The organism is Nocardia terrae, assembly GCF_009760405.1.
Taxonomy (GTDB): domain Bacteria; phylum Actinomycetota; class Actinomycetes; order Mycobacteriales; family Mycobacteriaceae; genus Nocardia; species Nocardia terrae.
On the sequence record NZ_WRPP01000002.1, the window covers coordinates 1 to 112,724 of the forward strand.

General features: G+C 67.9%; 105 protein-coding genes, 9 tRNA genes, 3 pseudogenes and 1 riboswitch (1 of these 118 running past the window's edge). Of the genes and pseudogenes, 52 read left to right on the forward strand and 65 right to left on the reverse strand.

Features of this window, described 5'->3' with window-relative positions; genetic code table 11:
• The 3 genes and pseudogenes from GPX89_RS44160 to GPX89_RS09700 form a co-directional block, all read right to left on the reverse strand.
• A pseudogene (locus GPX89_RS44160) lies at positions 1-556 on the reverse strand (hypothetical protein); the annotation flags it as partial.
• A 3-nt stretch (positions 557-559) separates the two neighbouring features.
• Positions 560-1,339, reverse strand: a complete 780-nt coding sequence (locus tag GPX89_RS09695; RefSeq protein WP_157387213.1) for a hypothetical protein — start codon at positions 1,337-1,339, stop codon at positions 560-562.
• 2,326 nt (positions 1,340-3,665) lie between these two features.
• A complete protein-coding gene (locus GPX89_RS09700) occupies positions 3,666-4,943 on the reverse strand; it encodes a hypothetical protein (RefSeq protein ID WP_157387214.1) in 1,278 nt (425 codons plus the stop codon).
• 306 nt (positions 4,944-5,249) lie between these two features.
• Between GPX89_RS09700 and GPX89_RS09705 the strand changes: the two genes are divergently transcribed.
• Positions 5,250-5,906: a hypothetical protein gene (locus GPX89_RS09705; RefSeq protein ID WP_157387215.1), complete on the forward strand. Its 657-nt coding sequence runs from the start codon at positions 5,250-5,252 to the stop codon at positions 5,904-5,906.
• 3 nt (positions 5,907-5,909) lie between these two features.
• On the opposite strand, the gene GPX89_RS09710 is transcribed toward GPX89_RS09705, so the two are convergent.
• From GPX89_RS09710 to GPX89_RS09720, 3 genes are all read right to left on the reverse strand, one after another.
• Positions 5,910-6,224 carry a DMT family transporter gene (locus tag GPX89_RS09710; protein ID WP_157387216.1) on the reverse strand — a complete coding sequence of 105 codons (315 nt, stop codon included), beginning with the start codon at positions 6,222-6,224 and terminating at the stop codon, positions 5,910-5,912.
• A gap of 9 nt (positions 6,225-6,233) precedes the next feature.
• Positions 6,234-6,296: riboswitch (guanidine-III (ykkC-III) riboswitch) on the reverse strand.
• Positions 6,297-6,375: 79 nt separating this feature from the next.
• Positions 6,376-6,570 (reverse strand): DUF397 domain-containing protein, encoded by a 195-nt coding sequence (locus GPX89_RS09715; RefSeq protein WP_328601666.1) that lies wholly within the window; start codon positions 6,568-6,570, stop codon positions 6,376-6,378.
• Entirely contained in the window at positions 6,567-7,472 is a 906-nt protein-coding gene (locus GPX89_RS09720) for a helix-turn-helix domain-containing protein (RefSeq protein ID WP_157387217.1), read from the reverse strand. The genes GPX89_RS09715 and GPX89_RS09720 overlap by 4 nt, the downstream gene beginning before the upstream one ends.
• A 165-nt stretch (positions 7,473-7,637) precedes the next feature.
• On the opposite strand from GPX89_RS09720, the gene GPX89_RS09725 reads away from it, so the two are divergent.
• The 4 genes from GPX89_RS09725 (at position 7,638) to GPX89_RS09740 (ending at position 10,674) form a co-directional block, all read left to right on the forward strand.
• Positions 7,638-7,841 (forward strand): hypothetical protein, encoded by a 204-nt coding sequence (locus tag GPX89_RS09725; RefSeq protein WP_157387218.1) that lies wholly within the window; start codon positions 7,638-7,640, stop codon positions 7,839-7,841.
• Between the two features lie 5 nt (positions 7,842-7,846).
• On the forward strand, positions 7,847-8,071 hold the full coding sequence (locus GPX89_RS09730; RefSeq protein WP_157387219.1) for a hypothetical protein: 225 nt from the start codon (positions 7,847-7,849) through the stop codon (positions 8,069-8,071).
• A 231-nt stretch (positions 8,072-8,302) separates the two neighbouring features.
• The gene (locus tag GPX89_RS09735) at positions 8,303-9,640 is read left to right on the forward strand and encodes a sensor domain-containing diguanylate cyclase (protein WP_328601667.1); all 1,338 of its coding nucleotides are present in this window, start codon (positions 8,303-8,305) and stop codon (positions 9,638-9,640) included.
• A gap of 224 nt (positions 9,641-9,864) precedes the next feature.
• Positions 9,865-10,674 carry a helix-turn-helix domain-containing protein gene (locus tag GPX89_RS09740; protein ID WP_268893296.1) on the forward strand — a complete coding sequence of 270 codons (810 nt, stop codon included), beginning with the start codon at positions 9,865-9,867 and terminating at the stop codon, positions 10,672-10,674.
• Here the strand turns inward: GPX89_RS09740 and GPX89_RS09745 are convergent.
• On the reverse strand, positions 10,604-12,013 hold the full coding sequence (locus tag GPX89_RS09745; RefSeq protein WP_157387221.1) for a cytochrome P450: 1,410 nt from the start codon (positions 12,011-12,013) through the stop codon (positions 10,604-10,606). The two genes, GPX89_RS09740 and GPX89_RS09745, sit on opposite strands and share 71 nt — an antisense overlap.
• 169 nt (positions 12,014-12,182) lie before the next feature.
• Between GPX89_RS09745 and GPX89_RS09750 the strand changes: the two genes are divergently transcribed.
• The gene (locus GPX89_RS09750; protein ID WP_157387222.1) at positions 12,183-12,368 is read left to right on the forward strand and encodes a hypothetical protein; all 186 of its coding nucleotides are present in this window, start codon (positions 12,183-12,185) and stop codon (positions 12,366-12,368) included.
• A gap of 154 nt (positions 12,369-12,522) precedes the next feature.
• On the opposite strand, the gene GPX89_RS09755 is transcribed toward GPX89_RS09750, so the two are convergent.
• The 3 genes from GPX89_RS09755 to GPX89_RS09765 all read right to left on the reverse strand — a co-directional run bounded on the left by GPX89_RS09755 (position 12,523) and on the right by GPX89_RS09765 (position 13,683).
• A tRNA-Val gene (locus tag GPX89_RS09755) sits at positions 12,523-12,597 on the reverse strand.
• An 18-nt stretch (positions 12,598-12,615) separates the two neighbouring features.
• A tRNA-Gly gene (locus GPX89_RS09760) sits at positions 12,616-12,688 on the reverse strand.
• 149 nt (positions 12,689-12,837) lie between these two features.
• Positions 12,838-13,683, reverse strand: coding sequence for an esterase/lipase family protein (locus GPX89_RS09765; RefSeq protein WP_198347353.1), 846 nt, complete (start codon positions 13,681-13,683; stop codon positions 12,838-12,840).
• 468 nt (positions 13,684-14,151) lie between these two features.
• On the opposite strand from GPX89_RS09765, the gene GPX89_RS09770 reads away from it, so the two are divergent.
• Positions 14,152-14,970: a bifunctional allantoicase/(S)-ureidoglycine aminohydrolase gene (locus GPX89_RS09770; RefSeq protein WP_157387223.1), complete on the forward strand. Its 819-nt coding sequence runs from the start codon at positions 14,152-14,154 to the stop codon at positions 14,968-14,970.
• A 28-nt stretch (positions 14,971-14,998) separates the two neighbouring features.
• On the opposite strand, the gene GPX89_RS09775 is transcribed toward GPX89_RS09770, so the two are convergent.
• The 7 genes from GPX89_RS09775 to GPX89_RS09805 form a co-directional block, all read right to left on the reverse strand.
• Positions 14,999-16,450, reverse strand: a complete 1,452-nt coding sequence (locus GPX89_RS09775) for an ArnT family glycosyltransferase (RefSeq protein ID WP_328601668.1) — start codon at positions 16,448-16,450, stop codon at positions 14,999-15,001.
• 191 nt (positions 16,451-16,641) lie between these two features.
• Entirely contained in the window at positions 16,642-17,001 is a 360-nt protein-coding gene (locus tag GPX89_RS09780; RefSeq protein WP_157387224.1) for a hypothetical protein, read from the reverse strand.
• A gap of 31 nt (positions 17,002-17,032) precedes the next feature.
• Positions 17,033-18,475: a GNAT family N-acetyltransferase gene (locus GPX89_RS09785; protein ID WP_157387225.1), complete on the reverse strand. Its 1,443-nt coding sequence runs from the start codon at positions 18,473-18,475 to the stop codon at positions 17,033-17,035.
• 17 nt (positions 18,476-18,492) lie between these two features.
• Positions 18,493-20,010: a hypothetical protein gene (locus GPX89_RS09790; protein WP_157387226.1), complete on the reverse strand. Its 1,518-nt coding sequence runs from the start codon at positions 20,008-20,010 to the stop codon at positions 18,493-18,495.
• Between the two features lie 258 nt (positions 20,011-20,268).
• Positions 20,269-20,343: transfer RNA gene (locus GPX89_RS09795), tRNA-Val, on the reverse strand.
• Between the two features lie 18 nt (positions 20,344-20,361).
• Positions 20,362-20,434, reverse strand: a tRNA-Gly gene (locus tag GPX89_RS09800).
• 116 nt (positions 20,435-20,550) lie between these two features.
• Entirely contained in the window at positions 20,551-21,423 is an 873-nt protein-coding gene (locus tag GPX89_RS09805) for a DMT family transporter (protein ID WP_328601669.1), read from the reverse strand.
• A gap of 132 nt (positions 21,424-21,555) precedes the next feature.
• On the opposite strand from GPX89_RS09805, the gene GPX89_RS09810 reads away from it, so the two are divergent.
• Positions 21,556-22,194 carry a class I SAM-dependent methyltransferase gene (locus GPX89_RS09810; protein WP_157387227.1) on the forward strand — a complete coding sequence of 213 codons (639 nt, stop codon included), beginning with the start codon at positions 21,556-21,558 and terminating at the stop codon, positions 22,192-22,194.
• A gap of 4 nt (positions 22,195-22,198) precedes the next feature.
• Here GPX89_RS09810 and GPX89_RS09815 read toward each other — a convergent pair whose 3' ends face one another.
• Together GPX89_RS09815 and GPX89_RS09820 are read right to left on the reverse strand one after the other, a co-directional pair.
• On the reverse strand, positions 22,199-22,882 hold the full coding sequence (locus GPX89_RS09815; RefSeq protein ID WP_157387228.1) for a CPBP family intramembrane glutamic endopeptidase: 684 nt from the start codon (positions 22,880-22,882) through the stop codon (positions 22,199-22,201).
• Between the two features lie 347 nt (positions 22,883-23,229).
• A complete protein-coding gene (locus GPX89_RS09820) occupies positions 23,230-24,357 on the reverse strand; it encodes a fused (3R)-hydroxyacyl-ACP dehydratase subunits HadA/HadB (RefSeq protein ID WP_328601670.1) in 1,128 nt (375 codons plus the stop codon).
• 133 nt (positions 24,358-24,490) lie between these two features.
• On the opposite strand from GPX89_RS09820, the gene GPX89_RS09825 reads away from it, so the two are divergent.
• A complete protein-coding gene (locus GPX89_RS09825) occupies positions 24,491-25,234 on the forward strand; it encodes a type 1 glutamine amidotransferase (RefSeq protein WP_157387229.1) in 744 nt (247 codons plus the stop codon).
• On the opposite strand, the gene GPX89_RS09830 is transcribed toward GPX89_RS09825, so the two are convergent.
• Both GPX89_RS09830 and GPX89_RS09835 read right to left on the reverse strand, forming a co-directional pair.
• Positions 25,231-25,731 (reverse strand): hypothetical protein, encoded by a 501-nt coding sequence (locus GPX89_RS09830; protein WP_157387230.1) that lies wholly within the window; start codon positions 25,729-25,731, stop codon positions 25,231-25,233. The two genes, GPX89_RS09825 and GPX89_RS09830, sit on opposite strands and share 4 nt — an antisense overlap.
• Before the next feature lie 84 nt (positions 25,732-25,815).
• Entirely contained in the window at positions 25,816-26,391 is a 576-nt protein-coding gene (locus GPX89_RS09835; RefSeq protein WP_157387231.1) for a chorismate mutase, read from the reverse strand.
• Between the two features lie 61 nt (positions 26,392-26,452).
• Here GPX89_RS09835 and GPX89_RS09840 point away from each other — a divergent pair, with 61 nt between their 5' ends.
• Positions 26,453-27,256 (forward strand): transporter substrate-binding domain-containing protein, encoded by an 804-nt coding sequence (locus GPX89_RS09840; RefSeq protein WP_198347354.1) that lies wholly within the window; start codon positions 26,453-26,455, stop codon positions 27,254-27,256.
• Positions 27,257-27,429: 173 nt separating this feature from the next.
• Here GPX89_RS09840 and GPX89_RS09845 read toward each other — a convergent pair whose 3' ends face one another.
• The 4 genes from GPX89_RS09845 to GPX89_RS09860 all read right to left on the reverse strand — a co-directional run bounded on the left by GPX89_RS09845 (position 27,430) and on the right by GPX89_RS09860 (position 29,693).
• The gene (locus GPX89_RS09845) at positions 27,430-29,325 is read right to left on the reverse strand and encodes a hypothetical protein (RefSeq protein WP_157387232.1); all 1,896 of its coding nucleotides are present in this window, start codon (positions 29,323-29,325) and stop codon (positions 27,430-27,432) included.
• Between the two features lie 98 nt (positions 29,326-29,423).
• A tRNA-Val gene (locus GPX89_RS09850) sits at positions 29,424-29,498 on the reverse strand.
• Positions 29,499-29,526: 28 nt separating this feature from the next.
• Positions 29,527-29,597: transfer RNA gene (locus GPX89_RS09855), tRNA-Cys, on the reverse strand.
• 23 nt (positions 29,598-29,620) lie between these two features.
• Positions 29,621-29,693 (reverse strand) — tRNA-Gly (locus GPX89_RS09860).
• A 331-nt stretch (positions 29,694-30,024) separates the two neighbouring features.
• On the opposite strand from GPX89_RS09860, the gene GPX89_RS09865 reads away from it, so the two are divergent.
• Both GPX89_RS09865 and GPX89_RS09870 read left to right on the forward strand, forming a co-directional pair.
• Positions 30,025-30,096, forward strand: a tRNA-Val gene (locus GPX89_RS09865).
• Positions 30,097-30,342: 246 nt separating this feature from the next.
• Complete coding sequence (locus GPX89_RS09870; protein ID WP_157387233.1) at positions 30,343-31,335, forward strand: Rpn family recombination-promoting nuclease/putative transposase; 993 nt, start codon at positions 30,343-30,345, stop codon at positions 31,333-31,335.
• A 130-nt stretch (positions 31,336-31,465) separates the two neighbouring features.
• Here the strand turns inward: GPX89_RS09870 and GPX89_RS09875 are convergent, their stop codons facing one another.
• Entirely contained in the window at positions 31,466-32,407 is a 942-nt protein-coding gene (locus GPX89_RS09875; protein WP_157387234.1) for an alpha/beta fold hydrolase, read from the reverse strand.
• A 163-nt stretch (positions 32,408-32,570) separates the two neighbouring features.
• Positions 32,571-33,164, reverse strand: coding sequence for a TetR/AcrR family transcriptional regulator (locus GPX89_RS09880; protein ID WP_157387235.1), 594 nt, complete (start codon positions 33,162-33,164; stop codon positions 32,571-32,573).
• A gap of 96 nt (positions 33,165-33,260) precedes the next feature.
• On the opposite strand from GPX89_RS09880, the gene GPX89_RS09885 reads away from it, so the two are divergent.
• Positions 33,261-34,178, forward strand: coding sequence for a hypothetical protein (locus tag GPX89_RS09885; protein ID WP_157387236.1), 918 nt, complete (start codon positions 33,261-33,263; stop codon positions 34,176-34,178).
• 207 nt (positions 34,179-34,385) lie between these two features.
• Positions 34,386-36,158: an alpha/beta hydrolase gene (locus tag GPX89_RS09890; protein ID WP_157387237.1), complete on the forward strand. Its 1,773-nt coding sequence runs from the start codon at positions 34,386-34,388 to the stop codon at positions 36,156-36,158.
• Between the two features lie 51 nt (positions 36,159-36,209).
• On the opposite strand, the gene GPX89_RS09895 is transcribed toward GPX89_RS09890, so the two are convergent.
• The 7 genes from GPX89_RS09895 to GPX89_RS09925 form a co-directional block, all read right to left on the reverse strand.
• Positions 36,210-36,938, reverse strand: coding sequence for an anti-sigma factor (locus tag GPX89_RS09895; RefSeq protein WP_157387238.1), 729 nt, complete (start codon positions 36,936-36,938; stop codon positions 36,210-36,212).
• Positions 36,931-37,593, reverse strand: a complete 663-nt coding sequence (sigK, locus tag GPX89_RS09900) for an ECF RNA polymerase sigma factor SigK (RefSeq protein ID WP_157387239.1) — start codon at positions 37,591-37,593, stop codon at positions 36,931-36,933. Before sigK ends, GPX89_RS09895 begins: the two co-directional genes overlap by 8 nt.
• Positions 37,594-37,753: 160 nt before the next feature.
• The gene (locus GPX89_RS09905; protein ID WP_157387240.1) at positions 37,754-38,557 is read right to left on the reverse strand and encodes a DUF1295 domain-containing protein; all 804 of its coding nucleotides are present in this window, start codon (positions 38,555-38,557) and stop codon (positions 37,754-37,756) included.
• Positions 38,554-39,837, reverse strand: coding sequence for a cyclopropane-fatty-acyl-phospholipid synthase family protein (locus tag GPX89_RS09910; RefSeq protein ID WP_328601671.1), 1,284 nt, complete (start codon positions 39,835-39,837; stop codon positions 38,554-38,556). The genes GPX89_RS09905 and GPX89_RS09910 overlap by 4 nt, the downstream gene beginning before the upstream one ends.
• The gene (locus tag GPX89_RS09915; protein ID WP_407939365.1) at positions 39,834-41,093 is read right to left on the reverse strand and encodes a class I SAM-dependent methyltransferase; all 1,260 of its coding nucleotides are present in this window, start codon (positions 41,091-41,093) and stop codon (positions 39,834-39,836) included. The genes GPX89_RS09910 and GPX89_RS09915 overlap by 4 nt, the downstream gene beginning before the upstream one ends.
• A complete protein-coding gene (locus GPX89_RS09920; RefSeq protein WP_157387241.1) occupies positions 41,090-41,833 on the reverse strand; it encodes a DUF1365 domain-containing protein in 744 nt (247 codons plus the stop codon). The genes GPX89_RS09915 and GPX89_RS09920 overlap by 4 nt, the downstream gene beginning before the upstream one ends.
• Positions 41,830-43,143 carry an NAD(P)/FAD-dependent oxidoreductase gene (locus tag GPX89_RS09925; protein ID WP_157387242.1) on the reverse strand — a complete coding sequence of 438 codons (1,314 nt, stop codon included), beginning with the start codon at positions 43,141-43,143 and terminating at the stop codon, positions 41,830-41,832. Before GPX89_RS09925 ends, GPX89_RS09920 begins: the two co-directional genes overlap by 4 nt.
• A gap of 281 nt (positions 43,144-43,424) precedes the next feature.
• Between GPX89_RS09925 and GPX89_RS09930 the strand changes: the two genes are divergently transcribed.
• The 3 genes from GPX89_RS09930 to GPX89_RS09940 all read left to right on the forward strand — a co-directional run bounded on the left by GPX89_RS09930 (position 43,425) and on the right by GPX89_RS09940 (position 46,549).
• The gene (locus GPX89_RS09930) at positions 43,425-44,063 is read left to right on the forward strand and encodes a fasciclin domain-containing protein (protein ID WP_198347355.1); all 639 of its coding nucleotides are present in this window, start codon (positions 43,425-43,427) and stop codon (positions 44,061-44,063) included.
• Positions 44,064-44,074: 11 nt separating this feature from the next.
• Positions 44,075-45,631, forward strand: a complete 1,557-nt coding sequence (locus tag GPX89_RS09935) for a molybdopterin-dependent oxidoreductase (RefSeq protein ID WP_157387244.1) — start codon at positions 44,075-44,077, stop codon at positions 45,629-45,631.
• A 258-nt stretch (positions 45,632-45,889) separates the two neighbouring features.
• Positions 45,890-46,549 carry a sigma-70 family RNA polymerase sigma factor gene (locus GPX89_RS09940; protein ID WP_235947033.1) on the forward strand — a complete coding sequence of 220 codons (660 nt, stop codon included), beginning with the start codon at positions 45,890-45,892 and terminating at the stop codon, positions 46,547-46,549.
• Positions 46,550-46,585: 36 nt separating this feature from the next.
• Here the strand turns inward: GPX89_RS09940 and GPX89_RS09945 are convergent, their stop codons facing one another.
• The 5 genes from GPX89_RS09945 to GPX89_RS09965 form a co-directional block, all read right to left on the reverse strand.
• Positions 46,586-47,479 (reverse strand): NAD(P)-dependent alcohol dehydrogenase, encoded by an 894-nt coding sequence (locus tag GPX89_RS09945; RefSeq protein ID WP_328601672.1) that lies wholly within the window; start codon positions 47,477-47,479, stop codon positions 46,586-46,588.
• Between the two features lie 35 nt (positions 47,480-47,514).
• Complete coding sequence (locus GPX89_RS09950; RefSeq protein WP_157387246.1) at positions 47,515-48,516, reverse strand: NAD-dependent epimerase/dehydratase family protein; 1,002 nt, start codon at positions 48,514-48,516, stop codon at positions 47,515-47,517.
• A gap of 477 nt (positions 48,517-48,993) precedes the next feature.
• Entirely contained in the window at positions 48,994-50,181 is a 1,188-nt protein-coding gene (locus GPX89_RS09955) for a PucR family transcriptional regulator (protein WP_157387247.1), read from the reverse strand.
• Positions 50,182-50,323: 142 nt separating this feature from the next.
• Positions 50,324-52,318, reverse strand: coding sequence for an AMP-binding protein (locus tag GPX89_RS09960; protein WP_157388077.1), 1,995 nt, complete (start codon positions 52,316-52,318; stop codon positions 50,324-50,326).
• Positions 52,319-52,554: 236 nt separating this feature from the next.
• On the reverse strand, positions 52,555-53,910 hold the full coding sequence (locus GPX89_RS09965) for a PucR family transcriptional regulator (protein WP_157387248.1): 1,356 nt from the start codon (positions 53,908-53,910) through the stop codon (positions 52,555-52,557).
• 228 nt (positions 53,911-54,138) lie between these two features.
• Between GPX89_RS09965 and GPX89_RS09970 the strand changes: the two genes are divergently transcribed.
• Positions 54,139-54,828, forward strand: coding sequence for a response regulator (locus tag GPX89_RS09970; RefSeq protein ID WP_157387249.1), 690 nt, complete (start codon positions 54,139-54,141; stop codon positions 54,826-54,828).
• 8 nt (positions 54,829-54,836) lie between these two features.
• On the opposite strand, the gene GPX89_RS09975 is transcribed toward GPX89_RS09970, so the two are convergent.
• Complete coding sequence (locus tag GPX89_RS09975; protein WP_157387250.1) at positions 54,837-55,214, reverse strand: hypothetical protein; 378 nt, start codon at positions 55,212-55,214, stop codon at positions 54,837-54,839.
• A gap of 416 nt (positions 55,215-55,630) precedes the next feature.
• On the opposite strand from GPX89_RS09975, the gene GPX89_RS09980 reads away from it, so the two are divergent.
• On the forward strand, positions 55,631-55,828 hold the full coding sequence (locus GPX89_RS09980; protein ID WP_157387251.1) for a hypothetical protein: 198 nt from the start codon (positions 55,631-55,633) through the stop codon (positions 55,826-55,828).
• A gap of 7 nt (positions 55,829-55,835) precedes the next feature.
• On the opposite strand, the gene GPX89_RS09985 is transcribed toward GPX89_RS09980, so the two are convergent.
• The 3 genes from GPX89_RS09985 to GPX89_RS09995 all read right to left on the reverse strand — a co-directional run bounded on the left by GPX89_RS09985 (position 55,836) and on the right by GPX89_RS09995 (position 57,927).
• A complete protein-coding gene (locus tag GPX89_RS09985; RefSeq protein ID WP_157387252.1) occupies positions 55,836-56,729 on the reverse strand; it encodes an SGNH/GDSL hydrolase family protein in 894 nt (297 codons plus the stop codon).
• A 164-nt stretch (positions 56,730-56,893) separates the two neighbouring features.
• Entirely contained in the window at positions 56,894-57,250 is a 357-nt protein-coding gene (locus GPX89_RS09990; RefSeq protein ID WP_157387253.1) for a hypothetical protein, read from the reverse strand.
• Complete coding sequence (locus GPX89_RS09995) at positions 57,226-57,927, reverse strand: effector-associated constant component EACC1 (protein ID WP_157387254.1); 702 nt, start codon at positions 57,925-57,927, stop codon at positions 57,226-57,228. Before GPX89_RS09995 ends, GPX89_RS09990 begins: the two co-directional genes overlap by 25 nt.
• Before the next feature lie 128 nt (positions 57,928-58,055).
• Here GPX89_RS09995 and GPX89_RS10000 point away from each other — a divergent pair, with 128 nt between their 5' ends.
• From GPX89_RS10000 to GPX89_RS45825, 4 genes are all read left to right on the forward strand, one after another.
• Positions 58,056-58,757 (forward strand): methyltransferase domain-containing protein, encoded by a 702-nt coding sequence (locus tag GPX89_RS10000; RefSeq protein WP_198347356.1) that lies wholly within the window; start codon positions 58,056-58,058, stop codon positions 58,755-58,757.
• 203 nt (positions 58,758-58,960) lie between these two features.
• Positions 58,961-59,317 (forward strand): SRPBCC family protein, encoded by a 357-nt coding sequence (locus tag GPX89_RS10005; protein ID WP_157387255.1) that lies wholly within the window; start codon positions 58,961-58,963, stop codon positions 59,315-59,317.
• Positions 59,318-59,477: 160 nt separating this feature from the next.
• Positions 59,478-62,891, forward strand: a complete 3,414-nt coding sequence (locus GPX89_RS10010; RefSeq protein WP_157387256.1) for a serine/threonine-protein kinase — start codon at positions 59,478-59,480, stop codon at positions 62,889-62,891.
• Between the two features lie 161 nt (positions 62,892-63,052).
• On the forward strand, positions 63,053-64,162 hold the full coding sequence (locus GPX89_RS45825) for a GGDEF domain-containing protein (protein ID WP_157387257.1): 1,110 nt from the start codon (positions 63,053-63,055) through the stop codon (positions 64,160-64,162).
• A gap of 44 nt (positions 64,163-64,206) precedes the next feature.
• Here the strand turns inward: GPX89_RS45825 and GPX89_RS10020 are convergent, their stop codons facing one another.
• The gene (locus GPX89_RS10020) at positions 64,207-64,428 is read right to left on the reverse strand and encodes a hypothetical protein (RefSeq protein ID WP_157387258.1); all 222 of its coding nucleotides are present in this window, start codon (positions 64,426-64,428) and stop codon (positions 64,207-64,209) included.
• Positions 64,429-64,776: 348 nt separating this feature from the next.
• Here GPX89_RS10020 and GPX89_RS10025 point away from each other — a divergent pair, with 348 nt between their 5' ends.
• From GPX89_RS10025 to GPX89_RS10035, 3 genes are all read left to right on the forward strand, one after another.
• Positions 64,777-65,976 carry a cytochrome P450 family protein gene (locus tag GPX89_RS10025; RefSeq protein WP_328601673.1) on the forward strand — a complete coding sequence of 400 codons (1,200 nt, stop codon included), beginning with the start codon at positions 64,777-64,779 and terminating at the stop codon, positions 65,974-65,976.
• A 310-nt stretch (positions 65,977-66,286) separates the two neighbouring features.
• The gene (locus GPX89_RS10030; RefSeq protein ID WP_157387260.1) at positions 66,287-66,556 is read left to right on the forward strand and encodes a three-helix bundle dimerization domain-containing protein; all 270 of its coding nucleotides are present in this window, start codon (positions 66,287-66,289) and stop codon (positions 66,554-66,556) included.
• Positions 66,557-66,743: 187 nt separating this feature from the next.
• Positions 66,744-66,815: transfer RNA gene (locus GPX89_RS10035), tRNA-Val, on the forward strand.
• A 302-nt stretch (positions 66,816-67,117) separates the two neighbouring features.
• Here GPX89_RS10035 and GPX89_RS10040 read toward each other — a convergent pair.
• Positions 67,118-68,065: an SDR family NAD(P)-dependent oxidoreductase gene (locus GPX89_RS10040; RefSeq protein WP_157387261.1), complete on the reverse strand. Its 948-nt coding sequence runs from the start codon at positions 68,063-68,065 to the stop codon at positions 67,118-67,120.
• A 188-nt stretch (positions 68,066-68,253) separates the two neighbouring features.
• On the opposite strand from GPX89_RS10040, the gene GPX89_RS10045 reads away from it, so the two are divergent.
• Genes GPX89_RS10045 through GPX89_RS10065 form a run of 5 tightly spaced genes read left to right on the forward strand, consistent with a single transcriptional unit; the run spans position 68,254 to position 72,905 of the window.
• Positions 68,254-69,591, forward strand: a complete 1,338-nt coding sequence (locus tag GPX89_RS10045; protein ID WP_407939366.1) for an NAD(P)/FAD-dependent oxidoreductase — start codon at positions 68,254-68,256, stop codon at positions 69,589-69,591.
• The gene (locus GPX89_RS10050; RefSeq protein ID WP_157387263.1) at positions 69,588-70,328 is read left to right on the forward strand and encodes a DUF1365 domain-containing protein; all 741 of its coding nucleotides are present in this window, start codon (positions 69,588-69,590) and stop codon (positions 70,326-70,328) included. The genes GPX89_RS10045 and GPX89_RS10050 overlap by 4 nt, the downstream gene beginning before the upstream one ends.
• On the forward strand, positions 70,325-71,638 hold the full coding sequence (locus tag GPX89_RS10055; protein WP_157387264.1) for an SAM-dependent methyltransferase: 1,314 nt from the start codon (positions 70,325-70,327) through the stop codon (positions 71,636-71,638). Before GPX89_RS10050 ends, GPX89_RS10055 begins: the two co-directional genes overlap by 4 nt.
• The gene (locus GPX89_RS10060) at positions 71,635-72,030 is read left to right on the forward strand and encodes a hypothetical protein (protein WP_157387265.1); all 396 of its coding nucleotides are present in this window, start codon (positions 71,635-71,637) and stop codon (positions 72,028-72,030) included. The genes GPX89_RS10055 and GPX89_RS10060 overlap by 4 nt, the downstream gene beginning before the upstream one ends.
• Entirely contained in the window at positions 72,027-72,905 is an 879-nt protein-coding gene (locus tag GPX89_RS10065; RefSeq protein WP_157387266.1) for a MerR family transcriptional regulator, read from the forward strand. The genes GPX89_RS10060 and GPX89_RS10065 overlap by 4 nt, the downstream gene beginning before the upstream one ends.
• 68 nt (positions 72,906-72,973) lie before the next feature.
• Here the strand turns inward: GPX89_RS10065 and GPX89_RS10070 are convergent, their stop codons facing one another.
• Positions 72,974-73,831, reverse strand: a complete 858-nt coding sequence (locus GPX89_RS10070) for a MerR family transcriptional regulator (protein ID WP_157387267.1) — start codon at positions 73,829-73,831, stop codon at positions 72,974-72,976.
• Between the two features lie 170 nt (positions 73,832-74,001).
• On the opposite strand from GPX89_RS10070, the gene GPX89_RS10075 reads away from it, so the two are divergent.
• Together GPX89_RS10075 and GPX89_RS10080 are read left to right on the forward strand one after the other, a co-directional pair.
• Positions 74,002-74,613 carry a lipocalin family protein gene (locus GPX89_RS10075; RefSeq protein ID WP_157387268.1) on the forward strand — a complete coding sequence of 204 codons (612 nt, stop codon included), beginning with the start codon at positions 74,002-74,004 and terminating at the stop codon, positions 74,611-74,613.
• 58 nt (positions 74,614-74,671) lie between these two features.
• Positions 74,672-75,988: a cryptochrome/photolyase family protein gene (locus tag GPX89_RS10080; RefSeq protein WP_157387269.1), complete on the forward strand. Its 1,317-nt coding sequence runs from the start codon at positions 74,672-74,674 to the stop codon at positions 75,986-75,988.
• A 25-nt stretch (positions 75,989-76,013) separates the two neighbouring features.
• On the opposite strand, the gene GPX89_RS10085 is transcribed toward GPX89_RS10080, so the two are convergent.
• Positions 76,014-77,357 (reverse strand): TIGR01777 family oxidoreductase, encoded by a 1,344-nt coding sequence (locus GPX89_RS10085; RefSeq protein ID WP_328601674.1) that lies wholly within the window; start codon positions 77,355-77,357, stop codon positions 76,014-76,016.
• A 123-nt stretch (positions 77,358-77,480) separates the two neighbouring features.
• On the opposite strand from GPX89_RS10085, the gene GPX89_RS10090 reads away from it, so the two are divergent.
• On the forward strand, positions 77,481-78,104 hold the full coding sequence (locus GPX89_RS10090; protein WP_157387271.1) for a carbonic anhydrase: 624 nt from the start codon (positions 77,481-77,483) through the stop codon (positions 78,102-78,104).
• Between the two features lie 69 nt (positions 78,105-78,173).
• On the opposite strand, the gene GPX89_RS46210 is transcribed toward GPX89_RS10090, so the two are convergent.
• The 6 genes from GPX89_RS46210 to GPX89_RS10115 form a co-directional block, all read right to left on the reverse strand.
• Entirely contained in the window at positions 78,174-78,491 is a 318-nt protein-coding gene (locus GPX89_RS46210; protein WP_407939367.1) for a cold-shock protein, read from the reverse strand.
• A 4-nt stretch (positions 78,492-78,495) separates the two neighbouring features.
• Positions 78,496-78,717, reverse strand: a complete 222-nt coding sequence (locus tag GPX89_RS10100) for a hypothetical protein (protein WP_157387273.1) — start codon at positions 78,715-78,717, stop codon at positions 78,496-78,498.
• Between the two features lie 647 nt (positions 78,718-79,364).
• A complete protein-coding gene (locus tag GPX89_RS45365; RefSeq protein ID WP_268893315.1) occupies positions 79,365-79,493 on the reverse strand; it encodes a hypothetical protein in 129 nt (42 codons plus the stop codon).
• A gap of 365 nt (positions 79,494-79,858) precedes the next feature.
• Positions 79,859-80,182, reverse strand: coding sequence for a hypothetical protein (locus GPX89_RS10105; RefSeq protein ID WP_157387274.1), 324 nt, complete (start codon positions 80,180-80,182; stop codon positions 79,859-79,861).
• A 243-nt stretch (positions 80,183-80,425) separates the two neighbouring features.
• The gene (locus GPX89_RS10110; protein WP_157387275.1) at positions 80,426-80,698 is read right to left on the reverse strand and encodes a PLD nuclease N-terminal domain-containing protein; all 273 of its coding nucleotides are present in this window, start codon (positions 80,696-80,698) and stop codon (positions 80,426-80,428) included.
• Between the two features lie 96 nt (positions 80,699-80,794).
• Positions 80,795-81,532: a FadR/GntR family transcriptional regulator gene (locus GPX89_RS10115; protein ID WP_157387276.1), complete on the reverse strand. Its 738-nt coding sequence runs from the start codon at positions 81,530-81,532 to the stop codon at positions 80,795-80,797.
• A 21-nt stretch (positions 81,533-81,553) separates the two neighbouring features.
• Between GPX89_RS10115 and GPX89_RS10120 the strand changes: the two genes are divergently transcribed.
• Positions 81,554-83,047, forward strand: coding sequence for a carotenoid oxygenase family protein (locus GPX89_RS10120; protein ID WP_198347357.1), 1,494 nt, complete (start codon positions 81,554-81,556; stop codon positions 83,045-83,047).
• Positions 83,044-84,198 (forward strand): acyl-CoA dehydrogenase family protein, encoded by a 1,155-nt coding sequence (locus tag GPX89_RS10125; RefSeq protein WP_157387277.1) that lies wholly within the window; start codon positions 83,044-83,046, stop codon positions 84,196-84,198. The genes GPX89_RS10120 and GPX89_RS10125 overlap by 4 nt, the downstream gene beginning before the upstream one ends.
• A gap of 52 nt (positions 84,199-84,250) precedes the next feature.
• Here the strand turns inward: GPX89_RS10125 and GPX89_RS10130 are convergent, their stop codons facing one another.
• Entirely contained in the window at positions 84,251-84,730 is a 480-nt protein-coding gene (locus GPX89_RS10130; RefSeq protein WP_157387278.1) for a hypothetical protein, read from the reverse strand.
• 67 nt (positions 84,731-84,797) lie between these two features.
• Here GPX89_RS10130 and GPX89_RS10135 point away from each other — a divergent pair, with 67 nt between their 5' ends.
• The 9 genes and pseudogenes from GPX89_RS10135 to GPX89_RS10175 all read left to right on the forward strand — a co-directional run bounded on the left by GPX89_RS10135 (position 84,798) and on the right by GPX89_RS10175 (position 93,770).
• Entirely contained in the window at positions 84,798-84,992 is a 195-nt protein-coding gene (locus GPX89_RS10135; protein WP_157387279.1) for a hypothetical protein, read from the forward strand.
• Between the two features lie 53 nt (positions 84,993-85,045).
• Positions 85,046-85,855 carry a GntR family transcriptional regulator gene (locus tag GPX89_RS10140; RefSeq protein ID WP_157387280.1) on the forward strand — a complete coding sequence of 270 codons (810 nt, stop codon included), beginning with the start codon at positions 85,046-85,048 and terminating at the stop codon, positions 85,853-85,855.
• A gap of 12 nt (positions 85,856-85,867) precedes the next feature.
• Positions 85,868-88,665 (forward strand): annotated as a pseudogene (locus tag GPX89_RS46215) (fumarate reductase/succinate dehydrogenase flavoprotein subunit).
• Positions 88,665-88,892 carry a 4Fe-4S dicluster domain-containing protein gene (locus GPX89_RS10150; RefSeq protein ID WP_157387281.1) on the forward strand — a complete coding sequence of 76 codons (228 nt, stop codon included), beginning with the start codon at positions 88,665-88,667 and terminating at the stop codon, positions 88,890-88,892. The pseudogene GPX89_RS46215 and the gene GPX89_RS10150 overlap by 1 nt, the downstream one beginning before the upstream one ends.
• Positions 88,893-88,912: 20 nt before the next feature.
• Positions 88,913-90,334, forward strand: a complete 1,422-nt coding sequence (locus GPX89_RS10155; protein ID WP_235947036.1) for an ABC transporter substrate-binding protein — start codon at positions 88,913-88,915, stop codon at positions 90,332-90,334.
• A 20-nt stretch (positions 90,335-90,354) separates the two neighbouring features.
• A complete protein-coding gene (locus tag GPX89_RS10160) occupies positions 90,355-91,224 on the forward strand; it encodes an ABC transporter permease (protein ID WP_407939369.1) in 870 nt (289 codons plus the stop codon).
• The gene (locus GPX89_RS10165) at positions 91,221-92,027 is read left to right on the forward strand and encodes an ABC transporter ATP-binding protein (protein WP_157387282.1); all 807 of its coding nucleotides are present in this window, start codon (positions 91,221-91,223) and stop codon (positions 92,025-92,027) included. Before GPX89_RS10160 ends, GPX89_RS10165 begins: the two co-directional genes overlap by 4 nt.
• Before the next feature lie 10 nt (positions 92,028-92,037).
• Positions 92,038-92,373: a ferredoxin gene (gene fdxA / locus GPX89_RS10170; protein ID WP_328601675.1), complete on the forward strand. Its 336-nt coding sequence runs from the start codon at positions 92,038-92,040 to the stop codon at positions 92,371-92,373.
• On the forward strand, positions 92,370-93,770 hold the full coding sequence (locus GPX89_RS10175; protein WP_157387283.1) for an FAD-dependent oxidoreductase: 1,401 nt from the start codon (positions 92,370-92,372) through the stop codon (positions 93,768-93,770). The genes fdxA and GPX89_RS10175 overlap by 4 nt, the downstream gene beginning before the upstream one ends.
• 61 nt (positions 93,771-93,831) lie before the next feature.
• Here the strand turns inward: GPX89_RS10175 and GPX89_RS10180 are convergent, their stop codons facing one another.
• Positions 93,832-94,152 (reverse strand): 2TM domain-containing protein, encoded by a 321-nt coding sequence (locus GPX89_RS10180; RefSeq protein ID WP_157387284.1) that lies wholly within the window; start codon positions 94,150-94,152, stop codon positions 93,832-93,834.
• A 121-nt stretch (positions 94,153-94,273) separates the two neighbouring features.
• The gene (locus GPX89_RS10185) at positions 94,274-94,756 is read right to left on the reverse strand and encodes a hypothetical protein (protein ID WP_157387285.1); all 483 of its coding nucleotides are present in this window, start codon (positions 94,754-94,756) and stop codon (positions 94,274-94,276) included.
• Positions 94,757-94,961: 205 nt separating this feature from the next.
• On the opposite strand from GPX89_RS10185, the gene GPX89_RS10190 reads away from it, so the two are divergent.
• Positions 94,962-95,372, forward strand: a complete 411-nt coding sequence (locus GPX89_RS10190) for a hypothetical protein (protein WP_157387286.1) — start codon at positions 94,962-94,964, stop codon at positions 95,370-95,372.
• Here GPX89_RS10190 and GPX89_RS10195 read toward each other — a convergent pair.
• The 3 genes from GPX89_RS10195 to GPX89_RS10205 all read right to left on the reverse strand — a co-directional run bounded on the left by GPX89_RS10195 (position 95,356) and on the right by GPX89_RS10205 (position 98,009).
• Positions 95,356-96,072 carry a CBS domain-containing protein gene (locus tag GPX89_RS10195; RefSeq protein WP_157387287.1) on the reverse strand — a complete coding sequence of 239 codons (717 nt, stop codon included), beginning with the start codon at positions 96,070-96,072 and terminating at the stop codon, positions 95,356-95,358. The two genes, GPX89_RS10190 and GPX89_RS10195, sit on opposite strands and share 17 nt — an antisense overlap.
• A gap of 10 nt (positions 96,073-96,082) precedes the next feature.
• Positions 96,083-96,442 (reverse strand): VOC family protein, encoded by a 360-nt coding sequence (locus GPX89_RS10200; RefSeq protein ID WP_157387288.1) that lies wholly within the window; start codon positions 96,440-96,442, stop codon positions 96,083-96,085.
• 151 nt (positions 96,443-96,593) lie between these two features.
• Positions 96,594-98,009 (reverse strand): FAD-binding oxidoreductase, encoded by a 1,416-nt coding sequence (locus GPX89_RS10205; RefSeq protein ID WP_235947037.1) that lies wholly within the window; start codon positions 98,007-98,009, stop codon positions 96,594-96,596.
• Positions 98,010-98,114: 105 nt separating this feature from the next.
• Between GPX89_RS10205 and GPX89_RS10210 the strand changes: the two genes are divergently transcribed.
• A complete protein-coding gene (locus GPX89_RS10210) occupies positions 98,115-98,717 on the forward strand; it encodes a TetR/AcrR family transcriptional regulator (RefSeq protein ID WP_157387289.1) in 603 nt (200 codons plus the stop codon).
• Positions 98,718-98,729: 12 nt separating this feature from the next.
• Here GPX89_RS10210 and ptsP read toward each other — a convergent pair whose 3' ends face one another.
• From ptsP to GPX89_RS10230, 4 genes are read right to left on the reverse strand one after another with little or no spacing between them, the layout of a single operon-like run.
• Entirely contained in the window at positions 98,730-101,171 is a 2,442-nt protein-coding gene (gene ptsP / locus GPX89_RS10215; RefSeq protein WP_157387290.1) for a phosphoenolpyruvate--protein phosphotransferase, read from the reverse strand.
• Positions 101,168-101,782 carry a dihydroxyacetone kinase subunit DhaL gene (dhaL, locus tag GPX89_RS10220; RefSeq protein ID WP_157387291.1) on the reverse strand — a complete coding sequence of 205 codons (615 nt, stop codon included), beginning with the start codon at positions 101,780-101,782 and terminating at the stop codon, positions 101,168-101,170. Before dhaL ends, ptsP begins: the two co-directional genes overlap by 4 nt.
• 2 nt (positions 101,783-101,784) lie before the next feature.
• The gene (dhaK, locus tag GPX89_RS10225) at positions 101,785-102,786 is read right to left on the reverse strand and encodes a dihydroxyacetone kinase subunit DhaK (protein ID WP_157387292.1); all 1,002 of its coding nucleotides are present in this window, start codon (positions 102,784-102,786) and stop codon (positions 101,785-101,787) included.
• 13 nt (positions 102,787-102,799) lie between these two features.
• Positions 102,800-103,546 (reverse strand): MIP/aquaporin family protein, encoded by a 747-nt coding sequence (locus GPX89_RS10230; RefSeq protein ID WP_157387293.1) that lies wholly within the window; start codon positions 103,544-103,546, stop codon positions 102,800-102,802.
• A gap of 117 nt (positions 103,547-103,663) precedes the next feature.
• On the opposite strand from GPX89_RS10230, the gene GPX89_RS10235 reads away from it, so the two are divergent.
• The 4 genes from GPX89_RS10235 to GPX89_RS10250 all read left to right on the forward strand — a co-directional run bounded on the left by GPX89_RS10235 (position 103,664) and on the right by GPX89_RS10250 (position 108,073).
• Positions 103,664-104,410 (forward strand): IclR family transcriptional regulator, encoded by a 747-nt coding sequence (locus GPX89_RS10235; RefSeq protein WP_328601676.1) that lies wholly within the window; start codon positions 103,664-103,666, stop codon positions 104,408-104,410.
• Positions 104,411-104,870: 460 nt separating this feature from the next.
• The gene (locus tag GPX89_RS10240; RefSeq protein ID WP_198347358.1) at positions 104,871-105,818 is read left to right on the forward strand and encodes an AraC family transcriptional regulator; all 948 of its coding nucleotides are present in this window, start codon (positions 104,871-104,873) and stop codon (positions 105,816-105,818) included.
• A 43-nt stretch (positions 105,819-105,861) separates the two neighbouring features.
• Entirely contained in the window at positions 105,862-106,506 is a 645-nt protein-coding gene (locus GPX89_RS10245) for a TetR/AcrR family transcriptional regulator (RefSeq protein ID WP_157387295.1), read from the forward strand.
• Complete coding sequence (locus tag GPX89_RS10250) at positions 106,487-108,073, forward strand: MDR family MFS transporter (RefSeq protein ID WP_157387296.1); 1,587 nt, start codon at positions 106,487-106,489, stop codon at positions 108,071-108,073. The genes GPX89_RS10245 and GPX89_RS10250 overlap by 20 nt, the downstream gene beginning before the upstream one ends.
• A 34-nt stretch (positions 108,074-108,107) precedes the next feature.
• Here the strand turns inward: GPX89_RS10250 and GPX89_RS10255 are convergent, their stop codons facing one another.
• The gene (locus GPX89_RS10255) at positions 108,108-110,552 is read right to left on the reverse strand and encodes a phosphoketolase family protein (protein WP_328601677.1); all 2,445 of its coding nucleotides are present in this window, start codon (positions 110,550-110,552) and stop codon (positions 108,108-108,110) included.
• Positions 110,553-110,797: 245 nt separating this feature from the next.
• On the opposite strand from GPX89_RS10255, the gene GPX89_RS10260 reads away from it, so the two are divergent.
• Positions 110,798-112,006 carry a NupC/NupG family nucleoside CNT transporter gene (locus GPX89_RS10260; RefSeq protein WP_328601678.1) on the forward strand — a complete coding sequence of 403 codons (1,209 nt, stop codon included), beginning with the start codon at positions 110,798-110,800 and terminating at the stop codon, positions 112,004-112,006.
• 90 nt (positions 112,007-112,096) lie between these two features.
• Here the strand turns inward: GPX89_RS10260 and GPX89_RS44455 are convergent.
• Positions 112,097-112,724 (reverse strand): annotated as a pseudogene (locus GPX89_RS44455) (acyltransferase family protein); its annotated part runs 341 nt beyond the window's last position; the annotation flags it as partial.

Genomic DNA, 112,724 nt, shown 5'->3' on the forward strand with positions numbered 1-112,724 from the left:
GCTCGGCCGTTGCGTCGGGACCTTTTGCTGGGTTGGGGCCTGTCGCTGCGCTGGGCTCGGCCGTTGCGTCGGGACCTTTTGCTGGGTTGGGGCCTGTCGCTGCGCTGGGCTCGGCCGTTGCGTCGGGGCCTATTGCCGGGCTGGGGCCTGTCGCTGGGCTGTTCGGCTGTCGCACAGTGCCGTTCGGAACGGTGCTGTGGTCGGGCGCCATGTGCGGTGCGGATGATTCCGGCGGGAGCGCGGGAATGTTCGGCTGGTGCGCGGGCAGGTCCAGCGTCGTCAGGAAATCCGGCTGCTCGGCCGTGGAGTTCGGCTGCTGCGCGCCAGTGCCTTTCTGCTCATGCGCGCCATTGTCATAGGGCTCGTGTGGGGTCGCGCCATTCGGCTCGTGTGCGGTGTCGCCGATCGGATTTTGCGGCGGAGTATCCGGCTGGAACCAGAATTCGGTGGTCGGTGTCGGCGAATGGGGTTGCTGCGCACCGTTTCCGGCCGGTTCCCGCCGGGTGGCGGATGGCTCCGGGGGTGGGGTTCGGAGCCGGTCGTCGATATCGACCATGGCTCACCGGCTTCCGGCGACGATGGAGGTGATGCGGACCTGGCCGTCGCGGTCGGTGGTGGCGATGATCTGCTGCCAGGAGCTCTGGCTGCCGTCCGGGTGCTTCTCGTCGACGGTCACGTTCCACAGGTTGGGCTCCGCGCCGGTGATGGTCACGCAGTGCTTGGTTCCGGCGGGCGTGGCCGAAATCGCGTCGCGGGTGGCCTGTTCCGGCGCGGCCTTCGCGTCCGGAGCCAGCAGCGCGCGCACCGCACCCGCGTCGCGCAGCACGTACCACGCGTATTCGAGCCGCAGGATGACCCCGGGCCCGCTGCCCAGATCACCCGCGCTGGCCCCGCTCACCCGGTCGGGCGTATTCAGCTCCCGGCACCAGGCGACCAGCCCCGGCTGATTCCCGGCCGACGTGGACGCGGCCGGTGTGCTCACCGGAACCGCCCGCGGCGCACTCGAATCCCCTGGCATGGCCACCAGCCACGCCGCCAAGGCCACGATCACCAGTCCCAGCGAAATCCCGGCAATCGCGAGCGCCCGCCGCCGGATCCGCATCCGCCGCTGCGTCTGCGCCGACCGCCGCCGCGCCTCGACCACCAGCGCCGCCATGGGGTCCTCGGAGGCCAGATCGTACGGCGTGGGCCGCTCCCGCCCCGGCCCGCGCTCCGCCCCCGACCACGACGCCTCGTCCAGCCACGAGGCCCATCCGGGCTCGGCTTCCGCCGCCGCGGGCTCGGCCGCCCCACCGCCCTGGGGTGCGAGCGCTGTCGTCTCGGGTACCAGCACAGGCATCGGCGGCCGCGCCGCCCCACCCGAATCCCGGCGTCCACCCTCCTGATCCGGCCGCGCCCCGCGACCGTGAGGACGTGCACCGGGGGCACTTGCGCCCGGTCGAGCGCCTCCTGTCCGGGCACGTGGATCGCCAGGGCCTGGTTCACGATTGTCCGTGCGCGCCTTACGGTCGCCCGGTCGTTTCCAATAGTCGGCGGCCGCGGTGGAGCCGTTGTTCGCGCGTGCCAGGCCCCCGACCTGCGATACCGCACTTCCCGATTCCGACAGATGCCCGCCGACATCGCCTCGCGCGGTCTTGGCCGTTTCGCCGCGTTCATCGGTGCTCGCCGGTGTCCCGGCGGGTGTGCGGCTGTCGCCTGACTTCGCGAGCGGGATACCGATGCTCGCCGAGGGAAGATCAGGGCTCGCAGCCGAGGCGGCTTCCGCCTCAGGGATATCGCGAGACCGATCGTCGTCTGCCGTCACCGACGAAGTGCCGGAGACCTGGCCCCCAGCGGATTCGATGAACGGAATGTCGGGGGTGTGGGCCTTTCCGGATGGAGCCGGTGCGAGGTCCTGTGCGACGCCGTCATCCGCGGAACCCGCAGATGCGACCGGGAGGCGACGCCGTTCTCCGGACCCCGCCACCGCGCTCTCACTGGTGAGCCGCCCACTGCCCGACCCGATTCGCTTGGCATCGCCGGTGAGTCGGCTCGTACCGGACTTGGCCGCCGTGCCCTCGTCCCCGGACCGCCCCGATCCGGCTCCGCCGCGCGAGCGCTCACCCGTGAGCCGCCCCGTCTCGGACCTCGACGGCCTGGAACCACTGGTGAGCCGAGCGACACCGCCCCCGGCTCGCCCACCACCGGTTTCGGCCCGAACCACTCCCGATCCACCGATACCGACACCTGATTCGAGCCGCCCGAACCCATCCTCCGCCCGGTCGATACCGTCCCGCCCAGATCCCGTCAGACGCCCACCCACCGAAGCCGTTTCGCCCCGCCCAGATCCGGCCGACGCACCACCCGAAACGGTTTCGCCCGAGTCATAGCCAACCGCAATGGCTTCCCCCGATGTGTCGCCAACGGAAACGGCTCCGGCCGGTTCATCACCCGCAGACACCAGCTCTGCTTGGGCCCCGCCAGCGAGAACGGTTTCTGCTGGGGCGTCGCCAGCGAGAACGGTTTCTGCTGGGGCGTCGCCAGCGAGAACGGTTTCTGCTGGGGCGTCGCCAGCGAGAACGGTTTCTGCCGGGGCGTCGCCAGCGAGAACGGCGTCTACTCGAGCGTCGCCAGCGAGAACGGCGTCTACTCGAGCGTCGCCGACCGGGACGGGTTCAGCCGCAGCGCTACCCGGGGAGGTGCCTTCGGCCGAAGCGTTGCCCGCACGGACGGGTTCGGCCGAGATGCCGCTCGCGGACGCGGGTTTCACCAGCTTGCTGCCCTCGGGTTCGGTTGGTGCGTTGCCTTCGGAGACGAGCGCCGCCGAGGCGTCGCCAACGGAAACGGCTTCGGCCGGTTTGTCGTCCGCCGATCCGGGTGCCGCTGGGGCGTCGCCCGTCCGGGTGGGTCCGGCCGAGAGGTTTCCTGTCGGACCGGGTTCGGCGATGCTGCCTGCCGCGACGGGTTCGCCGGTGCTACTGCCTGCGGAGCCAGGTTCGGCGGCGGTGCTGCCCACGTGAACGGGTTCGGCAGCGGTGCTGCCTGCGAGGTCAGGTTCGGCCGAGATGTCGGCCGTGGGGCTGCGTTCGGCCGAGATGTTGCTTGCGGAGGCGGGTTTCACCGGGGCGTTGCCTGCTGAGTCGGGTTCGGTTGGTGTATTGCCCGCGGCGACGAGTGCCGCTGAGGCCTCGCTGGCGGAAGTGGTTTCGGCCAGTTGTTCGTCCGCGGACGCGGCTTCTGCCGGGACGTTGTCCACGGGGGTGCGTTCTGCCGCGGTTCGGCCTGCGGAAGTGGATGCGGCTGGGGCATTCCGGGCTGGGACAGATCCGGCCGGAAAGTCCTCCGCGGATGCGGGTTCAGATGAGGTGATGCCTGCCGGGACAGGTTCGGCCGGGAAGCCCTCTGCGGATGCGAGTTCCGGCGGGGTGATGCCTGCCGGGATGGGTTTGGCCGGGGAGTTGTCCGCGGATGCTGGTTCCGGCGGGGTGATGCCTGCCGGGGTGGGTTCGGCCGGGGAGCTGTCCACGGATGCGGGATTCGGTGGGGTGTTGGCCGCCGAGGCAGGTTCGGCTGGAGGGGTGGTTGCCGAGGCGGGCTCGGCGGGGGTGTTGATGGTGGGGTTGGGGGATAGGTGGCCGGGGGTGGAGTCGTTGGCTGCGGTCACGGCGTCTCCCGTGCCGTTCCGCTCACGCACCGGGCGCTGCGGGCTGCAGCGCGGCGATGAACGCCTCCGGTGTCAGGGCGGGCATCTGCGCGACCGCCGTCCGCAGCGAATCCACCTGCGTATTCACCGCATCCGCCACCTGCTCCACCGCCGGCGCGGCCTGCGGCCCGACCGCAGCGCCCACCTGCTGCCCCACGGTCGTCACGGCCTGCTCGACCACCGGCGCCGCCGCCTCCACCACCGGCGCGACCTGCTGCGCGACGGAAGTGGCGGCCTGCTCGACCACAGGCTGCACCTGCTGCACCGCGGTCTGAACCTGCTGCACCACCGGCGCGACAGCCTGCACCACGGGCGCGGCCACCTGCGCCACCGGCGCGGGCAACCCGGCAATCGCCGAAACCGGCTGCACCCCGGGCAAACCCGTCGCCGGATCCGAAACAGGCACTTGCGCAGCGGTATCGATCAACGCTGGCGGTGTCGGAGGTGCTGGCTGTGTCGCGTCGCCGCCGCTGAGCGCGCCTGCCCCAAGTGCTGCGAGGGCACCGCCCCCGACAACCAGCGGGACGCTGAGTAGTCCGCCAATAGAGCCGCCGCCTACACATCCAGCGATGCCACCGACAATCGCGCCGGCAGGTGCGCCCACCCCGGCCGTTGGGATTCCAGCGATCGCGGCACCGGCAAGTGCTCCAACAGCCGCACCGACGCCGCAACCAATCGGAGCCAATACAGCTGGTGCGGCGACTCCAACGGTGCCCGCGCCAAGGAGCGCGCCCATCGAGCTTGATGCCGCCATACGATCGGATTCGTCTCGCGAGAAGCCCATTCGATCGTATGCGGCAGCAATCTGCCACTCCGCCATATCGAGGTAGGACTGAGTTTTATCGCGTGTCTTGGTGTCGATCCAGTCGGGCAGCTCAACAGCACCTGTCCCGACACGCAGCTTGTGCGGATCGGCGGGCATCACTTCCGGCGCATTCGCCGCAGGCTGATCAGGCTGCGGCGTATCCGGTTGCGTCGGCTGGACCTGCGGCTGCTGCTGGATGATCGTGTCCTGCTGCGGCGTGGTCTGCTGCTTGGGTCGGGGCCGGTTCGGGGGAGCGACGGGCGGGTCGGGGATCCAATCGGCCGGGCTCGGTGCCGAATTCGCGGGCGGCTGGTTGGGCTGGGTGCTCAATCCCGGCTGTCCGTCGCCGGGCACGGCGAGGCCCGGCTGCCCCGGGGCGGCCGCGGCAATCCCTTGGCCGGCGACCAGCGCCACAGGCAGCATCGACAACAGGATCGAAGTTCGTTTGGCTTTCATGTCCCCAATTCGCCTTCCCCGAACCGACAGCAGCGGGCGCGATGCCCTATTCCCCCGGATGCCATGGCATTCCGCACCACTGGCCGACAGTACAGGTGGCCCACCGGAACAGCGTCCCGATGATCCATCATCAAAACCCACCACCTGCAATGATCATGTTGCGGCCCTGATCTTACCCGGATCGTGAGCGCTCACAACCGGTTCCGTGACTGGTGTGACGAATTGTTAAACCGAACCGATCATGACCCATACTCGCGCCACCGCAACACTTCTCGACCGCACTCCGGTCCGCCCGAAGGAATCCCCATGCGCGCCAAGCCAGCACACCACGCGCAAACTGCAAGAGCCGTGGTCGCCGCCCTCCTCGTCGCCGCCTGCGCCCTCACCGCCGCGGCCTGCGGCGGCAGCGATCACGCCGGCTCCACCACCAAGACCACGCAGGTAGACCCGTCGCGCGCGCCCTCGGACGTGCGCTGGGAGAACTATCAGGGCGTCCAACTCCCCATCGGCGACCACGACGGCCCCAGCAAACTCGGCACCACCGCCGCCGGCTACTCCCGCACTCCCCAGGGCGCGGCCCTGGCCGCCATCAACCACAGCACCCGTCTGTCCTTGGCCCCTGACGGCCAATGGCCCCAGGTGGCGGCGATCTCCCTGATCCCCGGCCCCGCCAAGGACTCCTGGGTCCTGGCCCGCGCCCAGATCTCCATCACCGCCCCCGCCAACCCCGTGGTCGCCCCGCACATCGCGGCCTACAAGATCACCGCCTACACCCCCGACCGCGCCGACCTGACCGTCTACGCCACCTACTCCGACGACAGCATCACCGCGACAGCCGAAACCGTCCTCTGGGTCTCCGACGACTGGCGACTCCTGCTGGCCGATCCCGCCGCCAAAGTCCAGACGGTCCAATCGGTCCCCGCCGTCCCCGCCGACGCGGTCACCCTGGCAGCCCCCAAATAGCCGTCACCCGACCAGCTTCAACCCGATCACGCACGCCACGATCCCACCCAGCAGCAGCAACTTCACCACGCTGACGGCCGCCCCACCGGTGGCCATCGAATAGACGACGGTCAGCACCGCCCCGATCCCCACCCACACCGCATACGCCGTCCCCACGGGAAGCCCACGCATGGCATAAGCCAACCCACCCATACTCAACAGCAGCGCGACACCGAACAGCACAGTCGGCCCGACCTTCGTGAACCCCTCGGACTTCCCCAGCGCAGTGGCCCACACGGCCTCGAAAATCCCGGACACGACCAGCACCAGCCAAGACATGACAACCTCCGAAGGCCGTCTTGTCGCACACCGGGTACGGCTCCCTCGTCCGGGCCCCAGATCGGGGTCTACCTACACCTTCGCAAACATCCAGCGACCCGGGCAAATTCCGCAGCGGTGATCTCGGCCTCCATCGACCGAGACCACCGGGTCACCGCCATATACCGCTCCTGAGGAATCGATCCCACTGCTCCCCGGAGAACACGAGCGCAGGGCCCATGGGGTCCTTCGAGTCGCGGACCCCGACGAATCCTGCATCGCCCGAGAATGCGATCTCGACGCACTCCGAAGCATTCGGGGACTTGCTGGACTTGAACCACTTGGCGTTGGAAAGATCGAAGCTCACGCCGTGCACTCCTTTGCGATGCGCCACACCCGATCGCGGCTGGCGTCCTCAGTCAACGCTACCTGCTCGAGATTGTTGATCGCCCGTCGATGTCGTGCGATGACCTCGGGCTGTTCGAGGTAGAGCGCACCTTCGTAGCCTTCGATGTACACCATGGGTGGCTCGACCAATCGACTTGCCAGAGGAGGAAATTCGAGCAGGGTGAACGACTGGAAGACCAACCCGATATTCATCTCCACGGTGTAAGGGATCACTCGAACAGCGACGTTCGTGCGCTCGCTGACGTCGATCAGTCGCTGCAACTGTTCGGCCAGAACCGCAGGCCCGCCGGGCTGATGCCGCAAAACTGCCTCGGACAGAAGAACATCCAACCAAAAGTCGACCTCGTCGAGGCGGGCCTGCCGCCGTGCGGCGAACTCGAGTCGGCGTTCGACATTGACCGCCGAGATATCAGGATGAGCTGCCCGGATGAGCGCCCGACGATAGCCGGGTGTCTGCAAAAGGCCGGGAATCAATGAGAGTTGGTGCGTGGTAAGGCGATTAGCGGCCTCTTCCAGGCTGAGGTAGTGGTCGAAGTGCCCGTCGAGTTGATCGCTGTACGAGCGCCACCAACCCTTCGTTGTGCCTTGCGCCTTTGCGATCTGGTCGTGCTGCTTGGCTTCCTGCCACAGCTCGAGTACTGCTTCGCGGTCCGGGCTCGGATCGGGAATCCCATAGAAGTCGAGAAGGTCCTTGATCTGAACGGTCGATATTTTAATCCGCTGTCCGTCCTCCATTCGGCTGACGCTTTGCGGCGACGTCTCAATGCGCACGCCCGCGTCGGATTGCTTGTAGCCTGCCCGAATTCGGAGATTTCGGAGGGTTCTGCCAAATGCCCTTCTCGGGAGTGACGATCCAGCCATATCGTTAGCCTCGCTATCTGGGAAGCGCCGTACTGGAATGGGTAAAACTGGATACGGGGTTGATTATCGGCGTTTCTGTCATTCATTGTTCTCGTTTTGGCGTTCTCAGTCGTCTACTTGGTTCAGCAGACATCCGGAACCATCCAGCGGCTGTAGGAGGTTGAAATGCCCTGGGACACATGGGCCTTACTGTCCATAATCGCGCTCTGCACCGTCGTGATCGCCCGCACCTGCTGGGACTCCTACCGCCTCGACCACGAGCCCCGCCGCACCACCCTCCGCCTCCCCCTATCCACCGGCGGCCACCTCGAAATCGCCTACCCGCCAACCCATCCCCCCGGCCGCCACCGCGCCCCCTCCACCAGGTGATCCCCATGACCCCCGCCCAAATAGCCGTCCTTTCCGCCCTCCACCCCGACCACGCCCTCACCGCCCTACAAATCCAGCGAGCCGCCGCCCTGACCGGCCACCGCACCCGAACAGCCCTCTCCCACCTGAAATCCCGAGGCTTGATCACCCCCGCGCACCCCCGAGGCCACTACCGCATAACCCCTCGAGGCCGATCCGCCTTCCTCACCAAACGAGCCCGCTTCGCCTAGGCTCGCCCCGCACCATCCGCTGAGTGGCACACCACCGAGGGCTTTTGCCCGATTCCCCCTCGCTGGTGCGCCACTCAACGATCGGGACGGGGGTTGGCGATGGACTCTTCGACGGCGTGGCTGTCGGTTGGCGATTTCGAAACCCGTTGTGAGTGACTCGATTCCACTGTGATTAAGATCAGTCGTGTATCGCAGCCGCGTCGGGAGGGGTTGCCCGAGTTGAGCTGACCGGTGGGGGAAGTCGTGGACGAGGCCGAACGCGGTCGGCTGGCGCGGGTTTGGTGGCAGGCGCTGGGGGAGGCGTGCTTCGTGCCGATGTCCGCGCCAGATGCGCAACGGCTGCTGGGGGATCTGATCGCCGAACTGGTGGCCGTACTGGACAGTGAACCCTTCGATGTGGACGCCGCGGCGAAAGCGGGTGCGGCACTGGTCGATGCGCGGCTGACGAGCCCGGTGGTGTTGCCGGTGGCCGCGCGTGTGCTCAGCGGATTGTCCGAATTCCGGACCGGGCCCGATGTCTCCGCGCGGCTGGCGGTGGTGCTGACCGAGTTCGGGCGTGGCTACGGCGCGGCCGTGCAGCAGGCGCAAGCCCGCGGCCGGTTGTCCATCGAAACTGCGATGGCGCAAGCGCGCGCCGCCGCACAGGATCGATTCCGGGTCGTCTTCGACAATGCGGCGGTCGCGATCGCGGTCGGTGACACCACCGGCCGGCTGGTGGACGCCAACCGGGCATTCGCCGACATGATCGGCACGCCGATCGAACGACTACGCGGAGTGTCCGTCTACGACTTCGCGCACCCGGACGATCGAGCGGGCATCCAGGCCCTCGTCTTCGAACAGCTCGTTCCGGCCGGAGACGGCACGGTCAAACTGGAACAGCGCATTCAACGCGCGGACGGCAGCTACGGCTGGGCGTCGTTCGCCATCACCTTCGTCAAAGGCGTTGGCGGCCAACCCGATTACCTGCTGACGGTCGGAGAGGACGTCACCGAGCGTCACCGGATGCAGGAAGAACTGCACCACCAGGCCCGCCACGATCCGCTCACCGAACTACCCAACCGCCGCCACCTCATCGAACAACTGGACCTGGCCATCGACCAAGCAATGGCCTACGACCAGGTGGGCCTCTGCTTCCTCGACCTCGACGGCTTCAAACAGGTCAACGACCACTACGGCCACGGCGTCGGCGACCGCCTCCTCAGCGCCGTCGCCGAACGACTGCGCGCGGGCCTCAGCGAACACGGCCACCTCCTGGCCCGCATCGGCGGCGACGAATTCGTAGCCCTCATCCCAGCCGCCGACGTAGACCACGTCGCCGCCGTCGCCGAACAACTCCTGGCAACCCTGATCGACCCGATCACCTTCGACGGCACCGCATTACAGGTATCCGCCAGCATCGGCGCCGTAGTAGCCCCCGTAGCCGGAGCCGACGCCGACGCCCTCCTCGACGCCGCCGACACCGCCCTCTTCCGCGCCAAACTGGACGGCAAGGGCCGCTGGGTCATGCACAGCCACGACCTACGGGCCGACACCCCCACCAACCCGCTCATCAGGGAACGAAGAGGCTGACCGCCATGGCGTTGCCGGACTCGGGCCCGCCTGGTTGCTCGTGATCAACATCTGCGGAACACTCCTATAGCTGTGCGCGCCTCCGTGCGTGGACCCCGTCAATGCCCGAAGCTGGTGTCCTGCATCATCGTTCGCATATGACGGGCAGGAACTGTCAGCATGCGACCGGGAGTGACGGGGTGGAACGAGGACCGAACGGCAGATCCGGTCTGCTAGCCGACTACATGCCGCCTGGGAGGATTCTTCGGCATCGCAGGCTCGATCTGGGATTGAGTCAGGACGCGGTCGCCGCCGACGCCCACCTGTCGAAGTCGCAGTTACAGAAGATCGAATCGGGTGAGCGGTCGGCGACTCCCCACGTCCTCCGGGCGCTCACACCGGTCCTGCGACTTTCCGAGCCCGACCGTAATCTCGTATTGCGACTTACCAGTGCCGATCCGGTGTGCTTCGGCTCGGGCAGAAGCGGGCCACGTCTCACGATCGCTCAGGAGCGCAGGCTGGACTTCAATCCCTTCCCGGCCTGCTACATGATGCCTCCGATGACCATCGGCGGCATCCTCCACGAGATCGTGGCGGTGAATGATGCGTTCCGAACCTTCTTCCCCGAATTGGAACCCGGGGTCAGCACCCTCGCTTACGAGCTGCTGAACGCGAAAGCCAAGGACGTATTCGTCCATTGGGAAGCCAATGCGCACAACCTGGTGCGGGCCTTTCGGGCGCAGGTCGACGGATATTTCGAGGAACAGCGGATCAGCGAGCTCAAACAGCGGTTCGGCGGGAGCCGCGACTTTCTCGGCATGTGGGACACCGACTATCCGGCGGTCGAACCGGCCGACATCATCTGGGTGTGCGACACCGCCGACGGCACCGTGTTCGAAATGTTCTTCTACGCATCGATGGACGGGGTGGGCGAGGATCAGGTGCTGCATTGGGGCCTCACCCCGTTGGACAGCGACCGGTACTTCAAGCGGTACCCCGAGCGACGGACCCATCCGGCGTCCGGAAGCGGCCGGTTCGCTCGCACAAGGTCATAGGCAGTCTCGGGGGCCGCAGGCTGGCCGCGAGCCGCGGCTTCGGATCGCGGGATGTGACGCCGGCGACCGGTCGCAACCGCCAACGCGCCGCGAACGACGCGACGGCAAGAACGCCCTCGGCCATTGCGAAATGTTCACCGATACATCTGCGCGCGCCTCCGCCGAAAGGTATCCATATATCGGTCGGTGGTTTGCCGAAATCGAAACGGTCAGGCTCGAATCGCCACGGGCGCTGCCAGAGGTCCGGTCGATGGTGAAGCATATAGGGGCTGAACGCGACCTCGGATCCGGCGGGGATGATGTGACCGCCCAATCGTGCGTCGGTCACGGCCGTGCGGGTGGCGAACCACACCGCGGGCCGCATCCGCAGGGTCTCGGCGAACACTTTCCACGTGTACGGCAGCAACGGCATGTCCGCGAATGTCGCGACTCGCCCGTCCGTCAGTACGGAATCGACCTCGGCGTGTAGCCGCTGTTCGACCTGCGGGTGAGTGCTGACCAGATACAGCGCCCACGCCAGCGTGGACGCGGTGGTGTCAACACCGGCGATCTGCATCAACGTCAGTTGATCGACGATCTCGGTGTGGTCGAGTGACATTCCGTCGACGCGGGTGGAGAGCAGGATCGCTACCAAATTGCCGACGACATCAGAGATTTCATCGCGATCGGCTGCTTCGGCCGCCGCGGCCATCAACGACCGCAGCCGACCTCGGGCCTCCCAGTAGCGGCGGTTGTAGGGCGTGGGCAGCCTGTTCAGCATCGCGGGCGACACCATTCGAGCGGGTGCTATGGAGACGAGAGTGTCGATGTCCTCGATCACCCGTCCGATCTCGTCGCCCGACGCCTCGTGCTGAAACATGCTGGCGGCCAGGATCTTGGCGACCAGTGTGTTCGTCTCGACGGTGAGGTCGATCTCGGCTCTTTCCTGGAACCGTTCGAACAGTGCTGCGATCTCGTCGCTCATGAGCGCGGTGTAACCAGGAAGCCGCTGCTTGTGGAAGGCGGGCTGTACCAAACGCCGTTGCCTGCGATGGTTCTCGCGGTCGGCTGTGGTCAGACTGTTCTTCCCGACGACCTCCTCTGCGCGCTCGGTGAAGGACCCGCCCTTGCCGAAATCCGCATCATTGCACAGGAGTTCACGCACCAACTCCGGTGTGCACGCCACATAGGTTCCAGCGTTTCCGAGCCCTACCCGCACCAGATCCCCGTGTGCCGGAATCGATGTCAGCGCCTCGAGGTGGCTGCGAGCGCGAATCGCGCGACCCAGTAGCCGTAACCAGCCCACCGTCGGAATTCCCGCCTGTGATCCCGCGTCGGATACGGCCTGCTTCGACCTCATAGCTCCCCAAATGTACTGCGGCCCGGTGCTTGTCGCGTCGGACGTGCCCGGTGTTGCCCACTGATACAAAGTCCGTGCCGCGCGGGCGTCAACACACAGTTTGTGTGTTGACGCACTCGGCACTCGCACAGAAAACTGCGTTTGAAAGCCTTTCGAACGCAGGGGAATCATGGTTCGCGAATCATTTCCGACTCCGGCGGTCAGGCCGTCGGCCACCCGGCGCGATCTGTCCGACATCATCGCCTCGCACGGCGTGGACGCCGTCTTGGCGCGGGTCGCGGTGCTACGTGCCTTCGGTTATCGCACCGCCGCGAGCGCGGTCGAACGCGAACTCCAGCAACTCGGACGCTCGTGAGAGGTCTCGAGGATGTCGGCTGCGGTAGTGGCTCGACCACCTGTCGAAGGGGGACGGGTGGTTGTGCCGCTGCCGCGACCGGCGGCATTACCACCAGATACGGCGATCGAGATCCGGCGCGAGATGCGGGCAACAACCCCACCGCCGTCAATTCTGGTGCGCGATACTGGGATTGAACCAGTGACCTCTTCCGTGTCAGGGAAGCGCTCTCCCGCTGAGCTAATCGCGCGGGCTTGATCCTTCGTTGAGCGGATGACGAGATTCGAACTCGCGACCCTCACCTTGGCAAGGTGATGCGCTACCAGCTGCGCTACATCCGCATTCGCTTGCCTGGGCCTTGTGGGCCGATCGGCTTGCGGGACAGAACATTAGCCTATGGGTGGGTGGTTTATGCAAATCGGCTGGAAACAGGGTGATTCGGGCGTGGCGTGGGTGAGGCCGTACCGGGGTGCGGCCTCACCCACGGGAATCAGCTGGGCAGGCCCAGGCTGCATATCACCTTGCCCGCGTGGGCGGGGTCGAGGGCGTTGGACACCATCTCGGTGACGTCCAGGTCGTACGCGAGGCCGATGTGGCCGACCGGGTCGAGGGGGCAGGTGTCCTGGACGTAGGCGTTGTGGACGCCGGGCTCGGGGACGAAGGCGGTCTCGGTGGTGTTGAGCAGGATGGACTTGTGGGGCACCACCAGGACGTCGGCCTTCGAGGCGATGATCGTGTAGTCGACGCCGGACTGGGCGATCGCTCCGCTGTCCAGGGTCTGCACCGCGGACCCGCCGACGATGAGCTGATCACAGGCCGGGCAGCCGAGCGGCAGCACCTTGTCGACGAGGAAGGTCAGATCGGCGGCCTGCGCGACCGTCACCAGGCCGACGAAAGTGGTGCCGTGCGTGGGCGGAGCGAGGGCCACCACTTTGCCGATCTTCCCGGCGTAACCGAGAACCTTCGGGATATACAGCGATTGGAAAGCCCCCTCGGAATGCCCGACCAGATCGACCTTGCTCGCCCCTGTCGAAGTGCGAACCTTGTCGATGAATGCCGCGATCTCACGCGCCGACTTGTCGATATCGATCGTGCCGCCGATCGGAAACGCCGGATCGACCTTCCCGTAGGTCAACGCGAACGTGCAATAGCCCTGCGCGGCAAGCGCATTCGCCAGCGGCCCGACGTTGCCGTCGGCATTCCCGCCGAGCCCGTGCAACAACACCACCGGATCCGGATGGGCGGCGCTCGGCTGACAAGTGAAATCGTTGTACCCGGACGACGTAGCCGCCGCCCCGACCCCCGAATCCACGCCCACCAGCGCGGTAACCGCCACGGCGGCAGCAAAAAGAACAGAGACCAGAGACCGCACGAAAACTCCTCATCGAGAAAAACATTCCACACCACGGCGCTGCGTAGCCCGGAACCCTATCCGCGAACCATGCCTTTGTCTTCGATCTCCGAAAAATTGCGAACACTCAATTCCCTACCCGCCCAACCAGATTCAATTGTTGTGCAACGGCACGTATAGCGCCCAGCATTTTCGATAATTCGTCAATTGCGGCTGTCCGGCCGGACCGTGCGACCCGGCCGCCCCCGTCGACGGCCCGGGGTGGGCGCAAGCGGCCTCCCGGCATCGGCCACGTGTGAACCTACGAGTCCGCTCCGGCGCAGAGATATTCGATATATGTCGTTTCGCACGATTGAGTTTTGCGTGCCGATGATGAAAGCCTGGTCCGGTGGACGCCCCTGGCAGGCTTTACACCGCGGCGTATGGACATCGATGAGACGGGAAGTTGCACACTTGAGCGAGCCGACGTACTACGCACCCCAGGGCGGACTGCCGTCGCAGACCACGCTGCTGACCGACCGCGCGGTCGTGAAGGAGGCGTACACCGTCATTCCCCGCGGTGTGCTGCGCGACATCGTCACCAGTAACCTGCCCGGCTGGAACAACACCCGCGCGTGGATCCTCGCCAAGCCCATCGCCGGCTTCGCCACCACCTTCGCGCAGTACATCGTCGAGGTCTCGCCCGGCGGCGGCAGCACCGAGCCCGAACCCGAGCGCGGCGTCGAATCGGTGGTGTTCCTGCTGACCGGCAACCTGAACGTCATCATCGAGGGCGAGAAGCACGCTCTCACCGCGGGCGGATACGCCTACCTCCCCGCTGGCGCGAGCTGGTCGGTGGCCAACGAGTCCGCCGAGGCCGCCACCTTCCAGTGGGTCCGCAAGGCCTACGAGCCGCTCGAGGGCTACACCCCGAAGGCGTTCGCGGTCCAGGAACAGGACGTCGCGCCCACCCCGATGCCCGACACCGACGGCGCCTGGGCCACCACCCGCTTCGTGGACCCCAACGACCTCGCCCACGACATGCACGTCAACATCGTGACCTTCGAGCCCGGCGCGGTCATCCCCTTCGCCGAGACCCACGTCATGGAACACGGCATCTACGTCCTCGAAGGCAAGGCCGTCTACCGCCTCAACGACGACTGGGTCGAGGTCGAAGCAGGCGACTTCATGTGGCTGCGCGCCTTCTGCCCCCAAGCCTGCTACGCCGGCGGCCCCGGCAAGTTCCGCTACCTCCTCTACAAGGACGTCAACCGCCAGATCAAGCTGACCTAGCCACCCGCGATGATCACGATCCCGGGATTCAGTTCATCCGAAGGTGACGCAGGCGCGGCCAGATGATCTGCCACCGCTCATTGCGGCCGGTGCACAACCACTGCTCCTGGCTCTCGCCGTAGTCGCTCAGTTTGCGGCAGAGGTTGAAATAGGGCCGGAGTTCATCCGGGGGTGCACCGACGTAGAGCGCATCGGTCGAGGACTCGGGCGGCGGCGAAAAGTAGCCGTACGAGCGGTTCGTACTGTAGGCGTTCGGGAGGCTGCCGGGCGGGGAGTAGACGTCGAGATATGCGGCGATGATGTAGGACTGGCCGAGGATCGCGATGCGTGCGCGATCCTCGGGCGGCAGCGCCTCGTAGGCTTCGGCGGTGCGTTCCGCAATAGCTTGCGGCACATCGGATTGCGTGGCTCGATCGGCGACGAGAAGCATGCCGACCACCGTGGCGATGTTCACTACGCAAGCCGGCCACACCAGCCAAGCCCAACGGCCTCCCGACAGACGCCGATACTGCAACCCCACCGCACCGGCCGCGAACAGGGGACCGTACATACCGCCGAGGTAGTAGAAGCGACCGACGGTGATCACGAAGAAGACGTACAGCGCGACTGTCGCGACGCCCAGAAAACGGTACGGGCGCAAGTCTTCCCGGCGTAACAACTGCCACAGTCCGTAAAGGCACAGCACTGTCCCGGTGATACCGGCCATGCCGATCAGCGCGACGGCCACACCCGGACGACCGCCGTACAGCTCCTCCGACTCCGACGCGACGACCGCACCCATGCGCAGCTGCGGCCAGCCGTTGGCGGCCTGCCACACCAGCGTCGGCAACGAGAGCGCCAGGGCCAGGGCTACTCCGACCCAGAGCATCCGGCGCCGCAGCAGCTCCCGCGGACCGAAGGCCGCCACCGAAGCGAAAAGGACCGCGCACAACAGGAACACCTGAAACTTGGTTTCCATTGCGACACCCGCGACCGCGCCGACCGCGACGAGCAGCCGATCCTCGCGTACCCGAATCCACCGCACCAGCAGCCAGATCAGAAGCAGCCATTCGACCGGCTCCAGCGAGTACGGAGTCAACCAGTGACCCGCGATGGTCAACCACAGCGCACCGGCCTGCGCGGCGCCCGCGATCAACTGTGCCCGGCGGTCACCCCCGAACTCACGAGCGATCAGCGCCACCACGACCACCGCACCGCCCGTCGCCAATGCCACGGGCACCCGCAACACCAGCAGGGAACCCGGTGCCAGCCAATCGGATACGGCCGTCAACGCCGGAGCCAACGGCGGCTGATCCGCCGAACCCCAGGCGAGATGATGCCGCCCGATCGCCAGCATGTACGCCTCATCGAACCAATAGCCACCGAACCCGCCAGCCGCGACTTGGACAAGCGCGACCAGCGCCCCCAGCGTCAACACCGGCCGAGCGGCAAACCCGATATCGGTCCCGGCCGCGGGCCGAGCCAACTCCGACACCCGCACGTTCGACCTCCAGCACTGTATTCGTCACCTGAATACTCGCCGGGGAACAGGCCCTCACGCATCAACCCACGTACGCACCAGAGGATGCGACCGCAGAGGTAGCCGAAGGCCACAGCGTCATCCGCCGGTATGACGCTGTGCGGGTGGCGGATTCCCGGGCATCCGCCGCGGGGGCCTCCGCGGTGCGTCCATCAGCGCGAACTGTCGGGCGATACTTCGATCGGAGTGAAGGGCTGCTCGTCGCCGGTGCGTTCGGTCCAGGTGCCGATGCCGCCGACCGCGCGGCCGTGGCCGTCGCAGAGCAGAGAGAAAGTGCCGGGGAAGCATCTGACGTGGCCGTCCGCGCAGTTGATCGGGATGTTGTATCTGCCGCCGGCAGCCTCCGCGACACCAGTCTCCATCGCCTTGTGGAACCCTGCCCAGTGCTGCGCGCGGTAATCCTCGGGGATGATCACATCGAGCGTGCGGCCGACCGGGTCGACATGGCCGAACAGGGTGGACGCTCCGCGACTCCAGTATCGAATGGTTCCGGTCGTGTCGACGAGCACCACGGCGGCTGCCTCGTGTGAGTCCATCGTCTACTCATCTCCTTTTGTTCCATGTCCGGACCGAATCGCAATCGCGCAGCGAATCGGTCAGACGAGCGAAGGATGCGTTGGTCTCGGGATCGAGTTGGTACACAACGTGATAGATCTCCGCGATCGCCTCGAGGAACACCGCGCGTTCGATCACCGGAGGCTCGTAGGTGCGTCCGAAGGGCTTGTAGAGCAGATGCAGGCGCAGCGGCAGCCGGCGGCCGTCGGCTGAGCCGGGTTGCTCGTATGCTGCGTCGACTTCGAAAAAGCCCGCCTTGCAGAATATTTCGCGATTGAGATCGGTGGCGCATTCGATGAACCATGCGCGAGCCTGTGGATTGTCCCGAATCATTCGCTCCTCGATTCGGGCGATGATCGGACGGAGCCTGCCGGACCCACGCAACGGCGGACCGAAAGCCAGATATCCACCGAACCCCGCGCTGGGCATCGTCACGAACGACACCATGCCATCGCACGGTCCTTGCGGGGGCCGGTGGAGCGCCCACAGGTGATAGTGGAATCCCGCGGCCGCGAGCGCCGGACCCTGCTGTACCGCCGAACGGAATGCGGTTCTGGGCCAGGCCGTTCCGGGGTCGGAGTAGGCCGACTCGTAGACATCGAGTGCCTCGGACAATGCAGGGTCTCGGACATCGGTGACCTCGGTTGTCCTCAGTTCGGTGTCCCAGCCCAGATACTCGGCGAACTCGACCAAGCCGATTGATCGCCGCCCGGTCAACGCCCGGGCCATACCGCGAAACTCCCTGTTTCGGAGGGGATGTTCGATTCGCATGGCCCAACGCATGTACTGCGACACGATGCTCAGCACGACATCGGCTCCGATCGCGTCGGGTTTTCCCGCGACCGGTCGCGCGATCAACAACAGGTTCTCCGCGGGTTCTTGCTGGTCGGATAATGCTGGTTGCACGTAGCGGAAGTCCATGATCCGGAAGCCCAGGCCGGCCATGATCCGGGCGCGGACGAACGTGTCGAAGCCTTCGGCCGGGACAGCATTGCGGTACGGATCCTCGGTTTCCGCGACCAGCCAGTCGAGTTCGCGTCTCTCGAGCAGCGCCGCGTCCGTGCGGCACAGCCGCTCGATCGCCGCCAACAGTCTGGATCCCAGGCCGGATTCGCGCAGACCCGGCTGTACGAGCAGGTATTCGATGACTCCCGCATTGGGCTCGGCCAGATAGTCGCAGACCGAGCCGCCGACAATGCCGCCGCCGAGCGAAGCGATGACGATGTGGTAGTTGTTCGCGCCGTACCAGCCCTGTTCCTTCAACTTCAGGTAGGACTCCATGTTGGCCAACGACTCTCGCTCGTCCGGGTCCGGAAAGGCGACCTCGTAGCACTCGCGGTAGAAACGTCGAAGCAACTCGACGTCCTCGGCGCGCGCGCCGCTCAGCTCTCGCAATTCGATGTCCGCACGCGGGGTCGAGGGCGAGTGCATGGTCGGCTCCTCACCTGCTATCGAGGGCTGCCTTCTGTTCGAAGTCGGGATTCTTCGAGACCATTCGCGTCTATCGTCCGATCTTCGAGCCACGGCCTGTCCCTATAGTAGGAGTGGACGATGCCGTTCAATGCGCATGCGGAATAATGACCGTTCGCGAACGGCCCATCCGCCGCCAGGTTCAAGCGAATCCGGTCGGTCTTGTCCGATCCGATGTAGTTCCTCATCTTGTCGCGGATCGTGTCGCCCAGCGCAGCGACCGTCATGGCCGAGCCGCACGCCGTCTCATCGATCGCGCAGGCGAACTGGAACGTCAGATCCTCGTTCTCCTCGATCAACCGCACCATGCTGTCGGCCGCGCCGCGGGCCAGCTCATCGGTCTGAATATCGTAGGTTTCCGGTTCCGCGATGTTCCCGTGGATGAAGAACGGAATGAGATCCCGCCACCGCCGATCGGGGTGGGGGTGGAACGGCTTGCCCTTCCTGTCGCACATCACGAAGATGATCCAGATGTACGCGGAATAGTATGTGGCGTAGGCGTTCTCACCGGTCACCTTGACACCGCCCCCGGGGACCGCGATGTCGAGGAGCAGCCGCTCCTCGTCCTTGTTCCAGATGCCCTCTTGTGCCAGACAGACATCGGCCTGCGGCACTGCCGGACCCCACCGCAGTGAACCCGTCGCCCTGGCCTTCCATGCGAGTGCGCCGGGAGCGTGCGGTCGCAGTACTTCGAGCGCGGAATCCGGGTTCTCGCCGCGAATCGCCAGCGAGTTGTTCTCATCCCCATAGCCGAACTGCAGCGCCGGATTGCCCTCCCACTGCCTGCACGAGCACAACGGGATGCTCGGTCCCCAGAGCAGCCAGCAATCGAAGGTGAATACTTGAAACTTTCGAATCGACAGATTTCCGAACTGGTCGGGATCGTGTGTGGTGTCGTGTCCGTACCGGTCGACGATCTTTCCCCAGTCCTCATCGTATTTGTAGATCAGTCCGCGCAGCAGGTGCAACGGAGCTACGAACCCGGTATCGATTTCCAACAGGGTTGCGAAGCCGACGGTTTCGTTGGGCTTCTGCTTGTGCAGCACATCGAAGTACCGCTTCAAATACTGGTGATTCTTGATGAGCAGCGTCGGGTTGCCGACGGCGATCCGGAGCGGCAGTTTCTGCGACGGCGGGAGCAGGCTGGATTTGAACTTCAGGCGCCATTTCTCTTTCGCGTCCTTGAATTCCTGCCTGGAAAGCCCCTCGTCGTCGTTCGGCCGGGGGCAGGCGATCTCGTGTTCGATGCGCTGCCTGGCCAGGTCGTAGACTGCCTGTGGTTTGACGTCTCGGCCTCGGAGGGTGACCAACGTCCATAGGGCCCTGCAGTACCGGTATGTCAGCCGATATCGTGCCCCGTCCAGTGGAAGTGCTTCAGCCAAGAGCTGGATCGTCTTCCAGTAGATGCCGATCGAAGACACGGAGAAGATCAATGCGATCACCGTGAGAGTGAAGCTGCCGATCTCGGCATCCTGCGCAATATTGTCCACACCCATTGCGTCAATCAAGATTAGTTTACCTATCGAATCTCGCGATCCCCGCGCGCTCTATGTGCCGCGCAATCATCGTTGGCAAACCGTATCACCGGGGTGGTTGAAGTAGGTAGGGACGAAGGATAGTAATTATCGAACTTACCGGTCGTTATTTTGAATTCGTGACCCTGTGTATTCGCTGTGAAGGTCGCAGTGTTTCGCAGTCCTCGCGAATTCGCTCCGAATAGCAATCAGGCCCGGCGATGGGCCGGGCCTGAACTGTGGTGCGCGATACTGGGATTGAACCAGTGACCTCTTCCGTGTCAGGGAAGCGCTCTCCCGCTGAGCTAATCGCGCGGGCTTGATCCTTGGTTGAGCGGATGACGAGATTCGAACTCGCGACCCTCACCTTGGCAAGGTGATGCGCTACCAGCTGCGCTACATCCGCATTCGCTTGCCTGGGCCTTGTGGGCCGATCGGCTTGCGGGACAGAACATTAGCCTATGGGTGGGTGGTTCATGCAAATCGCCAGGAAAAGCGGGGGATTCGGGCGTGGCGGGGAGGTCAGTCGGCGACCGGTTGGGGCTGGGGGAGGGGGGTCGCCTGGGCGCGGGAAAGGCGTACGGCGGCAACGCACATGACGATGACCGACAGGGCCACGAAGGCGGTGCCGATCGGGCCGCTGCGCAGTCGCTCCTCGAGGACCGTCATGCCGAGGAAGGCCGCGCCCAGGGGTTCGGCGACGGTGAAGGCGGGCAGGGAGGCCGAGAGCGGGCCCACCTGGTAGCCGCGTTGCTGGACGTACAGGCCGAGCATGCCGGTGGCGACCAGGACGTACAGTTCCCAGCCGGTGAACGCCGTCATGATGCTGCGGCCGAACTGCTGGGTCACGTTCTCGGTCAAGGCCGCCGAGATGCCGAACAGCAGGCCCGCCGCCGAGCCGAGCAGGAGCGCCTGCAGGGTCGGCACTTTCACCGTCGTCGCCACCGCGATGCCCGCCACGATCACGCCGATCATCAACCCCAGCGGCAGCAACCAGTGATGCCAGGGCGCGCCCGTCACCCCTTCGGTCGGCTCACCCACCACCAGGAAGCAGGCCAGCGCGATCGACAGCGCCGCCGCCTGCGCCCACATCGCGCCGGTCACCCGCCGCCCGCTGTAGTGCGCGGCCAGCGGCAGCGCGAACACCAGCGCCGTCACCAGAATCGGCTGCACCACCAGGACTGAGCCCAATGCCAGGGCGGCCACCTGGAACCCGAACCCGCCCGCGTCCCCGATCAACCCCGCCACCCATCGCGGATTCCGAATCAATTTGGCCAGCAGCGCATCCCCCTCGGGCACGTCCGCCGCCGCCCGCTGCTGCGCCACCGCCGACACGGCGAACAGCACGGCTCCGATGAACGCGCAGACCACCGCTGCGATAGGTAGGTTTCCCACCCGGCCAGTCTGCCGGACGCTCCAATCCTGGTCGGTCGGCAGGGGACTGTGACGTCGACGACCCCTTGACACGGTGGCAGATTAAGTTCAAGAATCAGAACTATTCTGGAATATGAACTATTGGAGACCGTCATGACCGGCACCGAACGCGAGATCAACCAGTACTTCGAATCCGTCTACCGCTCCCAGCCCACCGACGGTTCCGTCATCGCGGCCGCCGGCTGGGACCTGAGCGAACCCCAGCCGCTCGTCGTCGAATTGGAGGCGGTCGGAGCGATCCGCGGCGAAATCCTCGACGCCGGTTGCGGCACCGGCGAGAACGCGCTCTACCTCGCCGCCCGCGGCCACCGCGTCACCGGAATCGACGCCGCCCCCACCGCACTGGCCCACGCCCGCGCCAAGGCCGCCCGGCGCGGCCTCGCCGCCGAATTCGCCGAGGCCGACGCCCGCGACCTGTCCGTCTACCGCGCCCGCTTCGACACCGTCATCGATTCCGGCCTGCTGCACACGTTCTCGGGCCGCGACGCCGCCGACTACATCGCCGCCCTGCACCTGGCGTGCCGCCCCGGGGCTGCCGTCCACATCATGGCCGTCGGCGACACCGCCCCCGCGGGCCCCGGCCCGCGCCGCATGACCGAGACCGACCTGCGCGAATCATTCACCGCCGGTTGGGATATCGAGGTCCTGCGACGGTCGGTCATGCGCGGCGCACTCCCCGGCGGCCCCGCGGCCGACATCCCGGCCTGGCTCCTGACCGCCCGCCGTCACTGAGGGCCTACGCGGTCCCGTTGCCCCGCAACTGAATTCGTGCGGCCGGGGCGGCCCCGTGATAGAAATACCGCCCCAGCCCGATCGTGAATACCAGCATCCCGTAGGCCGCGTGCTCGACCGAGGCCGTGAACAGCGACCGCGTCCGCAGATACCGCGCCGCGAACAACCACCCGCCCACACTGCTGGCCGCCACCGAGAACCAGCTCCCGAACACGATGTGCACATACCCGAACGCCGCCGCGCTGGCCGCCACCATCCCCGGCCCTTCACCGAAAACCGGCTTGTACCGGTGGAACAGGAACGACCGGAAGATCAACTCCTGCGGGTAGACACTCAACGCCGGATACAACACCATCACCGCCAGCCAGATCAGCGGATTGCGCCGCGGCAGCTCGAACAGATCCTCGCGGCGCATGACCGCCGTCGCCGCGGTCAATGCCACGGCATTCGCCCCAGCGGTCACCGCCATCGACCGCGCCTGCCCCGGAAACGCCTCCGCCCGCCACAACGACTCGCGATCGAACCCCTTCGCCCGCCGCAGATAGACCGTCACCCCGGTCGCCAGCACGAGCAGTGCCGGAATCGGCGGCTTCCCCCGCAAGACCGCGTTGTACAGCGTCGTCCCGCCGAAGAACAACGCCACGTACTCGGCCGCGAGATAGGCCCGCCGAAACCGCCGAATCCTCATGGCCTCCACCCTAAATCGGCCCCGCCAAGCGCGCCGACCACGCACTCCGGCTACCGCCCCGACCGCACACGCCCCGAACCTGATTCCCTTCATCGAGTGGCACATTTCCAGCCGCTTCGACCGTTCTGCCCAGGAAAATGTGCCGCTCGACGAAAGGTCAACGGGGGCGTTCCGGCGATTTGCGGGCTGTGCCGGTATCTCGGCTTCGAGTGGCCACCTGAGACCGGTTGCCAGGTGCCCGCCGCTGTACCCGGGGCGAAAGGAACACCAGTACCGGGCCCTTGCTCGACCCGCGGCGGTAATCGCTCAGGGCCGGGCACGGGCGTTCGGGAGGCGATTCGTTCGCGTCAGGTCAATTGCACCAGCGCTGTCGCGCGGCCGAATATCTTGCGCCCCTCGTGAATTGCGGTGATAGCGACCATGGCGGTACCCGCCTCGGCATCGACCGACTTGACCTTGCCGGTGAATTCGATGGCCGTGGGCCCGCCTTCGCTCAGGTAGACCGGGTTGCTCATGCGCACGCTGTACTGCTTCAGCGCGCCCGGATCACCCAGCCACGAGGTGACGAACCCCGCGCCGTAGGCCATGGTCAGCATGCCGTGCGCGATCACGCCGCGGGTCAGGCCGACCTGGCGGGCCGCCTCGCCGTGCCAGTGGATCGGGTTCGCGTCACCCGCGACACCGGCGTAGCGGACCAGATCGCCGATCGTGAGAAGCACTGTCCGGCAGGGGAGTTCGTCACCGGCCTGCACCGCGTCGGCCCGGCGCGACCGGGTGCTCCGATACTCGGCGATCGGCGGATTCCACGCCGTGAGCTCGATGCGCCGCGGCGCCCGCCGGGTGAAGGTGTCCATCCCGCGCTGCATGATGTCGCCGATCAGCCGGTGCGCCTCGCCGTGCTCGTCGGACTGCTCGGAGCGGGCGATCACGCTGGTCGTCCCCGTGAGCACGGCTTCCCCGCACTGGTCGATGATGATGTTCTCGAACACGAACATGTCCCCGCCGAACGCCTGCCGGAACGACTTCAACGCCACGTTGCTGGTGAGCCGATCGCCGACCTGCACCGGCCGATGGAAATCCATCACCTGATCGGTCTGCACCGAAGCCCGCAGGTCGTAGCCGGTCAGCATGCCGCTCATCGCATGCTGCACCGGCGCGGCCAAAAGCGACAGGAACGTCGGTGACGCCGGCAGCGCTGAATAGCCGAGCTCCGCGGCGGCCTGCTCCTCCCAGTGCGCCGCATGATCATCCTGGACGGCGGCCGCGTACTCGCGCACCTTCTCCCGCCCGACCTCGTAATACCCATCGAGCCGAAAACGCCGCCCCACCATCGAGGTCGCGTGCTCGATCGGATCGAACGGCGCGACCGTATCGGTGGTGATGGACTCCATGATGCGCAAGACGATCCCCTCTGCCGTGTGGACGAACTGACGGAAATCAACGACCCTGCGCTCGTCCGCATCGAAGGAGGCCACGGTTCGATTCGACCGCCGGCCCCGCCCGCATCCGAGCCATCGATGTCGAGCGGGCCGCCACACTCCCGGTGACATCGGGCCATGTGGCGGTACGCGCAGAATAGCCACACCCGCGGTCGGCGATACTGCAGGGATGTCCGCAGCACCCGTTCTGATCGTTCAACACGTCGAAGTCGAGCAGCCCGGCCTCATCCTGGACGTCCTGCGCGCGCACCGAATCCCCACGGTGACCCGCATTTCGGCGACGGAGCCCGACGGCTCGGAGCTGCCTCCGGTCTCCGCGCTCGCCGGACTCGTCGTCATGGGCGGACCGATGAACGCCGACGACACCGACACCTACCCCGCCCTGAAGATCGAACGCGATCTGCTCACCCAAGCCCTGCGGGCGAACCTGCCGACCCTGGGCATCTGCCTGGGCGCCCAACTCCTCGCCCGCGCCGCCGGACTGGCCGTCCACCCCGGCGAGCTGGGCTACGCCGACGAGCTCGGCTGGGCCCCACTGCACGCCGTCGATCGCGGCGACCCGCTCGTCGGCCCCCTCGCCGATGCGCCCGCAGTCCTGCACTGGCACGGCGACCGGATCGCCGCGGATGCCGCCCGGCCCGCGCTGGCCGCCACGGAATCGACTCCCGTGCAGGCGTTCCGGGCCGGACCCGCGGCGTGGGGTCTGCAATTCCACCCGGAGGTCGACGAGGCCCTGCTCGACCGGTGGCTGGCCGAACCCGAGTTCGCCACCGAGGCGCAACAGGTCCTCGGCCCCGACGCCCTCACCACCCTGCGCGCGGACGCCCGCGCCGCCGCCCCGGCGCTACGGCCCCTGTTCGAACAGAGCATGAACCACTTCTGCGCCCTGATCGACCAGCGCGACGTCGGCTAGCGCTGAGCCCCAGCGGATTTCGCCATCCGCCGCCGCGGCCCGGCCCACAGCAGCGCGACGATGATCCGCCGCACCGCGACCCCGGTGGTCTCCACCCACCGTGGTCGCACCAACCGCCAAATATCCTGCGCGACAGTCGATCCGGAGCAGGACCGTCCCTCGTTATCCCCGGGCGGACGGTCCTGTCCGGCCTGCTGCCCCCGCTGCCGGTCCCGCTCGATGATCCGAGCGCACAACCGGACGACCACGTCCTCGAGCCCCATCCCCAGCGATTCGGCCCGCAGCGCGGCCATCTCCAGCGCCCATTCCCCGTCCTCGGGTGCGGGATCACTGAGCATCTCGTCCAGCGCCATCCCGTCGATGGCCTGGTCCCGAGTCAGATCCCACCCGGGCAGCCAGCTCAACGCCCAGCTGCCGCCGTCGGGACCGGGCACCAGATGCGCGGTCTCGGGCGTGATGTCACTGGTGATCGCGCGAACGGAAATACGGAGAGCCATGGCTTTCACCCCCTCTGTGGGACTCCCTGGAAATCTACGTCCGCGCGCTTGAAACTCTCTATCGATTTCCTTGCATTGCCGGAATCAGCCGCACAACGGGGTTACCGCGCGGAGGAGCGCGGCCGTGTGGAGGGCGTCGAGACGGTGGCTCGCGGCGGCGGAGAGGAAGACCGGGGTGATGCGGGCCGGGCAGCCGGGTCCGGTCAAATCCGATTGCTCGGCGGCCAATTCGGCGACGATGTCCGTGTTGAGACCGTCGATCACCGTGCGGACGGCGGCGAGATCCATCGCGGGCGCGGGCGCTGCCACACCGGCACGCCACTCCGTGACCAGGCCGCGCTGCACGATCTTGCTGGCCTCGATCTGTCCCTCGAAGACTTGCCGGACGCGGGGCGCGGGCAGGTTCTCCTGCGCGCCCAGCTGCGCCATCGCGTCGTAGATCGCGGCCTCACGCGCCGGGTCGTCGATCACCGGATCGACTCCGGTGCGCAGCGTGTCGGTCCATTTGATCGCCGCCACGGTGTCGGCGGTGTCCAGGCGGTCGATCAGCGAGCCGGCCAATCGATCCAGGGACCCGGAATCCTGTGCGGCCGCGGCCACTCCGCACTGTCCCGCGATCACCACCAATGTCGCCATGCCCGTGAGAGCCAGACTCCTCATCGACAAAGTCCTTTCGTCGCGAAAACAGTAGCCCGACTCCGAGGTTCAGTAGCCTTGGCGGGTGCGCCCATCGAGTCGACTGTTGCCCTTGCTGAACGTGATCCTGGTGGGCTGGCTGCTCACCTCCGGGGCCGCCGCTCCCGCGGCCACCGCGGAGCCGTCGCCGTCCCGGTTGCTGATCGTGGCGCAGTCGGGTGTGCTGCGGGTGTGCACCACCGGCGACTACCCGCCCTACACCCTACGCGGGGACGACGGCGCCTACACGGGCGTGGACATCACCCTCGCCACCGAGCTGGCGACCGTTCTGCACGCTGTGCCGCAATGGATTCCGACGACCTGGTCGACCCTGGCCGCCGACTTCGTCGCCCACTGTGATCTGGCCGTCGGCGGCATCTCCGACACCGCCGAACGCCGCCAGGTCGCCGACTTCTCCATCCCGATCTCCACCGACGGCAAAACCCCCGTCACCCGCCGAGCCGACGGCGACGCCTACTCCACCATCGCCGCGATCAACCAGCCCGGCGTCCGCGTCATCGTCAACCCCGGCGGCACCAACGAGAAATTCGCCCGCGCCAACTTCCCCGACGCGAACCTCATCGTCTGGCCGGACAACCTCACCATCTACGAACAGCTCGAACAGGGCAACGCCGACGTCTTCGTCACCGACTCCGTCGAGGGCCGCTACCGCGGCCGCACCCACCCCGACCTCCAGGTCCTCCACCCCGACCACCCCTTCGACTCCGCCCCCAAGGCCTACCTCCTGCCCCGCGGCGACCTGGCCTTCGACACCGTCGTCAACACCTGGCTGCAAGCCCAACTCGCCACCGGCAGACCCACCCAACTGCTCGACACCTGGATCAGCTGACCGATGATTCGGGCCGGGCGCGGCCCGGGCCTGTTCGGTGGCGGGCAGATTCGAATAATGGGCCGTAATCGCTGTGGGGGCCTCGAATCCAACTCCTCGGGCTTAAAGTAGTGGTCGGGTGCCGGTAGTCCTTGGAGTGCTGCCCATCGGGGTGGCTACTCATCTGGTTGGGCTTACGCCCGGCTGTCGTGGCGCCGGCGCCCCCACAACCGGTGCGATCGTCGAACGTATGCAGGCTGTTCCGATCCCAGATCCTCGGAAGCCCGTACCGGTGAGAGATTCTCCCGCTCGGAGTAGTGCTCGAAATGAAGCTCCGCGGTCAGCTCGTCGAGTGTCGCGTGGAAAGGAAGGGCCAGGGCGTCGCGCAGACATCGGATGTGCGCGTCGTTGCCCCGGTGATGCCAGTAGAGCGAATGCGTGAAACCCGCCCAGCCCGCGCGCGGTTGCGGAACCTCGACATCGCGGATCCACAGTCCGAAGATTTCCCGCAGCGGACCGCCGACGGGGTCACCGCCCAGCACACCTCGCAGGGGAAAGTAGAGATTCGTCCAGCGCACCAGGCCGAACATCGCCGCGTGGTGCGGGATCTGGACCGATCGGGTGCGCCCGGTGCTCGCGGGATCAGGGTAGGCGTACGTGTGCGTGAACCGTCGCCGGGTGCGTCCGGGGACCGGTGTCCGCACCGTCTCGGTCTGCGGCGGGCAGGTGGGGAAAGAACGGTCGGCGACCAAGGTGTCGAAGGGTGTTCGCTTATCCAGGTTGAGCAAGAGCCGGGCGCTGGTCAAAGGGGAACCCGCCGTGATGAAATCCGATACCAACCACCGGAAACTGTTGCGCCGGTACTCCTCCCAGGCGGCGAACTGACAGGCTCGGATCTCCTCGATCGACGGCTCGTTCTCGGCGTTCAACAGGTTCTCGGCCCGGATGAGCGCCCGGCTGGTCATGATGGTCTCGGCGTCGTGGCGGCGGCGACGCCGGATCCAGGTCAGGTTCAGGATGTCGTAGGCGATGACGCTGCCCAGGCTGTGGCCGAAGACGATGATCCGCGAATACTCCCCGGAGTCGTGCAGCCCGTTCAGCAGGCGCACCCCCGCCTCCCGAATGGCTTGGCGGCGTTCGACATTGCCGGGCCGAGGTTCGAGATAGCGGGCCGCGTCGCCGATGAACCCGAGCAGGAACCGCCGGCCGATCGCCCGCAGCACACCCCAAGCGAGCATCGGAACGAGCGCGAGCGCTCCCACTGTCACCGCGGTCGTCGCCGCCTGACCGGTGCGGCTGTGGACGAACCAGCCGACCGTTGCCGCGACGGCGACGAGAAGCACGCGCACGAACCAGAAGTATTTTCGCAGCGCGACCGGGATCTGCGCGTCCGGTGCCAGCATCAGCCGCGACAGCCACCCGTACACCTGGCCGAGTGTGGTGTCGCGAACAAGATGGGCCCAATACAGTTCGTACACGTCGGTCGTCGGTCTGCCCGAGGCCAGGTCGCGCCCGACCCGCATCATCCGCAGCTCGAACAGTGACGAGATGTAGTCGGGCTTGAGATACGGCCCCTCCGTCGACGGGGTGCCGAAGACACCGGCCATGAAGCTCCGCAGCGTCTGTCCTGGCAACTGCTCGCCGATGCCGTGAACGATGACGATTGCCTGGCGTGTGTGCCGGCGCAGTCGTGCCGCTTCGTCGAGGAAGCGGCCGAGCCGATTCAACTCGCCTTGCAGCGCGGGCAGCACCTCGTCGCGCTTCTCGCGATTCGGAATCGCGCTCATCGAGAGCCGAACATAGCTGCCGCCGCCGGGTCGGCGGGTCACCCGCAGCACGAGTTGCAGCCGCTGTTCGCTGTTTCCGTTGATCCGCGTCCGCTGTTCGAACACCTCGCGGTGCCATCCCGCCGAATCCACCGTCCCGAACCGTGCCCCGAACCGATGGGCCGCGTAGGGCGCAACCTGATCGGCGGGGAAGTCGGTCGGCAGACTCACCCGCACTCGCCACGTCCTGGGCTCGGCCGCTGGATCGGTCACGGCGGAACCTTGGGCGGGCGGCTCGTCGTGCCGATCCTCAGCGTCGGCCACCTTGTCGATTTTACGGCCGGACGCGCGAATTCCGGCTCGGATCGAGCCTGGGAATGCAGAAAGGCCCGGCGTGAGCCGGGCCTGATCTGTATGAAACTTGGTGCGCGATACTGGGATTGAACCAGTGACCTCTTCCGTGTCAGGGAAGCGCTCTCCCGCTGAGCTAATCGCGCGGGTCTATTTCTGCTCTTCACGAAGAAGAGGCGGCGACGGGAATCGAACCCGTGTGCACGGCTTTGCAGGCCGTTGCCTCACCACTCGGCCACACCGCCAAGCAGGCCGTGTTGGCCTCTCGAGCGGATGACGGGATTCGAACCCGCGACCCTCACCTTGGCAAGGTGATGCGCTACCAGCTGCGCTACATCCGCATTCCGTCCCGGGCGCCTCTCGGCTGTCCCGCTGACGAGAGAGAACATTAGCCGACTATCTGTGCAGGTAACAAATCGCCTGGTAGAGGGGGGTAAATATGAACTACAAGCCTGTAGTTCCACCATGCCGCAAGCCATCCCATCCCACCCCATCGCAACCAACGGTCCGTAGCGAGCGGCCGACCATCCGGTGAACCCCACCCGACACGCCGATCCCGCCCGTCACACCCCGATTTTCCGCCCCTACGCACGCGATTTGGTGTCGAGAAGTCGATCTGTGTAAAGTTCTCTCTCGTTCGGAGCGGCGAAAACGCCAGGAAGAACAGACCCCGGTTCTATAGCTCAGCGGGAGAGCACTCGCCTCACACGCGAGGGGTCGCTGGTTCGAACCCAGCTAGAACCACAAAGAAACGGCCGGTCATCGCAGGTTCTGCGATGACCGGCCGTTTTTCGTGCGACAAATGTGCAGCATCGCGGGCGTGATGTTGGCGCACCGTCGTGGTGGGATTACGGGCCATCGTGCGGTGGCGTTCTTGTGCGGCGGTTCCGGCCTTCTGGAACGTGAGCGGTGGTTCCGCGGTGTTTTGCGTTCGAACATCTCCTCGAAAACTTGCGTGTCGCAGCTGTACTGGGGATAGCTTGCTCGATTGTGGCTGAACCGCCGTCGAATCCCCACGATGCGTACTTCCGGCAGGTGCTGTCCCGTCCAGCTGACGCCGCGGCCGAGTTGCGTACGGTGTTGCCGGAAGCGATTGCCGCACGGCTGGATTGGGATGCACTGGAACTCCAGCCGTGCAGTTTCGTCTCTCAGCAACTACGGTCCCGCTACAGCGATCTGCTGTTCCGCACCCGCGTGGGCGCCTCGGAAGCGTACGTATTTCTTCTCATCGAACATCAGAGCAGCCCGGATCCATTGATGGCTATGCGGATGCTGGAGTACAAGGTCGGGATCTGGAGTCGGTATGTTCGTGAAAACCCGAGGACCAAGACGCTGCCGGTGGTGATCCCGCTCGTCGTCCATGCCAGTCGGGATGGTCGCCGTTGGGAGTGCCCGACCGAGTTGTCGGAGTTGCTCGACATCGATGCCGCTACTCGGGATGCTCTGGGCGATTTCCTACCGCGCTTCCGATTCGTGCTCGACGACCTGACCGTAACCTCGGTCTCGGCATTGTGCGCCCGCGATCTGACCCCGGCAACGCGGGTGCTGCTGGTGTTGTTGAAAGTCGCGGCCGGCAACCGGTCCCTCGCGATCGAGATATTGCCGCTGGTACGGGACTTTCAGGCGATAGTGTCAGCCCCGGGCGGTCTCGAAGTGCTGGAGTGGGCCGTCACGTACATTCTCAGTGTCGGAGAGACGAGCGATACTGAGTTGGCGCCTGTCTTTCATCGAGTTGGACCGCATGCGGAGGAGGTCATCATGTCGACCGCAGAACGACTCCGCGCCGAGGGGGAAGCCCGAGGCGAGGCTCGTGGTGTGGCCCGCGGGCGAGCGGGGATGGTGCTCGAGTTGCTCGCAGTGAAGTTCGGGCCGTTGTCGAAGGAGACTCAGGACACTGTGCGGTCCGCGACCGACGAGCAGTTGCGGCATTGGGCCGCGAGGATGCTCGAGGTCGAGAGCCTGAACGAGGTCTTCGAGCGCTGACGTCCGAGTACTGCATGGGTCTGGAGAAGTCGGCGGCTCGCCGCGGTTTTCGCTTCGATCGGTTCCTCAACTTGGTTGCGGTCCATACGAATTGATTCGGAATTTCCTGCCCGAGCAACTCCGCAATGTGCTATGCGGCCATCGCGGATCGGGGGTGGGTGTGCGCTCGGGTGATCAGGCGGGTGAGGGCCTCGGCGACTCGGGTCGGCGCTTCGACTATCACCGAGTGGCCGGCGCCTTCGATCAGGACCAGGTCCGAGTAGTCGACGGCCGCGGCCATGGCGACGGAATGCGAAGGCGGGGTGAGCGAGTCGGCCGAACCGCACAGCACCAGGGTGGGGATGCGGGAGAGTACTGCCAGGGCGTCGGTGCGGTCGTAGGTGGCGAGGGCTTGGAGGAAGGCGGCCATCGTGACGATCGGCGTCTGGTTGTGGATCGCGTTCGCGAGGGTGAGCCAGTGGGCGCCGACCGTGCGATCGCCGCGCCGGGCCTTGCGAATGATCGGCGTGAAAGCCTTGCCCGCCAACAGTTTCGCGCCGTGCATGAGGCCGGGGGCGTAGTGGACCGCGGCCCGGAACATTGAGATGACCGGGTGGCGCAGGAAGCGGCCCAGGCCCGCCTCGGTGAGGTTGCCCGCCGCGGTGGCGATGAGCCCGACCCCGATCACGCGGGCGCCGACCTCGTGCGGGTTGCGGCTGACGTAGGTCAGGACGCTCATGCCGCCCATGGAATGGCCGACCAGGATGACCGGCCCGGTGGGGGCCACGGTGGCGAGCACCGTGCCCAGGTCGTCGGCGAGCTGCTCGAGGGTGTAGGTGCGGCGGTCGGCGTGGGCGGAGTCGCCGTGGCCGCGGTGGTCGTAGCAGACGATCCGGGCGTTCGGGTATTGCCGCAGGAGGGCGTCGCGGACGGGGGTCCAGGATTCGCTGCGGCCGCAATGCCCGTGTGAGAGGACCACTGTCAGATCGGCCTGCCGGGGGCCGTGGATGCGGACCTCGAGTGCCACGCCGTCCTCGGTTCGGACGACGGCGCGGGTCTGCGCCGAGGCGGCGAGGGTGCTCATGATCGACATCGGTGCTCCGATTGCTCAGCGGGGTAAACCCACTATTCGCTCGGTGCGCCGCCGAGTGCAGGCTCCCGGGGATTGGAGACCGTGCCCCAAGGTGTCGTCCGATGCCACCAAGGTGGGCCTGCCGGGGCTGGGAAGGTCGAACGCGGAAGGCCGACCTGGCGGTTCAGGCCTTGACCGCGTTCCAGGCCGCCTCACCGAGGACCGGGGCCGTGCCGAGCATGTCGAAGTCCGTGGAGCGGGCGAGCCACAGGCGGGCGTATTCGACGCAGGGGCCCATCCACAGCGCCTGGCACAGGCGGGGTGGTAGCGGCTTGATGCGACCCTGCTCCACATGTGGCCGGAGCCAGGCACTCGCTTCGCCGTAGAAGCGCTCGTTCAGGGCGACGATCGCCGGGCGGGATTCCTCGATGATCTCGTACTCGCGGCAGTGGAACAGATAGCGTGCGCGCAGCTCATTGGCCGCGACCCACTCCAGGTGCATGCGGACGGTGCTTTCGATCCCGCCGCGTGCGGTTGTATTTCCTTGCAGCACAGCGAGATAGGCGTCGAAGTAGTCCCGCAGTGTTTCGAGATAGAGCTCGGCGGCGACGCCTTCCTTGCTCCCGAAGAAGTGGTAGATGCTGCCCACGCTGGCGCCGGAGGCGCGGTGCAGAACGTCGACCTTGGTGCCGGCCACGCCGGTCTCGAGGAAGACGGTCAGCGCCGCGTCGAGGATGGCTCGGCGGCGCGCGACGCCGGCGTTCGAGGCTGTGGGCATGACCGCACAGTAGCCGATCCGGTCATTGACTAGAAAATTGTTCTAGAATAACTTTCTAGTCCTGCCAGACGTGCGTGACCGGAAGGACTGTGGCGAATGAGTACCAGCAACCTCACGAGAGATGAAGTGCGGCGGGTGAATCCGGTCGATGTGGCCCTCGGCATCGCCTGCGTGGTGTGGGTCGGGATGACGCTCTGGTCGGGGATACAGACCGGCGGCAAGGGCTTGCCGGTGATCCCGCAGACCATCACGTCGCTGGCGCTGGTGGTGGCCGTGATCGGGCACATGCTCAAACATCTCGGCGGGAAGCTGGCCGCCGCGTACTTCGTGATCGCCACCGCCATCGAATGGTCCTTCGAACAGGCCAATATCTCGTTCGGGGGATTCGTCTGGGGAGACCTTCGCTACGGCCATCTTTCGATGCTCGGCCCCCACATCGGCAGCGTTCCGATCTTGGTTCCCATCGCGATGGTCGCGTTGTTGTGGCCGGTCTACGTGATCATCAACGTGGTGCTCGACGGGAAGATCGTGGTGAACCCACGCTCATTGCGGCCGTGGCAGGTCGTCTGGCGTTGCGTGCTCTACGGCATGCTGCACGCCTGGCTCGCCTTCCTCACCAATGGCTTCTGCACGAAATTCGGTGTGTACGAATGGGTCGGCAAGTCCAAGGCCCTGGCGCCCCAGGATTCGTTCTTCGGTGACCCCGCCCTGCCGATCGGCTGGACGGTCTGGGGATTCGTGACCACCCTCCTCGTCTCGTTCGTGCTCATCCCGGCTCTGGGCAAGAGCACGCTCGCCCGAGCCGAGACCACCCCGCTCAGCTGGGTCGACGCCGCCCCGATCGTGGTCATCGGCTCCTACGCCTTCGCCCTGTATCTCAACCCCGTGAACAAGTCCGTCGGCAGCGTCATCCTGTTCATGTTCGGATTCATCTCGCTACTCGCCCTGTATCGCTTCGTGGCGGTCCTCGTGAACCGGGATCGGGCGCCCGGCAGCGTGCTCGGGCGCCGGTGACGAGAGTCGCTATGGCGGGTGCGAACGTCACTGTCCCCGAGTACTTCCGCATCTCGCGTGCACCGCTGCTCGCGGCGAGGATCGGTGGGATGGGGAGGACGGTTTCGCGCCCTGACCGAGGACAGGAGGACCGATGCCGAGCATCTACACCGGCACCCGCTGCCTACATCGTTCGAATTCGACCGCGACGATTCTCCGATAGCGGATATGGGCGGTCACGTGATCAGCAGTGTCGAACCCGTGCGGGATGCCGACGGCTCCGAGGTCGCGGTCGTGCGCCCGGACGAGGTGTCCGTGCGGTCTCGGCCGGTCACGGTTCTGGGGTTGGATTTCGTGGGGCTGGTCTTCGCGCTGTTCTTCTTCGCCTGGAGCCTGAGTCCGTCTCTGCTGCCACGGGACTGGATCTTTCAGGGCATCGTCAGCGGCGTCACCAGCGTGACCGGATACGGGGTGGGGCTGCTGCTCGCGTTCCCCGTGCGCCGGTGGGTGGCGCCGCGGTTCTCCTGGTGGCGCCTGCGCCGTCGTTTCGAGCTGTCATCGGAGATCGTCGTGGCGATCCTGGCGGTATCCACTGTGATCAGCACACTGCTGGCGGCCGCGGACTGGCAACGGGACGTCGACGCGTTGATGGGGATGTCACCGACGGCCGGGGTCGCTTATCTGCGTACGGGTTTGATCATTCTGGCCATATTTCTGATCGTGCTGTTCGTGGCTCGCGGGCTGCGACGCGTGGCTCGTGCCGTCGCTCGCCTGCTCTCGTCCCGGCTGCGTCTACCCATGCCGGTCGCGCATGTGATCGCGCCGATCGCGGTCGCCGCGGCGGTGGCGATCTTCGTGGACAAGGTACTGCTGGCCGGTAGTTCCGATGCCGCACGGGTGGTCTTCGGCGGGCAGAACAGCGGCACGGAACATGGTGTCGTGCAGCCGATCAAAGCCGAGCGTTCGGGCAGTCCGGCCTCGGCGGCGAAGTGGGACACCCTCGGGCTGCAGGGGCGGACCTTCGTCGCCGGCGGGGTCGGATCCGATCGGCTGGCACAGCTCAACCGGGCCCCGGCACATGAACCGATCCGGGTGTACGCGGGGCTGGGGTCCGCCCCCGATACCGCCGCCCGGGTGCGGCTGATCATCGACGAACTCGATCGCACCCATGCCTGGGATCGCCGAATTCTCGTGATAGCGGCCACCACCGGCACCGGCTGGGTCGATCCGGTCGCGGCCGAATCCCTGGAGCTTATGTACAACGGCGACTCCGCCATCGCCGCGCTGCAGTACTCGTTCCTGCCCAGCTGGATCTCGTTCCTGGTGGACCGGTCCGCCGCGGCCACCGCCGGAGTCGCGCTCATCGACGGCATTCGACAGCGTTGGGCGCGGTTGCCCGAGGGGCATCGCCCGCGCCTGGTCGTCTTCGGTGAGAGCCTCGGTTCGCAATCGGCCGAGAGCGCCTTCGGCAGCCTCGCCGAGCTCCGCCGATCCGTGGACGGGGCCTTGCTGGTCGGCCCGCCGAACTCCAACCGGCTGTGGCGTCAGGTCGAGGACCGGCGCGACCCGGGCACCCCCGAAGTCCTGCCCACCTATGCCGAGGGATTGACCGTCAGATTCGCCTCGGGAAAACAGGATCTGCCGGTGCCGGAGCAGAATTCGACGCTCGCGGAGGTATGGCCCGACCCCCACGTGCTGTACCTGCAGCACCCATCCGATCCCGTCGTCTGGTGGAATCCCCGACTGCTGTTCACCCGACCGGACTGGCTGACCGAAGCACCGGGACGAGATCGAACACCGGCCATGCGCTGGTATCCGATCGTCACGTTCTGGCAGGTCTCCGCCGATCTCGCGCGCGCCACGTCACCGCCGCCCGGCCACGGGCACAACTACGACGACGCGCTGCCCTACGCCTGGGCCGCGGTCGCGGCACCCGAGGGCTGGACCGCGACGGACACCGACCGCGTCGCCGAGGCGCTGATGGTCTTGCGGACGGAGTGACGATCGATCCATCGCCCCGCGGTTGGGGCGCCGCATGTTTCGGGCTGCGGCTCAGGCCAGGGGAACCGCCACGACAGGTTGCGTGGTGGGCGCGGTGGAGCCGCCGGTCGGCTCCACCGACATGGCGAGCTGACCGGCGTCGTCGAAGCGCATCAGTATCGGCGCCGCGACGGTGGGCAGGTTCGGGACGACACCCGCCGAACGCACCTGACCCGAGCCGGAAATGAGCCACAGCTGGTATACGTGGCCGGCGGGCGGGGCAGAAACCGCGTCGAAGGACACGATCGCCGCGCCCAGCTCGCGCGAGGCGTCGACGGTGATGGTGCCGCCTCCGGTGACCGGCGCCTTCTGCTCGCGGACATCGCCGTGGGTCAGGATCTGTTGCGCGGTCGGTTCATCGGCGTGGTGGGATTGGCTGCGGTACACCGCGATTCCCGCGCCGAGCCCGATCACGACGGCGGCCGCCGCGGCGGCGGCGAGCCAGCGCAGGCCACGTGCGCGGCGGGCCCGACGCAGAGGCGAGACCGTGTTGTCGGCGCGGTCGAGGGCGCGTTGCAGCGCCTCCTCGACACGGGCGGGGGCGGGCACCGCGTCCACGGCCGTCATCGACGCGAGAGTGTCGCGGAGCTCGCGCACGGTGGCGCGGAACAGGTCGGCGGTGGATTCGTCGGCGCGATCGAGCATGTCCTCGACCGCGCGGCGGTCCTGATCGGACAGGGCATCGAGGGCGTAGGGGTAGGCCTGCTCGAGCAGGTCGGCGTGAGGGTGGATGTCAGGCATCGCGCACCGCTCCTGTCAGGCAGTTCTGGAGTCGTTTGAGACCGTCGCGAATTCGTGTCTTGACGGTGTTGAGCGGGATCCCGAGATGGTCGGCGACCTCGGCGTAGGTCCGGCCCCCGTAGTAGGCCAGGGCGATCGTCTCGCGCTGCGTGTCGGTGAGGGTCTGCAGGCAGTCGACGACCGCGCGCTCGTCCGAGCGTTGGCTCACCGTCTCGGCGACGGTATCGTGATCGCGGCCGAGCTGGCGCTGGCCGTAGGCGAGATCGCGTGTGGTGGCCGAGGATTCGACGCGCACCCGGTCCACCGCGCGCCGGTGGGTGAGCATCATCAGCCAGCCGATCGGGCTGGCCAGCCGCGGATCGTACTGTCGCGCGGTGTTCCACACGTAGAGGTAGACCTCCTGCGTGATCTCCTCGGCAGGAGCCGGGCGTCGCAGGATGCGCAGCGCCAGGCCGAACACCCGGTCGTGGGTCGAGTGGTAGAACTCGGTGAACGCCTGGCGGTCGTTGTCGGCGATGCCGCGCAGCAGCTCGGTCAGCCGGCGGGTGACCTCCGGATCCGGCACCGGCCGGTCGGCCCGGCAGGCATCCGTGTCGCCACCGGGCGCCCCGGCATTCTCGGGCGTGACCGAGATGATGCGGCGTTGCTCCGCCATAGTGCTGTGTCTCCCTGCGTCGGGGTACCCGGGTGAGGGTTCCAGCGCTGTTGGAAGCGGGCTACCGGCACGACTCTCACCGGGAACGCCACGCCTTGTCAGGGAGACTAGTGGTGCCGGTCGGGCGATGCGGAGTACTTCGCCATGTCGGTGTGTGATGTCAATGATCATGGCCGGCTCGACGGGGTGGACGGGGGAAGAAGGGAGCGGTGCGGCGCTGGTATTCGCGGTAGCCGGGCCGATCGGCCATGGTGTGTTCGAGCAGCCGGGCGCCGGTGCCGCGGATCAGCAGATACGACATGATCACCGGTGCGAACACCGTCAGCACGCCGGGCCAGGCGGCGGCCGCGACGAGCCACAGACCCCACCACACGCAGAAATCGCCGAAGTAGTTCGGATGCCGGGTCCACGACCAGAGCCCGCGGTCCATGATGCGGCCCCGATTGGCCGGATCGGACTTGAAGCGCGCGAGCTGCCGGTCGCCGAGCGCCTCGAAGAACACTCCGACGCCCCACAGCAGTACGCCCGCCACGACGGCGGCCCGGCCCGGCCCGCGGGTCGGACCGGCCGCGGCGGACACCTGCAAGGGCAGCGAGATCACCCACTGCGCGACGGCCTGGGTCAGGAAGATCCGGGTGAACGCGGACACGGGCGAGTCGCCGTGGCGGCTCAGCAGATCGGCGTAGCGGGGGTCCTCGCCGTGGCCGGCGGTGCGCCGCAGCATGTAGTAGCTCAGGCGCAGGCCCCACAGCGTCACCAGGACCAGCAACAGGATGCGTCGATTCAGCGAACCGTCGCCGAGCCCGGCCGCGATCAGCGCGACCAGCGCGAACCCCGCACCCCAGATCACGTCCACCACGTTGTAGCGGCCCAGCCGTCGAGCCACCGCGAAGGTGAGGGCTTGCAGCACGAGCAGCGCCAGCGCCGTGCACAGCCAGATCGTCGTTTCCACAGCCCAATTCATGAGGTGACCGCCATCTGCCGGGGCACGGCGTGCAGGGGACCTGCTGTGCCGGGGCGACGGGCCAGGATCTGCTCGACGCCCATCCGGCCCTGCTCGAAAGCCAATGCGCCACCGGCGAGATACAGCCGCCAGGTGCGCGCGCCCTCCACACCGAGCAGCGCGACCGCGTCGTCCCAGCGGTCCTCGAGCCGCCGCAGCCAGGCGCGTGCGGTCCACACGTAGTGTTCGCGCAGGGCCTGGACGTCGCGGATCTCGAGTCCGGCCGCCTCGAGCAGTCCGATGGTCTCGCCCACCGGCCGCATGGTCATATCGGGCGCGATGAACGATTCGATGAACGGGCCGCCGCCGGGATGGCGGCCGCGGCGCGACATCTGCTGGACCAGCACCGGCGCCCCCGGAGCCGCGGCGTCGAACAGGGTGGCGGCGTAGCGGGGGTAATTGCGTTCTCCCACATGCTCACCCATCTCCACGGAGGCGACGGCATCGAAGCCGCCCTCGCCGAGTTCGCGATAATCCAGCAGCCGCACGCGCACCCGATCCCCGAGACCGCGTGCGGCGATCCGGGATTCGATGTGATCGCGCTGGGCGCGGGCGAGGGTGATGCCGAGGACCCGCACGCCGTAGTGCTCGGCCGCGTGCAGCGCCAGCGAACCCCAGCCACAGCCGACATCGAGCAGGCGCATGCCCGGCGACAGCGCGAGCTTCTGGCAGACGAGGTCGAGTTTGTCGCGCTGAGCCTCGGCGAGCCCGTAGTCCGGATCATGCGGTGCGCCGGGCACGGAGCGAGTGAAATAGGCGCAGGAGTAGGCCATCGCGGGATCGAGCAGCAGCCGGTAGAAGTCGTTGGAGGTGTCGTAGTGGTGGCTGATCGCGGCCCGGTCGCGCGACAGAGCATGCGGCCGGCCGCGCAGCCGTACCTGGGTGGACGGCGCGGGCGGCGGTGCGCCGAGCGCGCCCAGCCGTGCCGCGGTGACGGCCAGCCGCGCGACGTCGCGGGCCCGCACCGGTGGTACGGCGCGTTCGCGCACGGTGCGCCACACCTCGGCGAGCGCGTCGCCGAGGTCGCCGTCGATATCGATCTCGCCGGTCACGTAGGCTTGCGCGGCCCCGAGTTCGCCCGGGTGCCACAGGATTCGGCGTAGCGCGCGCGGGCTGCTCACGATCACGCGCGGCGCGTGCGCGGGCCCGGCGCTGCTGCCGTCCCAGGCGTCCAGGCGTACGGGCAGCGGGCCGCGTACCAGGGGACGCAGCGCGGATTCGAGAAGGTCGGCGACGGTCACGGGTGCTCCTCGGGCCGGTCGAGAACGATCTGCTGGACATCGAGGTATCCGGATCGGAATCCGGCCTCGGAGTAGGCGAGGTAGAACTGCCAGATCCGCCGGAAGGTCCCGTCGAATCCGAGCGCCTCGAGCTCGGGCGCGCGGGTGTCGAAGCGCTCGCGCCACAGGCGCAGCGTCTCGGCATAGTGCGGGCCGAAGCAGAAGCGTTCGCGCACACGCAGTCTCGTGCGTGCGGCGGCGGTTTCGACGGCCTCGGTGGACGGCAGGAATCCGCCGGGGAAGATGTACTTCTGAATCCAGGTGTGGGTGTGGCGGGTCGCCAGCATGCGCTCGTGCGGCATGGTGATGGCCTGCAACGCGATTCGCCCGCCCGGGGCCAGACGGGCGTCGAGGCGGGCGAAGTAGGTCGGCCACTGCCGGTAGCCGACGGCCTCGATCATCTCGACCGAGACGATGGCGTCGTATTCGCCGCGCACCTCGCGGTAGTCGAGCAGTTCGATGTGCACTCCGTCGGCGTATCCGGCCGCGGCCACGCGCAGGCGGGCCAGCTCGAGTTGCCTGCGCGAGAGGGTGACCGAATGCACGACCGCGCCGCGTGCGGCCGCGCGCACACACAATTCGCCCCAGCCCGTTCCGATTTCGAGCACCCGGCTGCCCGCGCCGACCCCGGCGGCGTCGAGCAGGCGGTCGATCTTGCGGCACTGGGCGGCGGCCAGCGCCTCCCAGCTCGCGGCGGCGACATCGGTGAACAGCGCCGAGGAGTAGGTCATGGTCCGGTCGAGGAACAGCAGGAACATCTCGTTGGACAGGTCGTAGTGGTGCGCGATATTGGCCTGTGCGTCGGCGACCGTGCCGCGGTCGCGCTCCGGCGGCGACGGCAACAGAACCCGCCGCAACCCTTGCAGCGCAGGCGGTATCAGGCGGTCGACCTCGCGTGCGAACGCGGTCAGGACGGCGGCGGGATCCGGCGCGGTCCAGTCGCCGGCGGTGTAGGACTCGCCGAACCCGATCAGGCCCTGGCTGCCGATCCGGGCGAAGAGCGAGTCCGGATCGCGGATGATCATGCGCGGCAGCGGCTGCGCATCGGCGCCGGCACCCAGGATCGTGCCGTCCGGGAACTCCACGCGCACCGGCAGCCGCGCGACCGCTCGCCGGAACAGTGCGGCCGCGGCCCGGGCGCGCAGCCGGGCGCGGGGGCCGCGCGGAACCGAGGGCAGCAGATCGCCGCCGCGGGTGTCCAGGCACAGACTGTTCACGAGTTCGTCCTTGCGTACGAGTGGGTGGGGGACGGCCGGGGGACGACGGGAATTCCCCTCGCCCACAGGGTGATTCCCTGTCTGCGAATGCGCGCCGCGGTCAGCCACGGCGACAGTGGCGCGCGCGACTGGGCGCGCAGCACCGTCCAGGGTGTCACCGGCAGGCGCTCGCCCGTGACCGCGGCGTGGAAGGGCGGCTGCCTCGCGCGCAGCAGCGCGATCCGCAGCGACAGGGTGTCCGCGGGTTCGGGCAGGTGCAGTGCGTAGTGGCCGTCGACGGCGTTGAAAGGCGAGACGTAGAACTGCTTGTCGACCTCGGCGCGTCCGGCCGAGTCGGTGCGCAGCAGGTAGGCGTGGCGCTCGCCGTAGGTGTTGTGCACCTCGGCGATCACGCAGCGCAGCCGGTGATCGGCGTCGCGGCACCAGAAGACGGTCAGCGGATCGAAGACATAACCGAGCGCTCGCGCGTTCATCAGCGCGGTGATCCGCCGGCCCGCGCCATCGACGCCGTGCCGGGCCAGGTACGCCTCGACTCGATCCCGCAGCCCGGTGTGCGGACCCTCGAGGTGGTCCTCGGCGCGGAAGTATCCGAAGGGCCGCAACGGAAGTGGCAGCCGCGGCGGATTGTCCAGGTCGAAGAACCAGCTGTAGGAACGGTATTCGAAGGCGTGCCGCACAGGTGCGCTGCGCGCGTGATGTATTCGCGTGAAGTACAGCGACGGTGAGACGGCGGCGGTCATCGGACACCGATCCGCGGCGGTGCGGGGTGCGGCGCGGCGATCCACCGGCCGCCCAGGTGCTCGGCGGCCCGCAGTCCGGAGCGGGCGCCGTCCTCGTGGAATCCCCAGCCGTGGTAGGCCCCGGCGAAGGCCAGCCGCCGGGTATCGAGTTCGGGTAGACGACGTTGCGCGGCAACGGATTCGGGAGTGTAGATCGGATGTTCGTAGGTCATCTCCGCGATCACGCACCCCGGATCGACCAGGTGCGCGCCGCCGAGAGTGACCAGGAACCGGCGGTCGGCGACATGGTCGAGGCCCATCAGGCGGGTGAGGTCGTAGGTGACGACGACGCCGCGGGCATCCGCGGCCTGCCGCGGGACCAGGTAGTTCCATGACGCCCGCGCACGCCGGGCGCGGGGCAGCAGTGATTCGTCGGTGTGCAACTGAGCGAGATTGCGCGAATACGGCATGGCCCCGAGCACCTCGAGCGCGGCCGCGCTGGGTTCGGCCAGCAGGGCCAGCGCTTGCCTCGGATGGGTGGCGATGACGGCGGCGTCGAAGCGGCGTACGCCGCCGCGTTCGGTCAGCAGCACACAGTCGGGCCGTTCGGCGATGGCGAGCACCGGTGTGCCCGTGCGGATCTCGTCCAAGCGCGCCGCGATCTTCTCCACGTAGCGCGCGGACCCGCCGACCACGGTGCGCCAGGCGGGGGAGCCGTAGACGGTCAGCATCCCGTGATGGTCGAGGAAGCGGAACAGATAGTGCGCCGGATAATGCGCGGCCATCGCCGGGTCGCACGACCACACCGCCGCGATCAGCGGGGTCATGAAGTGCTCGGCGAAATAGTCGCCGAAGCGGTGCTCGCGCAAGAACTCCGCCACCGTGACGTCGGACTCGGGCCCGCGCAGCAGCCCTCGCGCGGCCCGATGGAAGCGCGGTATCTCGGCGAGCATGCGCAGATATCGAGGGGCGGCGAGCATGCGCGCGGCCGGGAACAGGCCCGCGAGCCCCAGCGCCCCGGCGTATTCCAGGCCGGAGGCGTCCGCGCGCACCGACATGGACATATCGGTTTCGCGGGTCTGCACACCCAGTTCGTCGAACAGGCGGCCCAGGGTCGGATAGGTGCGGTCGTTGTGGACGATGAACCCGGAGTCGACCCACACCCGGCGGCCCGGCGCGAACTCCACCTCGTGGGTGTGCGCGTGGCCGCCGAGCCGGGTGTCCCGCTCGTAGAGGGTCACCCGGTCGGTGCGGGCCAAGACATGGGCGGCGGTGAGCCCGGCGACCCCGCTGCCGATCACCGCGATATCGCGGCGTCCTCGATGCTCCATACCCGCACTTCGATATGCCGATCGGACCGGTTTGGTCGGTCGGCGAGAATTCCGCGCCGGGCTCGGATTCGAAATTTCTCGCCCCGCGACCAAACCTCGCGGCGGCGGTGCGCGAAACCCTTGCGGCGCTCATCGGATACGTGACCGTGCGCCTGCCGGGAGGCGAGCCGCCGCGCTCCCGGATGGATCGCCGACCGGAACGGAAATCCGGCCGGTCGGCGAGACCTCCCATCTCGATCACCCACGGCCCGTGGTGGCCGCACACTCGGAGGAAAATGATCATGAAGACTATTCGGCGCACCATGACGATCGCCGTGGCCCTGACCGCCGCCGTGGCAGGTGTGAGCGCGTGTTCCACTGACTCCAAGTCGGATTCGGGCTCGTCGAGCTCGACCATGACCATGGCGCCCACCACGGCCGCCGCGTCCGCGGGCCTCGTCGGTTCCGGCTGTAAGGACTACGCGCAGCAGGTGCCCACCGGGGCGGGCTCGGTCAGCGGCATGGCACAGGACCCGGTCGCCGTGGCCGCCTCGAACAATCCGCTGCTGACCACCCTGGTGTCGGCGGTCTCGGGCAAGCTGAACCCGCAGGTGAACCTGGTCGACACCCTCGACGGCGGGCAGTTCACCGTCTTCGCGCCGGTCGACGCGGCCTTCGCCAAAGTGCCTGCCGCGACGGTCGATTCGCTGAAGACCGATTCGGCCACGCTCAACAAGATCCTGACCTACCACGTGGTGCCCGGTCGCATCGCGCCCGACAAGATCGCCGGGACGCACAAGACCGTCGAAGGCGCCGACGTGACCGTCACCCGCACCGGCGACGACATCAAGGTCGGCGGGGCCTCGGTTATCTGCGGTGGCGTGCAGACCGCGAACGCCACGGTCTACATGATCGACACGGTCCTCATGCCGCCGGCCTGATCGAGGACATCATGACCGCCGAAACCCCTGCACGGGAGCATGATTCGAACACTCGACGGGTACGGTGGCCCGCGGCCGCGGTGGCGGGCGTGCTCGCCGCCGCGACCGTGCTCGCCGTCGGGCACCTGGTGGCCGTGCTGGTGGATCCGGCGTCCTCGCCGTTCTACGTGCTCGGCGCCACGATGGTCGACCACACCCCACATCAGTTGAAGGACGCGGCGATTCGCCGTTTCGGCAGTCACGACAAACAGGCCCTGTTCGCGTCCATGGCGGCGGTGATGCTGCTCGGCGCCGCGCTGGCCGGCATCCTCGAACGCCGCCGGCCGCTGGGCAGCGCCCTGCTGCTGGCGCTCGGCGGTGTGACGATGGCGGCCGCCCTGCAACGGCCCACGGCCACAGGCTGGTTCGCCGTGCCGACGGTGGCGGGCAGCATCGCGGGCGTGCTGGTGCTGCGTCTGCTGATCGCGGGCAGGCCCACACTGCGCACCCCGGCGGAAGGGGTCTCGCGCCGCCGATTCCTGGTCTCGGCGGCGAGCGTCGGCGCCGCGGCCGTGGCGGTCACCGTCGTCGCGCGCACCGTGTCGGCCCGGCTGCGTGACGCGGCGGCCGACCGGCTGCGTTTCGTGCTGCCGCGACCACAGCGCCCAGCCCCGCCGGTATCACCGCAGGTCGAACCTCGGGTGCCGGGGCTGACGCCGTTCCTGACCTCGAATTCCGCGTTCTACCGTGTCGACACCGCCCTGCAACTGCCCGCGCAGACCCGCAGCGAATGGCGTCTGCGCATCCACGGCATGGTGGACCGGGCGGTGAGCCTGGACTTCGACACCCTGCTGCGCCGCGCGCCCGTCGAACGGGTGATCACCTTGACCTGCGTCTCGAACGAGGTGGGCGGCGACCTCGCGGGCACGGCCCGCTGGCTGGGCTACCCGCTGGCCGAACTGCTCGCCGAGGCGGGCCCGCACCCGGACGCGGACATGGTGCTCTCACGCAGCATCGACGGATTCACCGCGGGCACACCGCTTTCCGCGCTCACCGACGGCCGCGACGCACTGCTGGCCATCGGCATGAACGGCGAACCCCTGCCCCTCGCACACGGCTATCCGGCCCGGATGGTCGTGCCCGGCCTCTACGGGTACGTGTCCGCCACCAAATGGGTGGTCGATCTGGAGGTGACCCGATTCGATCGGGCCCGCGCCTACTGGACCGAGCGGGGCTGGTCCGACCGCGCGCCCGTCAAGACCGCCGCACGCATCGACGTGCCCGCCGCCTTCGCCGCCGTCGAGGCGGGCGAGGTCCTCGTCGCCGGGGTCGCCTGGGCCCAGCACCGCGGTGTCACCGCGGTCGAGGTGCAGGTCGACGATCAACCGTGGCAGTCCGCGGAGCTGGCGGCCGAATACTCCACCGACGCTTGGCGACAGTGGACCTGGCGCTGGCGGGCGGCCCCCGGAAACCACACCCTGCGCGTGCGCGCCACCGACGCGACCGGCGCGACACAGACCTCGCAGCGCGCCACCCCGTTCCCCGACGGGTCGACCGGCTGGCACAGCCGTGTGGTGACCGTGCGGTGAGCGAAAAATCCGCCGAGTGACCAAACCTTGCCCCGCACCTGCGCGAAACCCTGTCGTGCCCGACTGAGCGATCCGGGCGCAAAGGGTGCTCGACGCCCGTTCGAGCGAGGTGGCCGGAAATCCACAGTCCCGACCCGAGACCGGCCACCTCGTCGGAAGACCGACCAGGCCCTCCGGCTCGCGATGCCGACCGCATCGCGAATACCGGTGGCGGCAAACGATTGTGGAGGGACGCTCGTGGACCAGGACGATCCGCCTATGCTCCGGCCGACCCGATACTCGAGCGAAACCGATGGCTATCCGGTCGAAATCGACGACACCGCTGTCCGGGCCTGTCCGATGCGCACGGAGCGAAGTCCCGACAACGGGCGGATCCTGACTCACCTGATCGGCGAGATCGCCGGTGGGAACCGCGACGCCTTCACCGAGTTCTATCGGATGACCAGCCATCGGGTCTTCGGTCTGGCGCTGCGCATGCTGTACAGCCCGGAGACGGCCGAGGAAGTGACCCAGGAGGTGTACCTGCAGGTCTGGTCCGTGGCCGAGCGTTTCGACCAGCGCCTGTCCACACCGATCGGGTGGCTGATGATGCTGACCCATCGGCGGTCGGTCGACCGGGTGCGGAGCATTTGTTCGGCGACCGGACGCGATATCGTCTACGGCCGAACGCATATGGATCGCGAACGCGATGTCGTGGTCGAGGCCGTGGAGGAGCGCCACGATCGGCGCGCGGTCCTGCACTGCCTGGAAACGCTCACCGAATTGCAGCGCGAGACCATCACGCTGGCCTATTACGGCGGACTCAGCTATCCCGATGTGGCCGATCGGTTGGGAAAGCCGGTCGCGACGATCAAGTCCCGGATCCGGGGCGGACTCGAGCGTCTTCGCACCTGCCTGGCGGGAGGCGACCACCGATGACGATCACCGGCGGTCCTTTGTGAGCTTTCGGGAGGTTCAGTCCGCGGTGTCGGTCACCGTGAGGACGACGGTGCCCGCTTCGTGTCCCAGGTCGACGTAGCGGTGGGCTTCGACGATCTGGTCCAGGGTGTAGCGGCGGTCGATGATCGGGCGCAGTTGGGCCTCGGCTGTCAACTGGCCCAACAGGATCAGGTCCGCGGCGTGGAACTGCGGGGTGCCGTGGTCGATGGCGACGTAGGCGCCGTGTGGGGCGAGGGCGGCTCGGCAGCGGGCGGGGGAGGGCGGTCCGACTCGATCGCCGACGGCGATGATGATGATGTCGTACTGGACTCCGCGGGGCAGGAAATCACCGGCGGTGTAGTCGATCACGGTGTCGGCGCCGAGGGCTTCGACCAGGCCCAGGTGCTTCGGCCCGCAGACGCCGGTGACCTCGGCTCCGAAATGTTTGGCCAGTTGGACCGTGGCGGTCCCGACGGCTCCGGATGCGCCGTACACCAGTACCTTGTGGTGGAAGGCGATGCCGCCCTTGCGAAGTAGATGCATTGCCAGCAGACCGCCGTAGGGTATGGCCGCCGCTCGGACATGGTCCAGGCTGGCCGGTTCGGGGGCGAGGATGCCGTCCTGCGGCATGCACTTGTATGCGGCGTAGGCGCCGAATCGTTCTCGATCGAGGCCGTAAACCCTGTCTCCCACCTGGAAATCGGTGACGGCGCTGCCCACTGCGTCGATCTCACCGGCCAGCACCATGCCGAGTACGGGTTGCCGGGGTTTGGTCAGGCCCAGCGCGAGTCTCGCCTGGATCCATTTCGACCGGGGCAGCCGGAAGCCGCGCACGAGGCAGTCGCTCGAGGTCACCGCGGTCGCGTGCACCTTGACGCGCACCTCGTCCGGTTGCGGTACCGGTTCTTCGATCTCGGCGAGTTCGAGCACGTCCGGCGGACCGTATCGAGTGCACACCACGGCCTTCAAAGCTCTGCCCCCACGCGCGGGGTGCGGTCGAGCCGGCCGGTGGCGACGAAGAATTCGACGAGGTCCCGAATGGTTTCGGCGGCCGGGCGGGCGCGGTAGCCGAGTTCGGCCCTCGCCTTGGCGCCGTCGACGATCGGGGTGGCGCGCAGTGCGGCCAGCGAGGCGCGGCTGACCAGATCGGAGCCGAACACCGCGCCGATCGGCTCGGCGATCGGCGTGATCGCCTCGACCAGGCGCAGCGGCAGCCCGAACCACGGGCCGCGCCGGCCGGTCGCGTTCGCGGCGAGCCGGCAGGCCGCGAGCATTCGTGTCATGTGCCCGGGCAGCAGGTAGTTCTCGCCGGTGCGCCCCTTGTCGGCGGCCGCGATCAGCCCGTCGGCGACATCGCGGACGTCGACGAGGTCGAAGGTTCCGTCGACCATCATCGGCACCCGTCCGCGCGCGGCGTCGCGCAAGATCGCGTTGATGCGCGACAAGCCGTAGTCGACCGGGCCGTAGACACCGGTGGGATTGCAGATCACCGCGTCCAGCCCACTGTCGATCACCGAGTGCAACTCGACCTCGCCCTGCCATTTGGAGCGGTCGTACACCGGCAGTCCGGGATCGGTGGATCGCGGAGCCGACTCGTCGATGCGGCCGCCGCACCGGTGCTGGTCGAAGGAATGGATCGAGCTGCAGTGCACCATGCGCCGTACCCCGGCCGCCGCCGCGGCCTCGGCGACAGTTCGGACGCCCTGGGTATTGACCTTCCAAGCGCGGTCATCCCGATGCGCCAGCGTGATCACCGCCGCCAGGTGATACACCACCTCGGCCCCGTCCAGCGCCGCGCGCATCCGCACCGGATCCAGCACATCCGCGCGGGCCCATGAAACCCCTTCTCGCGGTGGCCCGTCCGGTATTTTCCGATCGAGCGCGACAACCTCGTGCCGTGACTCGACCAGTCGATCGACGAGGTTCACGCCCAGAAATCCGGATGCGCCGGTAACGGCAACTCGCATGTGCCGCACCCCATTTCCCTCGATGAAATCGCTATCGGCAGGTGCTCGACAAAGCTTCTTCCAGCGTCACACCCCGCTGCCGCTCTCGACAGGTCCGGTGGTCGTCCGCCCAGGAGCCATTGGTCCCTTCCCTGCCGGATGAGCCCTTTCGGTAAGGCGATTGAAATATGCGGGGGTCAGGGTGGGGCAACGCGCACCCCCGCCGCGACACACGGTGAGGACACGGAATGCGGTACTCCACGGAGGCCGGGACCACCGGCATACGGCTCGCCGCATCCCATCCGGCCTGGTCGATTGTGGTTCCGACGGTGGGGTCGGCATCGATGGGCAATCGGTGCCCAACGTTCGATGGGGCAGCACCGACATTCCCGTGCTGCCGGGTGAGCGCGTGATCGCCATTGCGCCGCAAGGACTCGGGAAAGTGGCTGTGCGAGCACGTGTTCCGGTCCACTTTTCCTCGCCGGGACGGTCGGTGGTTCATACCGCGCGGTTTTCGTGTGCCTCGAGCTCTCGGCCGAGCAGGGCGAGCGCGGCGCGGGAAATGCCTTCGGTATCGGTGAGATCCAAACCGGATACGCGGTGGATGCGCCGCAGCCGGTTGGTGACGCTGTTGGGGTGGACGCCGAGGCGATCCGCGGTGCGCCCGCGATCGAGCCCGCAATCGAGGTAGGCGCGCAGGGCGTCGAGCAGGTCGGGATGGCGTTCCAGCGGTGAGAGCGACGCGATGAGGTGGTCGCGCGCGGTGCCGGGCCGGGTCAGTTGGTATTCCACCGCGAGGTCCGCCATCCGGTACAACCCGGGCGGGCGTCGCAGTGTTCGGGCCAGCTCCAACAGTTCGTAGGCTTGCGCGGCCAGTGTCGGGATGTCTTCGACCGGGCCCGCGACGACGGCGGCGGTGAGCGGTACCGCCGCGGCCCCGGTCAAGAGGTCGAAGGCTTCCGGTGTGGTGATGACGGCTCCCTCGACCGCGCGTCCGACCGGGTCGTGGTTGGGCACGAGGATGATTCCGCCCGCCGCGCTCAGCAGCGCGAGCGTATGCGAGCCGAGGACGGGTGGCAGCGCGGCCTGGAGGCGGTTCAGTTTGCGTCGTGCGCTGATCTCCGCGTGCAGACGGGTGCCGTTCTCGCTGGCGTGACGCGGAATATGGAGTGCCACAACCTCATAGGTCTGGGCCAGTGGAATGTGGGCGCGCAGGTCCATCGCGAGCCGTCGCTGCCCGCTGAGCAGGGCCACGATGCTCGCTTGTGCGGCGGTCTGGTGTTCGCGCGCGGTGAGACGGTGTTCCTGCACGTAGCCGGATGCGGTCGCGACGGTGGCGACCTCGAGCAGTCTCATCACCGAGTACACCTCGCCGGTCGGTTTCGTTGCGGCGGACGACGATTGCGGATCCAGTTCTCTGAGACCGCGGCGGGCCGTCTCGTGCAGCGCCCCCAGCAGGCCCTCGAGCGGGATGCCCTCGCGGGCGATCTCGGCTCCGGTCTCCGCGAGTTTGGCCACCGGGATTCTCGCCTGATCGGCGGTGGCGTCAAGTGCGTGGATGCCGAGCCGAAGGCATTCGCGCACTATGGAATCCAGGTCGTCGGGCAGCGCCAGGTCGTCGCGCTGATCGGTGATGTGGTCGAGAAACCGCGTCATGAAGGTGGTTCGGACGGATCCTCCGGTCATCGGGCACACTCCAACGGTTCGTGCGAGAAGGTGGCCACCAGGCTATGTTCCGGTCGATCGACCAAGTTGAATTCGCTTGGCCTTGTGGACAATTAACGAAAGAATCGAATGGCGGTGAGGAAAGGGCACAGTCGGCGGCCCCTCACGGCGTCGAGCCCTGTGTGGTGCCGGTCAGCAGCCATTTGAGGACCTTGCCGGTTTCGCCGCGGGGCAGCGCGGTGAGAAACACGATGTCGCGGGGCACGCTGAATCGGCTCAGCCGGTTGCGAATGTAGCCGCGGACCATGTCCGGATCCAGGCCGGACCCTTCGCGTTCGACGATGAACGCGACCAGGCGCTGGCCGAATTCGCGATCGGGCACGCCGACCACCGCCACCTCGCTGATCTGCGGCAGATGCGACAGCGCCTCCTCCACCGGCCGGGGAAAGACGTTCTCCCCGCCGGAGATGATCATCTCGTCGTCGCGGCCCGCGATGAACAGCCGCCCCGCCGCGTCGAGGTAGCCGAGGTCGCCGGTATCGAGCAGGCCGTCGACCTCGTCCGGCGGCGGACAGTTCACGTAGCCGTCGAAGAGCATGTGGTTGCCGACGTAGATGCGCCCGGTCGCGCCGATGGGCACCGGTCGCCGATCCGGGCCCAGGACGGCCAGCTTCGTGCCCAGCGGCGGCCGGCCCGCCGTGGTCGGGGAGATGCGCAGATCGTCGGGTGTGGCGATGGTCGCCCAGGACACCTCGGTCGAGCCGTACACGTTGTAGAGGATGTCGCCGAAGGCGTCCATGAAGCGCAGCACGGTCGCACCGGCAAGGGGCGCACCGCAACTGACGACCACCCGCAGACTCGAGGTGTCGTAGCGGTCGCGGATGTGGTCGGGCAGATCGAGCAGGCGCTGCACCATCGTGGGAACCACGATCAGGACCGCGGCGCGCAGCTCGGCGATCCGGCGCAGGCAATCGGCGGCATCGAATTCCTCGGCGAGCACGACACTGTCGCGCAATGCGGTGCTCAATTGCAGTGCCGCCAAACCCCAGGTGTGGAACAGCGGCGCGGCGATGAGCATGGTCTCGTTCACCCGCAACGGGATTCGCGACAGCAGCGCGGCGATCGTCGCGAAACCCTTGGCGTGCGGACGGCGCGCGCCCTTCGGGGTGCCGCTGGTCCCACTGGTCAGGACGATCAGGCGACCGTGCCGCGTGGGTTGCGGGAACCCGGCTTCGTCCGCCTCGATCAGATCGTCGATGCCGGTCCGGCCGGGTATCGTTCCCCGATCCGTACGGATCCGCCGGATATCCGAATGCAGGTAGTGCACAAGGGGTTCGAGGGAGCTGTCGACGAACAGGCATTCGAGCCGATGCCGCTGCACGATGTCCTCGATACGCCGCGCCGACAGGCCCGCGTTGAGCAGCACGACGTCGATGCCGAGTTTGCCCGCGGCGACCATGGTCTCGACCGCCCCGGCATGATTGAGCGCGAGCAGTCCGACCGCGTCACCGGCGTGCAGGCCCAGTCCCGCCATCGCGCCCGCCAATCGCTGACTGCGCGTGTGGATCTCGTGGTAGGTCCGGTCGCCGTGGCGGTCGTGGACGGCGACCCGGTCGGGTGAGTGCGCCGCGCCCGCCGCGTAGCCGCCCGCGAGATTGAACCCCCACTTCGCGACCTCGCCGAGTTGCCGCACACTGCGGTCGGGTCGTGCCGCGGCGACGACGCCGGTCGAGACGATCCGCTGGGCGACGCGCAGACGACTGCGCAGCGGCGAGTTCTCGCCGTTGTCCACCACCGATGCCGCCGTGCCGGACACCAGATCGGCGAGCCGGTGCAATGCCCGCACGGTCCAGTCCGTCACCGCCGAAATCGATAGCCCGGCGATCGCGGGATGAACGCGGCCGGGCGCGAAATAGGTGACCGTGACCCGGGTTCGGTCCGCGTCGCCGCGGAAGCGGATCAGCCCGAAACTGCCGAGCTGCGGGCACTGCACCTCGAAGTCCTCGCCGCGGCCGAGGCGCATCGTCACGGTGAGCGTGCGCAGCCCCGCTCGGGGCGTGCCGATTCGGAACTGCCAGACCGGGTGTCCGTCCCCGGCCTCGACCTGCTCGCACGCGCCGATTCCGGCGAAAATTCTCGGGTACACCTGCGGATCCATCAGCAGGTCCCGAATCGGTTGTTGCGCGACCGGCAATTCGACGGTCACGTCTATGATCTCGGCTACCACAATCTCGCGGTTCTGACGGGCCGATCGAATCGGGTCGCATCGGCGGGAATCGAGTCGCCGTCGCGGGTGGGTACACACCGGGAGGGAATCGGGCAGGGGTACCCGGTGTGTACCTGGCGCGGACGACGTTGTCCACAGCCCGCTGCGGAGTTGCGGGCGAGTTCAGCCTATGGCCGAACCGATCCTTGGGCCGAGTCGGCGTGGAAGGCTCTGGGGCGCTTCACAGATCGGGTCCCGGACCGTTGGAGTTGATCACGATTGGTCTGGTAGCTGCGGGCCACCAGCGCGGAACGCAGGTACCACAGGCCCGACGCCTCGGTGGGGTCGAAGCCGGTCAACTGCGCGATCCGTTTCAACCGGTAATCGATGGTGTTGGTGTGGATGTGCAGCGTTCGTGCGGTGCGCGCGCGATGCAGGTTGTTGGCGATGTGGACCCGCAGCGTCTGCAGCAGCTCCGGGTGTTCGTCGAGCGGATCGAGCAGCGCGCCCAGATACTCTCGCCCGGGGCCGGGGCGGGTCAGCTGGTATTCGAGTGCGAGATCGTCGAAGCGGTACAGACCCGGCTCGCAGTGCAGGCGCGCCACCATGTCCAGCAACTCGTGCGCCTGATCGGCGGCGTCGGGGATCGCGTCGGGGGAGGCTTCGATCAGCGCCGCGGTGATCGGAGTCCGTGCGGCCCCGGACAGTTCGCTGATCAGCCGGGCGTACCCCTGAGCGTCGAAGCAGTCCGCGGGCAGCAGGATGGTGCCGCCGTCGACGCTGAGCAGTGACAGCGCGGCGTCCTCGCACAGATCCGCGAGCCTGGCCTGGATCCGGCGCAGCTTGCGCCGCGCCACCACCTTGCCGTCGAGCAAGGGGTTGCGCTCGTCGGGATGCGGCGGAATCGACACCGCCAGTACGACATAGGCGTCGAGGATCTCGATGCCGCACTCGCGCGCCATGGTCGAGGTCGACTTGCCGGCCAGCAGCGCGGAGGTCAAGGTGTGCACGGCGGTGTGGTGTTCGCTGACCACGGCCCGCAACTCACGCACGTACGCTTTGGAGATCGTGGTCGTCATGGTGTCGAGCATCTCGACGACGAGCCGGGTTCCGCTGAGCAGATTCTCGTAATCGGTGAACGCGACGGGGCCCTCACTCGCCGCGTCCAGCGGCGTGGCCCGCCGCGGCGCGGTGCCCGACACCACCAGGTCCAGACCCATCAGGAAACCCTCGTGGATCGCGTGCTGAATGGTGTCGATCGGGACGCCCTCGCGCGCCCACTGCGCCGCGGCCGCCTCGAGCTTCTTGGTCTGCGCGGGAATGTTGTGCCCATCCAGCATCGCGACCGCGAACTCCAGATTGGTACGCGTGATTGCGGTGATATCGCCACTGATGGCATCGCCGGGCAGGGTCCCGCACGCCGCCACATTCTCGACGAAATAGTCGACCATCTGGCGTGCGAGGGAGCGAACGTTACGCAGCGGCGAAGACATCGGCTTCCCGGACAGCGTCAAACCGGCCCGGTTCGGAACATCGACAGTCATCGGCGCGGATCCTTCCCATTAACTGCTCGGATGCCCAAGATATCGAGCCGAATTCGCGCGGTGGACAATTCCCGCCAGCTCCGTGACACAGCGGATAAACCCTCCGGCCGTTTTGGTAGATCTCACAGGCACCTCCAGGGTCCGGAGGGCCTTTCGGTGGCAAAAGACCCTGCCCGCGATGCCCCACGGCACGATGCCGGAACCGGTCGGTGAGCGCACCGTTGAGGCATGACCATCACCACCACTTCCAGGCCGGACCCGCGAGCGCCCACACCCCAGCACCCGGTGCGCGTGGTCGTCGTCGACCGCGACCGCACCGTCCGTGACGCCATCGCCGATCTGCTCGAGATCGACCCGACCATCTCGGTCGTCGGCGAGGCCGACACCCTCCACCGCGCTCTCACGCTGCTGCCCGGCCTCGCCCCCGATGTGGTGATCATCGATCCCCGCCTGCCCGACGGTGACGGTCTGCGAATCTGCCGGAATCTCAAGGCCACCAAGGCCGCTACCCGCTGTCTGGTCCTGACCTCACAGGTCGAACCCGAGGCGATGCTCGACGCCGTCCACGCGGGCGCGGCCGGATACATGATCAAAGATCTCACCGAGCTGGCGCTCGGCGACGCGGTCAAGGCCATCGCCGCCGGGAAATCACGGCTCGACAGCCACTCGACACCGGTCCTGATGAACGAGTTCCGCCGCCGCCACTCCGATCAGCGCGCACTGCTCGCGAGCTTGACGACGATGGAGATGACCATCCTGCTGTTGCTGGCAGAAGGCTTGTCCAACAAGCAGATCGCCAGCCGGATGTTCTTCACCGAGAACACCGTCCGCGCCTATATCGCGCGGCTCATGAGCAAGCTCGGCATCGACACTCCGGCACAGGCCGGTGTGTACGCGGCGCAGTTGCGGAACGCGTGACGACCCGGTCAGGTCGCGTCGAGGGCGCTGACGGTGACGCCGTAGGGCAGGAAGCGGACCCGGCGGTTGGGGTCGGTGTTGTCGCGGTGGGCGCGCAGGGCCTCGAGTTCGGTGGGGAAGACCTGGTCGACCGTCGCGCCGCCGGTGTCGTCCACGACATAGACGGCCCACACGCCGTTGCCGGATTCGCCGGTGATCGGGCTCTCCGGTTTCGGGGTGCGTGCGGGCGGCACCAGGAGGCCGAGCAGGGTGCTCAGGGGATTGGCGGTGGAGTGGTCGAGGTAGTCGGACGCCTTGCCGAGCAGGTCGCGCAGGTCGATGCCGGCCTCGCGCAGGGCGCGCTCGAGGTCTTCCGGATCGATCCCGAAAGGTCCATTGGTTGCCATCACATCAACTCCGCGAGAGGAATTCGGCGCTACGCCACCAGTGTGCGCTCCGGGCCCGGTCCGCGCCACGTCGGGATGGTGTTCGAGATCTCATGGTGACGGCGTGCACACGCGGACGCGGGCGCGCATGGCGAATTCCGTTATTCGTTGGTGTGATTCTCCGAGTGTGGCCCCCGATTGCCGTCGGTGATTTGTCGAGGACCTACGAAAGGGTCGCCTTGCTGGGCGTTTTCGATATCGAACCGGGCCGAATGTGGCGCCCGACACCCATGGATGTAAGGGTGCCGACGTGGTAATACTTAGGACGCAATTCGCGTTGAGGTCCCGAACTCCGAAAACACAGTCGGAGAGGGACATTGGGTATTTCGACGGTGCGGAACCACCGCGCCGGGGCGGCCCAGCAATTGGAGGAAACCATGTACGACCAGACTCGTGGATCGGTGAAGAATTTCGGCCTGTTCGCTGTGCAGCAGCCCCGCCGAATCAATTCGAAGATCGCGGCCATCGTCATTGGAGCTTTTGCCATCGGCGGCCTCGCCGGCCACGTCCTCGTCCCGGACGTGCAGCACGACATCACCCCGGTATCCGCGGTGATGTCGGCTCAGGTCCGCTAGTCGTCCATCACTTCGTGAGTGCCCGCAGGATCTGGCGCGCCTGGTGATCGGCGCCCAGCCGGTTGGGGTGGAAGGGCACCGCGAGTTCGGAATGTTCGGTGGCGCGGGGGACCAGGCCCTCGACCCAGCGGACGCCGTCGGGGCGGCAGGCGTCGTGGCCGACACTGTCGGTATAGGTGTCGACCAGTTCGACGCCGGTCGCCGCGGCGACCCGGGCGAGCATGGCGTCGAGTTCGATCAGCTTGTGCCCCAACCAGTTCGCGTCCTCGTCGGTGATGGGGATGTTCGGGAAGCAGCCGTCGCCGGGGACGACTCCGGCCATGTAGTCGACGAGCAGGATGCGCGCGTGCGGCGAGCGGGCGCGCACTCCGGCGATGGCCTCGGCGACCTTCGGCTCGGCGGCGCGGATGCTCGCCGACATGGCGTCCCCGCCGTCGGCGGCGGTCCGCACCCGCGAACAACCCGAGACCTGCGGGGAGCTGGTCAGGCAGGTGGGCACGATGGCCGCCAAGCCCGCGTCGTTGCCGCCGATCTCGAGCGTCACGAGGTCGGTGTCGGGTGAGAGCCGGTCGAGCTGGGGTGGACTGACCTGCCCGTCGGGCAGCGTCTGCGCCGTGGTCAGATCCGCGGTCACCGCCGACGCGCACCCCGCGTCCCGGAACTCGCTCACCGCGAGCGCCTTCGCCACCTGCTTGGCATAGGAGTTCGCACTCTGCACGCACCAGAACGGGACGAACTGCGTGCTGATCCCGGTGATCGTCGCATCGGCGGCCCACGAATCACCGAGCGCCACATACTCCCGAACCGCCCGCGCCTGCCCGGACGGGCTCGCCACCGCCGGTCCGGGCGCGGCGAACACCGCCGCGGCGCCGACCAAGATCAGGCACGTCCTTGTGCGCATCGACCCTCCTGGATTGCTGAGAATTCACCGATGCACACCTCAGCACAGGATCCCCTCGATCCGCCGGACCGACACGAGCGAAAACTGCAGGTGGAATTGATATTTCGTCCATTTTGCGAGTTTTGTACGCAAGTATTCGAGACGTAGCTGCCGGAGCCTTCGGGTCAATCGCCTCGCTGCTCGGAGCGCCGAGCGGCATGCGGCCGTTCGGTCCGCCCCACCGTGAGGCGACCGGTGACGAACACCGCGACGATGGAGACCGCGCCGGTGCAGATGATCGCGGACCCCTGCGTCGCCGCGCCGGTGTCGATGGCGTGCCAGGCGACGATCGCCAGGATTCCCAACGCGGCCAATCCGGACAGGTTCCCGACCGTCTGTGTCAGCAGGCTGACCCAGGCGAATCGCCGCCGATGTCGCTGATCGAGCTTCTTCTGTTCGAGGAACATCCGGCAGATCTCAGGGGCTTCGGCCTCGAGCGCCACGAGCTCCTTGACGGTCACCTCGTTGTCGGGTTCTGGCATCGGCCCGCGCCTTCCCCGTCGGGTGTCGTGCCGAGCAGTCGACAGAGCTCATGCAGATCATCGGCGATGGTGGATTCGAACGACGGCAGTGGTTCGGGCGGCTTCCGTGAGGTGCCGAACAGGTCGAAGATGCCACCGAACCCGGCAGCGAATGCTGAGACGAGGTGGGGCCTCGAGGGTTTCGGAGACGGAGACGGGGCTGGGGCCGGAGCAGTAGGCGCGGGCGTCGGGAGCGGCACGGCACGCGGTCTGTCCTCGGCGGCAGGACCAGTCATCGAGCCGGGCTCTTGGAGCCGGGCCTTGCCCGTGATGTCCGGGTCCGCACCCATCATCACCTCGATGGCCTGCCGGACGAGGTTGGCTTCGACCCGCGGCCCGCCGGTCGCCTCGATTCTGATGCTCACCCCGTCGGGGCCGGTGAACTTCAGCCGCAGGCGTTCTCGGCGCGTCGGCAGCCACGCGAGAATGGCGGTGTACAGCGCGCCCCACACATCGGGGGCGTCAGCGATCACGCGGATGGACTCCGGTTCGGGGTCCGCGCTCGTCGGTCGAGGTGTCGAGCGAACGATCTGCTTGTGCGCGGCGCGTAGCCGGTCATCGGCTACCAAGGCGGTGAACAAGGAGTGCAGTGCCTCCATGCCGTTGCCCGACTCGTCCACGGCAATCCGTAGGTCCACGATCCGTCCTTCGCCCACCCGAGATACTGCTGAAAAGTCTGCCACTTTCCCGGCCCGCCGGGACCGCAACCGGCCGTGCGGAATTCGGCGTTGACTTCAAGTCGGCTGTAGGTCGCAGACTGGCCGGCATGACGACTCCGATGGCTGAATTGATTTCCCTCCTCGACGCTTTCGACAACCTTCCCCGGGTTCGTGAGCTGCGAGAACACGCCTACCGGGGATTGGGCGACGTGGTGGTCGACGTCGGGTGCGGGACCGGGCGCGCGGTGGGGGAGCTGGCCGCGGCGGGGACGCGAGCGATCGGGGTCGATCTCGATCCCGGGGCGATCGAGCTGGCCCGGGAACGCTGGCCCGCGGGCGAGTTCCACGTCGGTGACGCCACCGCGATCCCCCTCGACGACGGTTCGGTGACCGGGTATCGGGCCGACAAGCTCCTGCACACCTTGCCCGAGCCCGAGCTCGCCGTGCTCGAAGCCCGCCGGGTACTGGCACCCGACGGTCGCGCGGTGCTCATCGGCCAGGACTGGGACACCTGGGTGATCGACTCCGACGATCCCGAACTCACCCGTGCGATCGTGCATGCCCGCGCGGATCGGGTGCGCAGCCCGCGGGTGGCCAGGCGACATCGGAACCTCTTGCTGGACAACGGGTTCACCGATGTCACGGTGGAGGTGCGCACGATCGTGTGGACGGATGCCGGATGCCTGCCCGCCCTCGCCGACCTCGGCGCCCCGCGCGCCTGGCTCGACGATCAGGCCGCGCGTGCGCGCGCGGATCGGCTGTTCGTCGCCCTCCCGTTCTTCCTCGCCACCGGCATTCGCGCCGACTGAATCCCCTTCCTCTCGAAGGACTTCCAGGACTTTGTCAAGCATCCCGAACGCAATCCCTGGCATGTGCTGCTGAAGATCATGGTCTGAACACCGATGTCTCCCACGTGATCTGGGGGACCAGCGCCTATCTGCTGACCTGTGCGGCGCTGTCACCGCCGCTGGGCTGTGGAAAGCATTGGGCGACTGGTCGGTAGGCTCGGTGGATGATGGACATCGGGTCTCGGGCACGGACCCTGCCCGCCCCTCCGCACATTGTCTGGGGGTCTCTGGTCGAGCCTCGGCGGCCGAATGCGCGGCCGTGGTTGAACCTGCTGTCCGATGAGACGGAACCCAAGATTCTGGCCGCCGAGGAACCGGCCACCGTCGTATGGTCCTCGTTGTGGCCCAACCGCCCTGGCGACCAGGTGCGTTTCGAGTTACGGGCCGCAGACGGCGGCACGCTCCTGCGGTTCACCCTGCTCGCGGCCGGTCAACCACCCGACCCGAGCAAACTGGGTCATATGCGCCATCGAATGAACAAACTGCTGTTCGCCGACCTGCGCTATTCGTACGGCCAATAGGCGGTCCGGTCGCCGGTGGCCTGAGTGGTCTTCGTCCTGTGCGTGACAACCCCCCATCCGGTTCGCGCCGCAGCCCGTCCTAGCGGTCTCTGGGCACATTCGTGGTTACGATCGTCAGGTCGGGGCCGATTCTCACGTCGAGAGGTGAGGCGAATGGGTGATGGCCGAGCGGGACACTGGCGGAACGCAGCCTGACCTGCGAATCGGACTCGCCGCGGAACTCGCCGCGGCGGGGTTCGACGATGCCCGCGAGATCGGGCGGGGCGGATTCGGTGTCGTCTATCGGTGCGTCGAGCATTCGCTGGATCGGGCGGTCGCGGTCAAGGTGCTGGCGGCGTCCGAGGACGGGGAGCGGGCGCGGTTTCTGCGCGAGCAGCGGACGCTGGCGCGGTTCGGCGGGCATCCGCACATCGTTCAGGTGCTCTCGGCCGACATCACGGTCACCGGGCGGCCCTATCTGGTGATGCCGTTCTACGCGCACGGGTCGCTGCAGACCCGGATCAACGAGCGCGGGCCGATGCCCTGGCCGGAGGTGCTGTCGGTCGGGGTGAAGATCGCCGGGGCGCTGGCCGCCGCGCACGCGCACGGGATCGTGCACCGCGATGTCAATCCGGCCAACATCCTGGTCTCGGACTACGGCGAGCCGCAGCTGAGCGACTTCGGAATCGCCCGAGTCGGCGGGGCTTTCGAGACCGGCGACGGGATGGTCGCCGGGACCCCGGCGTTCACCGCGCCCGAACTGTTCCGCGGCAGCGAGCCGACCGTGGCCGCGGACGTCTACGGACTGGGCGCCACCCTGTTCTGCCTGATCACCGGTCATGCCGCCTTCGGCCGCCGGGACGGCGAGACGCTGATCGAGCAGTTCGTGCGGATCACCTCCGAGCCGATCCCGGACCTGCGCCCGGCGGGGGTTCCGGCTCCGCTGTGCGCGGCCCTGGAAGCCGCGATGGCGATCGATCCCTCCGACCGCCCGCCCGGCGCCCGCGAATTCGGCGAGCGGCTGCGCAATATCCAGTACTCCAGCGGGCTGCCGGTCGATTCGATGGCATTACCGGCCGAGAGCGGGACACCGGTGCTTGCACCGCCGATCCCAGCCGCACCCTCGGGCCGTACCCCCGCGCCGTCGCGGCGCTACCGCCCGCCGAGCTCGCCGCGTCAGCCCGTCCCGCGCACACGACTGCTCGATCGCCTGCGCGCGGGCCAGGCGCGGCGGCTGGTACTGATTCACGGGCCCGCCGGATTCGGCAAGAGCACCCTGGCCGTCGAATGGGTGAATGCCGCTGCCGCCGAAGGCGTTCGGGCCGCCTGGCTCACCGTGGACGAGGACGACGACAATGTCGTCTGGTTCCTGTCGCATGTGGTGGAGGCGATCCGCTACGTCCATCCGGGCGTGGGCGCGGAACTGGAGCGGCTGCTCGAGCAGCAGGCCAGCGACGCCACCCGGCAGGTCATGACCAGCCTCATCGACGAGATCCACCAGAGCGGGCAGACGGTGGCGCTGGTGGTCGACGACTGGCATCGGGTGACGAGCCCGGCGAGCGTGGCGGCCATGGAGTTCCTGCTCGACCACGGCTGCCACCACCTGCGGCTGATCGTCACCAGCCGCAATCGGACCGGACTTCCCCTGGGGCGCATGCGAGTTCGCGACGAGCTCGTCGAGATCGACGAAGCGGCACTGCGATTCGACGACCAGGAGACCGCGGCGTTCCTCAGCGACACCAGCGGGCTGACGCTGGACGCCGCGGAGGTCGGGCGGCTGCGCCAATCGACCGAAGGCTGGGCCGCCGCACTGCAACTGGCGTCGATGTCGCTGCGCGGGCGCACGGATCCGGGCGCGTACATCGACCAGATCTCGGGCCGCCACTACGCCATCGGGGAGTACCTGCTCGAGAACGTCGTCGACACCCTCGAACCGGAGCTGCTCGAATTCGTCATGCGCACCTCGGTTCCCGAGCGCGTCAACGCCTCGCTCGCCGAGGCGCTGACCGGCGTGCCCAACGGACAGGACATGCTCGAACAGGTGCGGCAGCGAGACCTGTTCCTGCGCAGCATCGACGACGATCTGCGCTGGTTCCGCTACCACACGCTGTTCGCGCAGTTCCTGCGCGATCGCCTCATCCGGCTGCATCCGGGCCTGCTCGAAGAGCTGCACCTGACCGCCGCGCACTGGTTCACCGAACACGACATGCTCACCGAGGCGGTCGATCACGTGCTCGCCGCGGGCGAGCCCCGCGCCGCCCTCGACCTGGTGTCCGACCACGCCGAACAGCTCATGGAACGCTCCCGCATGGCGACCCTGCTCGGCCTGGCGGCCAAGCTGCCCGGCTCGCTCATGGCGTCGAGTCCGATGCTGCAGCTGCATCTGGCCTGGGCGAACCTGGCCGTGCAACGCCCGGCGGCCGCGCTGGCCGCCCTGGATCTGGCCGAGGCCGCGGTCCGGCCCGCGGGCGGTACGCCGGAATTCGAGTTCGAGCTGACGCTGGCACGGGCGGCGCTGGCCCTGGTCACCGACCGGCCGGTGGTGTCGGCCCCGGAGCTGGCGCGCGGGCGGGACACGGCCCGGCCGTTCCTGGCGCACGCGCTGGCGGTGGTGGCGATGGTGTCGGCGTTGTACCACTTCGACTTCGACGAGGTGGAGCGGTGGCATCGCTGGATCGAACCCTTCCGCCACCGGACGCGCGGACCCTTCGGTCCCATGTACTGCGACTGCATCGCCGGCAGCGCCGCCTACGAACGGCTCGACGTCGGCGCGGCCGAGGCGCGGTTCCGGGTCGCCCTGAGCCAGGCCCTGCAGACCGGCGGGCAATCCCAGGCCACCGGGCTGGCCAGTGCGCTGCTGGGCGAATTGCTCTACGAGAGAGGGCAATTCATCGAGTCCGAGGAGCTGCTGGCGGGCGGGCCCGGAGTCGAGGGCGGGGCGGTGGAATTCCTGGTGGCCGGGTACGGGACGGGGGCGCGTCTGGCTGCCGTGCGCGGTGACGAGGCGACGATGAACCAGCGCCTGGACGAGGGGGCCAAGGTGGCGGCGGATCTGGCGCTGCCCCGGCTGGCCGCGCGAATCCTCAACGAGCGCATTCGATTGGGACTGCCGATCGACGAGGCGGACCGGCGGGAGCTCGGGCAGATCGAGCCCTACCGCGCCTACCCCGACGCGCCGTCGGCCATGGCGGCCGAACTCTCCCACGATTCGGCGATCCGGCTGCTGCTGCGCGAGCGCACCCCGGACGCCGCCGAGCGGGCCTGCGCGCGGGCCCAGCGGCTCGTCGAGGTCATCGCCACCCAGCACCGGCCGCGGGCGCTGCTCAATGCCGAACTGCTGTACGGGTGTTGCCTGTCCGCCGCCGGGCGGACCGCCGAGGCCGTGAAGCTGCTCGAGCCGACGCTGGCGCGCTGCGCCGAACAGGGTCTGGTGCGGTTGGTCATCGACGCCGGGCGGCAGCTGCGGCCGGTTCTCGAAACCGTCTACGGCGCAACGACATCGGATCAGCATCTGTTTCGCGGGTTCCTGCGGCAGGTGCTCAACGAGTTCGAGTACGTGCCGCCCACCCGCAGCGCTCAGCACGAAAACGACTGACCAGTCTAGGAATCTGAACAGTTTTCGAACATGTGACGTGGTTCACTTACCGATAGTGGCGGGCATGACCGCTGAATAGACTGTTCTTTCCGGCCGGGCTGTTCGCCGGTGGATATCGGTCGATCGTGCAATAACCTTCGTTCCGCGTCGAGGGGCCAGACGTGCGTGTAGGGCTGAGATTGCTGCGACAGTGGTGGCACGACGAGGTCGACTACCGCTGGGTGGTCACCGCGATCGCGTCGCGGTCGGCCCTGGGGGTACTGAAGACGGCCATCGGATTGTGCGGTCTGGCCGCGCCTCTCATCGCGGTGCTGACCCTGTTCTCCTCGACCGGGCCCGACGGGACGGCCGCACGCGCGGTCATGTGGTCGCTGGTGGTGCTCGGGGCGGTGTGGAGCGCGCGCTGGCTGGCCGGGCCCTGGCCGGGCGAAACGGAATCGCTGGTGCTGATCGCGGTCGCCGATGTGTGCGTCACGGCGGTCTGCGTACTGAATCCCGGATACGCGGTCCCGAGCGTCGGGATGATGATGTTGTTGATCACCGGTGTCTACCTCAGTGCCTTCCACGGTCCGAAAACGCTTGTCGTGCACACGGTGTGGGCGCTGTTCTCGGCGATGCTGTTGTCGGTCCCGCTGTTCCGCGGCGGTGACCTGGCCGCCGCGGTGATCATGCTGGTCGGGATGACGGCGGCGGTCATCGTGCCGCCGGGGCTGCAGTTCTGCTACGGCGTGCTGCGCAGCGAAATGCTCTCCGATCCTTTGACGACGCTGCTGAGCAGGCGGGGGCTGGAATACCACTCGGCGATCTGGTTCGCGCGCCCGGCGTCGGCTCCGGCGTGCGTGATGGTGATCGACCTGGACCGGTTCAAGGCGGTCAACGACACCTTCGGGCATTGCTCCGGTGATGAGGTGCTGGTCCGCACCGCGGCTCGGCTGCGGCGGGTGTCCCCGGCCGGGAGCATCGTATCCCGGTGCGGCGGTGAGGAATTCGTGGTCATCGTGCGGCTGCCGCTCGGGGCCGCCGCGATCGTCGCGGACCGTCTGCGCTGCGCTGTCGCCGAACCGGTCGGGGCCATCTCGGTCACCGCGAGCATCGGTCTCGCGGCCGTCGACGTGCGGGTCGCGGGGACCTGCGGTCACCAGTTGGTGCGCGAGATCATCGGATCGGCGGACGGTGCGATGTACCGGGCCAAACAGCGCGGCGGGAACACCGTGGTGATCAGCGATTCCGGCGCGGCCACCGACATCGAGCTGGTCCCCGGCCACACGTGAGAGATGGCCGGTCCGGTGACGGACCGGCCACCCCAGTCTCCGGCTCAGTGGTGCTGGAGCTTGCGCTTCATCTCCTTGTTCGCCCCTTGCACGTCCGCGCGTGCCTGCTGCGCCTCCCGCTTCATCCCGGCCCCCATGCGGTCCATGTCGCGTCGGGCGTCGTCGGCCAGGCGGTCCATGTCGCGTTCCATTCGCTGGCCCTGCTCCTGCATGCCCTGCTTGACTTTGTTGGCCATCTGACCGGGTTTTCGGCCGTGCTTAGACATTCCAACCTCCGTGTAGGTAGGTCTTCGTCCGAACAACGAGATGGGACGCGGGCTCCGCGTCCGCCGAATCTCCGAGCGTTGTCGAGCCCTCACCGACCGGCGGGGATCGCCGACAACCGGGTGCTCACAGCAACTGTTGAGACAACAATTGCGCCTCGTAGAGCCTGCTCCTGCTGCTCACCGCTGTCAATCTTTCGTCCGAAACCGGTCGTCCGACCTGCGGGTGAGCAAAGTGCGCGAACGGCACGCGGGGAAGCCTCGGCGTCGGTAGTGTGACCGTTTCCGCGTCCGGTATGTGCGGTGTTCGGCGGCGGGGGAGTGTCGTGTGCGCCGCATGGAATGGGTGCGATGTCTGAATCGGTCGGTATCCGGACGCCGATGTACACCCCCGAGTTCGCGGCCGATCCGCATCGGGTCTATCGCGAGCTGCGGGAACGGTACGGGGCGCTGGCTCCGGTGGAATTGGCGCCGGGGGTGCCGGCCACGCTCGTGGTCGGATATCGCACGGCGGTAAAGATTCTCAACGATCCCGACCGATTCCCGGCCGACCCGCGCGCATGGCAGGCCGGGGTTCCGGCCGACTGCCCGGTGCTGCCGATGATGCAGTGGCGGCCGAATGCGTTGCGCAGCGCGGGCATCGAGCACGCGCGGTATCGCCAGGCCAATACCGCGGGACTGGCCGGGATCGATCAGTACGGCTTGCAGCGCACCGTGGAGCGGATCGCGGTGTCGCTGATCAACTCGTTCTGCGCGACCGGGTCGGCGGACCTGGTGCGCGACTACGCGTTTCCGCTCGCCTTCCGGGTGCTCAACCAGCTGCTCGGCTGCCCGGTCGAGATCGCCGGGCAGGCGGCCGAAGGGTTCCGCGCCATCTTCGAGGGCGTCGGGGCCGGGCGGGGCAACACGCTGCTCGCGGACGCGATGGGGCAGCTGGCGCGATACAAGCGCACGCACCCCGGTGACGACGTCACCACCCGCATCCTGCACCACCCCGCCGGACTCGGCGATACCGAGATGGTGCACCAGCTGGCCACCCTCTACGGCGCGGGCATCGAGCCGCAGCAGAACCTGATCGTCAATACGCTGCTGCTGCTCCTGATGGACGACCGATTCGGCGACAGTGCGCTGGGCGGTAGCCTGTCCACCCGCGACGCACTCGACGAGGTGCTCTTCGATGACCCGCCGATGGCGAACTTCTGCATCAGCTTCCCGCCGCGGGCGGTACTGCTGGACGAGGTCTGGCTGCCCGCTCACCAACCGGTCGTCATCAGCATGGCGGCGTGCAACACCGACCCCGCGATCCGCACCGGCGCGTTCACCGGCAACCGCTCGCACCTCGCCTGGGGCGTCGGACCGCATGCCTGCCCGGCCAGTTCGCTCGCCTACCTCATCGCCCAGGAAGCCGTCGATCAACTGCTCGACATTCTCTCCGAAGTCCGGCTGGCCGTCCCGGCGTCCGAATTGTCCTGGCGACCAGGTCCATTCCACCGCGCCCTGACCGCGTTGCCGGTCGATTTCACCCCGTCACAGCCGTTGCCGGAGCACTGATGGCCGGTGCCGGAAATGTGAGGTAGCCGGCGCCGGAAGTGCGAACTTCGGCCGCCTCGAATGGCGCTGTTGCAGTTGCAATTTCATTTGGCGTTTGCATTTGTCGGCGTCGAGGACTTCCTGTGCCGACGCTGCGACATGCAGTGCCAGAAAGGCCCCGTGGGCAGGAAAAACGCCTCCGTTGACACGACACTGAATGAGCGCGGTCCGGGAGTCCAGATGATCCCGGGCCGTTGTCCATTCCGCCGTGCATCCGCTGAGGGGTCGGATACCGGCACAACCAGTTCGCGTATGGAGGCGAGACCAAAACATGAGGGCACCCGAAGAGGAGCAACAAATCAGCGAGCTCGTCGACCGGCTGACCGAAAAATTCCCCCACCTCACGGCGCAATCCGTCAGCGAGGAAGTCCGCGGCATCCACCGCGAATTCGACGACCACCGGGTCCGCGAATTCATCCCGCTACTAGTGGAGCGGATCGCCGAGCGACAACTCAGCCGCCGGGTCTCGTACCGCCCGACCTTGGCCGCCGGCGACCCCTTAGCCAGAAGAAACCATCCGGCGTCCCCGGCCTACCTCTGACCCGAGGCCGCGGACTCCACTGGGAGAGAACAGAACTGTGAGGGCGGGCAGCCGCACAGCTCCACCCCGGACCCGCGCCCCCTCCACCGTGACCACCCGATTTGCCATCCCCCCGGGTCGACACGCTAAGGTTCTCCCACCGGCACGGAGCAAACCCCGAGCCGGACAGCCGCTTCGGCGGCAACCCGGTTCTATAGCTCAGCGGGAGAGCACTCGCTTCACACGCGAGGGGTCGCTGGTTCGATCCCAGCTAGAACCACAACACAGCGAAGCCGCAGGCCAGAAGGCCTGCGGCTTTTCTGTATCCGTAGCAACCCGAACCGCCTCGGAATTTCAAGCCGTATGAGACCAGTTGGTGTTCAAGCGGTGGCGGCGGTGGGCTCCTCGCTGGTGGCCGACTCCTGGACCCCGGGCTGACCCGCCGTGTCCCGAACATGCTGCCGCGCTGCCACTTTCACAACACCAGGAACACCTGCTACGCCAATGCCGTGGCCGTCCTCGACTCCGGTCGTAGCGCATCGTGCATCGAGTGATGCATCGGTACAGCAGCGGGCGGCGTAGTCACCGTGGGTCGATGCCGGTAGCGGAAGCGCAGTACTGCCACAGCGTTTCGCGGGCGGTGTCGGATTCGCGGGTCCGGCGCAGGTAGTGCTCCGGGCGGGGGCGGCGGTCGTGCCAGAAACCGCCCGGCGCGACATCGGTGGCCGCCAGCCAGACCGCGGTGTCCGCGCCTTCGGCCGGGGTGCGCAGCAGGGGAGCCGCGAGGCGACGGAAACGAGGGAGGGAATCGGCGACACCGGGTGTGTCGACCCAGCCCGGGTGCATGGAGTGCACCGCTGTGCCCTGGGCCGCGTAGCGGGCGGACAACAATTGGGCAAGGACGACCTGCATGCGCTTGGTCCGGGCGTAGGCGGTGGCACCGCGGTACGGGGCCGAACGGTACTCGATGTCGTCGACCCGCAGCGGCTGGGTGTACATGCCTCCCGAGGACACGAAGATCACGCGCGCCGCGGCCGATCGTGCCAGGGCGGGGGCCAGCAGGTCGGTGGCCAGCAGAGGGCCGAGAACGTGGGTGGCCAAACAGATTTCATGCCCTTGGGGGCTCTCGGTTCGGGCGGGCGGCATTACCCCGGCATTGTGGACCAGCACGTCGACGCGTTCGGTGCGCTGCGCGAGCTGATGCGCGAATCGATGCACATCGGTCAGATCCGAGATGTCGCAACGTAAGACGTCGAAGTCCGCGTCGGGCACGGCGGCGGCCATGTCCGCCACGGCCGCCCGGCCGCGCTCCGGGTCGCGCACCACCAGCGTGACCGAGGCGCCCAGCATCGCGAGCCCGGTCGCCACGGCCTTGCCGATGCCCGAATTCGCACCCGTGACCAGCGCGGTGCGCCCGCTCAGTGCGTCCGGCGGCATGGTGCTCCACGAGCGTTGTCGCAGCAGGAATCCCGGTCGGCCGTAGCCGAGCGCGACGGTGCGGTCGAGCAGGGTGTCGAGGACAGGGTGCATGGGGAGGCTCTCCGGTCGATATCGATTCGATGCATCGTTTTTGCATCGATTGAATGGTACCGTCGAACGCGCGATGCGGACCACCCGCCGATCGCCTCGCTCGACCGCCGGAGGAAACGATGCAAACGACTCCAATCCACGGCCACGCCCGGGACCCGGACCACCGCGCTCGACGGGATAGCCGCGCCGTGCGCGCGTTGACGGGCGCCACGCGCAGGGTCGCGGTCATCGGCAGCGGGGTCTCCGGTCTCACCGCGGCGTGGGTGCTGGCGCGCGACTGCGAAGTCGTGCTCTACGAAGCCGATTCACGACTGGGCGGCCATGCCCACACCCATGAGGTGAGCGCTCGGGCCGATGGGACCGGGCAGCCGCTCGGGGTCGACTCCGGTTTCATCGTGCACAACGACCGCACCTACCCGACACTGCTGCGCCTGTTCGCCGAACTGGGTGTTCGCACACAGGAATCGGACATGTCGATGTCGGTGCGGTGCGACGGCTGCGGGCTCGAATACGCCGGTGCGAAGGGCTTGCGCGGGTTGTTCCCGATGCCGGGAATCCTGCGCCGTGGGGCCTATCTGCGCATGCTCGGCGAGATCACCCGATTCCACCGGCTGGCGCGGGCCGAACTCGCCGGTGCGGGCGAGGAAGCGCGCACCCTGGGCGAATTCCTGCGGGCCGCCGCGTTCTCCGCGTATTTCACGGCGCACTTCATGGTGCCGCTGGTGGCCGCGGTCTGGTCCTGCTCGCCCCGGCTGGCGCTGGAATACCCGGCACGCTATCTGTTCACCTTTCTCGATCATCACGGCATGCTGACCGTCTTCGGTTCGCCGACCTGGCGAACGGTGTCGGGCGGATCGGCGAATTATGTGCGGGCCGTCGCGGCGGGCCTGGACGATGTGCGCGCGGGCGTGCCGGTGCGGGCTGTGCATCGGGCGTCGCGCACCGTCGCGGTCCGCGACGACGCCGACGAAGTCGAGTTCTTCGACGCCGCGGTGATCGCCACGCACCCCGATCAGGCGCTCCGACTGCTCGATGCGCCGACTCCGCTGGAATCCGCGGTCCTCGGCGCGCTGCCCTACTCGCGGAACCGGACGGTGCTGCACACCGACGATTCCGTGCTGCCGCGCAGCCCCGGCGCGCGGGCGTCCTGGAACTACCGGTTGCCCGGCTGCACGGCCGCACCCGACCGGGTGCTGGTCAGCTACGACCTGACCCGTCTGCAGCGGTTGCCCCGGACGGCCGATCGCCGTTTCCTGGTCACGCTGGGTGACGGTGATCGGGTGGCGCCCGGCGCCGCCCTGGCCACCATGGACTACGCGCACCCGCAGTACACGACCGAATCGATGGCGGCACGGCGGCGGCTGCCCGAACTCGGCGACGGCATCGTCGCCTTCGCGGGCGCGTATCACGGGTGGGGTTTCCACGAAGACGGCGCGCTGTCGGGGCTGCGCGCCGCCGAACGCGTCGGCGGTCGATGGCACGCGCGGAGATCGGCGGCGACGGACCCCGCGAGGGCGCGGATATGACCCGAGCGCGACTGGTACACACCGTCATCCGGCACACGCGGCTGGAACCGGTGCGCCATGCCTTCCGGTACCGCAGCTACAGCTGGCTGGTCGATCTCGACGAACTGCCCGCGCCGCCGTGGTGGCTGCGCCCGTTCGCGGACTTCCGGACCCGTGATCATCTCGGCGATCCGCACGCCACGCTGCGCGGCAACGTGGAGGCTTATCTCGCCGACCACGATATCGACCTGCGCGGCGGAAAGATCCTCATGCTCGGGAACGCCCGAGTGCTCGGCTATGTCTTCGACCCCTTGACCGTCTTCTGGTGTCACGACGCGACCGGTGCGCTGCGATGCGTCGTCGCCGAGGTGCACAACACCTACGGGCAGCGGCACCGTTATCTGATTCCCGCGGCGGTGACTGCCGTGGCGGACAAGCAGTTCTACGTCTCACCGTTCAACCCGGTGGCGGGCCGCTACCGGCTTCGACTTCCGGCACCCGCCGAGCGGCTGCGCCTGGCGATCGAACTGGAAGGTCCCGACGGCCGGGTGATGTTCTGCGCGAGCGTTTCCGGCCGCGTGGTGGCCGCGAAGCCCCTGACCGTCGTGCGCGCCGCATGCGCGCACCCGCTCGAGACGTGGCGGATCACCGTCCGCATCCGCTGGCAGGGCCTGCGGCTGTGGGCGCGTGGCTTGCCCGTTGTTCCCCGACCCGCTGTTCGCCGACGCTCGTCCTGCTCCCTGGAGGCTTTGTCATGACTGTCCCCGTGTGCACGGCGCGGACCCCGATCGGACCGCGCCCTGATCGCTGGGCCGACTTGCGGCCGATGCCGCGAGGCGCCCGCGTCGCCGTGGGGCGCCCGGTCGCCATGGCGCTGTTCCGTAATGCCGTGGCCCGGTTGCCCGTTCGCGTGGAGCTGCCCGGCGGACGGTCGATCGGCGGCGGCCGGGACGATGCGGCGGCGCCGTTGATGGTGGTGCACGACCCGTCGGCCTTCGCCGCGCGGATCGCCTCGACCGGTCTGATCGGCTTCGGCGAGGCGTATATGACCGGGGACTGGTCCGCACCGGATCCGGCGGGCGTGCTGACCGTATTCGCCTCCGCCGTCGACCGATTGGTGCCGTCGCCGTTGCAGTCGCTGAGGCCCTGGCTGCTGCCGCGACAGCCGCGTGAACATCGCGCCACCGACGCCGGCGCGCGGAACAACGCGGCACACCATTACGACCTGTCCAACGAGTTCTTCGCGTCGTTCCTGGACGACACCATGACCTACTCCGCGGCTCTGTTCGAACGGCTCGAGCCCGGTCCGGTGTGGGGTGATCTGGCCGCCGCCCAGCGCCGCAAGATCGATCTGCTGCTCGACGACGCGGGCGTGGGAGCCGGCACGACGCTGCTCGAAATCGGCACGGGCTGGGGCGAATTGGCCATCCGCGCGGCCGGGCGCGGTGCACGCGTCCGTTCGGTGACCCTCTCGTCGCAGCAGCTGACGCTGGCGCGGCAGCGGGCGTCGGCGGCCGGAGTGGCCGATCGGGTCTCGATCGAGCTGCTCGACTACCGCGCGGTACGCGGACGGTACGACGCGGTGGTGTCGGTGGAGATGATGGAGGCGGTCGGGTTCGAGTATCTGCCCGACTATCTCGAGACCCTGACACGCGTGCTGGCGCCGGGCGGACGCGTCGCCCTGCAGGTGATCACCATGCCGCACGCGCGGATGCTCGCCGGGCGTCACACCCACACCTGGATTCAGAAGTACATCTTCCCCGGCGGCTTCCTGCCGTCGGAAACACTGCTGGCGCAGCAGCTCTCGGAGCATTCCGGGCTGCGGGCGGTGCAGCGCCGCGCGCTGGGGCCGCATTACGCCCGGACGCTGCGGTTGTGGCGCGAACGCTTCGACGCGGCGTCTCACCGCGTCGGCGAGCTGGGTTTCGACGACGTCTTCCGGCGCATGTGGCAGCTGTACCTCGCCTACTCCGAGGCCGGGTTCCGCTCCGGGTATCTCGACGTCGTGCAATTGGTGCTCGAGCACCGGCGGACCGGGGCGCCGAGCCCGACCGGGACGACGAAATGAACACCACCACCCCTACCCGGCTGATCGGAGCGGCGACCGCGGCCTACGGTGCGGCCGTTGTCATCCGCCCGGCTCTCCTGTTGCGCCCCGGCGGGCTGGGAACCGGCGCCGAACCGGAGTTGCGTGCCGCGGCCCGGATGATCGCGCTGCGCGACCTGATCTCCGGATTGGCCTTGGCCACCCTGTCCGACCCTCGCGCCCGCCGGGCGGCGGCGATCATCCGGGTGGCCTCGGATGCGGCGGACACCGTCGTGTTCGCCGGCGCGCTGAGCGGGCGGGCCGAACGCGCGAAAACCCTTGCGGTGACTACCGGCTGGGGTCTGCTGTCCGCGCTGGGCGCCCTCTACGAGGCTCGGCTCGAATCGGCGGTGAAGGCCGGGCCGACGCCATGACGCCGCGGCCGGGGAACGATGACCCCGCCGAGCTCACGGGGTACACCGTGGGAGCGGTGGCGCGGCTGCTGAGCCTTCCGGTGGCCACGCTGCGGAGCTGGAATCAGCGCTACGGCATCGGACCCCGGCATCACCGGCCCGGCCGGACCCGCTACTACACCTCCGGCGACTTGGCGGTCGCGATCCGGATGGCGGAAATGGTCCGGGCGGGCGCGAGCCCGGCCGGCGCCGCGCGCGCCGCGTCCATGATTCTCGAACCCACGCCGACACCGGGCGACACCGCGCCGGTGATCGACGCCGCCGAACGCATGGACATCGCCGGACTCACGAGCCTGGTGTCGGCCCATCTGGTGCACCACGGCGTCTGCGATACCTGGAATCGATTGTGCCGACCGGTATTCCACACGATTGTCGAACGCCAGGTCGCGGGGGAGGGGTACATCGACGTCGAACACGTCCTGTCATGGGCGGTGACCACCAGTCTGCATCGCGGAATCCCGCCGCTGGTCGGGTCCGGGCACGCGCCGCGTCTCCTGCTGGCGTGCACCGAGGGCGAGCAGCATCTGTTGCCGCTCGAGGTGCTGCGCGCCGCCTTGGCCGAACAACGCTGCGCGGCGGTGTTTCTGGGCGCGAGCCTGCCCGCGGGCGCGCTCGCGGACGCGCTCGACCGGCGGACCCGCGAAGGCACCGTGGTGCTGTGGTCGCAGTCCTCGGATACCGCGAGTCGTGATCCCATCGATGCCGCCGAAGCTCGCGGGGCCACGGTGCTGCTGGCGGGACCGGGATGGCCGCGGACCGAATATGCCGACGGGCGCAGGCATCTCGTCTCCTTGGAGGACGCACTCGCCGCGATCACGGACAGGGACCCGCGGTGAGGTCGCCAGGGAGTTCGCGGACGGCGTCGATCGGCGACCGCGCAGTCCGGGCGGGCGCGGCGCGCCCGTCAACGCGTGACGGGCGGAGCGAGACAGTCGAGCGCGTCGCCGAGACCGGTGAGCCGCCGCGGCGAACCCGGCAACAGGACGGTGTCCCAGCCTGGACCGCCGACACAGACCTGCGCGTTCGCGGCGGCGCAGGCGCGCACCGCCGAGGTCAGTGCCGTGGCTTCCTGCTGAGACCACAGCACGACCGTGGCATGGCCGGGAATGCGGGCGAGTGTGTCCACGAGCGCGAACGTCGGCACGTCCGGACCCAGCATGCGCGCGCTCACCCCGCGTTCGGCCAGGGCCGCGCGCAGCACTTCCAATGGCAGCGAATGGCTTTCGCCGCTGGTGCACGCGAGGACCAGAGGTGCACGGCGGGCGGCCGGCGCGGCGGCGGTGCGGTGCAGGGCCGTGATGATGCTCCACGACAGGGCGTGCTCGACATCGACGCACCCCTCGCCGCCGAGCTGGCGATCGACGATGGCGGCAAACGCGGGGCGGCACAGTCGATCCCAGGTCTCGACCACACCGTGGGCGCGCAGATGCTGTTCGAGCAGGTCGCACAGGGCGCCGGACTCCAGCGTGAAGGCGGTGTCGAGCAGGGCCGCCACATCGGCGAACGCCGGTGCGGGCCCGCGCGCGACGGCCGCGGCGCGCGCCGGGGTGGAACCGGCGTCGATGAGCTCGAGCATCCTGGTGAGCACGGCGATATCGGCCTCGTCGTAGAGCCGATGCCGCCCGGGCCGGTCCTGCCGGGGTCCGATCCCGTAACGGCGGTTCCAGCTGCGCAGGGTCGCGGTCGGGATACCGAGCCGTTCGGCCACCGCGCCCACCGGAAAACCGATCGGCTCAGCTGCAGTCGTCGGGCGGTCTCGCATGAGGCGATTGTGCCCGCTCGCCGTCACCGCAACCCTCCGGCCCCGGTCGTCCCCGGGAAGTCGGCGAAACGAGAGAGGTGATCACCATGCGATGCGCAGCGGCCGGGCACACCGGCCGGGCGGCGCCACCCCATCGAAGAGTTCGAACGTCCGAAGGCAGGAGAGAGGCGATGAATCGAAACACGCTGCGGCGTCTGGCGTCGGCGCTCACGCTCGTGGTGGGGTTGCTCACTTCGTGTGTGGTGAGCGGAAATTCGGCGGTCGCACCGGCCGAGCCCCCGGCGCCGGTGACCGCACTGGAGGTGGATCGGTATCTGGGCACCTGGTACCAGCTGGCCGCGATACCGCAGTACTTCGATCTGGTGTGCGCTCGCGACACCCGCGCGGAGTACACCCTCGACGCGCGAGGTGATGTGGCGGTGCACAATTCGTGCACCACCTGGTCGGGCGGCCCGAACGATATTCGTGGCACCGCCACCGTCACCGATCCCTCGACCCGGGCGCAACTGCACGTCAGCTTTCCGGGCGTTCCCACCCAGGACGCGCGCTACGGTCCGGCCAATTACGTCGTCACAGCACTCGGTGCGGACTACTCGTGGGCACTGGTCACCGATCCTCACCGCTCGTCGGGATTCGTACTGTCGCGCACGCCGGCACTGGAACCCGCCGAATGGCTGCGGATCCGCGCGGCCATCGCGGCGGCGGGTGAGGATGCGTGCTGGTATCTGACGAGCCCGACCAGCGGCGGTATCGAGGCCATCAGCCCGCTGTGCGTGGCCTGAGCGGTCTCGCAAGCAGAGTGTGCATCGAATGTGCATCGAATATTGCTAGGATGGCGGTATGACCGTCGCCATCGTGCTGTTCACCAGGGACCTGCGTGTGCACGACAATCCGGCGTTGACCGCGGCATGTCGCGAATCCCGATCCGTGGTGCCGCTGTTCGTCCTGGACAGCGATCTGCTCGCCCGGCTCGACGACGCGCCGAACCGGCTCCGATTCCTCGGCGCCGCGCTGAGCGAGCTGGATGGCGAACTGCGGGCCCGCGGCGGCCGGCTGATCGTGCGGCGCGGACGGGTGGGCGACGAGGTGGAACGAGCCGTGCGGGAGACGGGCGCGCACCGCGTGCATCTCGCGGCCGACGTCACCGGCTACGGCGTGCGCAGGGAAAACCTGCTGCGGGAAAGGCTTTCGCGCATCGGCTGTGCCCTGCACGCGCATGCCGCGTCGATCACCGCCGTGGACCCCGGTGCGGTGCGCCCGGACACCGGACGCGGACACTACGCGGTGTTCACACCGTACTTCCGCAGGTGGCTGGACACCCCGATGCGTCGGCCGCTGCCCGCGCCGGAGGCGCTGCCGGTGCCGCCGATCACCGGGGCCGCCGATCCGGGCGTGCTCGCCTCCGGCGGTTCTCCCGAGCTCGAGGTGGGCGGTGAGACCACCGGCCGAAAGCGGTTCGAGCAGTGGATTTCCGGGCCCGTGACTCGTTATGCCGAGGTCAAGGACTCGCCCGCGGTCGACGGCACCTCAGGGCTGTCGCCCTATCTGCATTTCGGATGCCTGTCGCCGGTGGAGGTGGTGTCACGGACCGATGTCACCGATCCGGGTGCACTCGCCTTCGTCCGGCAGCTGGCATGGCGGGATTTCTACCACCAGGTGCTGGCCGATCGGCCCGATGTCGCCACCGGCGATTACCGGTCGACGGCCGAGCCGTGGCGCACCGATCCGGCCGGCGTGGCCGCCTGGTGTGCCGGGCGCACCGGATATCCCATGGTCGACGCCGGCCTGCGGCAGCTGCTGGCCACCGGCCTGATGCCCGGTCGCGCCCGGCTCGTCGCCGCGAGCTTCCTGGTCAAAACCCTGCGGGTGGACTGGCGGATCGGAGCGAAGCATTTCGAACGCTGGCTGGTGGACGCCGATGTCGCCAACAACAGGCTCAACTGGCAGTGGATGGCGGGCACCGGCACCGATACCCGATCGAGCCGGGTGCTCAACCCGCTGCGACAGGCCGAGCGCTTCGACCCGGACGGCGCCTACGCCCGGCGCTGGATACCCGAACTCGCGCACCTGCCCGGCGCGGAGATCCACCGTCCCTGGCGCAGCGGCCTGCTCATCGGGGACTATCCGCCGCCGATCGTCGAATTCAACGGCATGTGAACGCGATTCACCGGCCGCGGGTCACTCACCGCCCCAGGAGATGCCGCAGGGCAGCCTCGATGTCCTCGAACCGGAACTCGTGCGCCTCGGTGAGAAGGCGGCCCGGAATCACCCGCTGACTGGCGGCGGCGAGCTCGGCGGCCCCTTCCCGACCGAGCAGCAGGGCCGGGCCGAAGGCGGGGATCGGCAGCACGGCGGGCCGGTGCAGCACCCGGGCCAGGGTATGGGTGTAGTCGCGATTGCGCACCGGGTGCGGCGCAACGGCATTCACCGGGCCGGACAACTCGGTGTCCCACAGCGCGCGATGGTAGACGTCGACCAGGTCGTCGAGGCCGATCCACGGCAGCCACTGACGCCCGTCCCCGAGAGGTCCGCCGAGTCCGGCGGCGAACAGCGGCCGTAGCAGGCGCAGCGTGCCCCCGCGCGGCGATTGCACTATTCCGGTGCGCACGTGCACCACGCGGGTCCCCGCCGCCATTGCGGGTGTGGCGGCGGTTTCCCACTCCTCGACGACATCGGCGAGGAATCCCGTTCCGCGTTCGGCGGATTCGTCGAGCAGCTCATCGCCGCGGTCGGCGCCGTAGTAGCCGACCGCCGAGGCGCTGACGAACAGCGGCACGCCCGCCTCGGCCACCCGCTCGGCCAGCGCGCGGGTCGGCCCGATGCGGCTGTCGGTGATCTCACGCTTGTGCGCGGCGGTGAACCGTCCGGCGATGGACGCACCCGCCAGATGGATGACGGCATCGACGCCCGCGAGCAGCTCCGGCGCCGGGGCGTGCGGATCCCAGCGGCGCTCATCGGGATTCGTCGGCGCCCGGCGGACCAGGCGGATCACGCGGTGGCCGCCGGTGCTCAGGAACGCCGACAACGCGGTGCCGACCAGGCCCGACGCACCGGTGACGGCAACGGTGGCCTTCTCGAATCCGCGTGCGGCGGCGCGCCGGTGGGCGGCGAGATCATCGGCGATCTGGCGATAGCGGTAATCGAACATGGGTCGCAGCACGGCGGCGGGAACGGGAGTGTCGACCCGGTCGATGATCCGGGTGTGTTCGTCGTCCAACGCCTCGAATTCGTGGGTGTGCCGCCAGGGCAGCAGCCGCCCGATCGGCATCGAGGCCAGTCCGTCGACCGCGATCTCGTCCACGAACCGTCGCGGGGGATCGAACTCCTCGGCGCGATGCCGGGCCGCCCAGCGCAGCCCGCCGGGTAGCCGCAGGACCGCTTGCCCGTCGGCGAGGGAATCCGCCTCGGAGGCGATGGCGACGGGTTGCCAGGGCGGTGCGAGGCGGCTGAGAGCGCCCGGCCTGCCGAACCACTCGAACACTTCCGTCCGAGGAACCGCGATGGTGCTCGAACACTCGATGCTCACCGTTCGAGGGTAGCCATCCCAGCGAATCAAATGCAACGTTCCTGCATCGAATAATGGTGAGAAGGAGACGCTGACCCGTCCGGTCGACTTGCCAGTGAGGCTGGTTTGTGCAGAATCGTGGGCATGCCGAACTCGAATCCCATCAGTGCCTGGAAGTCTTTGCGCGACGGTAATGATCGTTTCGTGGCGGGGCGGCAGCAGCACCCGGGCCAGGACGCGAGCAATCGCGCCGAACTGGTCGGTGGCCAGCACCCGACGGCCATCGTTTTCGGTTGCGGCGATTCCCGAGTCGCCGCGGAGATCATCTTCGATCAGGGCCTCGGTGACATGTTCGTGGTGCGCACCGCCGGCCATGTTCTCGACAGCTCGGTGCTCGGCTCGATCGAGTACGGCGTGCAGGTTCTGAACGTCCCGCTGATCGTCGTGCTCGGGCACGACAGCTGCGGCGCGGTGAAGGCGACAATCGACGCCCTCGACGGCGGCGCGGTGCCCGGTGGTTTCATCCGTAGCCTGGTCGAGCGCGTGGCACCGTCGATTCTGCTCGGCCGCCGTGAGGGTTTGATCGAGGTCGACGAACTCGAGGCCCGGCACGTCGACGAGACGAGCCGACTGCTGATGGACCACTCCCAGACCGTCGCGGCGGCGGTGGCGGCGGGCAGGCTCGCCATCGCCTGCGTCACCTACCGGCTCGAGGACGGACGTGCCCAGTTGCGTCGCGTGATCGGCGATATCGGCGAGCTCGCCTGACATCACTGTGCACCCCGGTCCCCGAGCGGGCCACGGCGTCGCCCTCCGGTCGTGCCGGAGGGCCGAGGTTCAGGCCGCCCGGCCGAAACAGCGGCGTCGGCGTCCCGGCGCGCGATGCGCGTCGGACCGGGTGTGGGCGTCCTTGCGTTCCCGGCGGTAGGGGATGACCCGGGTCGCTTCCGGTCCGTGCGGGGTGTCGGTGGCGGTGAAGATAACCGGTTGTCCAGTGGTGAGGGTTTTGAATCCGGGTAGGTCGATTGCGGTGTAGTCGACAAAGACGTCGGGACCCGTTGCGGGCGTGAGGAATCCGAAGCCCTTGGTGGTGTCGTACCAGGACACCCGAGCGGCGCGCCAGCGGGGCGGCTCGGTCGCGGGGGCGGTGTGCACGGGGTCAACCTGCGAGGTAGTCGTCATCATCGTCCTCGGTGTCGGGGGTGATCCAGGCTTGGTCGATGCGGTCGGCGAGGTCGGCGCTGTCGAGCGCGGGCCGAAAGCGTTCGGTCGGTGGATCCAGTGCGGTGGCGTCCAGGCCGATGTCGTGATCGGCGTCGTAGACGAGAATCTCCTGTTCGGCGCGATCGAGGTCGCTGCCGCCGGGAAAGCTGGTGATCATGGCGAATCGCCTCCTTTCTCGAACTGACAGGCACAGGTGAATACCGCTGGGACAGGGCCGGGTGGACCGCCGCTGGACGGGCCCACCCGGCGTGGAAGGGATCCGAACTTCACTTCATGGTGCTAGCGGTTTTGCACGCGGAGCCGAGCGTGGTGTCCGGGCCGTCGTTGCCATGCGCGATGGCCGGGCACTGCCCGCGGTGACGCGCGCGGGCATTAGGTGCCGAGAAGCAGGCTCGCGGATCGGACACGTCCAGCCGATGCGCGGGAACCGCTGTGCTGCTGTAGTTTTCGATAGGCATCACCTCGCTTCGTCGTCTTCCCGGTTCTCGTCTCGAACTCCCCGGGCATCGGAGGGCCGCGCTGATTGGCCACGGCCGGTGCCGGTTCTGGCTCGTCGGGGTGCTCTTCGCGGTCCCCGCTCGGACAAGATGACGGCCACGATCCGTGCCCGGAGACCTCGGGTCGCCGGGGCGATCGCCGACGGCGCTCGGCGGCGTCGAATACCGCGTCGACCTCGGCGAAAAGTTCCGCCAGATCGGGGTCCAGCGGCAGTAATCGTGTGTCCAGCCATCCCGGGCTGTCGAGGGGCTCGGTAGTGGCGGGACCGGTCGCGCACCTCATCACAGGCCTCCCGTGACGATGGGGTCAGGCGTTGATGGCCTGGCGCCGGCCCGGATCCAGCTGCGGGCGTGCGGCTTTCGCGGTGACCACACTGCGTTCGACATCCAGATCCAGCGAATCCGGGTCGCGGAAGGGATCAGTGCGCATCAGCATGGTTGCCACCTCCAACTCACTCCAATCTCGATCGAAGAGACGTCAGATTATCTGTGCCAACTGGCAGAGATAATATTAAGCACCCGACGCATGAGAGTGCAAGGTTTCGGTACCGCGGCGGAAGGGTTCTACGCCCGTTCGCCCTCGGCCGGGTGGGGTGCGGGTCGGATCGTCGGTAGCCGGGGGCGGTGGCCTCGGCGGCCTCGATGAGCGCGTCGACCGCGGCCAGCGATGACCATCTGTCGGTGCCGATCACGCCGGGACATCGTGGTGAGCGGGCGACGAACGCCGCCCGCTCGGGTGACCACGCGACGTGAACGGACGCCAGGGGTGTGGACGTGTGCTGCGGTTCGGTCATCGACGCACTACACCTCCTCGATCGATGACATTGACGCCTCTCCTCCCGGGCGGCTCTCGACGGAACGCGATGTTCCTCGTGAAAATGGCTGACCAGCAGGGCTTTTCGAATCATCGGCGGAAGTGGGCAGGGCGGCGAGCAGGTCTGCGGCTTCGCGGTGGCGGGCGGCGAGCGCGTCGAGGCGGGCGTCCGACGCCGGGGTCAGGCGCAGTTCGAATTCCAGTGCTTCGAGCCGCGTGCGCAGCGCGGCGCCCCGCTCGGCCGCGGTGTCGGCGTCGAGTCCGCGCAGTTGGGCGATGAACTCGGCGAAGCGCTGTTCCAGACTGGACATCCTCGGCACCTCGCTCGAATACCAGGGAGATAATCTATGTCGACTGACAGAGATAATTTCTAGCACTCTCGTCATGTGAGTGCAAGGTCCACCCGGGGTAACGCGATTCCGCCGCGATGAGGCGCGGCGGTGAGGAGGGAGGCCCGGGGCGGTGGCGTGGGCGCCGGCTTCGACTCCGGCGACGGCCGTCGCCTTCTCCTGAGCGACGTCCCGCACCGGTGACCCGGTGCGGGACACCGGGACTCATGCGGCCGCGGGAGGCGGGCCCATGAGGGTGGATTTGCGGCCCCAGAGGAACCAGGCGACCGGGCCCAGGAACGGGAACGCCAGGATCAGCAGCGCCCAGACCGCCTTGCCGCCTGCCGCGTAGGTGCGGGAGCGGAGCACGCTCACTAAGGCTCCGATGAAGAGGACGACGGCTGCGAGCAGGGCGGCGATCACGCCGATGCCGAGCAGGACCGAGGCGACGGATTCGCCGGTGCTGGTGTCGGTGGACGCGAGAAGGGTTGTGGTCATGTCTTCGACGGTAATGAGGGCGGTATGGCAGGCACATCAGCCATTCGCTCACTGTTTGCCGCTGTCCGGTACCTCTCCGGAGGTAGGCGGAAAGGACTAGCGCCAGGGCAGGTCGGTGTTGTCGGTGCTCCAGCGGGACGGGGGGATCATCGGGGCGTCGAGTAGGCCGGAGCGGTCGACGTGCTGCAGGGCCGCGTCGAGGTGTTTTCGCATGCGGAGTTCGGCCTTGTGGGGGTCGCGGGCGGTGATGGCGGCGGCGATCGCGCGGTGGGAGCGGGTTGCTTCGGTGCGGTCGTACTGGGTGATGTCCTGTTCGCGTGCGGCCCAGCGGACGGCTTGCTCGGTGGCGGCGAGAACCGTGGTGAGGATGGGGTTTCCGCCGGCGCGGACGATCAGGTCGTGGAATTCGTGGTAGCCGGCGCCGTCGGGGGTGATGCCGCGTTCGGCGATTTCGGCGATGGCCGCGCGCTGGTCGTCGGTGGCTTTCTCGGCGACGAGGGCGGCGGCGGCCGGTTCGAGCAGTTTGCGGAAGGCGAGCAGGTCGCCCCACGTGGCGCCGGTGAGGGTCAGTAGCTGCACCAGGGAGCGCGCGATGTGTTCGGGGTCGGGGTGGCGGATCTGGACGCCGCCGCGGCCTTGGCTGGTGGCCGTGAGTCCTTCCGCGCCGAGCAATCGCACGGCCACCCGGACCGTTTCCCGGCTGACCCCGAACTGGCTGATCAGCGTGCTCTCGGTCGGCAGCGACTGGCCGGCGCCGAGTTCGCCGCTGAGAATCCGGCGGCGGATCGCACCGGCGACGACTTCGGGTGCGCGCTGGGGCTTTTCGAGAGTCATGACACTTAGTATACTTTGTTGATGGTACGCATTCCCAGTGCCGCGGTGCTGACCGGGGCCTTCCGACCGATGCGGTTCGAGGCCACCGTCGAGGACTGTGTGACGACCTTCGGCGAGATCCCGAAACAGTTGTGCGGCGGCTTCTATCGCGCCGGTCCGACGTTCAAACGGCCGACCAGGCAGGGCGGCAACGGGCTGCTCGCGATGGACGGGATGGTGCAGGGGCTGGTCTTCGAGAACGGTCGCGCCGATTTCCGGAACCGGTGGGTCAGAACACCGAAGTACTTGCTCGAAGAGCGGCACGGCGAGGGCATGTTCGACTGGGGCGACGGGGACCGGACCGACTGGCGCAATATCGGATTCGGTCCCGCGCGGCGAGACCGGTTCTCCCGCGGGGTTCCGCAGGGCACCAGCAATATCAACTGCTTCCCGTTCGCGGGCGAGATCCTGGCCTCGGGGGAGCAGGGCAGCCCACCGGTGGCGCTGGATCCGATCACGCTGGAGACCGGTGGAATCGTGGGGTGGTCGCCGCAGCTTGCCCGCGGGATCTTCGAGCAGGCCGGATTCGGTGATGCCGCCTTCACCGCACATCCCAAGTGGGACAGCGCAACCGGGACGCTGTACGGCTGGAGCTACAGCAATCACGCGCCCTACGTGACCGTGTACGTGGTGCGGCCCGACGGGACCGTGATCTCGCGGGACTTGGCCGATGCGCCGTATTCCAGTGAAGTGCACGACATGTGGCTGACGCCGGAGTGGATCATCCTGCCGTTCCAGGGTTTCGTCTTCGACCCCGATCGCGTGGCGCGGGATCTGCCGGTCCACGGCTGGGATCCGCAGCTGCCGACGGTGCTGGCGTTGGTGCCGCGCGACGATGTCGAGCACGGTGAGATCCGTTGGATCACAGCGGAAATCGAACCGCAGTACATCATGCACACGCTGTCGGCCAATACCGTCGGCAGCACCCTGGTCCTGGACGCGCCGATCTTCGATCGCCCGCCCTTCCCCTTGGACATCGACAAGTTCGAGGGCGAGGACATCGCCCTGTTCTTCAACCTGGCCCGCAGCACGCTCGGCCGCTGGAGCGTGGATCTCGACACCGGCTCGGTGAAATCCGAACTCCTGGACGACCGTCCGTGCGAATTGCCGAAGGTCGACGAGCGGTTCTACGGCCGCGGACACCGGTGGGGATACCTCATCGGCGGGGACGCCAGGGGGAACGGCATGCGCATGCACAGCCTGGTCGTGCGCGACATCGAGTCCGGGCACGAGCAGGAATACCGCCTGCGCCACGAGCGGCCGGCGCTGGTCATGGAGCCGACCTTCGTTCCGCGCACGCCCGACGCGCCCGAAGGCGACGGGTATCTGATGGTTCCGGTGTCGCGCTGGACCGAAAACCTCGGCGAATACGTTATTTTCGATACCCACGACATCGCGGCCGGGCCGGTGTGCCGCATCGAGATACCGTTCCTGCTGGGGTTCACCCCGCACGGACACTGGATGGATTTCCGATGACCGCAATGCTGAACGACCTGGAAGTGGCCGAGTTGCGCGCGTCGGTGCACGGCATCGTCGCCAAATTCGGCAACGAGTACTACACCCGCTGCAGTGAGACATTGCAACCGCCGACGGAACTGTGGGACGCGCTCGCCGCGGGCGGCTTCGTCGGGGTGAACCTGCCGGAGGAATACGGCGGCGGCGGAATGGGATTGAGCGCGATCAGCATTGTCGCCGAGGAGGCGGCCGCGGCGGGATGCCCGCAGATCATGCTGATGATCTCGCCCGGAATCGTCGGCAGTCTGCTCGCCCGCCACGCCAGCACCGCCCAGAAGCGGCGATGGCTCGCGCCGATGGCGGCCGGAACCGGCAAGATCGCCTTCGCGATCACCGAACCCGACGCCGGGTCGAATTCCCATCACCTCACCACGACCGCGCGCCGCGACGGCGACACGTACTACATCACGGGGCAGAAGACCTTCATCACCGGCGCCGATCAGGTCGACGCACTGCTCGTCGTCACCCGCACCGGCACCAATTCGGCAGGGGGAGCGCAGCTTTCGCTGTTCATCGTGGATCGGGACGCGCCCGGCATCGACATGCACCGCATCCCGATGTCGTTCGAGATCACCGAGAAGTCGTTCACCGTCTATTTCGACAATGTGCCGGTCTCCGCGGATCGCCTGGTGGGCGGGGAGGGCAACGGTCTGCGTGTCGCGTTCGACGGGATGAACCCCGAGCGGGTCATCATCGCCGCCATCTGCAACGGCATCGCGCGCTACGCCATGGACAAGGCGGTCGCCTACGCCCGGGAGCGAAAGGTCTGGGACGTGCCGATCGGAGCGCACCAGGGCATCGCACATCCCTTGGCCGAAGCCAAGATCGCGCTCGAGGCGGCCAGGCTGATGACCCAGCGCGCCGCCGCCGACTACGACGCCGGAACCGACCCCGGCGAAACCGGCAACATGGCCAAATTCCTCGCGGCCGACGCCGCCATCCGCTGCGTCGACCAGGCCATCGAAGTCCATGGCGGCAGCGGCTTCACCCGCGCGGTCGCGTTATCCAACATGTACGAATTCGTCCGCCTGTTCAAAACCGTTCCCATCACCCGCGAGATGATCCTCAACCGTGTCGCCCACCACACGCTCGGACTGCCGAAGTCCTATTGAGCGGCGCCCACCCCGATTCGGGGCGGGCGCCCCCGCTGTCCCGTCCGCTCGGTCAGAGCTGTGTGTGCCCGGAGCCGGTGAGGATGATCAGCGGCAACATCAGGGTGCCGAGGATCTCATTGCCGGTGCATTGGGCCGAGGCGGTGGAACTGCCGGTCGGCTGGTTGCCACAGTTCTGCACCAGCATGGACTTCGTCGACGAACCCTGTGTGGCGGTGAGGCTGTAGATGCCCTCGGGAAGCTTCGAGCGATAGACGTACTGGATGATCCCGGTACCGGCCTTGGATCCGGCTTGCGGGGTGAACGTGCCGACGTTCTGCCCGTCCAAGGTGATAGTGACCGGTGCCAGGGCATCCGCCCCGCTGGTGTCCACGAAGATCGTGCAGGTATTGCCCGCCCCCTCACACCCGCCGATGCCGGTGTCGACCTGCGTCAGATTCACGTCGTCGACCGTGGCCGACGCCGATGCCGCCGCGACGACCGGAATCGCCAGCATGGCCACCGTCGCGGCGGCCCAATTCATGTGCCTCATCTGTACTTTCCCGTTGGAGCTGTCAGTGCCGGCACCTGAGTGCCGCTCCGACGGTAACCGTGCGGCGATGCCCCGCGCGTACAAATTGAAAAGCCAATACTTCAATGTGTCCGCGCGCTTCGCCTCCGGTCGTGCCCCACAGCTGCGGGTCGCCGACGGCTTCCTGGATCCAACCGCTGAACCGGGCTGGCAATACTTCGCGCCGGTCGACCGTTTCCGCAGCTGGCGGCCCTGGCCTTGGAACCAGAAGTGGCGTAACTGAGCGGTAATTGCAGGACAGGTTCTCCGTAACGAACCGTTCGGAGCATGTGCCGCATGACAGCCAGACCCCACACACGGTCGGCCGCCACGGCGGACCTGAGCGGTGGACGCCGCAGCGCACCGGCTCGCCGCGTCCGCGACATTCTGCGCGCCCGCATCCGCAGCGGCGTGTACGGCGACCGGCCGCTGCCGTCCGAGGCGCAATTGGCGGCCGATTTCAGCGCCAGCCGCAATATCGTGCGCGATGCCCTGGCATTGCTGCGCGACGAGGGCCTCATCGACCGGGTGCCCGGTGCGGGCACATTCGTGGTCTCGGACAAGGCGGTTCAGGGGCTGGATCGACTGCGCGGGCTGGCCGAGAGCTTCGAGACCGGCAGCGACCGCATCGTGAATCAGGTGCTGCTCGCCGAGGTCGTGCCCGCCACCCCGATCGTGGCCGAACGGCTGGAACTCGAACCCGGCGCCCCGGTGGTGGCACTCGAACGCGTCCGCTACCTGGACGGCGAACCGCTGTCGCTGGACGCCAGCTACCTCACCGCCGATGTGGGCACCCCGCTGCTGGCGATGGATCTGGCCGGATGCGATGTCTTCGGCCTGCTGGAACGGGAATTGGGCCTGCCGCTGGGCTCGGCCGCGGTGTCGATCGAGGCGGTCACGGCGGATCCCACCGTCGCGGGGCTGCTCGCGGTCCGGCCGGGTTCGCCGCTGTTGCTGCTGGAACGGCTCACCTACACCGATTCGGGCCGCCCCGTCGATCTCGAGTACCTGCGTTTCCGCGGCGACCGCTTCTCCCTGTCGGGGCGCTTGCACCGCACACCCGTCACGCCGTATCGCGGCGCGACCACATCGACCGAAAGAGGCTGAAACACCATGACAATGGGCATCCCACCGGTCACTGGAGGCCGGGAGTTGAGCTGTGACGTGCTGATCGTCGGCGGTGGCACCGCGGGCACCATGGCGGCACTGACCGCCGCCCGCCACGGCGCGAGCGTGCTGTTGCTCGAGAAGGCACACGTCCGCCATTCCGGCGCGCTGGCGATGGGCATGGACGGGGTCAACAACGCCGTCGTTCCCGGCAAGGCCACGCCACAGGACTATGTCGCCGACATCACCGTCGCCAATGACGGAATTGTCAACCAGCGCACCATTTTCCAGACCGCCACCCGTGGCTTCGAGATGGTGCAGCGGCTCGAGAGCTACGGCGTCAAATTCGAGAAGGACGAGCACAACGAATACGCGGTGCGCAAGGTCCACCGCTCCGGCAGTTACGTGTTGCCCATGCCGGAGGGTCGCGACGTCAAGAAGGTGCTCTACCGCACCCTGCGCGCCCGCGACGTGCGCTCGAAGGTGACCATCACCAACCGGGTCATGCCGGTCCGCGTGCTCACCGTGGCGGGGGTGGCGGTCGGTGCGGTCGGATTCGACACGCGGACAGGCGAATTCCTCACCATCTCGGCCGGTGCGGTGATCCTGGCCGCGGGCGCGTGCGGTCGGCTGGGGCTGCCCGCGAGCGGATATCTGTACGGCACCTACGAGAACCCGACCAATGCGGGAGACGGGTACGCCATGGCGTATCACGCGGGGGCGGAACTCTCGGGCATCGAATGCTTCCAGATCAACCCGCTCATCAAGGACTACAACGGCCCGGCCTGCGCCTACGTCGCCAACCCGTTCGGCGGTTACCAGGTCAACGCCGAGGGCAACCGGTTCGTGGACTGCGACTACTGGTCGGGTCAGATGATGGCCGAGGTGAAACGCGAGCTCGACAGTGCCCGCGGCCCCATCTATCTCAAGCTCAGCCATCTGCCGGACGCCACGATCCGCGAGATCGAGGGCATTCTGCACACCACCGAACGGCCGACCCGCGGCACCTTCCACGCCGGCCGCGGCACCGACTACCGCACCCGCGACATCGAGATGCACATCTCGGAAATCGGTTTGTGCAGCGGGCATTCCGCGTCCGGGGTATGGGTGGACGAGCATGCCGCGACCACCGTGGCGGGACTGTACGCGGCCGGGGACATGGCGCTGGTGCCGCACAACTACATGATCGGAGCCTTCGTCTACGGCGATATCGCCGGTGAATCAGCGGCCGGATTCGCCCGGAGCGCGTCACGTCCGGCGCTGCCCTCCGATCAGATCACGGCGGCCCACGAGTTGATCTACCGGCCGCTGCTCAATCCCGACGGACCGCCGCAGCAGCAGGTCGAATACAAGCTGCGCCGCTTCGTCAACGACTACCTGCAACCGCCCAAGACCCAGCGCTACTTGACCTTGGGAGTGGAGGCGTTCGAGCGCATGCGCGGCGAGATCGACCGTATGGGCGCGCAGACTCCGCACGAGCTGATGCGGTGCGCGGAGGTGAGTTTCATCCGCGACTGCGCCGAGATGGCCGCGCGTGCCTCACTGCGCCGCACCGAAAGCCGGTGGGGGCTCTATCATCAGCGCGCCGATTGGCCGACGCGTGATGACGCCGAATGGTTCTGCCATCTCAACCTCCACCGCGATGACGCCGGCGAGATGGCCTTCCGTACCCGCCCGGTCGCGCCCTACATCGTGCCGGTACCCGGATTTATCCGCCCGGATGGAGTGGCCGACGAACCGCTGCCGGTTCCGGCCGGCCAGGGGTGGGTGGCCGGTAGCGGTTCGGCCGCGGACTTCCCCATCAGCGCTTCGGCTTCCGGTCGATCCGCGACCGTGCAGTCCGATGCCGTATCCGTGTCGGCCGGGGGTGCGCGATGAGTGGTCGCCTGCTGGCGCTGATGGATCTCGCGGAGGAGTGCCCGGACCTCGACGAGTTGCGCTCCTTCCTCGACGATCCGGATCCCGAGGTGCGTCGCACCGCGCTGTCGGTGCTGAGCGAGACCACCGAGGAATGGGACGCCGCCGCCCCGATCATCGCCGGCGGACTGGCCGACACGGACGCCGCTGTGCGGGCCACCGCGGTCGGGCTGCTCACCGAACTGGTCGAAGTGCTGGTTCCCGGAACGGAATTCGAGACAATCCTGCGTGAGCGGGCCACCGTAGGGGAGCCCGGGGTGCGCGCGGCCGCCGTGGAGGCGCTGTGGCGGCACCGACGGGTAACCGTGGCCGAACTCGTGAACCTGCTGGCTGATCCGGACCCGAGCGTGCGGCTCGCGGTCGTGGGGGGTCTCACCTCATTCGACGCCCTGCGTGAACTCGGCGACGCCGCGACCGATCCGCAGTCGCTGGTACGCATCGCCGTAGCGAAAGGCATTGCCGCCATGGGTGATCCGCGCGGTGCCGACACACTCTTGACCTTGGCCGCCGATCCGGAACCACTGGTCCGCGCCGCCGCCCTCACCGGCCTGGCACACACCGGCTGCGATCCGGTCGCCGCCGCGCAGGCCGCCGCCGCGCTCACCGATCCGGCCTGGCAGGTGCGTCAAGGCGCGGCCATCGCGCTGTCGGTGGCCGCACCGGATTTCGCCGCCGCCCACCTGATCCCGGTAATCGCCGACGTCAACCTCGATGTGCGCAAGGCCGCCGTGCGCGGCCTCGCCGAGAACATCCCCGCTCGCCGTGAGGTCACCGATGCCCTCCACACCGCGCTCGAGGACCCGGACGCAGACGTCCGCGCTTTCGCGCGCATCGGCATCGCCGGTGCCGGAAATGACAGTGCCGCAATCGAACCCACCCGGAAGGAAATCTGATGGCTCAGGCAAACACTCGCGTCGATGTACCGGTCAGCGTCGACGAAGCCAAATGCATCGTCGGCTGCACGCTGTGCGTCGACATGTGCCCGCTGGACTCGCTCGCGATCCACCCCGACAGCGGCAAGGCGTACATGCATGTCGACGAATGCTGGTACTGCGGACCGTGCGCCGCGCGTTGCCCGGTCAACGCGGTCACCGTGAACATCCCGTATCTGCTGCGCTGAGTCCGAGGGATGAGATTGCGATGAGAACCACCCGTGCGCTGCGCACCTCGGTCCTGCTGGTCGGTGCCGCTCTGGCGGCCACCCTGTTGTCCGCGTGCGGTTCCGGTGACAGCTCCACCGTCACCGTGAATATCGGCTACCAGTCCAAGACCATCAACACCGTCACGGTCGGCACCCTGCTGCGCGACCGCGGTACTTTCGAAGCGAAGCTCGCCGACCTGGGCAAGGCCAAAGGCGTGAAGTACAAGGTGGAGTGGAAGGACTTCGCCTCCGGTCCGCCTCTGACCGCTGCCATGCTCGCCGGGCAGGTAGACATCGGCTCCATGGGCGACGCCCCGGTTCTGGTCAACGGCTCCAAGACCCGCGACCACGCCGACGTGCGCTCCGAACTCATCGCGATCACCGGCTACAACCTGCGCGGATCGCTCAATCAAGTGGTGGTGCCGGTGGATTCGTCGGCCACCACGCTCGCCGATCTCAAAGGTCAGGTGGTGTCCACCAGCATCGGATCCGCCGCGCACGGCATGCTGTCCACCGGGTTGACCTCGGCGGGTATGTCCCTGGGCGATGTGAGGCTACTGGGCCAGGATCCACCGGTCGGCGCGTCGGCGCTGACCAGCGGGCAGGCAGCGGCACTGGCCCAGTTCGTGCCGTGGCCGCAATCGCTGGTGTTCCAGGGCAAGGCTCGCTTGCTCTACGACGGCGGCAGCACCGATATCGCGACCATGCACGCGGTGGTGGCCGATCAGCGCTTCGATCAACAGCATCCGGACGTGGTGGCGGCCTTTCTCGCGGCGCAACGCGAAACCACCGACTACCTCAACGCCAATCCTTTGGAGGCCGCGAAGAAAGTGGCGGAGCTGACCGGCATTCCGGTCGAGGTCGTCTACCTCTACAACGGGCCCAACGGGCTGGTGCATTTCGACCCCACTATCAAGGCTCCGTTGGTCGACGCGCTCGGTAAACTGCTGCCGTTCCTGAAAGGGCTCGGCGCGGTCGGTGACCTCGACCTGAACCAGTTCGTGAACGACCGGTACGTGCGCACCTTGTACGGGTCCGACTACGACGTCCGCAGCGCCGATACCTCCGCGCCCAGCAAATTGTCCGGCCCCGACCCGGTTTGCGGTGGGACAGTGCAGGACCCGGCAACCGCGTCGGAGGTGTGGTTCACCGGCAAGGACACCACCTCCGTCGCCCGGACCCCGGCCTGCCTGCTGCGGCAGATCGCGCAGTCCAATGCGCAGGTGCGTGTCGCCTACGTCCCGGCAGCCGACACCGGGCTGCGGCTGTTCGCGGCCGAAGCGGTCTGGGTCAGTGATCCGGGCGCGCCCGCCGACCAGCGTCTGCTGCCCTTCGCGGTGAAACCCGACGCCGACCGTTACCTGGGCACGCACCCCGGTAGCTCAATCCTCGACTACAAGGCGGCCCTCGCGGCGCGCTGACCCCGACCAGGAGGTCCGACATGACCACATCGATGGAAACCCCCACGCTCCAGACGATTCCGGATGCGGTCGGTGCGCCCGCCCGGGTGAGCGGCTGGTTCGCGATGCCCCGCGTGCCGCGGCGCGTCCGTTCGACCGCGCTCACTCTGTTGCCGCTGCTGGCGCTGGCGCTGCTGTGGCAACTGCTCACCGCCAATCACGTAGTGCTGTGGCTGCGCTTCGACAAAGTGCCGACGCCGGTGGAAGTGTTCGATTCCCTGCGTGCACAGGCTGGTTCGGCCGACTACTACCGCAATATCGCCTCGAGTACCCGTCGCATCTTGGTCGGGTTCGGTCTGGCGACGGTGACCGGGGTGCTCGTCGGCATGGCCATCGGGCGCTCCCGGATCGCGGCGTTGCTGATCCGCCCGATCATCGAGGTGACGCGTCCGATTCCGGCGATCGCGCTGGTGCCGTTGGCTATTCTGCTGTTCCCGACCGGTGAGCAGGGCATCGTGTTCATCACCTTCTTCGCGGCGTTCTTCCCGGTCGCGGTCAGCACCATCCACGCAGTGCACGCGCTGCCCCGGGTCTGGGAGGAGGCGGCCCGCACCCTGGGCGCGAGCCGCTTCGACATTCTGTTCCGAATCGTGTTGCCCGGCGCGCTGCCCGGCATCTTCTCCGGCCTGTCGGTGGCCATGGGCGTGGCCTGGATCTGCGTGATCAGCGCGGAAATGATCTCCGGACAGTTCGGCATCGGCTATGCCACCTGGCAGTCCTACGGCTTGCTGGACTATCCGGCCGTCGTCGTCGGCATGCTCACCATCGGCGCGCTCGGCTGGGCGACGTCCGCCCTGGTCGAACTGGCCGGACGACGCGTCAATCGCTGGCTGCCGAGGGCTGCCCGATGAGCGCCCCGGCCCGCGACACAGCGCCGAACGGGGCGGCGGTGCGGTTGCACGACGTGCGGATCATCTACGGCGGCGATCCGGTCGCGGAGGTCGATCTGAGCATCGAATCCGGTGAGATCGTGGTGCTGCTGGGACCTTCCGGATGCGGCAAATCGACACTGCTGCGGGCACTTTCGGGACTGATCACACCCGCAGAGGGCACCGCCATGGTCGATGGGCGGGTGGTCGGTTCGGGGGCGGAGCAGTGCGCCATGGTGTTTCAGGAGGATGCGCTGCTGCCGTGGCGCACCGCGATCAAGAACATCGAGTTCGCGCTGAAACTGCGCGGCGTGCCGCGCCATCGGCGTCGCGCCGAGGCTCTGGACCTGCTGGATCAAGTCGGCTTGAACGGCTACGGCGACCATCTGCCCATCGCTCTGTCCGGCGGCATGCGCCAGCGGGTCCAGTTGGCGCGCACCCTGGCGACCCAGCCGCGCGTGCTGCTGATGGACGAACCGTTCGGCGCGCTCGACGCTCAGACCCGCGCCGACATGCAGCGGCTGCTCATCGCCGTGTGGCAGAGCCGACGCACCACCATCGTTTTCGTCACCCACGACGTCGACGAGGCGCTGCTGTTGGCCGACCGCATCGTGCTGCTGAGCGCCCGGCCGGCCCGGATCCAGCGGTTGGTCACCGTCAGCGAACCCCGCGCGCCCGGTGCGCGCTTCGAACCCGAATTCGCGCGACTGCGCTACGAGATCCTGGCCGCTCTCGGCGAAACTGCCGACAGTGTCGGCGAATTCGCCGACATGATCGAGAACTGAGGAGACCACCGTGACTTTCGTCATCGGCGCGGCCTGCGTCGACGTCATGGACAAAGCCTGCGTGGAAGAGTGCCCGGTGGACTGCATCTACACCGGCGGGCGGATGGCCTATATCCATCCCACCGAATGCGTCGACTGCGGAGCATGTGAGCCCGTCTGCCCGGTCGAGGCCATCCATTTCGAGGACGAGATCCCCGAGGAACAAAGGGAATTCGTCATCGAGAACGCCCGATTCTTCGCCGAGCCGTTGCCCGGTCGGGTCGAGCCGCTCGGCGATCCCGGTGGTGCGGCGAGAATCGGGGAGCTGGGCGTGGACACGAAGTTCGTCGAGGCGTACCGGCCATGAACCGACCCGATAGTCCCGCCCGCAACGACAGACCCGCCCGCATTGCGATCGTGGGCGCAGGACCGGCCGGTATTTACGCCGCCGACGCCTTGATGAAGTCCGATGCCCCCACCGGTTTCGGCGGGGTGAGCATCGACCTCTACGAGCGCATGCCCGCGCCCTTCGGCCTGATCCGCTACGGCGTCGCGCCCGACCACCCGCGCATCAAGGGCATCATCACCGCGCTGCACAAGGTCCTGGACAAGGACTCGGTGCGCCTGCTCGGCAATATCGACTACGGCACCGACATCACCCTCGAGGATCTGCGTCAGTTCTACGACGCGGTCATCTTCTCCACCGGCGCCAATGCCGACCGCGCCCTGGAGGTTCCGGGCATCGATCTGGACGGCTCCTACGGCGCGGCGGACTTCGTGTCCTGGTACGACGGGCACCCGGACGTGCCGCGCACCTGGCCGCTGGAGGCGGAGAAGGTCGCCGTGCTCGGTGTCGGCAATGTCGCCCTGGATGTGGCGCGCGTGCTGGCCAAGACCGGTGACGAGCTGTTGCCGACCGAGATCCCGCCCAACGTTTACGACGGCCTGAAGGCCAACAAGGCCCTCGAGGTGCACGTGTTCGGCCGCCGCGGTCCCGCGCAGGCCAAGTTCACCCCGCTCGAGCTGCGCGAGCTCGACCACTCGCCGACCATCGAGGTCATCGTCGATCCCGAGGACATCGACTACGACGAGGGCTCCGAGGCCGCGCGGCGGCACTCCAAGCAGGTCGACATGGTCTGCAACACGTTGGAGCAGTGGGCCATTCGCGATGTGGGCAACCGCCCGCACAAGCTGTTCCTGCACTTCTTCGAGAACCCCTCGGAAATCCTGGGCGAGAACGGCAAGGTCGTGGGCCTGCGCACCGAGCGCATGCTGCTCGACGGCACCGGAGACGTGAAACCCTCGGGTGTATACCGGGATTGGGGGATCGAAGCGGTGTACCGGGCGATCGGGTACCGATCGCGACCGGTCCCGTGCCTGCCGTTCGACGAGGCGACCGGCACCGTCCCCAACGCCGCGGGTCGGGTTCTGATCGACGATCGATATGAGGGCGCCGGCCGGCCTCTGCCCGGGATCTATGTGACCGGCTGGATCAAGCGTGGCCCGGTCGGCCTCATCGGCCACACCAAGGGCGACGCCAACGAGACCGTCGCCTGCCTGCTCGACGACCTACCCTCGCTGCCTCCGCCGCGATACCCGGACTCCGGGCGCGTTCTCGATTGGCTGGCGCACAAGGGTATTTCGTTCACGACGTGGGCGGGCTGGCGCCGCCTGGACGCGCACGAGCGCGCCCTGGGCGAGCAGCAGAATCGTGAACGGGTCAAGGTTGTCGAACGTGCGGACATGCTCCACGCCAGTGCCTGACCGGCCCGCAACCATGATCTGCTCGCGAGCCTGCGGACATTGGTGAGGCCGGCGTGGTTCGCTAGCCGCGGCCGCGCAGTTCGCGTTCGATCTCCGCGGTGGTCACCGGGCGATGGGTGTAGACGGAGATCGCGTCGAGCAGCAACAGGACTCCCCATCCGGCGATCACCCAGCCGGGCCAGAAGTATCCGGATCCCGTGGCCGCCCAGACGCCGACGAGGAACAGGTTCACCACGACGTAGGAGATCACGTCGAGACGCAGTTTGTGCTTGCGCTCCACTTTCTTTCGCGCCCACTCCTTTTCGCCGGTCGTCCATTCCGATTGTCCGTAATCCGCACCCTGAGGTGTCCGGAAGTCGACGGGATCCGATTCGGATGTCATTGCCATCGCCTCGATATGTCTGCGAATGTCGTCCATCCAGACTGGCTTGCCGGTGCCGTCCGCCACAGGGGCGAAGGTCCCGCTGATACCCGATATGGGTCCCGGAGCGGGCCGACCGTGTTCAGGGCAGCACGAGGCAGGCGGAGCCGGTGTTGATTCCGGTTCCCACCAGAACATCCGCCGCCGCAGAGCCATTGGGATACTGCTCGATGTAGAGGTGGTGCGATCCGGGTTGCGTCGGGGTCCAGCTGACTGTTGCCTGGCCGGTCAGGGTGTGGACGTCGAAGGTCGGTTGGATCGTGGTGCTCGGAGAGAAGACGGACGCGCCTGTGGTGTCGCGGAAGGTGACGTCGTGATAGTCGCTCACATCGGCGGTCAGGGTGTAGGTGCAGTTCGTGCCGACCCGGGTCGTGGCGCCGAAACTCCAGCCTGGTGTGCCCGCGGTGAGGCTCAGATCCGTCACGGTGCCGGTCGCGTGCCCCGGGGCTGCCGTGAGAGCGCCGATCGACAACAGGGCCGCGGCGATCGCCCCGACAGCGGCGAGAGTGCCACGACCACGGGGTCGCGAAATCCGTCGCGCGACCGAATCGATGAGTTCAGACATCGCAAAATCCTTTCCGTTCCTGCTCGTTCAACGATCGGTCATGTGAAAGCCGCAGGGGCAGAGGAGAAGGTCCCCTAGGTCGGCGTGCGGTGATGACCGTTGGCCGCGATCGACTGCCGAACGACCCTGTCGGGGGGCGCGAGTGATGCGAATCATTAGCCGCACCAATGTAATTGCCTGGCTCGGAACGACTTCGGGGTGCGAGATGGATGCGATCGACGTGTGCGCGGACGATTGGTGGGACGACACGGACTCCGCCGTGGCATGCGTGGCGGATATCTCCGTCGACGGCGGCGCGCCGATGCCGATGGTGGGGTTGCTGGCGGCGAACGGTGAACTCGTGATCCCCACGAACTGGGACGACCCGCCGGTGGCCGACGGTGCGAGACATACGATTCGGGTCGAGTTGCGTGCGTCGCCTGTCCATCTCGCGGCGGGGCGAGTGCAGGCGATGCTGGAAGGCTGTCATGCCTGGCGGCTCGGCTACGGCACGGCAATGGTCGAGGCCGAGGGGCGCGGCCGGGTCACCGAACCGGCACATGTCATCGCCACGTCCACGGTGCCTTGTTCGGTGCGGGCGAAAACCTCCGTCGCCGGGATCACCCGCGCTCGATGAATCGGTGCAGGATTCCGACGTTCTCCGGCGGTGGTGGCGGGATATCGGTGTCGTCGTAGTCGGAGCGGATTTCGTTGCGCACCTCGACCACGCCGTCGACGGCCTGGGTGAGAACGGTGATGATCTCGATCATGCTCTGCCGCTCCACCTTTCCGCGCAGCGTGACGATCCCGCCGCGGACCTCGAGGGTGACGTCCGGCGGTGGCACGCACATGGCACGGGTGAGGACCTCTTCGCGGATCTCGGCGGCCAGGTCCGCGTCGGCGCGCAGGTACACCGACAACAGGTCCTTGCGGCTGACGATGCCGTGCAGCGCGCCATCGGCGTCCAGGACGGGGGCGCGTTTGACGCCGTTGCGGGCCAGCGTCGCGGCCGCGGAGGTGAGACGGTCGTCGGCGGCGACCGCCACGATGGGTGTGCTCATCAGGTCGGCGGCGGTGCGGGCCTGATCGCGGCGGGCGATCCGCTTGCGGCGCACCAGATGCCACACCGGCGGATCGGCCGCGCCACCCGCGCGGGCCTGCCGCCCGAGCACGTCGGCTTCGGTGACGATGCCGACGACGTGATCGTCCGCGTCCAGCACCGGCAGCCCGCTGACGCCGTGCTCGGCGAGCGCACGCACCACTTGCCGGAACGGTGTGTCGGTGTGCACCGTGACCACGTCACGAGTCATGACATCGGCGACACGCTTGTGTCTCATGGCAATTCACCTACCGGCCGGAGTCGAGCCCCTGGAGCAGACCCACGACCGCGCCGCCGGGATCGGAGAAGAGAGCGAAGGACATGGTGTCGCTGATCTGTGTGGGCGGCACCACGACCGTCCCGCCGAGCTGCTGGATCTCGGACAGTTTCGCATCCAGATCCGGCACCCGGATATACACGGTCACATAGGACGGCATGTTCTGCCGGGTCTGCATGATCCCGCCCGGCAATCCCTCATCCACCCCGTCCACCAGGCTGTAATCCGGTCCGGCATCGATCATCTTCCAGTCGAACGCCTTACCGTAGAACTCCCGCAACGCTGCCGCATCGGGTCCGCCGATCTCCCAATGCACTACCGGATACCCCATCGCCGTTCCTTTCGCCTGGTGTGACGGTGTCTTCCCGTCTCCACGGTGCGACAGCCGATGGCCCCCCGACAGGGCCGAACGTCCACCGATGACAGGCCCAACCTCCCGCGTCTTCGCGCAGCAGACCGGCGGATAGCCCTGGCACGGGCACTCAGGCCAGAACGGGGTAGTTGGCGCGGATGACCGTGTGAGGGTCGCGATTGCGTTTGATCGCGCGCAGGCGGGTCAACGCGGCGGGGGTGAAAGCGCGGGCCGCGGTGTCGCCCGGGGTGAGGAACGTGAACGGCGAGCGGTCGGCCAGGACCGGGCGTAGGGCGTCGCGATACTGCTGTCGCCGGGTCTCGATCGCTGCTCTGGATTCCGGTGTGGTGACCAGCCCGACTTCGACGAGGCAGTAGGGCGCGGTCAGCTGGCCGGCCGCGCTGTCGGACGGGCGGGTGAACGCGCCGCCGAGGTGGCGGATCTCCATCGCGAGCAGCGGCGTAATCGGTTGCAGCAGTGCTTCGGCGGCGTGGTCGTCGATGCCGGTCAGCAGCTCCGAAGCGAAGATTTCCGGGCTGGGATCGGTTGGCTCGGTGGCGATTTCGCCGAGGTCGGCGATCGCCCTCATGCGGCGGGTGTCTTGGAGCCTGCCCGGGATGGAGTCGAACCGGGACAGCAAAGCCCGCCCGCGCGCTTCCTCGCCCAGATAGGCGATGAGAACGCTGGTGAGCGCATCGGGTGATCCCGGGGGCTGGAACTGTTGGAGCCACACCGTCAATTCGTCGGGTGCGTCCGCGGTGACATCACGGAAGGCTGTCATCACCGCGGGTGCGGCGGTTCCCGGCCATATCATCTGCCCGCCGAAAACCGCTGGGGCCGGGTGTAGATCGATCTCGACCGCCGTGACGAGCGCGAAGTCGCCGCCGCCGCCGCGTAGCGCCCAGAACAGGTCCGGGTCGGAGGCGGCGGTGATCCGGCCGGGTTGGCCGTCGGCGTCGACGATGTCGAAGGCGGTGACGCTGTCGGCGGCCCACCCGTGTTTTCGCCCGAACCAGCTCAGTCCGCCGCCGAGACAGAATCCGGTCACGTTGACCACTGCCGAACTGCCTGCCAGGCCGGTCAATCCATGCGGTCCAGCCTCAGCGAGTACTCGACCCCACTGCACGCCCGCGCCGACCCGCGCGGTGCGCGCGACGGGGTCGAGCCGAACCGCGTCGAGTTTGCTTGTGCGGACCAGGATTACGCCTTCGAGATCGTCACTTGCGCCGTGACCGGAGGGCTGGACCGACAGTGTCAGTCCCTCGCGGCGGGCGTATCGCACCAGCGCGGCGGCATCGTCGGCGTCGGCGAGCTCCACCACCGCCCGCACCTGCTGCGTGACCGCGGTACTCCACGCCCGGCTCGCCGTCTCGAACCCCGGGTCTCCAGGCAGCGCCACCTGCCCCCGCATGATCGCGCGCAGATTATCGCTGACCGCTGTCGAGGCACGTGTCGTGACGAGATCGCCTACCGCCCAAGCGGTTGCGCCGACGACGCCCACGCCTGCCGCGCCGATAAATGCTCGGCGACTGATTCCCCCGCTCAACCCCCACCTCCATGAACTACACACTATGTGTAGAAATTAAACTACACACAGTGTGCACATCCTGCATGTGTTCACACCACATCGCACGAACATTCGGAGACGGACGTGACCGACCCGCAGAACGCCAGGGGCCGCCGCACGGTCGGCGCCCTGCTGGCGGCGACCCGCGAGATCATCGAGAACGACGGCATGTCCGCATTGACCATGGCGGCCGTCGCCGAGCGCGCGGGCGTCACCCGCCGAGCCGTCTACCTGCATTTCGCAACCCGCACCGACCTCGTCACGGCCCTCTACCGCAGCCTCGGCGAGACCGAGGACCTCGCGGAATCGCTTCAGGCCGTGTGGGATACCCCGGACGCCGTGTCGGGTCTGCGGGAATGGGTCGCCCACCTGGTGCGATCACACCTGCGAATCCTGGCGGTGCTGCGCGCTTTCGAGCAGGCCCAGCACACCGACCCGGATGCGGCGGCGTTGTGGCGGACCACCCAGGGGAATTGGCTGAAGGGCAGCCGCCGCGTCGTCGAACGGCTGGCGCGAGACGGGATGCTCGCCCCGCACCTTTCCGTCGACACCGCGACCGACCTGCTCTGGGCGCTCATGTCGCTCGACCTCCTCGACCGCCTCGCTCACCAACGACGCTGGTCGAACAAACGACTCACCGAACAGCTCACCGCCACATACATGGCGACCTTCGTCGCACCGTCGTGACAAAGGAGACGCTCACCGCACGTCCGCCATCGCGGCGTGGTGCTGGGTCAGTGCGCGAACCTCTTCGGCCGATGCGCAGTGCAGGGCTTGCGCTGCGGTGCAGGCGGAGGCGGATGAGTCGTATTCGCGGACTGCGGCTTTCACCAAGGGGATGGCCGGGGGTGCGACGCTGAGTTCGTCGACGCCGAGGCCGAGGAGGAGTGGGATTGCGGTGGGGTCGGCGGCGGCTTCGCCGCATACGGCGACTCGGGCGTCGCCGGCGTTGCGGCAGACCATGTCGATGAGGTGTAGGACGCCGGGGTCCAGGGCGTCGGCGAGGGGGGCGACCGCGTCGTTGCCGCGTTCGGCGGCCAGGGCGTACTGGACGAGGTCGTTGGTGCCGATGCTGAAGAAGTCGACGTGGGGGGCGAAGGCGGCGGTTTTGGCGGCGGCGGCGGGGACCTCGACCATGATGCCGACTTCCGGTGTGGCGCCGGGTGTTGCGACCTCGTCGAGTATGCGGCGGGCGGCCGAGAGTTCGTCGAGGCGGGTGATCATCGGGAACATCACGCTGACCGGATGGTCGGCGGCGACACGGCAGATGGCGGTCAGTTGGTCGCGCAGGAGTTGGGGGCGGGCGAGGGCGAGGCGGATACCGCGAACTCCCAGGAACGGATTGGCCTCCGGTGGTTGCGTGACGTAGGGGAGGGGCTTGTCGCCGCCCACATCGAGGGTGCGCAGCACGACGCGGCGGCCGTCGAACGCTTCGGCGATGGCCCGATAGGTGTGCTCCTGTTCGTCGATGGTGGGCGCGTGATCGCGGCCCAGGAAAAGGAATTCGGTGCGTACCAGCCCGGCCATGTCCGCGCCGTGGCGTACCGCGATCGCGGCATCGTCCAGGTCGCCGATATTGGCGGCGAGGTGGACGAGTTTGCCGTCGAGGGTGCGGGCCGGTTGCGCGGCGGCGGACAGTGCGGCTGCCCGCCGCCGGGACTGCTGCCGAGCCGAGTGGTCGAATTCGGCTCGGGTGTCGGGGTCCGGGTCCACCACCAGGCGACCCGTCGCACCGTCGAGGGCGACGATCGTGCCCTCGGGCACCGCGAGAATTCCCGGTCCGGCGCTCACCACGGCCGGGATACCCCGCGACCGGGTCAGGATCATGGCGTGCGACGTCGAACTGCCCTGTGCGAGAACGACTCCGAGCACGACCGCCGGATCCAGGGCGGCGGCCTGGGCGGGAGTCAGGTCGGACGCGACCAGGATGCCGGTGACGCCCGCGAGGTCGACGCCGACGCCGAGCAGGCCCGCGAGCACCTGGTCCCGCACGGCGCGCAGATCGGCCGCGCGGGCTCGCTGATACTCGTCGGCGAGACCGTCGAGTTCGGCTGCCGCGCAATCCATGACCCGCGCCCACGCGGTCGCGGCCGGTAAGCCGTCGGTGATGTGCCGGCGCACATCGGCCAACAGCTCCTCGTCCTCGAGCAGCAGCAGGTGTGCGTCGAATATCCCGGCCTCGGCGCCCGCGCCGGCCCGCGCCCGTTCGATCGCGGTGCGCGCCGTGCCCAGTGCGCCGTCGAGGCGGATCGACTCCTCGTCCGGTGTGCCGCCGGGGGCGTCCGGCAGCGTGAATTCGACAGGGCCGCTCCGGTGTATCGGGCCGAGCGCGATGCCGGGGGAGGCCGCTCGCGGACCGCCGTTTTGCTCCCCGGCGGGTGCGGCCGGGGCGGCACTCGGCGTCGTTGCGGTTTCGTCGAAGTGGCGTCCGGCGAGCGCCCGAATCCGCTCCACTACCTCTCCAGCGGCGGAACCGGTTGCGGTGACCTCGATTTCGTGGCCGCGCAGCGCGCCCAATGCGGCGACCCGGCTCAGACTGCTCCCCGAGGCGGGACCTCTGCCGGTGGTCAGATTCCGCAACCACACCCGGGCATCGTGGCCGCGCAGTTCGGCGACGAGCCGCGCCGCGGGCCGAGCATGCAGGCCATGCTCGTTGTGAATCACGAAAGTGGCCACGGCATCCGGGCTGCCGGTGTGTGGATCATCGGGTACCGATGGGCTTTCCACGGCGGCGATGGCGGGTTCACCCAGCTGGGTCCGCTTTCCGGCCAGCGAGTTCTCCGCCTCCGCGGCGGCGGTGTCCAGATCGGCGCCTCCGGCCGCGGCGACCGTCGCGGCGATCAAACCCTCGAGCAGCGGCGCCGAGCACAACCGCGTGCGATGCTCACCCTCGAGCAGATCCAGCGCCAGTTCCGCCGACAGCACCGCACTGCCGAGGTCCATCAACATCAGCACGCCCGCACCGCGATCGGCCGCCGCGATCGCCGCCGCGACGGCACTGGCGTCGGTGCCGAAGGTCTGCTCGTCGAGCCCGGCCGCGATCTCGATCGGAACAGCGGTGTCGTGCAGCATCTCCGAGGCCAGCGCGACGGCGGCCCGCGCGAGCGGACGACTGTGGGAGATCACGACGATGCCGATCATCGCACCGCCTCCCGGGCCGCCCGCACCAACAGCACGGCACTGGTGGCGCCGGGATCGCGATGGCCGATACTGCGTGGACCCAGATAGGACGCGCGACCCTTGCGGGCGAGCATGTCGACCGTGGCGTCGCTCCCGGCCTGCGCGGCGGCGACGGCGCGGTCGAGCGCCCGGCCCAATGCGGTTCCCGCGGTAGCGCATTCGTCGAGCGCCGCGGCGGCCGGCGCCAGCGCGTCGTACATCGTCTTGTCTCCGGCCTCGGCCTTGCCGCGCGCGACGACCCCGTCCAGGCCCGCGCGGAAAGCCGTGGCGAAACCGGCCGTGTCGAGGTCGTCCTTCTCGACCGCGGCCGAAAAGCGCAGGAAGAACGTGCCGTACAGCGGCCCGCTCGCGCCGCCGACGCTGCGGATCAGCACCATCGCCGCCTGCTTCGTGGTCTCCGCGACGGTGGCGGGCGGGGTTTCGGTGAGCGCGGTCAGCACCGCGGCGGTACCGCGCCGCATATTGCTGCCGTGGTCGGCGTCGCCGATGGCGGCGTCGAGCTCGGTGAGTTCGTCGGCATTGGCCTCGATGAGCGTGGCGAATCCGTTGAGCCACAACTGGGAATCGAACATCGTCACACTCCCCACCGCAGCGCGGGCGTGCGCACCGGCGCGTCCCACAGCCGCAGCAATTCGTCGTCCACCTTGGTCAGGGTCACCGAGCAGCCCGCCATGTCCAGCGAGGTGACGTACGGGCCGACGAGACTGCGCGCGACCTCCACGCCCTGGCCGCGCAGGATCCGCGCGACCTCGTTGTACATCACGTACAGCTCCAGCAGCGGTGTGCCGCCCATCCCGTTGACGAAGCAGATCACCTTGTCGCCCTTGGTGAACGGGAGATCGACGAGGATCGGCTCCACCAGCATCGCGGCGATCTCGCGGGCCGGAGCCAGCGGAACCCGGGATCGGCCCGGTTCACCGTGGATGCCGATCCCGATCTCCACCTCGCCCTCGCCCAGCTCGAAGGTCGGCTTGCCGACCGCCGGGACGGTGCACGAGGTCAGCGCCATGCCCATGCTGCGCGAGTTCGCATTGGCCGTGCGGGCGATATCGGCGACCGTGGTGAGCGGGCGGCCCTGTTCGGCGGCCGCTCCCGCGAGCTTCTCCAGGATCAAGGTGCCGCCGACTCCCCTCCGGCCGGCGGTGTAGAGGCTGTCCTGGACCGCGACGTCGTCGTCGACGATCACCGCGACCACCTCGGTCCCGGTCTCGGCGGCCGCCAGCTCGGCGGCCATCTCGAAGTTCATGACATCGCCGGTGTAGTTCTTCACAATGTGGATCACCCCGGCGCCGGAGTCGACGGCCGTCGTGGCGGCCAGGATCTGGTCCGGCACCGGCGAGGTGAAAACCTCACCGGCACAGGCGGCGTCGAGCATGCCGAGCCCGACGAACCCGCCGTGCAGCGGCTCGTGCCCGGAGCCGCCGCCCGAGACCAGCCCGACCTTGCCCGGAGTGGGCGCGTCCTGGCGCAGGATGACCCGGTTCGGCAGGTCCACCCGCAGTTCGGGATGGGCGGCGGCCATTCCGGCGAGCGCATCGGTGACGATGTCGGCCGGATCGTTGATCAGTTTCTTCATGGGACTTCCTTGCTCACGCGGCCGCTTCGACCGGATCACGGTCGGCGGCTTCGGTTTCGGACGGAATCAGCAGCCTGGCCACCACCGCGGCGGCCACGCCCGCGAGGAACTCGGCCGCGAGATAGACCGGGGCCTGCCCCCAGGACACCTGCTCGCCGTAGAACTGCTGCACGATCATCGGGCCCAGGGTCCGTGCCGGATTGATCGACGCTCCGGTGGCCGGGGCGACCGGGATGATGGCGGCGAACACCACCAGGCCGATGGCCACCCCCGCGAATCCCGCTGGGGCGGCCCGATGTACGGCCAGCAGCACGGTCAGCACCAGGATGAACGTGCCGACGAATTCGGCGATGAACGCCTGGCCCGATCCCACGCCGTGGCCGTACGCGGCGACGCCCAGCCCGACCTGCGAGGCCCGGCGGCCCAGCACACCGACGATCGCGAACGCGCCGATCACCGCGCCCAGGAGCTGGGCGGCCAGATAGGCGGGAACCGAACGCCACGGGAACTGCCGGGTGACCGCGAGTGCCAGCGTGACAGCGGGATTGATGTGGTTCCCTGACACATGCCCGAAGGCGTACACGGTCGCGACGACGACCGTGGCGAACGCCAGCGAGATCATGCCCAGATCGGCCATGGTGAACGGCGCGCTGCCGTTGACGATGAGCGTGGCGGGCACCGACCCGACACCGATGAAGACGAGGAACGCAGTGCCGAGCACCTCAGCCGCCAGTTTTTGCGGCGTGCGCAGTCCGTTCATGGGGAACTCCCGAGACAATTTCGAAGCTCATTCGATAATGTCGAATGTGATGCGTAGAGTACGACGAAGTTGCGTGGGTCACAAGACCCGGCTTCGGGTATCGAGGGAGGTGTCGGCGTGATCCAGTCCGTCGATCGGGCGGTCCGTATCCTGTTCGCGCTGCAGGGAGCTCGTCGCATGACCCTGTCGGAGCTGGCCGCCGAACTCGAACTCGCGCCGACCACCGTGCACGGCATCGTGCGCACCCTGGCCGCCCATGGCGTGGTGGTGCAGGAGCGCGACGGCGGCCGATACCGCCTCGGCCCGGCCGTCCTGCGATTCGGCAACGTCTACCTCGACTCGCTGGACCTCCGCGCCCGCTCACTGGCCTGGGCGCACGAACTCGCCCGCCAGTCCGGCCTCGCCGTGCGCGTCGGCGTCCTCCTGGGCGGCGAGGTCGTGGTCATCCATCACGAGCCGCGCCCCGACGGTAGTCGCCAGATGCCCGAGATCGGCGCCGAAATCCCCGCCCACGCAAGCGCTCTGGGAAAAGCCATGCTCGCCTTCGGCGGCCTGCCGGAGACCCTCGAACTGCGCAGCATGACCGGAGCGACACTGACCTCGCGCGACGCACTCGACGAGCAACTCGCGGCCACGAGGGACTCGGGCATCGCCTACGAATGCGACGAAGCGGTCCTGGGCGAATCCGGTGTCGCAGGCGCCATCTTCGACCGCACCGGCATCGCCGGCGCGGTAGCCGTCGTCCTCCCCACCCTGGACTGGCCCGCCTCGGACGCGGTGGTCGACATGGTCCGCACCACCGCCCGCACCATCTCCCGTGAACTCGGAGCCACCCAGTGGCCCGGGGCCGCCGCCTCGACCTGACGAGCGCGGCCACCTCCGCGAACGGCCGAGATCAGCATGATCCTGCGGAAATGCGGTGGAGGGGAGGGGGATCCGTCGACGGGCGGGGCAGGATTGGCTGTTGGGTACCGCGCCCGCCGACGGGGACTGCTGGGTACAGCGTCCGGTCCCGATTGCAGGTTGGGACCGGGGTGGCCGCCAAGGGCGGGACGGCCAACGAGGATCAGGGTATGGTGCGCGGTGCTCGGTTTCCGGCGTTGTGCGCGGCCATGGTTGTGCGGAATTCGGCCAGGTGCGCGGTTCTCGTGCGCGACGCACGGATCGACACGCCAGCATTCCGGAATTGTTAGCTAATAACTTGCCTAATTGGGTCAGCGCCGAGTGGTGATGCGAGATCATTCCCGGCATGCTCGACGACTCCTGGTGTGTCCGTTCGGTACACAGTGCCGCAGTGCTTGTCGACTTCGCTGTTAGCCGTTCGATGGCCAGAGCCGCGGCGCTCACGGGAACGGGGCTCGGTGAGGCGGAGCTGCGGGACCCGGAGCTCGAGATCGATATCGGCCAGGAGTTCCGGATCATCGAGAATATCCTCACCACCACCGGCGACGAGCCGGGAATGGGTCTGCTGGCGGGTTTTTCGCTGCATCTGCCGATGCTGGGCAGTCTGGGTATCGCGCTGGGGGCCTGCGCCACCGTGCGCGAGATGGTCGAGCTGTGGGCTCGCTACGCCGAATTGTCCTTCGCCTACTGCCGATTCGGCCTCGCCGACGCGGGCGAGCGGGTATCGGTGACCCTCGACCCCGCCGCCGTCCCGCCGCACCTGCGGCGCTTCGCTATCGAACACGATCTCGCGGCCGTGCGCACCATCCAGCGTGAACTGCTGAGCTGGGACGTTCTGGTGCACGGACTCGAACTGAGTCTGCCCTACGCGCCGGTCTACGAGGCGGTCGGTCTGCTGCTCGGCATCGCCGCCATCGACTTCGACCGGCCGGTCAGTACCCTGCACCTCGATGCCGCCGACCTGCGACGACCTATGCCGCAGGCGAATTCGACCCTCTGTAGGCAGTACGAGCGGCACTGTGCCGAACTCGTCGCCCGCCGCCGTGGCCGCGCGGGCCTGGCCGGGCAGGTCCGCGCCCTGCTCCGGCGTCACGGTCGCGCCGTCGACCAGGCGGCCATCGCCGCCGATCTGCACATGAGCGTCCGCACCCTGCGCCGCCGCCTCGCCGAGCAGGGCACCAGCTTCCGCGAACTGTCCTCCGAGGCGACGGGTCTGCTGGCCGAGGAGCTGCTGGCCACCGGCTTCACCGTCGACACGGTGGCCGCCCGCCTCGGCTACACCAGCGTCTCCGCGTTCACGACCGCGTTCCGCGACTGGAAGGGCCAGACTCCCGGCCGATATTCGCAGCACCAACGCCGCCGGCTCTGAATTGCAGTTTCTGAAAAATTGCAGAATCTGCTAAATTTTCGGCATGGCCTCGGAGCAGGGTGAGCCGTCGATCGGCTGGCGGGAACAGAAGAAGCTGCGGACGCTGCTGGAGCTGTGCACGGCCGCGCGCCGGCTGGCCGTCGAGCGCGGGCTCGATGCCATGAACGTCGACGATGTGGCGAAGGCGGCGGGGGTTTCGTCCCGGACGTTCTTCAACTACTACGAGACCAAGCTGGACGCCGTCATCGGCCCGGTGGGGGAGATCGGCACGCCCGCCTCGCGCGCGGTGTTCATCGCGGGCGGGCCGACCGGAGTGCTCATCGACGACCTCACCGTGCTCTACGCCTCCGCCTACGAGCCCGAAGACGAAGCCCGCGAGAACATTTCACTCGTCACCCAGCTCATCAAGAGCGAGCCGCGGATCCTGGGCGGCTTCATCGCCGCCGGTGTGCGCCACGAGGCGGCGCTCGCCGAACTGCTCGACGCCCGCGGCGGCGAGCCCACCCCACCCGAATTCGCCTCGCTCACAGCGGGACTCATGTCGGCCCTGACCACCCGGGCCGCCATGTCGCTGGCCACCGACCCGGACCGGTCGCTGGCCGCGGCGCTGCACGACCAATCCGTCATGGCCGCTCGGCTGTTCCACCGACCCGACCCAAGGAGAAGTGATGACCGCGACGACGATTGACCCGTCGCCCACCCCGATCGTCCTCACCCAGAAGAGAATCTGGCTGATCTTCTCCGCGCTCATCGCGGGCATGTTCCTGGCCAGCCTCGACCAAACCATCGTGGGCACCGCCATGCCGACCATCGTGGGCGACCTCGGCGGCATCTCGAACATGGCCTGGACCGCGACCTCCTACCTGCTGGCCACCACCATCGTCATGCCGATCTACGGCAAGTTCGGCGATTTGTTCGGCCGCCGTTGGCTTTTCCTGTTCGCCATCGCGGTGTTCACCGCGGCGTCGGTCGGCGCGGCCCTGTCGACCGGGTTCTGGGAGTTCGTGGCCTTCCGCGGGCTCCAGGGCGTCGGTGGCGGCGGCCTGATGATCCTGGCGCAGGCCATCATCGCCGATGTGGTGCCCGCGAAGGATCGCGGCAAGTACATGGCGCCCATGGGCGCGATCTTCGGCATCACCTCGGTGGCGGGCCCGCTGCTGGGCGGTTTCTTCGCCGACTCGCTGAGCTGGCGCTGGTGCTTCTGGCTGAACGTGCCGTTCGGGCTGGCGGCCCTGGTGATCGCCTACAAATCCCTGGCGATTCCCAGCCACCGGCCCAAGGCCAAGCCGGACTACCTCGGCGTGCTGCTGATGTCGTCGGCGACGACGCTGCTGATCCTCGTCACCGACTGGGGCGGCAAGCAGTACGCGTGGGGCTCGGCGGTGATCGTGTCCATGATCGTGGCGCTGGTGCTGGTGGTCGCGGCGTTCGTCGTCGTCGAGGCCCGGGCCGAGGAGCCGATGCTGCCGCTGTGGCTGTTCCGCAACCGCACCTTCGTGCTCACCTCGGCGATCGGCCTGGTGGTCGGGCTGGTCATGTTCGCGGCGCTGGGCTTCCTGCCCACCTATCTGCAGATGGCGACCGGCGCGACGGCCGCGGTGTCGGGACTGCTGTTGATCCCCATGATGATCGGCATGATGGCGACCCTGATCACCTCGATGAACGCCATCAACAAGACCGGCCGCTACCGGGTCTACCCGCCGCTGGGCGCGCTCGTCATGGTCGCGAGCATGTTGTGGCTGACCCGTCTGGACGCCCACACCTCGATGTGGGTGATCGGCGGCATGCTGTTCGCGGTCGGCGCGGGCCTCGGACTCATCATGCAGATCATCGTGCTGGTCGTGCAGAACGCGGTGAGCCCCGACCAGATCGGCACCGCCACCAGCGCCAACAACTACTTCCGCGAGATGGGCGGCGCGATCGGCGTCTCGATCTTCGGTTCGATCTTCACCCACCGCCTCACCGACGGCCTGACCGACGCCTTCCGCGCGCACCCGCAGGAGGCGATGGCCGCCCACCTCGACCCCGGCAGCCTGGTCCCGACCGTGGTCAAGCATCTGCCCACCGGCCTGCACGACGCCATCGTCGGCGCCTACGTCCACGCCCTGGTCCCCGGCTTCTGGTACCTGATCCCCGGCGCGCTGGTGGCTTTCCTGCTGGCACTGTTCATTCCGCACCTGAAGCTGTCGGATCAGGCGGGCATGGTCGCCCGCGGCGAGGCCGTGCTCGAGGAGGACCCCAGCCCCGCACGGTAAGGGGACGGCCGCGACCCGCCCCGGCGGGGAGCGGCTAGGTCCACTTCCAGTCGGCGACGACGGGGATGTCCTCGCCTTGTTCGCGGGTCCAGGCGCGGGCTTGCCAGCGGGCGTCGACCATTTCCTGGCGCAGGGTGGCGGCCTTCTCGCGGAGGGCGGGGACGCGGTCGATGACATCCATGACCAGGTGGTAGCGGTCGAGGTGATTGAGCATGACCATGTCGAAAGGTGTTGTGGTGGTGCCGCGTTCGATATAGCCGCGCACATGCAGGCCGCTGTGGTTGGTGCGGCGGTAGGTGAGGCGGTGGATGAGCCACGGGTAGCCGTGGAAGGCGAGGATGATCGGGCGGTCGGTGGTGAACAGGGAGTCGAACTCGCGGTCGGACAGACCGTGCGGATGCTCCTCCTCGGGCAGCAGCCGCATGAGGTCGACGATGTTGATCACCCGCACCCGCAGTTCGGGGAGCCGGGCACGCAGGATCGACGCCGCCGCAAGGGTTTCCAGCGTGGGCACGTCGCCGGCGCAGGCCAGTACCACGTCCGGCGCCGAGCCCTCCCCGTCATTGTTGCCCGCCCAGTCCCAGATGCCGATGCCCCGCGCGCAGTGCACGGCCGCCTCGCTCACCGACAGCCAGCTCTCCTGCGGCTGCTTGCCCGCCACCACCACGTTCACGTACTGGCGGGAGCGCAGGCAGTGGTCGTAGGTGGACAGCAGGGTGTTGGCGTCCGGCGGCAGGTACACCCGCACGATCTCGGGCTTCTTGTTGAGCACCACGTCCAGGAATCCCGGGTCCTGATGGGTGAAGCCATTGTGGTCCTGCCGCCAGACATGCGAGGACAGCAGGTAGTTCAGGCTCGCGATGGGCCGCCGCCAGGCCACCGCGGAGGCGGCGTCGAGCCATTTGGCGTGCTGGTTGAACATGGCGTCGACAATGTGGATGAACGCCTCGTAGCAGGTGAAGACGCCGTGGCGGCCGGTGAGCAGATAGCCCTCCAGCAGGCCCTGGCACATGTGTTCGGACAGCACCTCGATGACCCGGCCGGTGCGGTCGAGTTTCACGTCGTACTCGCCGATCTCGGCCTGCCAGTCGCGGCCGGTGACCTCGAGAATGTCCTGTAATCGGTTGCTGGCCAGCTCATCCGGCGCGAAGGTGAGGAAGTTGTCGGGGTTGGCCCGCGTCACCTCGCGCAGCCAGCCGCCCAGCACCCGGGTGGCCTCGTGCTTCACACAGCCGGGCGTGGACACCTCGACACCGAACCGCCGCCAGTCGGGCAGGCGCAGATCCCGCAGCAGCACACCGCCATTGGTGATCGGGTTGGCGCTCATGCGGCGCTCGCCGGTGGGGGACAGGGCCAGCAGTTCGGGGACCGGATGGCCTTCGTCATCGAAAAGCTCGTGTGGCCGATACGATTTCAGCCACTGTTCGAGCACCGCGCGGTGCGCGGCGTCGGTGCGGGCGGCGGGCAGCGGCACCTGGTGGGCGCGGAAGGTGCCCTCCACCGGGTCGCCGTCGACGATCGGCGGGCAGGTCCAGCCCTTGGGGGTGCGCAGCACGATCATCGGCCAGACGGCGCGCTCCTCCGGGCCGCCGCCGCGAGCATTGCGCTGAATGGCGGCGATGCGATCCAGGCAGGTGTCCATGGCCACGGCCATGGCCTGGTGCACGACACCGGGATCGTCGCCGGTGACCATGAGGGGCTCGTAGCCGTATCCCCGGAACAGCGACTCCAGCTCGGCCTCCGGGATCCGCGCCAGGATCGTCGGGTTGGCGATCTTGTACTCGTTGAGCGCCAGGATCGGCACCACCGCGCCGTCGCGACCCGGGTTGAGGAACTTGTTGGCGTGCCAGCTGCCCGCCAGCGGGCCGGTCTCCGCCTCGCCGTCACCGACCACGCAGAACACCGTCAGATCCGGATTGTCCAGGGCCGCGCCGAACGCGTGCAGCAGGGAGTAGCCCAGTTCGCCGCCCTCGTGGAAGGAGCCCGGGGTCTCGGGCGCGCAATGGCTGGGCACGCCGCCGGGATAGGAGAACTGGGCGAACAGCGCCCGCATGCCGTCGGCGTCGCGCGGAATGTGGCTGTAGAGCTCCGAATAGGTGCCCTCGAGCCAGCCGCAGGCATTCGGGCCGGGGCCGCCGTGCCCGGGCCCGGCGACGAAGACGGCGTTCAGATCCCGCTGCCGGATGGCCCGGTTCGCATGCACCCACACCAGGTTCAGCCCCGGAACGGTGCCGAAGTGCCCGAGCAGGCGCGGCTTGATGTGCTCGGCCCGCAGCGGCACCTGCACCAGGGGATTGTTCAGCAGATAGATCTGCCCGACCGCCAGGTAGTTCGCGGCCCGCCACCAGGCGTCGAGCCCGGCCAGCTCGTCGGCCGACAACGGGCCGGGAGCCGGGGTCAGCCGGTACGGGGTGGGCGCGACGGTTTCGCCGCCGTCACCGGTCTCGTTGTCCGCCGAGGTATCGCTCGCTGTACTCACGGTGCATCCCTTCGCGCTGGCGTTCCGGTTGCCGATTCGTCATTGAGCCCATGGTCAGCATACGGGCGATGAGAAACGCGAAGGTGAACCGAGTGAATCTGATGCGTCCCTCATCCGGATATGCTCGCGGACGACCGCTGTTCGCAGTGCGGCAACTTCTCGGCACGTGTTGTTCGTGGATCTGATGTGCGTTCGCTCGCAAATTCCCTGTCACCCACTCCATCCGAGACTTTCCGGAGGCGTTCGTGCACTATGCGGTCGGCATTGCCGGGTTGGCGGTCTTCCTCTTGTCGGCGTGGCTGCCCAGCACCGATCGCGGTGCCGCGCTACAAAAGTCCGGACGGATCGTCGTCTTGCTGGGCCTTCAATTCCTGCTCGGAACAGTGCTGTTGAAGACGAGCGCCGGCACGGCGCTGGTGCGGGGTATTCGGGACGGGTTCGATCATATTCTCGGCTATGCCGCGCAGGGCACGGCCTTCGTCTTCGGTGATCTGGTGAAGGTGGGCGAGAGTCCCGCATTGTTCTTCTCGGTGATGATGCCCATCGTCTTCGTTTCCGTGCTGATCGGCATCCTGCAGCACCTCAGGGTGCTGCCGTTGGTCATCAAGGCGGTCGGCGCGGTGCTGTCGAAAGTCAGCGGGTACGGCAGGGTCGAGTCGTTCAATGCCGTCGCCGCGGTCATCCTCGGGCAGTCCGAGGTCTTCATCTCCCTGCGCGCCATCCTGGATCGTATTCCGCCGCAACGGATGTACACGCTCGCGGCGTCGGCGATGTCGACGGTGTCGGCATCCATCCTCGGCGCCTACATGCAGTTGATCGACGCCCGCTACGTCATCGCGGGCATCGTGTTGAACCTGGTCGGCGTCTTCGTGGTGACCTCGCTCATCAACCCGTATTCGGTGACGCCGGAGGAGGATCGGGCACTGCTCGACGCCGATATCGCCGACAGCCGCAAGCACGAGTCGTTCTTCGAGATGCTCGCCGACTACATTCTGGTCGGATTCCGGGTCGCGATCACGGTGGCCGCGATGCTCATCGGTTTCATCGCGCTGCTGGCCATGGTGAACGGCGTGTTCGCCGCGCTGTTCCACGGCACCACTTTTCAGGACGTGATCGGGCGCCTGTTCGCGCCGCTGGCCTGGCTGACGGGGGTGCCCTGGGACGAATGCGCGGCGGCGGGCCGGTTCATGGGCACCAAACTCGTGTCCAACGAGATCGTCGCCATGCAGCAGTTGCGCGGTGACCCGGACGGCCTGTCGCAGCGGTCACTGGCGATCGTGTCGACCTACCTCGTTTCCTTCGCCAACCTCGCCAGCATCGCGATCATCTCCGGCGCGTTGCGCGGACTGAGCGAGAAGCAGGGGCTGCTCGCGGCCAGGTACGGCACCCGGCTGCTGTACGCCGCCACCCTGGTCAGCCTGCTGTCCGCGACGATCGTCGGACTTCTCTTCTGACACCTGCCGTTTGGGGCGGCGCCACTTCTCACCGAGCACGAAGGTGTGGACCAGGGCGATGTTGCCGAACAGCAGCTGGAAGGCGATGGGTGCGGCGACGCCCATCGCCAGGCCCAGGACGAACAGCTCCCAGTTGTGATGGATGCCCATGTGCTCGAGCACGATGCGGGTGCCGGCGGTGGCGAGGTCGTGCAGCAGGTAGATGCCGAACGAGAAGCCGCCGACCCAGGCCAGCGCCTTGGTGTTCAGGTAGTTGCGGGCGGAGTAGATGAGGATCAACGCCGTGGTGCCGACGGTCAGGGTGATGCCTCGGTCCTCGAATCCGTCCGGGCGGAAGATGTGGTCGATCGACATCAGTCGCACGGTGTAGAACCCGATGAACGCCGTAACGGCAACCAGCGCAGGCGTTCCCCGCAAATCGAACAGCGCGTGGCGGCGCAGCCCGTAGCCGATGAGGAAGAACGGGAGCAACCGGACCGCGCCGCTGACGGTGAAGACGTCGAACCGCGCCGGGATCTCCACGACGATGTAGCCCGCGGCGGCGATCGCGGTCGCGACGCCCCAGCCCGCGAGTGAGTCGAGAATGCCGATGCTGTCGAGGATTCCGATGGTGAGGAAGATGACGAAGATCGACTGGAGGAACCACAGATGTTCGAACCCGAACACGTAGATGCGCCAGACGGGCAGATTGTGCGGATTGTAGTTCGCGCCCGGAATA

Bases quoted from the DNA above. Each gene is read 5' to 3' on its own strand.
- GPX89_RS09790 (WP_157387226.1), bottom strand. From the start codon at position 20,010: ATGGGTGTGGACAATATTGCGCAGGATGCCGAGATCGGCAGCTTCACT.
- GPX89_RS09965 (WP_157387248.1), bottom strand. From the start codon at position 53,910: ATGACTGTCGATGTTCCGAACCGGGCCGGTTTGACGCTGTCCGGGAAG.
- GPX89_RS09720 (WP_157387217.1), bottom strand. From the start codon at position 7,472: ATGGCTGGATCGTCACTCCCGAGAAGGGCATTTGGCAGAACCCTCCGA.
- GPX89_RS09985 (WP_157387252.1), bottom strand. From the start codon at position 56,729: ATGCGCACAAGGACGTGCCTGATCTTGGTCGGCGCCGCGGCGGTGTTC.
- GPX89_RS10040 (WP_157387261.1), bottom strand. From the start codon at position 68,065: ATGCACCCTGTCCTCGACACCCTGCTCGACCGCACCGTCGCGCTCGGC.
- GPX89_RS10065 (WP_157387266.1), top strand. From the start codon at position 72,027: ATGACGCCGCGGCCGGGGAACGATGACCCCGCCGAGCTCACGGGGTAC.
- GPX89_RS10075 (WP_157387268.1), top strand. From the start codon at position 74,002: ATGAATCGAAACACGCTGCGGCGTCTGGCGTCGGCGCTCACGCTCGTG.
- GPX89_RS10010 (WP_157387256.1), top strand. From the start codon at position 59,478: ATGGCCGAGCGGGACACTGGCGGAACGCAGCCTGACCTGCGAATCGGA.
- GPX89_RS09975 (WP_157387250.1), bottom strand. From the start codon at position 55,214: ATGGCAACCAATGGACCTTTCGGGATCGATCCGGAAGACCTCGAGCGC.
- GPX89_RS10245 (WP_157387295.1), top strand. From the start codon at position 105,862: ATGGCCTCGGAGCAGGGTGAGCCGTCGATCGGCTGGCGGGAACAGAAG.
- GPX89_RS09785 (WP_157387225.1), bottom strand. From the start codon at position 18,475: ATGCACTCGCCCTCGACCCCGCGTGCGGACATCGAATTGCGAGAGCTG.
- GPX89_RS10160 (WP_407939369.1), top strand. From the start codon at position 90,355: ATGACCACATCGATGGAAACCCCCACGCTCCAGACGATTCCGGATGCG.
- GPX89_RS10175 (WP_157387283.1), top strand. From the start codon at position 92,370: ATGAACCGACCCGATAGTCCCGCCCGCAACGACAGACCCGCCCGCATT.
- GPX89_RS10120 (WP_198347357.1), top strand. From the start codon at position 81,554: ATGGTACGCATTCCCAGTGCCGCGGTGCTGACCGGGGCCTTCCGACCG.
- GPX89_RS09885 (WP_157387236.1), top strand. From the start codon at position 33,261: ATGAGTACCAGCAACCTCACGAGAGATGAAGTGCGGCGGGTGAATCCG.
- GPX89_RS10055 (WP_157387264.1), top strand. From the start codon at position 70,325: ATGACTGTCCCCGTGTGCACGGCGCGGACCCCGATCGGACCGCGCCCT.
- GPX89_RS09830 (WP_157387230.1), bottom strand. From the start codon at position 25,731: ATGGCTCTCCGTATTTCCGTTCGCGCGATCACCAGTGACATCACGCCC.
- GPX89_RS10250 (WP_157387296.1), top strand. From the start codon at position 106,487: ATGACCGCGACGACGATTGACCCGTCGCCCACCCCGATCGTCCTCACC.
- GPX89_RS10185 (WP_157387285.1), bottom strand. From the start codon at position 94,756: ATGTCTGAACTCATCGATTCGGTCGCGCGACGGATTTCGCGACCCCGT.
- GPX89_RS09960 (WP_157388077.1), bottom strand. From the start codon at position 52,318: ATGGATCCGCAGGTGTACCCGAGAATTTTCGCCGGAATCGGCGCGTGC.
- GPX89_RS10060 (WP_157387265.1), top strand. From the start codon at position 71,635: ATGAACACCACCACCCCTACCCGGCTGATCGGAGCGGCGACCGCGGCC.
- GPX89_RS09810 (WP_157387227.1), top strand. From the start codon at position 21,556: ATGACCGGCACCGAACGCGAGATCAACCAGTACTTCGAATCCGTCTAC.
- GPX89_RS10000 (WP_198347356.1), top strand. From the start codon at position 58,056: ATGACGACTCCGATGGCTGAATTGATTTCCCTCCTCGACGCTTTCGAC.
- GPX89_RS10025 (WP_328601673.1), top strand. From the start codon at position 64,777: ATGTCTGAATCGGTCGGTATCCGGACGCCGATGTACACCCCCGAGTTC.
- GPX89_RS10090 (WP_157387271.1), top strand. From the start codon at position 77,481: ATGCCGAACTCGAATCCCATCAGTGCCTGGAAGTCTTTGCGCGACGGT.
- GPX89_RS09710 (WP_157387216.1), bottom strand. From the start codon at position 6,224: ATGTCTTGGCTGGTGCTGGTCGTGTCCGGGATTTTCGAGGCCGTGTGG.
- GPX89_RS09740 (WP_268893296.1), top strand. From the start codon at position 9,865: ATGCCGCCTGGGAGGATTCTTCGGCATCGCAGGCTCGATCTGGGATTG.
- GPX89_RS09815 (WP_157387228.1), bottom strand. From the start codon at position 22,882: ATGAGGATTCGGCGGTTTCGGCGGGCCTATCTCGCGGCCGAGTACGTG.
- GPX89_RS09940 (WP_235947033.1), top strand. From the start codon at position 45,890: ATGCTCCGGCCGACCCGATACTCGAGCGAAACCGATGGCTATCCGGTC.
- GPX89_RS09875 (WP_157387234.1), bottom strand. From the start codon at position 32,407: ATGTCGATCATGAGCACCCTCGCCGCCTCGGCGCAGACCCGCGCCGTC.
- GPX89_RS10100 (WP_157387273.1), bottom strand. From the start codon at position 78,717: ATGATCACCAGCTTTCCCGGCGGCAGCGACCTCGATCGCGCCGAACAG.
- sigK (WP_157387239.1), bottom strand. From the start codon at position 37,593: ATGGCGGAGCAACGCCGCATCATCTCGGTCACGCCCGAGAATGCCGGG.
- GPX89_RS09970 (WP_157387249.1), top strand. From the start codon at position 54,139: ATGACCATCACCACCACTTCCAGGCCGGACCCGCGAGCGCCCACACCC.
- GPX89_RS09890 (WP_157387237.1), top strand. From the start codon at position 34,386: ATGGGCGGTCACGTGATCAGCAGTGTCGAACCCGTGCGGGATGCCGAC.
- GPX89_RS10150 (WP_157387281.1), top strand. From the start codon at position 88,665: ATGGCTCAGGCAAACACTCGCGTCGATGTACCGGTCAGCGTCGACGAA.
- GPX89_RS09920 (WP_157387241.1), bottom strand. From the start codon at position 41,833: ATGACCGCCGCCGTCTCACCGTCGCTGTACTTCACGCGAATACATCAC.
- GPX89_RS10180 (WP_157387284.1), bottom strand. From the start codon at position 94,152: ATGACATCCGAATCGGATCCCGTCGACTTCCGGACACCTCAGGGTGCG.
- GPX89_RS10070 (WP_157387267.1), bottom strand. From the start codon at position 73,831: ATGCGAGACCGCCCGACGACTGCAGCTGAGCCGATCGGTTTTCCGGTG.
- GPX89_RS10105 (WP_157387274.1), bottom strand. From the start codon at position 80,182: ATGTCCAGTCTGGAACAGCGCTTCGCCGAGTTCATCGCCCAACTGCGC.
- GPX89_RS09950 (WP_157387246.1), bottom strand. From the start codon at position 48,516: ATGCGAGTTGCCGTTACCGGCGCATCCGGATTTCTGGGCGTGAACCTC.
- GPX89_RS09895 (WP_157387238.1), bottom strand. From the start codon at position 36,938: ATGCCTGACATCCACCCTCACGCCGACCTGCTCGAGCAGGCCTACCCC.
- GPX89_RS09925 (WP_157387242.1), bottom strand. From the start codon at position 43,143: ATGGAGCATCGAGGACGCCGCGATATCGCGGTGATCGGCAGCGGGGTC.
- GPX89_RS09825 (WP_157387229.1), top strand. From the start codon at position 24,491: ATGTCCGCAGCACCCGTTCTGATCGTTCAACACGTCGAAGTCGAGCAG.
- GPX89_RS09745 (WP_157387221.1), bottom strand. From the start codon at position 12,013: ATGAGGTCGAAGCAGGCCGTATCCGACGCGGGATCACAGGCGGGAATT.
- GPX89_RS09905 (WP_157387240.1), bottom strand. From the start codon at position 38,557: ATGAATTGGGCTGTGGAAACGACGATCTGGCTGTGCACGGCGCTGGCG.
- GPX89_RS10115 (WP_157387276.1), bottom strand. From the start codon at position 81,532: ATGACTCTCGAAAAGCCCCAGCGCGCACCCGAAGTCGTCGCCGGTGCG.
- dhaK (WP_157387292.1), bottom strand. From the start codon at position 102,786: ATGAAGAAACTGATCAACGATCCGGCCGACATCGTCACCGATGCGCTC.
- GPX89_RS10080 (WP_157387269.1), top strand. From the start codon at position 74,672: ATGACCGTCGCCATCGTGCTGTTCACCAGGGACCTGCGTGTGCACGAC.
- GPX89_RS10165 (WP_157387282.1), top strand. From the start codon at position 91,221: ATGAGCGCCCCGGCCCGCGACACAGCGCCGAACGGGGCGGCGGTGCGG.
- GPX89_RS10155 (WP_235947036.1), top strand. From the start codon at position 88,913: ATGAGAACCACCCGTGCGCTGCGCACCTCGGTCCTGCTGGTCGGTGCC.
- GPX89_RS09750 (WP_157387222.1), top strand. From the start codon at position 12,183: ATGGTTCGCGAATCATTTCCGACTCCGGCGGTCAGGCCGTCGGCCACC.
- GPX89_RS09990 (WP_157387253.1), bottom strand. From the start codon at position 57,250: ATGCCAGAACCCGACAACGAGGTGACCGTCAAGGAGCTCGTGGCGCTC.
- GPX89_RS10230 (WP_157387293.1), bottom strand. From the start codon at position 103,546: ATGAACGGACTGCGCACGCCGCAAAAACTGGCGGCTGAGGTGCTCGGC.
- GPX89_RS09980 (WP_157387251.1), top strand. From the start codon at position 55,631: ATGTACGACCAGACTCGTGGATCGGTGAAGAATTTCGGCCTGTTCGCT.
- GPX89_RS10195 (WP_157387287.1), bottom strand. From the start codon at position 96,072: ATGAGACACAAGCGTGTCGCCGATGTCATGACTCGTGACGTGGTCACG.
- GPX89_RS09695 (WP_157387213.1), bottom strand. From the start codon at position 1,339: ATGCCTGTGCTGGTACCCGAGACGACAGCGCTCGCACCCCAGGGCGGT.
- dhaL (WP_157387291.1), bottom strand. From the start codon at position 101,782: ATGTTCGATTCCCAGTTGTGGCTCAACGGATTCGCCACGCTCATCGAG.
- GPX89_RS45365 (WP_268893315.1), bottom strand. From the start codon at position 79,493: ATGCTGATGCGCACTGATCCCTTCCGCGACCCGGATTCGCTGGATCTG.
- GPX89_RS09955 (WP_157387247.1), bottom strand. From the start codon at position 50,181: ATGACCGGAGGATCCGTCCGAACCACCTTCATGACGCGGTTTCTCGAC.
- GPX89_RS10020 (WP_157387258.1), bottom strand. From the start codon at position 64,428: ATGTCTAAGCACGGCCGAAAACCCGGTCAGATGGCCAACAAAGTCAAG.
- GPX89_RS10200 (WP_157387288.1), bottom strand. From the start codon at position 96,442: ATGGGGTATCCGGTAGTGCATTGGGAGATCGGCGGACCCGATGCGGCA.
- GPX89_RS10240 (WP_198347358.1), top strand. From the start codon at position 104,871: ATGGCCAGAGCCGCGGCGCTCACGGGAACGGGGCTCGGTGAGGCGGAG.
- GPX89_RS10130 (WP_157387278.1), bottom strand. From the start codon at position 84,730: ATGAGGCACATGAATTGGGCCGCCGCGACGGTGGCCATGCTGGCGATT.
- GPX89_RS10030 (WP_157387260.1), top strand. From the start codon at position 66,287: ATGAGGGCACCCGAAGAGGAGCAACAAATCAGCGAGCTCGTCGACCGG.
- GPX89_RS09930 (WP_198347355.1), top strand. From the start codon at position 43,425: ATGAAGACTATTCGGCGCACCATGACGATCGCCGTGGCCCTGACCGCC.
- GPX89_RS10125 (WP_157387277.1), top strand. From the start codon at position 83,044: ATGACCGCAATGCTGAACGACCTGGAAGTGGCCGAGTTGCGCGCGTCG.
- ptsP (WP_157387290.1), bottom strand. From the start codon at position 101,171: ATGATCGGCATCGTCGTGATCTCCCACAGTCGTCCGCTCGCGCGGGCC.
- GPX89_RS09705 (WP_157387215.1), top strand. From the start codon at position 5,250: ATGCGCGCCAAGCCAGCACACCACGCGCAAACTGCAAGAGCCGTGGTC.
- GPX89_RS09835 (WP_157387231.1), bottom strand. From the start codon at position 26,391: ATGAGGAGTCTGGCTCTCACGGGCATGGCGACATTGGTGGTGATCGCG.
- GPX89_RS09700 (WP_157387214.1), bottom strand. From the start codon at position 4,943: ATGAAAGCCAAACGAACTTCGATCCTGTTGTCGATGCTGCCTGTGGCG.
- GPX89_RS10135 (WP_157387279.1), top strand. From the start codon at position 84,798: ATGCCCCGCGCGTACAAATTGAAAAGCCAATACTTCAATGTGTCCGCG.
- GPX89_RS10050 (WP_157387263.1), top strand. From the start codon at position 69,588: ATGACCCGAGCGCGACTGGTACACACCGTCATCCGGCACACGCGGCTG.
- GPX89_RS09880 (WP_157387235.1), bottom strand. From the start codon at position 33,164: ATGCCCACAGCCTCGAACGCCGGCGTCGCGCGCCGCCGAGCCATCCTC.
- GPX89_RS10190 (WP_157387286.1), top strand. From the start codon at position 94,962: ATGGATGCGATCGACGTGTGCGCGGACGATTGGTGGGACGACACGGAC.
- GPX89_RS10110 (WP_157387275.1), bottom strand. From the start codon at position 80,698: ATGACCACAACCCTTCTCGCGTCCACCGACACCAGCACCGGCGAATCC.
- GPX89_RS10140 (WP_157387280.1), top strand. From the start codon at position 85,046: ATGACAGCCAGACCCCACACACGGTCGGCCGCCACGGCGGACCTGAGC.
- GPX89_RS09725 (WP_157387218.1), top strand. From the start codon at position 7,638: ATGCCCTGGGACACATGGGCCTTACTGTCCATAATCGCGCTCTGCACC.
- GPX89_RS09935 (WP_157387244.1), top strand. From the start codon at position 44,075: ATGACCGCCGAAACCCCTGCACGGGAGCATGATTCGAACACTCGACGG.
- GPX89_RS09730 (WP_157387219.1), top strand. From the start codon at position 7,847: ATGACCCCCGCCCAAATAGCCGTCCTTTCCGCCCTCCACCCCGACCAC.
- GPX89_RS10005 (WP_157387255.1), top strand. From the start codon at position 58,961: ATGATGGACATCGGGTCTCGGGCACGGACCCTGCCCGCCCCTCCGCAC.